This is a genomic window from Aureimonas pseudogalii, assembly GCF_014196835.1.
Lineage (GTDB): Bacteria > Pseudomonadota > Alphaproteobacteria > Rhizobiales > Rhizobiaceae > Aureimonas > Aureimonas pseudogalii.
In genome coordinates, this window is sequence record NZ_JACIEK010000001.1 from 1 (window position 1) to 108,156 (window position 108,156).

114 protein-coding genes and 1 pseudogene (1 of these 115 only partly in view) are annotated in these 108,156 nt (G+C 68.6%); 52 read left to right on the forward strand and 63 right to left on the reverse strand.

From position 1 onward, the window contains the following. On the forward strand, nt 1–388 hold a 388-nt coding region (locus GGR04_RS00005; RefSeq protein WP_210291592.1), incomplete at its 5' end, for a hypothetical protein. A gap of 357 nt (nt 389–745) precedes the next feature. Here GGR04_RS00005 and GGR04_RS00010 read toward each other — a convergent pair. The 3 genes from GGR04_RS00010 to GGR04_RS00020 form a co-directional block, all read right to left on the reverse strand. Further along, entirely contained in the window at nt 746–1,027 is a 282-nt protein-coding gene (locus tag GGR04_RS00010) for a YMGG-like glycine zipper-containing protein (RefSeq protein ID WP_210291593.1), read from the reverse strand. A gap of 432 nt (nt 1,028–1,459) precedes the next feature. Then, complete coding sequence (locus GGR04_RS00015) at nt 1,460–2,425, reverse strand: sensor histidine kinase (RefSeq protein ID WP_183196600.1); 966 nt, start codon at nt 2,423–2,425, stop codon at nt 1,460–1,462. 328 nt (nt 2,426–2,753) lie between these two features. Beyond that, entirely contained in the window at nt 2,754–3,545 is a 792-nt protein-coding gene (locus GGR04_RS00020) for a response regulator (RefSeq protein ID WP_183196602.1), read from the reverse strand. A 272-nt stretch (nt 3,546–3,817) separates the two neighbouring features. Between GGR04_RS00020 and GGR04_RS00025 the strand changes: the two genes are divergently transcribed. The 6 genes from GGR04_RS00025 (at nt 3,818) to GGR04_RS00050 (ending at nt 6,395) form a co-directional block, all read left to right on the forward strand. Further along, nucleotides 3,818–4,036, forward strand: a complete 219-nt coding sequence (locus GGR04_RS00025) for a NepR family anti-sigma factor (RefSeq protein ID WP_183196604.1) — start codon at nt 3,818–3,820, stop codon at nt 4,034–4,036. A gap of 5 nt (nt 4,037–4,041) precedes the next feature. Next, nucleotides 4,042–4,593: a sigma-70 family RNA polymerase sigma factor gene (locus GGR04_RS00030; protein ID WP_183196607.1), complete on the forward strand. Its 552-nt coding sequence runs from the start codon at nt 4,042–4,044 to the stop codon at nt 4,591–4,593. 138 nt (nt 4,594–4,731) lie between these two features. Beyond that, nucleotides 4,732–5,082, forward strand: coding sequence for an ElaB/YgaM/YqjD family protein (locus GGR04_RS00035; protein ID WP_183196609.1), 351 nt, complete (start codon nt 4,732–4,734; stop codon nt 5,080–5,082). A 3-nt stretch (nt 5,083–5,085) separates the two neighbouring features. Further along, nucleotides 5,086–5,529, forward strand: coding sequence for a hypothetical protein (locus tag GGR04_RS00040; RefSeq protein WP_183196611.1), 444 nt, complete (start codon nt 5,086–5,088; stop codon nt 5,527–5,529). A 122-nt stretch (nt 5,530–5,651) separates the two neighbouring features. Next, nucleotides 5,652–5,918, forward strand: a complete 267-nt coding sequence (locus GGR04_RS00045) for a hypothetical protein (RefSeq protein ID WP_210291594.1) — start codon at nt 5,652–5,654, stop codon at nt 5,916–5,918. A 108-nt stretch (nt 5,919–6,026) separates the two neighbouring features. Beyond that, the gene (locus tag GGR04_RS00050) at nt 6,027–6,395 is read left to right on the forward strand and encodes a hypothetical protein (protein ID WP_183196614.1); all 369 of its coding nucleotides are present in this window, start codon (nt 6,027–6,029) and stop codon (nt 6,393–6,395) included. Nucleotides 6,396–6,448: 53 nt separating this feature from the next. Here the strand turns inward: GGR04_RS00050 and GGR04_RS00055 are convergent, their stop codons facing one another. After that, entirely contained in the window at nt 6,449–7,360 is a 912-nt protein-coding gene (locus GGR04_RS00055) for a diacylglycerol/lipid kinase family protein (protein WP_183196616.1), read from the reverse strand. Nucleotides 7,361–7,530: 170 nt separating this feature from the next. Here GGR04_RS00055 and GGR04_RS00060 point away from each other — a divergent pair, with 170 nt between their 5' ends. The 6 genes from GGR04_RS00060 (at nt 7,531) to GGR04_RS00085 (ending at nt 17,011) form a co-directional block, all read left to right on the forward strand. Further along, nucleotides 7,531–7,695: a DUF1328 domain-containing protein gene (locus GGR04_RS00060; RefSeq protein WP_183196618.1), complete on the forward strand. Its 165-nt coding sequence runs from the start codon at nt 7,531–7,533 to the stop codon at nt 7,693–7,695. A 79-nt stretch (nt 7,696–7,774) separates the two neighbouring features. Next, nucleotides 7,775–9,238: a PRC-barrel domain-containing protein gene (locus GGR04_RS00065; RefSeq protein WP_183196620.1), complete on the forward strand. Its 1,464-nt coding sequence runs from the start codon at nt 7,775–7,777 to the stop codon at nt 9,236–9,238. 194 nt (nt 9,239–9,432) lie between these two features. Beyond that, nucleotides 9,433–10,704 carry an efflux RND transporter periplasmic adaptor subunit gene (locus GGR04_RS00070; RefSeq protein ID WP_183196623.1) on the forward strand — a complete coding sequence of 424 codons (1,272 nt, stop codon included), beginning with the start codon at nt 9,433–9,435 and terminating at the stop codon, nt 10,702–10,704. After that, nucleotides 10,701–13,841, forward strand: a complete 3,141-nt coding sequence (locus tag GGR04_RS00075) for an efflux RND transporter permease subunit (protein WP_183196625.1) — start codon at nt 10,701–10,703, stop codon at nt 13,839–13,841. Before GGR04_RS00070 ends, GGR04_RS00075 begins: the two co-directional genes overlap by 4 nt. A gap of 414 nt (nt 13,842–14,255) precedes the next feature. Further along, entirely contained in the window at nt 14,256–15,179 is a 924-nt protein-coding gene (locus tag GGR04_RS00080; protein WP_183196627.1) for a LysR substrate-binding domain-containing protein, read from the forward strand. Nucleotides 15,180–15,193: 14 nt separating this feature from the next. Beyond that, complete coding sequence (locus GGR04_RS00085) at nt 15,194–17,011, forward strand: ABC-F family ATP-binding cassette domain-containing protein (protein ID WP_183196629.1); 1,818 nt, start codon at nt 15,194–15,196, stop codon at nt 17,009–17,011. A gap of 46 nt (nt 17,012–17,057) precedes the next feature. Here GGR04_RS00085 and GGR04_RS00090 read toward each other — a convergent pair whose 3' ends face one another. After that, nucleotides 17,058–17,540: a DUF3597 domain-containing protein gene (locus GGR04_RS00090; RefSeq protein WP_183196631.1), complete on the reverse strand. Its 483-nt coding sequence runs from the start codon at nt 17,538–17,540 to the stop codon at nt 17,058–17,060. 277 nt (nt 17,541–17,817) lie between these two features. On the opposite strand from GGR04_RS00090, the gene GGR04_RS00095 reads away from it, so the two are divergent. From GGR04_RS00095 to GGR04_RS00105, 3 genes are all read left to right on the forward strand, one after another. Beyond that, nucleotides 17,818–18,915 carry a D-alanyl-D-alanine carboxypeptidase family protein gene (locus GGR04_RS00095; RefSeq protein WP_281383038.1) on the forward strand — a complete coding sequence of 366 codons (1,098 nt, stop codon included), beginning with the start codon at nt 17,818–17,820 and terminating at the stop codon, nt 18,913–18,915. Between the two features lie 278 nt (nt 18,916–19,193). Further along, nucleotides 19,194–20,603: a DEAD/DEAH box helicase gene (locus GGR04_RS00100; protein WP_183196634.1), complete on the forward strand. Its 1,410-nt coding sequence runs from the start codon at nt 19,194–19,196 to the stop codon at nt 20,601–20,603. A 163-nt stretch (nt 20,604–20,766) separates the two neighbouring features. Beyond that, nucleotides 20,767–21,090, forward strand: coding sequence for a polyhydroxyalkanoic acid system family protein (locus tag GGR04_RS00105; protein ID WP_183196636.1), 324 nt, complete (start codon nt 20,767–20,769; stop codon nt 21,088–21,090). Between the two features lie 8 nt (nt 21,091–21,098). Here GGR04_RS00105 and GGR04_RS00110 read toward each other — a convergent pair whose 3' ends face one another. Further along, complete coding sequence (locus GGR04_RS00110) at nt 21,099–21,605, reverse strand: hypothetical protein (RefSeq protein WP_183196638.1); 507 nt, start codon at nt 21,603–21,605, stop codon at nt 21,099–21,101. Between the two features lie 165 nt (nt 21,606–21,770). Between GGR04_RS00110 and GGR04_RS00115 the strand changes: the two genes are divergently transcribed. Further along, the gene (locus tag GGR04_RS00115) at nt 21,771–22,097 is read left to right on the forward strand and encodes a hypothetical protein (RefSeq protein WP_183196640.1); all 327 of its coding nucleotides are present in this window, start codon (nt 21,771–21,773) and stop codon (nt 22,095–22,097) included. A 90-nt stretch (nt 22,098–22,187) separates the two neighbouring features. Here the strand turns inward: GGR04_RS00115 and GGR04_RS00120 are convergent, their stop codons facing one another. Next, entirely contained in the window at nt 22,188–23,537 is a 1,350-nt protein-coding gene (locus GGR04_RS00120; protein WP_183196642.1) for a dicarboxylate/amino acid:cation symporter, read from the reverse strand. A gap of 228 nt (nt 23,538–23,765) precedes the next feature. On the opposite strand from GGR04_RS00120, the gene GGR04_RS00125 reads away from it, so the two are divergent. Further along, on the forward strand, nt 23,766–25,583 hold the full coding sequence (locus GGR04_RS00125) for a sensor histidine kinase (RefSeq protein WP_183196644.1): 1,818 nt from the start codon (nt 23,766–23,768) through the stop codon (nt 25,581–25,583). Beyond that, nucleotides 25,580–26,953 carry a sigma-54-dependent transcriptional regulator gene (locus GGR04_RS00130; protein WP_183196645.1) on the forward strand — a complete coding sequence of 458 codons (1,374 nt, stop codon included), beginning with the start codon at nt 25,580–25,582 and terminating at the stop codon, nt 26,951–26,953. The genes GGR04_RS00125 and GGR04_RS00130 overlap by 4 nt, the downstream gene beginning before the upstream one ends. A 15-nt stretch (nt 26,954–26,968) precedes the next feature. Here the strand turns inward: GGR04_RS00130 and GGR04_RS00135 are convergent, their stop codons facing one another. Further along, complete coding sequence (locus GGR04_RS00135; protein WP_183196647.1) at nt 26,969–27,223, reverse strand: hypothetical protein; 255 nt, start codon at nt 27,221–27,223, stop codon at nt 26,969–26,971. A gap of 195 nt (nt 27,224–27,418) precedes the next feature. Between GGR04_RS00135 and GGR04_RS00140 the strand changes: the two genes are divergently transcribed. Then, nucleotides 27,419–27,676: a hypothetical protein gene (locus GGR04_RS00140; protein WP_183196649.1), complete on the forward strand. Its 258-nt coding sequence runs from the start codon at nt 27,419–27,421 to the stop codon at nt 27,674–27,676. A 184-nt stretch (nt 27,677–27,860) separates the two neighbouring features. Next, nucleotides 27,861–28,133, forward strand: coding sequence for a hypothetical protein (locus GGR04_RS00145; RefSeq protein ID WP_183196651.1), 273 nt, complete (start codon nt 27,861–27,863; stop codon nt 28,131–28,133). Between the two features lie 17 nt (nt 28,134–28,150). Here the strand turns inward: GGR04_RS00145 and GGR04_RS00150 are convergent, their stop codons facing one another. From GGR04_RS00150 to GGR04_RS00165, 4 genes are all read right to left on the reverse strand, one after another. Beyond that, nucleotides 28,151–29,263: a DUF1513 domain-containing protein gene (locus GGR04_RS00150; protein WP_183196653.1), complete on the reverse strand. Its 1,113-nt coding sequence runs from the start codon at nt 29,261–29,263 to the stop codon at nt 28,151–28,153. Between the two features lie 11 nt (nt 29,264–29,274). Further along, entirely contained in the window at nt 29,275–30,366 is a 1,092-nt protein-coding gene (locus GGR04_RS00155; protein ID WP_183196655.1) for an imelysin family protein, read from the reverse strand. Then, on the reverse strand, nt 30,366–31,895 hold the full coding sequence (locus GGR04_RS00160; RefSeq protein WP_183196657.1) for a di-heme oxidoreductase family protein: 1,530 nt from the start codon (nt 31,893–31,895) through the stop codon (nt 30,366–30,368). Before GGR04_RS00160 ends, GGR04_RS00155 begins: the two co-directional genes overlap by 1 nt. 71 nt (nt 31,896–31,966) lie before the next feature. After that, nucleotides 31,967–33,250: an imelysin family protein gene (locus tag GGR04_RS00165; RefSeq protein WP_376769808.1), complete on the reverse strand. Its 1,284-nt coding sequence runs from the start codon at nt 33,248–33,250 to the stop codon at nt 31,967–31,969. 361 nt (nt 33,251–33,611) lie between these two features. On the opposite strand from GGR04_RS00165, the gene GGR04_RS00170 reads away from it, so the two are divergent. Continuing rightward, complete coding sequence (locus GGR04_RS00170) at nt 33,612–34,355, forward strand: DUF2076 domain-containing protein (RefSeq protein ID WP_183196659.1); 744 nt, start codon at nt 33,612–33,614, stop codon at nt 34,353–34,355. A 16-nt stretch (nt 34,356–34,371) separates the two neighbouring features. Here GGR04_RS00170 and GGR04_RS00175 read toward each other — a convergent pair whose 3' ends face one another. Continuing rightward, complete coding sequence (locus tag GGR04_RS00175) at nt 34,372–35,745, reverse strand: APC family permease (RefSeq protein ID WP_183196661.1); 1,374 nt, start codon at nt 35,743–35,745, stop codon at nt 34,372–34,374. A gap of 97 nt (nt 35,746–35,842) precedes the next feature. Further along, the gene (gph, locus tag GGR04_RS00180; RefSeq protein WP_183196663.1) at nt 35,843–36,535 is read right to left on the reverse strand and encodes a phosphoglycolate phosphatase; all 693 of its coding nucleotides are present in this window, start codon (nt 36,533–36,535) and stop codon (nt 35,843–35,845) included. Between the two features lie 203 nt (nt 36,536–36,738). Here gph and GGR04_RS00185 point away from each other — a divergent pair, with 203 nt between their 5' ends. Further along, nucleotides 36,739–36,882: a hypothetical protein gene (locus GGR04_RS00185; protein ID WP_183196665.1), complete on the forward strand. Its 144-nt coding sequence runs from the start codon at nt 36,739–36,741 to the stop codon at nt 36,880–36,882. A gap of 21 nt (nt 36,883–36,903) precedes the next feature. On the opposite strand, the gene GGR04_RS00190 is transcribed toward GGR04_RS00185, so the two are convergent. Further along, the gene (locus GGR04_RS00190; protein ID WP_183196668.1) at nt 36,904–37,398 is read right to left on the reverse strand and encodes a MaoC family dehydratase; all 495 of its coding nucleotides are present in this window, start codon (nt 37,396–37,398) and stop codon (nt 36,904–36,906) included. Nucleotides 37,399–37,595: 197 nt separating this feature from the next. Between GGR04_RS00190 and GGR04_RS00195 the strand changes: the two are divergent. Next, nucleotides 37,596–38,108, forward strand: a pseudogene (locus tag GGR04_RS00195) (zinc-binding metallopeptidase family protein); the annotation flags it as partial. Nucleotides 38,109–38,373: 265 nt separating this feature from the next. After that, a complete protein-coding gene (locus tag GGR04_RS00200; protein WP_183196670.1) occupies nt 38,374–40,038 on the forward strand; it encodes a methyl-accepting chemotaxis protein in 1,665 nt (554 codons plus the stop codon). Nucleotides 40,039–40,151: 113 nt separating this feature from the next. Here the strand turns inward: GGR04_RS00200 and GGR04_RS00205 are convergent, their stop codons facing one another. From GGR04_RS00205 to GGR04_RS00225, 5 genes are all read right to left on the reverse strand, one after another. Continuing rightward, nucleotides 40,152–41,672 (reverse strand): DUF4167 domain-containing protein, encoded by a 1,521-nt coding sequence (locus GGR04_RS00205; RefSeq protein WP_183196672.1) that lies wholly within the window; start codon nt 41,670–41,672, stop codon nt 40,152–40,154. Between the two features lie 335 nt (nt 41,673–42,007). Continuing rightward, nucleotides 42,008–42,898, reverse strand: a complete 891-nt coding sequence (gene prmC / locus GGR04_RS00210) for a peptide chain release factor N(5)-glutamine methyltransferase (protein WP_183198943.1) — start codon at nt 42,896–42,898, stop codon at nt 42,008–42,010. Further along, entirely contained in the window at nt 42,895–43,968 is a 1,074-nt protein-coding gene (prfA, locus tag GGR04_RS00215; RefSeq protein ID WP_183196673.1) for a peptide chain release factor 1, read from the reverse strand. Before prfA ends, prmC begins: the two co-directional genes overlap by 4 nt. An 89-nt stretch (nt 43,969–44,057) precedes the next feature. Then, a complete protein-coding gene (gene ptsP, locus GGR04_RS00220; RefSeq protein WP_183196675.1) occupies nt 44,058–46,325 on the reverse strand; it encodes a phosphoenolpyruvate--protein phosphotransferase in 2,268 nt (755 codons plus the stop codon). A gap of 92 nt (nt 46,326–46,417) precedes the next feature. After that, nucleotides 46,418–47,671: an aspartate kinase gene (locus tag GGR04_RS00225; RefSeq protein ID WP_183196677.1), complete on the reverse strand. Its 1,254-nt coding sequence runs from the start codon at nt 47,669–47,671 to the stop codon at nt 46,418–46,420. Nucleotides 47,672–47,897: 226 nt separating this feature from the next. Here GGR04_RS00225 and ubiG point away from each other — a divergent pair, with 226 nt between their 5' ends. From ubiG to GGR04_RS00250, 5 genes are all read left to right on the forward strand, one after another. Further along, entirely contained in the window at nt 47,898–48,647 is a 750-nt protein-coding gene (gene ubiG / locus GGR04_RS00230; protein WP_183196679.1) for a bifunctional 2-polyprenyl-6-hydroxyphenol methylase/3-demethylubiquinol 3-O-methyltransferase UbiG, read from the forward strand. Nucleotides 48,648–48,792: 145 nt separating this feature from the next. Further along, nucleotides 48,793–49,275, forward strand: coding sequence for a hypothetical protein (locus GGR04_RS00235; RefSeq protein ID WP_183196681.1), 483 nt, complete (start codon nt 48,793–48,795; stop codon nt 49,273–49,275). Between the two features lie 95 nt (nt 49,276–49,370). Beyond that, nucleotides 49,371–49,841 carry a Dps family protein gene (locus GGR04_RS00240; protein WP_183196683.1) on the forward strand — a complete coding sequence of 157 codons (471 nt, stop codon included), beginning with the start codon at nt 49,371–49,373 and terminating at the stop codon, nt 49,839–49,841. 22 nt (nt 49,842–49,863) lie between these two features. Further along, nucleotides 49,864–50,244 (forward strand): type II toxin-antitoxin system Phd/YefM family antitoxin, encoded by a 381-nt coding sequence (locus GGR04_RS00245; RefSeq protein ID WP_312857375.1) that lies wholly within the window; start codon nt 49,864–49,866, stop codon nt 50,242–50,244. Then, nucleotides 50,241–50,507 (forward strand): Txe/YoeB family addiction module toxin, encoded by a 267-nt coding sequence (locus tag GGR04_RS00250; protein WP_183196685.1) that lies wholly within the window; start codon nt 50,241–50,243, stop codon nt 50,505–50,507. The genes GGR04_RS00245 and GGR04_RS00250 overlap by 4 nt, the downstream gene beginning before the upstream one ends. Nucleotides 50,508–50,532: 25 nt before the next feature. Here GGR04_RS00250 and GGR04_RS00255 read toward each other — a convergent pair whose 3' ends face one another. From GGR04_RS00255 to GGR04_RS00280, 6 genes are read right to left on the reverse strand one after another with little or no spacing between them, the layout of a single operon-like run. Further along, on the reverse strand, nt 50,533–50,820 hold the full coding sequence (locus GGR04_RS00255) for a DUF1289 domain-containing protein (RefSeq protein ID WP_183196687.1): 288 nt from the start codon (nt 50,818–50,820) through the stop codon (nt 50,533–50,535). A gap of 15 nt (nt 50,821–50,835) precedes the next feature. Beyond that, complete coding sequence (locus GGR04_RS00260; RefSeq protein WP_183196689.1) at nt 50,836–51,126, reverse strand: DUF1289 domain-containing protein; 291 nt, start codon at nt 51,124–51,126, stop codon at nt 50,836–50,838. A 29-nt stretch (nt 51,127–51,155) separates the two neighbouring features. Continuing rightward, the gene (locus GGR04_RS00265; RefSeq protein ID WP_183196691.1) at nt 51,156–51,593 is read right to left on the reverse strand and encodes a DUF1178 family protein; all 438 of its coding nucleotides are present in this window, start codon (nt 51,591–51,593) and stop codon (nt 51,156–51,158) included. Further along, entirely contained in the window at nt 51,590–52,450 is an 861-nt protein-coding gene (locus tag GGR04_RS00270) for a carbon-nitrogen hydrolase family protein (RefSeq protein WP_183196693.1), read from the reverse strand. Before GGR04_RS00270 ends, GGR04_RS00265 begins: the two co-directional genes overlap by 4 nt. A 40-nt stretch (nt 52,451–52,490) precedes the next feature. Then, nucleotides 52,491–52,748, reverse strand: a complete 258-nt coding sequence (gene grxC / locus GGR04_RS00275) for a glutaredoxin 3 (protein ID WP_183196695.1) — start codon at nt 52,746–52,748, stop codon at nt 52,491–52,493. Nucleotides 52,749–52,787: 39 nt separating this feature from the next. Then, on the reverse strand, nt 52,788–53,537 hold the full coding sequence (locus GGR04_RS00280; RefSeq protein WP_183196696.1) for a ComF family protein: 750 nt from the start codon (nt 53,535–53,537) through the stop codon (nt 52,788–52,790). Between the two features lie 169 nt (nt 53,538–53,706). Between GGR04_RS00280 and GGR04_RS00285 the strand changes: the two genes are divergently transcribed. After that, nucleotides 53,707–54,606 carry a methyltransferase domain-containing protein gene (locus GGR04_RS00285; RefSeq protein ID WP_183196698.1) on the forward strand — a complete coding sequence of 300 codons (900 nt, stop codon included), beginning with the start codon at nt 53,707–53,709 and terminating at the stop codon, nt 54,604–54,606. 20 nt (nt 54,607–54,626) lie between these two features. On the opposite strand, the gene GGR04_RS00290 is transcribed toward GGR04_RS00285, so the two are convergent. The 5 genes from GGR04_RS00290 to GGR04_RS00310 all read right to left on the reverse strand — a co-directional run bounded on the left by GGR04_RS00290 (nt 54,627) and on the right by GGR04_RS00310 (nt 58,641). Continuing rightward, nucleotides 54,627–54,905: a hypothetical protein gene (locus GGR04_RS00290; protein ID WP_183196700.1), complete on the reverse strand. Its 279-nt coding sequence runs from the start codon at nt 54,903–54,905 to the stop codon at nt 54,627–54,629. Nucleotides 54,906–55,025: 120 nt separating this feature from the next. Further along, a complete protein-coding gene (locus GGR04_RS00295; protein ID WP_183196702.1) occupies nt 55,026–55,436 on the reverse strand; it encodes a (deoxy)nucleoside triphosphate pyrophosphohydrolase in 411 nt (136 codons plus the stop codon). A 31-nt stretch (nt 55,437–55,467) separates the two neighbouring features. Continuing rightward, on the reverse strand, nt 55,468–56,229 hold the full coding sequence (locus GGR04_RS00300; protein ID WP_312857376.1) for a GNAT family N-acetyltransferase: 762 nt from the start codon (nt 56,227–56,229) through the stop codon (nt 55,468–55,470). 7 nt (nt 56,230–56,236) lie between these two features. Next, complete coding sequence (argJ, locus tag GGR04_RS00305) at nt 56,237–57,469, reverse strand: bifunctional glutamate N-acetyltransferase/amino-acid acetyltransferase ArgJ (RefSeq protein ID WP_183196706.1); 1,233 nt, start codon at nt 57,467–57,469, stop codon at nt 56,237–56,239. A gap of 149 nt (nt 57,470–57,618) precedes the next feature. Beyond that, on the reverse strand, nt 57,619–58,641 hold the full coding sequence (locus tag GGR04_RS00310; protein WP_183196708.1) for a peptidylprolyl isomerase: 1,023 nt from the start codon (nt 58,639–58,641) through the stop codon (nt 57,619–57,621). 320 nt (nt 58,642–58,961) lie between these two features. Here GGR04_RS00310 and secA point away from each other — a divergent pair, with 320 nt between their 5' ends. Continuing rightward, nucleotides 58,962–61,703 (forward strand): preprotein translocase subunit SecA, encoded by a 2,742-nt coding sequence (secA, locus tag GGR04_RS00315; protein ID WP_183196710.1) that lies wholly within the window; start codon nt 58,962–58,964, stop codon nt 61,701–61,703. A 384-nt stretch (nt 61,704–62,087) separates the two neighbouring features. On the opposite strand, the gene GGR04_RS00320 is transcribed toward secA, so the two are convergent. The 4 genes from GGR04_RS00320 to GGR04_RS00335 form a co-directional block, all read right to left on the reverse strand. Continuing rightward, nucleotides 62,088–63,116: a L,D-transpeptidase family protein gene (locus tag GGR04_RS00320; protein WP_183196712.1), complete on the reverse strand. Its 1,029-nt coding sequence runs from the start codon at nt 63,114–63,116 to the stop codon at nt 62,088–62,090. A gap of 324 nt (nt 63,117–63,440) precedes the next feature. Then, complete coding sequence (locus GGR04_RS00325) at nt 63,441–64,400, reverse strand: acetyl-CoA carboxylase carboxyltransferase subunit alpha (protein WP_183198945.1); 960 nt, start codon at nt 64,398–64,400, stop codon at nt 63,441–63,443. Between the two features lie 155 nt (nt 64,401–64,555). Continuing rightward, nucleotides 64,556–65,503, reverse strand: coding sequence for a site-specific tyrosine recombinase XerD (locus tag GGR04_RS00330; RefSeq protein WP_183196714.1), 948 nt, complete (start codon nt 65,501–65,503; stop codon nt 64,556–64,558). Continuing rightward, a complete protein-coding gene (locus GGR04_RS00335) occupies nt 65,500–65,736 on the reverse strand; it encodes a hypothetical protein (RefSeq protein ID WP_183199049.1) in 237 nt (78 codons plus the stop codon). The genes GGR04_RS00330 and GGR04_RS00335 overlap by 4 nt, the downstream gene beginning before the upstream one ends. Nucleotides 65,737–65,955: 219 nt before the next feature. Between GGR04_RS00335 and GGR04_RS00340 the strand changes: the two genes are divergently transcribed. Both GGR04_RS00340 and aroB read left to right on the forward strand, forming a co-directional pair. Next, nucleotides 65,956–66,540: a shikimate kinase gene (locus GGR04_RS00340; protein ID WP_183196717.1), complete on the forward strand. Its 585-nt coding sequence runs from the start codon at nt 65,956–65,958 to the stop codon at nt 66,538–66,540. Further along, complete coding sequence (gene aroB, locus GGR04_RS00345; RefSeq protein ID WP_246392555.1) at nt 66,537–67,688, forward strand: 3-dehydroquinate synthase; 1,152 nt, start codon at nt 66,537–66,539, stop codon at nt 67,686–67,688. Before GGR04_RS00340 ends, aroB begins: the two co-directional genes overlap by 4 nt. 6 nt (nt 67,689–67,694) lie before the next feature. Here the strand turns inward: aroB and GGR04_RS00350 are convergent, their stop codons facing one another. Continuing rightward, nucleotides 67,695–68,426, reverse strand: coding sequence for a YoaK family protein (locus GGR04_RS00350; RefSeq protein ID WP_183196718.1), 732 nt, complete (start codon nt 68,424–68,426; stop codon nt 67,695–67,697). Then, a complete protein-coding gene (locus tag GGR04_RS00355; RefSeq protein ID WP_183196720.1) occupies nt 68,426–68,728 on the reverse strand; it encodes a BolA family protein in 303 nt (100 codons plus the stop codon). The genes GGR04_RS00350 and GGR04_RS00355 overlap by 1 nt, the downstream gene beginning before the upstream one ends. Nucleotides 68,729–68,869: 141 nt before the next feature. Between GGR04_RS00355 and GGR04_RS00360 the strand changes: the two genes are divergently transcribed. From GGR04_RS00360 to GGR04_RS00375, 4 genes are all read left to right on the forward strand, one after another. Then, nucleotides 68,870–69,472 (forward strand): J domain-containing protein, encoded by a 603-nt coding sequence (locus tag GGR04_RS00360; RefSeq protein ID WP_183196722.1) that lies wholly within the window; start codon nt 68,870–68,872, stop codon nt 69,470–69,472. 106 nt (nt 69,473–69,578) lie between these two features. Beyond that, nucleotides 69,579–70,568, forward strand: a complete 990-nt coding sequence (cobS, locus tag GGR04_RS00365) for a cobaltochelatase subunit CobS (RefSeq protein WP_183196725.1) — start codon at nt 69,579–69,581, stop codon at nt 70,566–70,568. 13 nt (nt 70,569–70,581) lie between these two features. Continuing rightward, nucleotides 70,582–72,486, forward strand: coding sequence for a cobaltochelatase subunit CobT (gene cobT / locus GGR04_RS00370; RefSeq protein WP_183196727.1), 1,905 nt, complete (start codon nt 70,582–70,584; stop codon nt 72,484–72,486). Continuing rightward, a complete protein-coding gene (locus GGR04_RS00375; RefSeq protein WP_246392558.1) occupies nt 72,486–73,514 on the forward strand; it encodes an esterase-like activity of phytase family protein in 1,029 nt (342 codons plus the stop codon). Before cobT ends, GGR04_RS00375 begins: the two co-directional genes overlap by 1 nt. 19 nt (nt 73,515–73,533) lie before the next feature. Here the strand turns inward: GGR04_RS00375 and GGR04_RS00380 are convergent, their stop codons facing one another. Both GGR04_RS00380 and rpmB read right to left on the reverse strand, forming a co-directional pair. Further along, on the reverse strand, nt 73,534–74,226 hold the full coding sequence (locus GGR04_RS00380; RefSeq protein WP_246392560.1) for a queuosine precursor transporter: 693 nt from the start codon (nt 74,224–74,226) through the stop codon (nt 73,534–73,536). 118 nt (nt 74,227–74,344) lie between these two features. Continuing rightward, nucleotides 74,345–74,650 carry a 50S ribosomal protein L28 gene (rpmB, locus tag GGR04_RS00385; protein ID WP_183196731.1) on the reverse strand — a complete coding sequence of 102 codons (306 nt, stop codon included), beginning with the start codon at nt 74,648–74,650 and terminating at the stop codon, nt 74,345–74,347. 300 nt (nt 74,651–74,950) lie between these two features. Between rpmB and GGR04_RS00390 the strand changes: the two genes are divergently transcribed. Further along, a complete protein-coding gene (locus GGR04_RS00390; RefSeq protein WP_183196733.1) occupies nt 74,951–75,736 on the forward strand; it encodes a DUF3108 domain-containing protein in 786 nt (261 codons plus the stop codon). 4 nt (nt 75,737–75,740) lie between these two features. On the opposite strand, the gene GGR04_RS00395 is transcribed toward GGR04_RS00390, so the two are convergent. Continuing rightward, nucleotides 75,741–76,580, reverse strand: coding sequence for a PhzF family protein (locus GGR04_RS00395; protein WP_183196735.1), 840 nt, complete (start codon nt 76,578–76,580; stop codon nt 75,741–75,743). 127 nt (nt 76,581–76,707) lie between these two features. Here GGR04_RS00395 and yddG point away from each other — a divergent pair, with 127 nt between their 5' ends. Then, entirely contained in the window at nt 76,708–77,583 is an 876-nt protein-coding gene (yddG, locus tag GGR04_RS00400) for an aromatic amino acid exporter YddG (RefSeq protein ID WP_183196736.1), read from the forward strand. Between the two features lie 3 nt (nt 77,584–77,586). Here yddG and GGR04_RS00405 read toward each other — a convergent pair whose 3' ends face one another. Together GGR04_RS00405 and gloB are read right to left on the reverse strand one after the other, a co-directional pair. Then, nucleotides 77,587–78,030 carry a cupin domain-containing protein gene (locus GGR04_RS00405; RefSeq protein WP_183196738.1) on the reverse strand — a complete coding sequence of 148 codons (444 nt, stop codon included), beginning with the start codon at nt 78,028–78,030 and terminating at the stop codon, nt 77,587–77,589. Further along, the gene (gloB, locus tag GGR04_RS00410) at nt 78,027–78,797 is read right to left on the reverse strand and encodes a hydroxyacylglutathione hydrolase (protein WP_183196740.1); all 771 of its coding nucleotides are present in this window, start codon (nt 78,795–78,797) and stop codon (nt 78,027–78,029) included. The genes GGR04_RS00405 and gloB overlap by 4 nt, the downstream gene beginning before the upstream one ends. 148 nt (nt 78,798–78,945) lie before the next feature. Here gloB and GGR04_RS00415 point away from each other — a divergent pair, with 148 nt between their 5' ends. Beyond that, nucleotides 78,946–79,704, forward strand: coding sequence for a class I SAM-dependent methyltransferase (locus GGR04_RS00415; RefSeq protein WP_183196742.1), 759 nt, complete (start codon nt 78,946–78,948; stop codon nt 79,702–79,704). Nucleotides 79,705–79,785: 81 nt separating this feature from the next. Beyond that, complete coding sequence (locus GGR04_RS00420; protein WP_183196745.1) at nt 79,786–80,769, forward strand: aldo/keto reductase; 984 nt, start codon at nt 79,786–79,788, stop codon at nt 80,767–80,769. Nucleotides 80,770–80,848: 79 nt separating this feature from the next. Here the strand turns inward: GGR04_RS00420 and GGR04_RS00425 are convergent, their stop codons facing one another. From GGR04_RS00425 to metX, 3 genes are read right to left on the reverse strand one after another with little or no spacing between them, the layout of a single operon-like run. Next, entirely contained in the window at nt 80,849–81,472 is a 624-nt protein-coding gene (locus tag GGR04_RS00425) for a nucleoside deaminase (RefSeq protein WP_183196748.1), read from the reverse strand. A gap of 18 nt (nt 81,473–81,490) precedes the next feature. Beyond that, complete coding sequence (metW, locus tag GGR04_RS00430; RefSeq protein ID WP_183196750.1) at nt 81,491–82,147, reverse strand: methionine biosynthesis protein MetW; 657 nt, start codon at nt 82,145–82,147, stop codon at nt 81,491–81,493. After that, nucleotides 82,144–83,328, reverse strand: coding sequence for a homoserine O-acetyltransferase MetX (gene metX / locus GGR04_RS00435; RefSeq protein ID WP_183196752.1), 1,185 nt, complete (start codon nt 83,326–83,328; stop codon nt 82,144–82,146). Before metX ends, metW begins: the two co-directional genes overlap by 4 nt. Nucleotides 83,329–83,459: 131 nt before the next feature. On the opposite strand from metX, the gene hisC reads away from it, so the two are divergent. Further along, nucleotides 83,460–84,563, forward strand: a complete 1,104-nt coding sequence (hisC, locus tag GGR04_RS00440; protein ID WP_183196754.1) for a histidinol-phosphate transaminase — start codon at nt 83,460–83,462, stop codon at nt 84,561–84,563. Continuing rightward, entirely contained in the window at nt 84,560–85,516 is a 957-nt protein-coding gene (locus tag GGR04_RS00445; RefSeq protein ID WP_183196756.1) for a prephenate/arogenate dehydrogenase family protein, read from the forward strand. The genes hisC and GGR04_RS00445 overlap by 4 nt, the downstream gene beginning before the upstream one ends. A gap of 25 nt (nt 85,517–85,541) precedes the next feature. Here the strand turns inward: GGR04_RS00445 and GGR04_RS00450 are convergent, their stop codons facing one another. Further along, the gene (locus tag GGR04_RS00450) at nt 85,542–86,579 is read right to left on the reverse strand and encodes a DUF2125 domain-containing protein (RefSeq protein ID WP_183196758.1); all 1,038 of its coding nucleotides are present in this window, start codon (nt 86,577–86,579) and stop codon (nt 85,542–85,544) included. A 69-nt stretch (nt 86,580–86,648) separates the two neighbouring features. Between GGR04_RS00450 and GGR04_RS00455 the strand changes: the two genes are divergently transcribed. Next, a complete protein-coding gene (locus tag GGR04_RS00455) occupies nt 86,649–87,161 on the forward strand; it encodes a gamma-glutamylcyclotransferase (protein ID WP_376769816.1) in 513 nt (170 codons plus the stop codon). A 68-nt stretch (nt 87,162–87,229) separates the two neighbouring features. On the opposite strand, the gene GGR04_RS00460 is transcribed toward GGR04_RS00455, so the two are convergent. The 4 genes from GGR04_RS00460 to ftsE all read right to left on the reverse strand — a co-directional run bounded on the left by GGR04_RS00460 (nt 87,230) and on the right by ftsE (nt 90,514). Then, nucleotides 87,230–88,027, reverse strand: coding sequence for a lysophospholipid acyltransferase family protein (locus tag GGR04_RS00460; protein WP_183196762.1), 798 nt, complete (start codon nt 88,025–88,027; stop codon nt 87,230–87,232). Nucleotides 88,028–88,133: 106 nt separating this feature from the next. After that, on the reverse strand, nt 88,134–88,781 hold the full coding sequence (locus tag GGR04_RS00465) for a YdcF family protein (protein WP_312857377.1): 648 nt from the start codon (nt 88,779–88,781) through the stop codon (nt 88,134–88,136). A gap of 112 nt (nt 88,782–88,893) precedes the next feature. After that, nucleotides 88,894–89,862, reverse strand: a complete 969-nt coding sequence (locus tag GGR04_RS00470; RefSeq protein ID WP_183196766.1) for a cell division protein FtsX — start codon at nt 89,860–89,862, stop codon at nt 88,894–88,896. Next, complete coding sequence (gene ftsE, locus GGR04_RS00475) at nt 89,855–90,514, reverse strand: cell division ATP-binding protein FtsE (protein ID WP_183196768.1); 660 nt, start codon at nt 90,512–90,514, stop codon at nt 89,855–89,857. Before ftsE ends, GGR04_RS00470 begins: the two co-directional genes overlap by 8 nt. Before the next feature lie 183 nt (nt 90,515–90,697). Between ftsE and GGR04_RS00480 the strand changes: the two genes are divergently transcribed. The 3 genes from GGR04_RS00480 (at nt 90,698) to GGR04_RS00490 (ending at nt 92,232) form a co-directional block, all read left to right on the forward strand. Further along, on the forward strand, nt 90,698–91,078 hold the full coding sequence (locus GGR04_RS00480; protein ID WP_183196770.1) for a hypothetical protein: 381 nt from the start codon (nt 90,698–90,700) through the stop codon (nt 91,076–91,078). Further along, nucleotides 91,075–91,608 (forward strand): hypoxanthine phosphoribosyltransferase, encoded by a 534-nt coding sequence (gene hpt, locus GGR04_RS00485; protein ID WP_183196773.1) that lies wholly within the window; start codon nt 91,075–91,077, stop codon nt 91,606–91,608. Before GGR04_RS00480 ends, hpt begins: the two co-directional genes overlap by 4 nt. Nucleotides 91,609–91,824: 216 nt before the next feature. After that, nucleotides 91,825–92,232 carry a response regulator gene (locus GGR04_RS00490; protein ID WP_183196775.1) on the forward strand — a complete coding sequence of 136 codons (408 nt, stop codon included), beginning with the start codon at nt 91,825–91,827 and terminating at the stop codon, nt 92,230–92,232. A gap of 4 nt (nt 92,233–92,236) precedes the next feature. On the opposite strand, the gene tam is transcribed toward GGR04_RS00490, so the two are convergent. The 5 genes from tam to argH form a co-directional block, all read right to left on the reverse strand. After that, on the reverse strand, nt 92,237–93,025 hold the full coding sequence (tam, locus tag GGR04_RS00495; protein ID WP_183196776.1) for a trans-aconitate 2-methyltransferase: 789 nt from the start codon (nt 93,023–93,025) through the stop codon (nt 92,237–92,239). A gap of 92 nt (nt 93,026–93,117) precedes the next feature. After that, nucleotides 93,118–95,796, reverse strand: a complete 2,679-nt coding sequence (locus tag GGR04_RS00500) for a TIGR02302 family protein (RefSeq protein WP_183196778.1) — start codon at nt 95,794–95,796, stop codon at nt 93,118–93,120. A 185-nt stretch (nt 95,797–95,981) separates the two neighbouring features. Further along, nucleotides 95,982–97,250: a diaminopimelate decarboxylase gene (gene lysA, locus GGR04_RS00505; protein ID WP_183196781.1), complete on the reverse strand. Its 1,269-nt coding sequence runs from the start codon at nt 97,248–97,250 to the stop codon at nt 95,982–95,984. A gap of 48 nt (nt 97,251–97,298) precedes the next feature. After that, complete coding sequence (locus tag GGR04_RS00510; protein ID WP_183196782.1) at nt 97,299–97,556, reverse strand: hypothetical protein; 258 nt, start codon at nt 97,554–97,556, stop codon at nt 97,299–97,301. An 88-nt stretch (nt 97,557–97,644) separates the two neighbouring features. Further along, nucleotides 97,645–99,021 carry an argininosuccinate lyase gene (argH, locus tag GGR04_RS00515; RefSeq protein ID WP_183198948.1) on the reverse strand — a complete coding sequence of 459 codons (1,377 nt, stop codon included), beginning with the start codon at nt 99,019–99,021 and terminating at the stop codon, nt 97,645–97,647. Between the two features lie 44 nt (nt 99,022–99,065). Here argH and tlpA point away from each other — a divergent pair, with 44 nt between their 5' ends. Beyond that, the gene (tlpA, locus tag GGR04_RS00520) at nt 99,066–99,743 is read left to right on the forward strand and encodes a thiol:disulfide interchange protein TlpA (protein WP_183196784.1); all 678 of its coding nucleotides are present in this window, start codon (nt 99,066–99,068) and stop codon (nt 99,741–99,743) included. Here tlpA and GGR04_RS00525 read toward each other — a convergent pair. The 7 genes from GGR04_RS00525 to GGR04_RS00555 form a co-directional block, all read right to left on the reverse strand. Next, on the reverse strand, nt 99,740–99,955 hold the full coding sequence (locus GGR04_RS00525; protein ID WP_183196787.1) for an alkylphosphonate utilization protein: 216 nt from the start codon (nt 99,953–99,955) through the stop codon (nt 99,740–99,742). The two genes, tlpA and GGR04_RS00525, sit on opposite strands and share 4 nt — an antisense overlap. Before the next feature lie 65 nt (nt 99,956–100,020). Beyond that, entirely contained in the window at nt 100,021–100,899 is an 879-nt protein-coding gene (locus GGR04_RS00530; RefSeq protein WP_183196788.1) for a 3-hydroxybutyryl-CoA dehydrogenase, read from the reverse strand. Nucleotides 100,900–100,940: 41 nt separating this feature from the next. Beyond that, nucleotides 100,941–101,873 (reverse strand): electron transfer flavoprotein subunit alpha/FixB family protein, encoded by a 933-nt coding sequence (locus GGR04_RS00535; protein WP_183196790.1) that lies wholly within the window; start codon nt 101,871–101,873, stop codon nt 100,941–100,943. Between the two features lie 72 nt (nt 101,874–101,945). Further along, complete coding sequence (locus tag GGR04_RS00540) at nt 101,946–102,692, reverse strand: electron transfer flavoprotein subunit beta/FixA family protein (RefSeq protein WP_183196792.1); 747 nt, start codon at nt 102,690–102,692, stop codon at nt 101,946–101,948. 210 nt (nt 102,693–102,902) lie between these two features. Further along, entirely contained in the window at nt 102,903–103,475 is a 573-nt protein-coding gene (locus GGR04_RS00545) for a cob(I)yrinic acid a,c-diamide adenosyltransferase (RefSeq protein ID WP_183196794.1), read from the reverse strand. 73 nt (nt 103,476–103,548) lie between these two features. Next, complete coding sequence (locus GGR04_RS00550) at nt 103,549–103,737, reverse strand: twin transmembrane helix small protein (protein ID WP_183196796.1); 189 nt, start codon at nt 103,735–103,737, stop codon at nt 103,549–103,551. Between the two features lie 92 nt (nt 103,738–103,829). After that, nucleotides 103,830–104,720: a DMT family transporter gene (locus tag GGR04_RS00555; RefSeq protein ID WP_183196798.1), complete on the reverse strand. Its 891-nt coding sequence runs from the start codon at nt 104,718–104,720 to the stop codon at nt 103,830–103,832. Between the two features lie 173 nt (nt 104,721–104,893). Between GGR04_RS00555 and GGR04_RS00560 the strand changes: the two genes are divergently transcribed. Next, nucleotides 104,894–105,853 (forward strand): AEC family transporter, encoded by a 960-nt coding sequence (locus tag GGR04_RS00560; protein ID WP_183196800.1) that lies wholly within the window; start codon nt 104,894–104,896, stop codon nt 105,851–105,853. A 9-nt stretch (nt 105,854–105,862) separates the two neighbouring features. On the opposite strand, the gene gluQRS is transcribed toward GGR04_RS00560, so the two are convergent. After that, nucleotides 105,863–106,771, reverse strand: a complete 909-nt coding sequence (gene gluQRS / locus GGR04_RS00565) for a tRNA glutamyl-Q(34) synthetase GluQRS (protein WP_183196802.1) — start codon at nt 106,769–106,771, stop codon at nt 105,863–105,865. 41 nt (nt 106,772–106,812) lie between these two features. Here gluQRS and GGR04_RS00570 point away from each other — a divergent pair, with 41 nt between their 5' ends. Continuing rightward, the gene (locus tag GGR04_RS00570; protein ID WP_183196804.1) at nt 106,813–107,481 is read left to right on the forward strand and encodes a DNA-3-methyladenine glycosylase family protein; all 669 of its coding nucleotides are present in this window, start codon (nt 106,813–106,815) and stop codon (nt 107,479–107,481) included. A gap of 194 nt (nt 107,482–107,675) precedes the next feature. Continuing rightward, nucleotides 107,676–108,156 carry the 5' portion of an HNH endonuclease gene (locus GGR04_RS00575; RefSeq protein WP_183196805.1) on the forward strand. The gene runs 80 nt beyond the window's last position, so 481 of the gene's 561 nt are visible here — the first part of the coding sequence; the start codon lies at nt 107,676–107,678; its stop codon lies beyond the right edge, outside the window.

The following is a 108,156-nucleotide window of genomic DNA, read 5'->3' on the forward strand; positions in this document are numbered from 1 at the left end:
GGCCATCAGGAGCTTTCGACATAGTCGTACTCATAGGCGGATGCCTATGCCTTATCGGCTATGCCACCTGTCCGGTCAAAACGGGGTGCGCTCCACAGACCTGATCGACCGGGACGACGAGATCCTCGCACGCTTGAACCAGCGATTCAGCGAACGGATCGGGCGGACGCTATCGCTGCCGGATGAGCGCTCGTCAAACTTGGCATGTCCTGACGCTGGACGCCGACGGGTTGAAAGCCTCGACACTCGATCGCAGGGCCTGCCCTACATCCGACGAATCGAATTTCCACGTCGCATCCAGACCGAAGCCGAGATCGTGGAAGCCCTCGACCATCTGACGAGCCGTGCCGGTGAGGTGCAAAGCCCTGCCTCAACTCAAGGCTTGTAGCCTGACGGGCAGTCGGCCCGGAAACGTCGTCCGACCCCATTCTCGTAGATGCAACGGCCAGTTTCCGTGCCGGACTGGCCGAGCAACCTGTCGCCGTCATGTGCCATGACCACTGGGAGCTTGCCGGGAGCGTAGGCCGATATGCCGCCGGAGCCCAACCCAAACACCGCCGGCAGAACGTCGGCGCGGCAGCCGGTCAGCAGGACGAGCGCCGAAACGCCGATCACCGCAGCGGCAACAGGCTGTCCGACACGACGAGCGAAGCGAACGGACGCCGATCGAAGGTGACGATTCACGGGTAGGGATCCATCAGGAGACGAAGGCGGCGCCATCCCAGAGAGATGGCGCCGTGGATGATCAGTAACCCGCCGGGCACTCGGCCGTGTAGCGCTGACCGCGGCCATCGCGGTAGACGCACTGGCCGGGACGGTTCGTCGCCGCGCCCAGCAAGGCGCCGCCAGCGCCGCCGACGGCCGCACCGATCAGAGCGCCGCGTGCATTGCCGCTGATGCCCGCACCGATCGCAGCGCCGCCCAATGCACCGATACCGGCGGGAATCGCCACGTTTCGGTCCACCGACTGGCAACCGGTCAACGCCATCGTTCCGGCTGCCACCGCCGCCATGATCATCGTTCTCATCACAAAACTCCAGCAAACTGTCCCGTCGTCACAAGCTAGCGTCGTTCCCGTCCTCGTCCAGCGACACGAAGGCGATCTCGAAAAAACAGGCGGGCGGACGACGATGGCTTGCCGACGTCGTCCTGCGTGGCGACGAACGACGTGACGGATCGAACGCGATACGGAGCGGCGGGGTTGACGGGACGGTCGCCCGAAAGGGTCAGAACCCGGTCGCCCTCGCCGGCACCTCCACATGAGACTGGACGCGCACGCATCGATCCACCCAGGTTGGGAGGACAAGTCAGCGGTCGTCCGGCAACGTCGCCATGTGTCGATCGCCAGCCATGATCCCTCTCGCGGGGAATTCACATGGACGATCACTGGGATAGCGTCGATCCGGTACAGGCGACCGCATCGCGTCGCCAAGAATTTTGCGAATATCGAAGCCGTGGCTTATGCGTCGATGAGTTCGAACTGGTTGCGGGGAACGCGCAGCCGATACTGAAGCCCCTCCGGTCGGTAGTCGAGCTCAGCCTCGCCTCCCACCGAGTTGGGAACGATCCTCTCCAGCGTCGACGTCCCAAAGCGCGGATCATGGTCGAGCCGCACGCGTGGACCGCGGGTTTCCAACCATTGCAGTAGCAGAAGCGTCTGCCCTTCCTTTTCCTCGAGAGAGGAGCGGATCGCGACGCGGCCCCCGGGAACCGAGAGCGAGCCGTAGGAGGCGGCGTTGACGGCAAGCTCGTGCAGAGCGAGCCCGACATGCAGGGCTGCGGTCGGCGACAGGTAAACGTCGAGACCCTCGAACTGCACCTGCGCCATGCCATCGGGGGCATAGCGTTCCACCTGCATCGTGACGAGGCTGAAGAGGTCGGCACCCCGCCAGTCGGTTTCGGTCACGATATCCTGCGAGGACGCCAAGGATTGAATACGTCCACGAAACCGAACGAGAAATTCCGGAACGGTGAGGGAATGCCGGGCGGTTTGGCTGGCCAGGCTCTGGATGATGGCAAGCAGGTTCTTGCTTCGATGCGAAACCTCTCGAAGCAACGTCTTCAACGTCTCTTCGCGACGCTTCTGCTCGGTGATTTCCAGTGACGTTCCAATAATTCCGATCACCGCGCCCGCTTCGTCGCGATCGACGTCGATCCGAATATCGAACCACCGCATCGATCCGGCAAAGGGTACCGGCAGCTCGAAACGCGCAGACTGTTCCGTCTTCAGGATATCGGACTTGATCGCATGTGATCGGTCGGCTGCGGCACCGACCAGGACGTCATGGTCCGAATTGCCGTTTCGCGCCGTTGCGAGCCACGAGTTCTGCGCGTTGAAAAGCCAGAGGTAGCGAAGCTCGAGATCCTGTGCGAACAGCGTCATCTCCGTGTTCGCGAGAGCCTTCAAAGCCTTGTAGGCTACCATGTTACGCTGTTCTTTCGAGCGACGGGACCATCCGGCCGAGCGGTCCACCCCAGATCGAGCGTTGCTTGTGCAAGACCTCCATCGCACAAAGCCTCCCGTCGCCCCACCTGCCGACGATTCATAGATCAAACACCTTAACCCCGAATGGATGTTCGCCTGTCGCGCTGCCGTTCTGCTCGGACAAACGAAGCGAACTGGACGCGGTTCCATCAACGGTGCCGAACATTCTTGACGTGCCATACGACAAGGGACGACACGTCGTATGGAAGCAGGGGAACCCAAGGCTCGGAGGTCGGGTTTCGCAAGCGCGATAGAAGCGGCCGAGGCGCTACGCCGCCTCGCGCTCTGTTTCGAAGAACAAGGCTTGGCTGATCAGCGCCTTCACCATGTCGGGGTTGAACGGCTTCGTCACCAGGAAGGTCGGCTCCGGACGCTCGCCCGTCAGCAGGCGCTCCGGGAAAGCCGTTATGAAGATCACGGGAACCGAGACCTTCGACAGGATGTCGTTCACCGCATCGATGCCCGACGATCCGTCTGCGAGCTGAATGTCGGCCAGCACCATGCCCGGCTTCTGCTGCTCGAACAGTTCGATGGCTTCCTTATGGGTGCGCGCGATGCCGGTGACGCCATGACCGAGACTCTCGACCATCTGCTCGATATCCATCGCGATCAGAGGCTCGTCCTCGATGATCATGATGTTGGTCGAGACCTGACGGCCGATATCGGAACTCGCCTGATCGATCAGTTCGGAGAAATCGGCCTCGCCCACGCTGAGGATCACCGCGGCCTCTTCCGTGGTGAAGCCCTCGACGGCGACTAGGAGAAACGCCTGTCGCGGCAGCGGCGAGATGCCCCTGAGATTGCGAGAAGCCTTCTCTTCCCACGCCGACACCGGCGTATCCTCGCGCACATTGACCTCGACGGACTGCCAGAGCGACGAGAACAGCTTGTAGAGCGAGATTCGCGGGCTTTCCTGCTTGTCGAACAGGCTAGGTTCGGCGATCAGCGCCTCCAGCACGGCGGCGACGTACGCATCTCCCGAAGCCTGCGAGCCGCTGAGCGCGCGAGCATAACGCCGGAGATAGGGAATGTGCGGCGCTATGCGCGAGGACATCGACATGAATACTCCCCTCGTACCTTCTGGTTGGCGGGAACGTCCCGTCCGAGCCTGCGTCGTCAGCCGTCGTCGGCTGGCAATTCATCGACCCGCGATCCATATGGAAATCGAGGGCGAAGCACTAAGTAATGCGGGATACGTGAAACGCTAGCCTCCGTCGGCAAGTTTCCGCCGGCGCCTGCAGACGCCTTGCGGAATGTGACGACTCTCACATCTATCGCCTCGCGCGCTGCGAGGGTGAGCCGCTGCGAACGAGACAACGTGCGAGAGGTTGGATGGAAGACCGAAAGAACAAGGATGTGAGTGCATCCGAGGCGTCGCCGGTTCCGTCGACGGATGCGGGAGCGGATCTGGGTCCCTCCTCCGCGATCGGAAAGCGCCTCAAGGCCTATTACGACGACGTCGCGGGAGAGCCCGTGCCCGATCGCTTTCTCTCTCTGCTGGATGCACTGGATACCGCCGAGTCGAATTCTCAGACCTCGAAGCGGAGTTGACGCGAATGGGTCAGGAGCCGGATTTCCGTAAAGAACTGATCTCGATCATCCCAAACCTGCGTGCCTTCGCAGCATCGCTGGCAGGGTCGTTCGATCGTGCCGACGATCTCGTGCAGGAAACTCTCGTCAAGGCGTGGGACAAGCAGCATACGTTTCAGCCTGGGACCAACCTCAAGGCTTGGCTGTTCACGATTCTGCGCAACGAGTTCTACACGCAGATGCGCAAGAAAGGACGCGAGGTCCAGGACGTCGACGGCATTCACGCCATGCAGCTCGCCGGACACCCCGAGCAGCAAGGCCATCTCGATCTGCAGGATTTTCGCAAGGCGCTCGATCAGTTGCCGGACGACCAGCGCGAAGCGCTGATCCTCATCGGCGCCTCCGGTTTTTCCTACGAGGAGGCGGCGGACATCTGCAAATGTGCGGTCGGGACGATCAAGAGTCGCGTGTCGCGCGCGAGAACCCGGATGGCCGACCTACTCGGGATCGAGGGTGACGGCGAGTTCGGGCCCGATTCCATCAATTCGCAGATCATCGGCGTCGCGCCCGCCGCGTGAAGGCGGGACATCGGACGAAAGTTGTGCCGGGAATCGCGTGATGGGCGGAACCTGCATCGCAACGAAGCATTTCAGCACCGCCTCTCGGCGCAGCCAAGCGCAGGGATCCGGTCGCGTTACAGCCCGAAAGGAAGTTTCATGTCGTCTACGAACTCCACCCCGAACGAATTCTCCGCAGCCGCTTCGAGCGCCAAGGCCGACGACGCGCAACAGGATCTCGAGACCCAGGTCGCGAAGCTTCGCGAGGATGTCGCCGGCGTCGTGGAAACGCTGAAGACGATTGCTGGCGGCCGAGCCGACAGCGCGCGTTCGCAGGCCTATGCCCTTCGGGACGACGTGCGCGACCGTGGCGAGCGCTACCTACGTCAGGCACAGGAAACCGCAAGCGATCTCGAGGATCAGGTTAGCGAGCGGGTGCGTTCGGAGCCGATCAAGAGCGTGCTCATCGCCGCCGCCGTCGGTTACGTCTACGCCCGTCTTTTCCGCTAAACGATGATCGGGCAGCTGATCACCAAGCTCTTCACCGGCGAGGCGTCGATCTACATCGCACGCCTTCGTACGGCGGCGGCGATTTACGCCGCTATGGCGTTGCTGGCGCTAGGGATGATCGGGTTTCTTCTCGGTGCGCTCTTCGTCTGGTTGGCGCATCGGTTCGGCACGGTGCAGACTTCGATCGGGTTTGCGATCGTCTGCCTCGTCGGCATTCTCGGTCTCTACGTGTTGTTGACGATCGCGCGCCGCCCGCCCCGCCAACGGGCGGCGGACCGGGTGCAACGTGACGTCGCCTCCATCGCCAGCATCGCGGCGCTGTCGAACATGCCGCTGATCTTTTCGACGCTGCGTCGGCGCAAGTCGCTGGTGCTGCTTCCGGTCGTCGGCGTGGCGGCCTGGGGTCTGATCCGAAGCCTTCGAGGGTTTCGAGACCGTGGCTTGTGAGACTGAGCGGCGTCTCTGCGACTGTGACGACACAAGGCCGCGGCGGATCGTTTTGCCGTCGCGGCCGTTGAAACGACGATATGGTGCACGGTGCGCCATCGACCCTTCGACAGGAGACGAACATGGCAGAACTCAGGACCGACAAGGCAAGACAGGGTCGAACCGGGCGTCCGGTTCTCTTCGTTCTGATCGGAGGTCTCGTGTTGGCCCTCATCGTGTTTGCGGGTCTTGGTGTCTTCAACAGCACGCAGCCCGACCAGAACATCGGTGGGGCGGCAAACTCCGGTGTGAACACCGCGCCCGCGACGGCGACGGGATCGAGTTCGACCACCGTGACGCCGGGTCAGTCCAATGCCGGTGGCGCGGCGAAAGGTACTGCTCCGAACTGAGCGGCCACGAGATGCCAAGCAGATGACGGGCCTTCGGGCCCGTTTTTCGTTTGTTCGGCAACCCATTCCTCGCCCTCGCGTTTTCCCCGAACACGAGGATAATGAACCATGAGTGACCCACGCTCGTTCCGGGATCGCAAGCCCGCCGCGACTGCCCCAGATGCAGGAGGAGACGGTGGCATTCGGGGCATTCCTCAACCCCTCACCCAAGGGGACATCGACGACGTTCTCTCCAATCTCGGCATGACCATCGACGAAAAGCGCGAATGGCTTGCTGCCTATGCCGGACAGATGGCGGATCGGGATCAAACCGATCGCGGCGGCGAGTTCGAGCCGCTGGAGATGCGGATACGGGACGCTCTTTCCATGCTGGCCGAAGGCGGACACACATACGCTTCGGCAGACGCGGCAGATGTCGACCCAGACGACCAAGCTGACACACACCCTCTTCATCAGGATGGGCGCACCGAAGTTTAAAGGCCCGATCGAGAGATCGAGGGCCTCAACTGACACGGAAGGGGCCTACGAGATCAGACGAACGTCACCTCGTCGGGAACGAGGACGTTCAAGCCGCCTTTGTGGATCTTGACCTTGGAGAGCCGGGCGAGATCCTTCAACTCCCCGTCCATCACGGCGCGTCGATGGGTCTTCGAGCCTTTGTATTCGATGGTGATCTCGTCGGCGCCCGAAACGGTGAGATGCTCGTTCGCCTTCCATGCGCCGCGCATCATGTCGGCCGTCAGTTTGAGCACGGCCCCGCGATCGCTCGAGCGCATGAGGTAGATGCCGAGCTTCCCGCCTTGTGGATCGTCGGCGAACGGCACGTGGCCATCGCCGTAGATGTTGTTGCTGATCGCGACGGCGGGCGTCTTGATCGTCTCGCGCTTACCGTCCACGTCGAGTTTCAGTTCCACGGTCGACATGTTCTGGATGGCGGAGCCGATCGCCCGCACGCTCGCCCACATTTTGCCGATACGCGAGGCATAGTCGAGACGCTCGCGCATGCGCACCATCCGGGCATGAAGACCCACGGCGAACTGATGGACGAAGTACTCGCCGTTGACGCTGGCGATATCGACGGCGGCGATGCGGCCCGTTGCGAGCGCCCTGACCGCAACGTCGAGATCGAGCGGGATCTGCAGGCTTCGGGCGAAGAGGTTCATCGTTCCCGCCGGCAGCAGCCCGAGAGCGATGCGTGAACCCGCCACGGCGGCAGCGGCCGACGACACCGTCCCGTCTCCGCCGGCCACCATCAGGACATCCAGATCGGTCCGCCGGGACTGCGTGGCGATGACCTCGCCGATCTCCGAGCTGGAGAGCACATCGACCTCGATCTCGTGCCCGTGAATCCGGAACTCGTCGCGGATCGTCGTGCTCAAAAGATCGAGATCCGTCGTTCGAAGCGTTCCCCCGTCGCGATTGAGGATGGCGTGTACTTTCATCGCGGGGGGTGCCTCTCGCGGGGGAACTGTTCGACCGATATGGCGCAAGATGTGGCTTCTTCGAGGGTGAAGCCCATCGCCGTCGCCAGTGCGGAGCCTATATATTTCGGCAGACCGGATGGGCGTCGATTCGGCCATCTTCCAGACCATATCTGCCGGGAACCCAACCCATGATCGAATGGATCGTCATTCTTCTCGTCGTCGCCGCGATCGCGAGCCTGCTCGGGTTCAGAGGGGTGGCCGGCGCCTCGGCGGGCATCGCCAAGATCCTGATCTTCATCGTCCTCGTCGGCATTCTTCTGCTGCTGTTCTTCGGTATCATCGTCTTCGCCTGACGATCGCTCCGAAGACGGAGAACCGGTGCCGCAGACGGCGCCGGCAACTGCCTGCACGATACGGAACGGGAGCGCTTCGATGATGCGTCGACTTCTTGCAACCACGATGCTGGTGGGATGCCTGGCATCGCCTGCCCTCGCCCAGACGACCCCTGCCCCGGCTACGATCCAGGTTCCCGCGGCAGCACCAGCCGATGCGCCGGCGGGGCCGTCCTATCTTCAGGGGCTCGGGCCGGACCAATATCTGGCGTCGCGGCTCACCGGCGCCGAGCTTTTCGCGTCGGACAAGCCGGATGCGGAGAATGCGGGACGGGTCGACGGATTCGTGGTCGGCGCGGACGGCACGCTGGTGGCGGCGGTGATCGACACGCGCGCGTTCCTCGGCGACCGCTCCAAGATGGTCGCGGTCCCGCCCGAGAAGCTTCGCTGGACACAGGTCGATGGTCAACCGGCGCGGGGCATCCTTCTCGCAACCCGTAACGAACTGAACACCGCGCCGAGCTTCGCGGTCACGCCGACGGCCGCCGTGCAGGATGCCGTTCCCGCGGTGACCGATCCCGACGCGGACGACGCCGCGATGGACGGCGACTCGCCTCCGGCTTCGGGGGTTGCGACGCCGGACATGGCGGCCAGCACGATCGATCCGGCGACCGCATCGGCCGACCTCGCACCCGGCGGCGGCGCCTATATCGCCTCTCCCGGCCCCGAGCAGTATCTCACGCGGACCTTGATCGGCCAGAGCGTGCACGCGGGCGCGACCACCGACTCCGATACGATCGGCAAGATCAGCGACCTCGTCCTTTCGGGAACCTCGACGCTCGACGCCGTGGTGATCGGGGTCGGCGGCTTCCTGGGGCTGGCCACAAAAGACGTGGCCGTCTCGTTCGACGACGTCGCGTTCATTCCTTCCGACGATGCCAGTCCGATCGTCAGCCTCGCCGCGACGAAGGACGAGCTTCGGGCGGCTCCGACCTTCCAACCCGGTCAGGTTCAGCCGGCAGCGGATGCTGTCGCCCTGAGCACCGGAGCGGTGACGACGGATGGAACGGCCTCGGCATCGGCCGCGACGGGCATCGCGGCGGGTGCCGCCGCCGGCTCGCAGCTCGCCACCGACACGACGGAGGGCCCGGCCGTCTCCGCAGCGGACCCCGCCGCCGGATCGGCCTCGCAGCTCGCCCCCATGGCGGCGAGCGAATTGTCGGTGGAAGATTTGCTGGGAACGAAGGTGCTCGGGCCGGACGAGGCCGCCATCGGCTCGGTCGGTGACATCGCGATGAGCGACCAAGGGCAGGTCGATGCGATCATCGTCGATGTCGGCGGCTTCCTCGGTATCGGCGCCAAACCCGTCGCGGTCGCGATGGACAATCTCCAGTTCATGCGCGATGCAGCCGGCCGTCCGACGCTGACGACGCTTTTCACGCGAGAGCAACTTCGCGGTGCCCCCGAGTACAAGAAGGACCAGTACGCGACGGACCGTGATCGCATGCGGCTCGCCAACCCGAATGGCAGTTCGGGCGCGGGTGGCGCGGTGGGTGTGCGGTAACGCGAATGGGATCGGTTTGCGATCCCAGCTGGTGACACCAATAAGTGAGTGAGATCAACAGGTTCGACGCGAGATCGCATCTCGGACGTTCATTTAGAAGCCAACCCTACGAACATTTAAAACCGAATGCGCGATGGCTTCCCGTAGCGTGTAGGCTTCTGCGATCTCCGCATCGTTCGTGCTCGAAGGTGTTCATGGCGTTTCTCCGGCAGATCCTCGTCACCATCGTCGTGCTGGTTCTGGCTGGCGGCGTCTGGCTGCATTTCTCCGCGGTGCCCGGTCGCTACCTTCTCGCCGAGGTCGAAGGTCTGCCCGCTTCTGTGAAGGGCCTGGTTTCCGCGATCTCGCCGGCAGACGATGCCGTCAAGGTCGGCGCCACGCCGAGCGGCGAGGTACGCCGGCAGACCGCCCTCCCCCTCGTCGTCACCGACCCCGTGGTGCCCGCCGTGACGCGCGACCGCCTGCGGGCGATCGGAACCGGCGAGGCGATCCGCTCGGTCGCAGTGCGCCCGGACGCCAACGGCATCATCACCCAGATCGGCTTCCGGTCCGGCGATGCGATCGAGGCGGGGGCGATCCTCGCGGTGCTGCAGAACGATGCGGAGAAGGTGGCGGTCGAGCGGGCGCGGATCGTGCTGTCCGCCGCCGACGACCAGCTCGCACGCTACCGCTCGCTCTCCGCCAACACCTCGATCACCTCCGTCCAGCTCGACGAGGTTCGACGCACCCGTGATTCCGCGGCGCTCGACCTTCAGTCGGCCGAGATCGCGCTGGCCAAGCGCAATATCGTCGCCCCCATCGCGGGCCGCGTCGGCATTCTCGATCTCGATGTCGGCGCGCTCGTCGACGGCACGACGCTCATCGCCACCGTGGACGATCGCTCGCGCATCAAGATCGTGTTCAACACGCCGGAAGGCTTCGCGTCCGAATTGCGCACCGACCAGCCGATCTCGGCGCAGCCGACGACGCGCTCGGGCGAGACCTACCAGGGCCGGATCAGCGCGCTCGACAGTCGCCTCGACGAGGCGAGCCGGACGCTTCGCACGGAGGCGATCATCGAGAATGTCGGCGATCGCCTGCGCCCCGGCATGTCCTTCGCCGTCGATGTCGCCTTCGAGGGCAACAGCTTCCTCTCGGTCGATCCCCTCGCCGTGCAGTGGGAGCGGACCGGCCCCTTCGTCTGGACCGTCGCGGACGAGACCTCGCGCAAGGCGCCGATCCGCATCGTCGAGCGAAACGTCGATCGCGTGCTGGTGGCGTCCGACGTTCTGAAGGAGGCTGACGCGGTCATCGTCGAAGGCATCCAGCAGTTGCGCGACGGCGGCAAGGTCAGGGTGCGGGCACCCGTGACGGCGCCTCCTGCCCCGGTCACGCCCGATGCGCCGGCGCAGCCGGTGACGAGCGAAACCTCGCCGGCGCGCCGCGCCGCTGCGGCGATCGGCTCCACCGGGAGCTCGACGCCATGAGCGCCGAGCACAAGAGCGACGGACTGACCGCCCTCGCCTCGCTCTTCGTACGACGGCCGGTCTTCACGATCGTCGTCAACCTCCTCCTCATCGTCGCCGGCCTCGCAGCCTTCAACTCGGTCGAGATCCGCGAGTTGCCGAATGTCGACCGGCCGGTGATCTCGATTACCACGACCTTCGAGGGCGCCTCGGCCGAAGCGGTCGACCGGCAGCTGACGAGCGAGATCGAAGGGGCCGTGGCGCGCGTCAGCGGCATCGCGTCGATCTCGTCGTCCTCGCGCTTCGGAAACAGCCGCGTCACCGTCGAGTTCACCGACGCCACCGACCTGAACGTGGCGGCCAGCGACGTGCGCGACGCCGTCGCGGGCATCGCCAACCGCCTGCCGGAGGATGCCGACGAGTCGCGCATCGTGAAGGCCGACGCCAACGCCGATTCGATCATGCGGCTGGCGATCCTCTCCGACAGCATGAAGATCGAGGATCTCACCACGCTGGTCGAGGACCGGATCGCCGATCGCGTCGCAGCCGTCGAAGGCGTCGCCGACGTGACGCTTTCGGGCGAGCGCGAGAAGCTGATCTATGTCGACGTGCGACCCGACGAGCTGGCGACGCGCGGTCTGACGCTCGCCGACGTCACCGCCGCGCTCGGCAATGCCGCCTTCGACCAGCCGGCGGGATCGTTGGAGGGGCCGACGCAGAACCTCGTGGTGCGTGCCGACGCCAACCTTTCGACGCCCGACGATTTCGGCGCCGTGCTGCTCAACGCCGACACGCGTCTGCGCGACGTGGCGAGCGTGCGGTTCGGCCCGGACGAGGCGGCGTCGCAGCTGCGCGTCAACGGCGAGACGGGCATCGGGCTCGACATCATCCGGCAGGCGGGCTCCTCCACGATCGCGATCTCGGAAGGCGTGCGGCAGGCCGTGGCCGAATTGAACGCCTCGCTGCCCGCGGGCACGCGCATGGTCATCACCTCCGACGAGGCGACCTTCATCAACGGCTCCATCCACGAGGTCGAGCTCACGCTGGCGCTGGCGATCGTGATCGTCGTCGCCGTGATCTACGCCTTCCTGATGAACTTCCGCGCGACGCTGATCCCCACGGTGACCATCCCGATCGCGCTGATCGGCGTCGTCGCCGGCGTCTACCTCGTCGGCTTCTCGCTCAACATCATCACGCTGCTCGCCCTCGTTCTCGCCACGGGCATGGTGGTGGACGACGCCATCATCGTGCTCGAAAACATCATCCGGCGCCGCGACATGGGCATGTCCGTCAAGGCGGCGGCGGTGCTCGGCACGCGCGAGGTGTTCTTCGCGGTCATCTCGACCACGGCGACGCTGGCGGCGGTGTTCATCCCCATCTCGTTCCTGCCGGGCGTCGCGGGCGGGCTCTTCCGCGAGTTCGGCTTCGTGTTGGCGATCTCGGTCACGCTCTCGGCCTTCATCGCGCTGACGCTCTGCCCGATGCTGGCGGCGCATCTCCTGCCGGAGCGCGACGCGGAGGCCAGGCCGGGCTTCGTGAAGCGCGGCGCGATGCGCCTCGGCGAATGGCTCGCGGGCCTCTACGCCTTCCTGCTGCGCGGGGCACTGAACAACGCGCTTCTGATGGTGGTGGCGTCTCTGATCTTCGCCGGCGCCTCGGTCTTCACCTTTCAAGGCTTGCAGCAGCAGCTGACGCCGACCGAGGACCGCGGCAGCGTGCTGATGAGCATCACCGCGCCGCAGAGCGCTAGCCTACAATACACCGACGACCAGATGCGCCGGATCGAGGAGATCGTGCTGCCCTATGTCGAGAGCGGCGAGGCGACGAGCATCTTCGCGCGCATCGGCACCAACGCGGGCAACTCGGCCTTCATGGTGATGACGCTGACGCCTTGGGGCGAGCGGATGCGCACGCAGCAGGAGATTGCGGCCGAACTGAACGTCGCCTTCCGCGACATTCCCGGCGTGCAGGCGCGCGCCATCCAGCCCAACTCTCTGGGCATTCGGGGCGGCGGGCGCGGCCTGCAGTTCGCCGTTGCGGGGCCGACCTATGGCGGGCTCTCCGACGTCGCGGAAGAGCTGGAAGCGGCGATGAACGCCGACGGGCGCTGGGGCCGAGTGCAGCTCGCCTTCGACACGACGCAGCCGCAGCTTTCGGTGAAGATCGACCGCGCCCGCGCCTCCGATCTCGGCATCGAGATCGACGGGCTGGCCGCGGCGATGCAATCGCTGCTCGACGGGCGCGAGATCGCCACGACCTATGTCGACGACCGCTCGGTGCCGATCCACATCGTCTCGACCTCGGAGCCGATCAACGATCCCGGCGACCTCGCCAACATCTACCTGAAGACCAAGGACGGCCGCTTCGTGCCGATGTCGACCATCGCCGAGATCACGGAAGAGGCGATCGCGCCGACGCTGGCGCGCGAGAACCAGTCGCGTTCGGTCGCCATGTCGGCGGACCTGCACGAGGGCTACTCGATCGGTCAGGGCTGGGCCGACGTGCAGGCCTTCGCCGTCGGCAAGCTGCCGGCCGACATGCGCCTCGTGCCACTGGCCGAGGCCGCGACGCTGGAGGAAACGTCGAACGGGCTCGCGCTCGTCTTCGGCTTCGCCATCGTGATCGTGTTCCTGGTCCTCTCGGCGCAGTTCGAGAGCTTCGTGTCGGCTCTCATCATCATCGCCACCGTGCCCTTCGGCGTCGCCTGCGCGATCTACGCCATGGCCTTCTTCGGCGAGACGCTGAACCTCTATTCGCAGATCGGGCTCGTGCTCCTCGTCGGCATCATGGCCAAGAACGGCATCCTCATCGTCGAGTTCGCCAACCAGCTGCGCGAAGGCGGCGCGGGCGTGCGCGAGGCCATCGAGCAGGCTTCGATCATCCGGCTTCGACCGGTGATGATGACGATGATCGCGACGATCGTCGGCGGTGTGCCGCTGATGTTCTCGGCCGGTGCGGGCGCCGAGGCCCGCGTCAGCCTCGGCTACGTCATCGTCGGCGGGCTCGGCCTCGCGACGGTCGCGACCCTGTTCCTCACGCCCGTGGCCTATCTGGCGCTGGCGCGGTTCTCCAAGCCCAACGTGCACGCCACCAGCCAACTGCAGCGCGACATCTCCGAGGCCGAACGAATGGGGCTCGGAGGCGAAGCGCACGGCTGAGGTCGGCTTCCCGCACGTTCGTCACGTCGGCGATAACAGCCCGACGTGGAACGCGGCAGCGAGCCCGCATCGCGGTTCTGCACGTCAAAGGTCCAGTTGGTCCCGCTCGCAAGGGCGAGGCCGCGAGCGACCATCGAGCAGGCCGACATCGCGAAGGAGATGCTCCGACGTGTCTTCGCCGAGTGTCGGAGGGCGATCTGCGAGACCGAAGGTCTGCGCCATACGTTGCAGGGCAGCCCACCCTCGGCGGGTGAGATGCCGGACGGAGACGGCCGGTCGCAGGGTGCGGAGGTCGTTGGAACGGTTCGGCACGGCAGGGACTCCCGGTCGATTTCGGTCCTGCCATCTGCCGCCCGGACGGCTTGCCGATCCAATCGAACGTCGCGCATGATGCATAAGGAGACCTGATGCATCATGAATCGCGCCCTACCCCCGCTCGCTGCCGTCCGCGTCTTCGAGGCCGCCGCGCGCCTCGGCAGCTTCACGCAGGCCGGCGCAGAACTTGGCATGACGCAGGCCGCGGTCAGCTATCAGATCAAGGTGCTGGAAGAGCGGGTCGGCGCACCGCTTTTCGTTCGCGAGGCGCGCCGCGTCCGGCTGACGCCGATCGGGCAGCGGCTGGCGCTGGACTGCACGAGCGCCCTCGACCTGATCGCGACAGGCTTCGCGTCTGCCCGGGGCACGGCGGCGGACGTGCTGACGCTGACGGTGATCCCGACCTTCGCGACCCGCTGGCTGGCGCGTCATCTCGGCGAGTTCCAAATGGCGCATCCGGATCTCGCGGTGCGCAGCTCGATCTCGCGAGATATGGTCGATCTCGAACGCTCCGAGTTCGACGTCGCCATTCGCGCCGGCACCGGCGACTGGCCTGGCCTGACGAGCCATCCCCTGATCGAAGCCGTCTTCACGCCGATGGTCTCGCCGGATTATCTCGCGAGGTTCGGACCTCTGTCGTCGCCGCGCGACATCGTCTCGCTGCCGCGGATCGACATCGACGATCCCTGGTGGCAGCTCTGGTTCGAGAGGGCGGGGGTCGACTACGCGTTGCCCGAGATCCCGCGCGGCAGCCGGATGGGCGGTCAGGACCTCGAAGCGATCGCCGCGATGGCGGGTCACGGCGCGGCCCTTCTCACGCCCTTCTTCTACCGGGACGAGATGGAGCGCGGGCAATTGATCCAGCCCTTCGACATCCTCTGCCCGGCGGGGCGCGCCTACCGCGTCGTCTACCCGACCGCCCGGCGCAACGTGCCGAAGATCCGTGCCTTCCGCGACTGGATCCTCGGCCATTTCCCGCAGGCGGCATCGCCCCAGCCGCCTTCCCATGGCGGAGCCCGATAGGCTAGAAGCCGAGCATGGCTCCTCCTCCGCTTCTGCGCCTCGATGGCGTCCGCCTCACCTTCGGCGGCACGCCGCTCTTCACCGATGTCGAACTTGGCGTGCTGCCGGGCGATCGCATCGCGCTCGTCGGCCGCAACGGCTCCGGCAAGTCGACCCTCCTCAAGATCGCCGCCGGCCTCGTCGAGGCCGATGGCGGCGAGGTGTTCCGGCAGCCCGGCGCCACCATCCGCTATCTCGCGCAGGAGCCCGACTTCGGTGATGCTTTGAGCGTCGAGAGCTATGTCGCCGCCGGCCTCGGCCCGGCCGACGATCCCTACCGCGTCACGCGCCTGATCGAGGGCCTCGGGCTTCGTGCCGACGCGCGGCCGAACGATCTCTCGGGCGGCGAAGCCCGTCGCGCGGCGCTGGCGCGCGTGCTGGCGCCCGAGCCCGACATCGTGCTGCTCGACGAGCCCACCAACCATCTCGACCTGCCGACGATCGAATGGCTGGAGGAGGAGATCCGCTCCATCCGCTCGGCCGTGGTGACGATCAGCCACGACCGACGCTTCCTCGAAAAGACGACGAGCGCCACCGTCTGGCTGGATCGCGGCACGGTGCGCCGGATCAACGAGGGCTTCGGCGCTTTCGAGGCGTGGCGCGACAAGACGCTGGAGGAGGAGGAGCGCGACCTCCAGAAGCTCGACCGCAAGATCGTGCGCGAGGAGCACTGGCTGCGCTACGGCGTCACCGCGCGGCGCACGCGCAACGAGCGCCGTCTCGCCGCGCTCCACACGATGCGCGCCGACCGTCGCAACACGCGGCGGGCCATGGGCACGGTGGAGATGGCCGCCGGAGAGACGCGCGAGAGCGGCAAACTGGTGATCGAGGCGAAGTCGATCTCGAAGGCCTATGACGAGCGTATTCTCGTCAAGGACTTCTCCACCCGCATCCAGCGCGGCGACCGCGTCGGCTTCGTCGGGCCGAACGGCGCCGGCAAGACGACGCTTCTCAAGATGCTAATCGGCGAGGCGCAGCCCGACAGCGGAAACGTGCGTCTCGGCACCAATCTCGACCTCGCCTTCCTCGACCAGAAGCGCGCTTCGCTCGACGACACGCTGTCGGTGTCAGAGGCGCTGACGGACGGGCGCGGCGATCAGGTGATGGTCAATGGCGAGCCGCGCCACGTCGCGGGCTACCTGAAGGACTTCCTGTTCCAGCCCGAGCAGATCCGCACGCCAGTCGGGAATCTCTCGGGCGGCGAGCGCGCGCGCCTGCTTCTCGCCAAGACGCTGGCGACGCCCGCCAACTTTCTGGTTCTGGACGAGCCGACCAACGATCTCGACATGGAGACGCTGGACCTCCTGCAGGAACTGATCGCCAACTATCCCGGCACGGTGCTGCTCGTCAGCCACGACCGCGACTTTCTCGACCGCACGGTCACCTCGGTGATCTCGCCCGACGTCGGCGGCAAATGGCTGGAATATGCCGGCGGCTATTCGGACATGGCCTCGCAGAAGCGGGGCGCGGAGAAGGAGGCGCGGAAGGCCGAGAAGCCGAAGACCTCCTCCTCCGCGTCCACCTCTTCAGCCAAGCTGGCAGCGGCAAACGGCAGCGCCAAGCTGTCGTTCAAACAGAAATTCGCGCTGGAGAATCTGCCGAAGGAGATCGCCAAGTTCGAGGCGGCGATCGCCAAGGCCGAGGCCGAGATGGCCGACCCCGCGTTGTTCGCCAAGAACCCCGATCGCTTCGCCAAGCTCGCGGCGGAAAGCGAGCGTCATCGTGCGGGGCTGGCGAAGGCCGAAGACGAGTGGCTGGAGCTCGAGATGCTGAAGGCCGAGATGGAGAGCTGACGGCCGGAGCGGTCGCCGGCGCAAGACCGGCGACCGCCCATTCCGTTCAATCGAGCAGGTCCGCGGGAACCTTGCCGCCGTTCTCCGACAGCTTCTTCAGCAGTGCCTTGTGCAGCCAGACGTTCATCGTGGCCGAATCCTCGGTGTCGCCGGTGTAGTGCAGTTCCTTTGCCAGCGCCTTGCGCTCCGTGAGACTGCTGTCGAGATCGAGCGCCTTCATCAGATCGACGATCGACTTGCGCCAGTCGAGCGGCTGCCCCTTGGCCTTCACGGCCTGATCGAGCATCGCGGCGACGTCGACCGGCTCGGCCACGGGGGTCGACGCCGGGGTGACGGTCGGCGTCGGAGCGGCCGGGGCGGTCGGCGAGGGTGAGGGTGCCGCCGGCGTCGCGACGGGGGTGGGCGTCGGCGCCGGGCTCGATGGGGACGGTGCCGTCGCGGTCGGCTGCGGCGCGGCGGGGCTCGGGGCCGGTGCCGCCGATGCGCGCGTTCCGAAGATCGCTCCCTTGATCTTGTCGAAGATGCTCATGGTGCTGTTTCCCGTTGTCGAGCCCGTCGAAAGCGACGGCATGGGACAAAGGGGCGCAGTCGCCAGTTCGTTCCCCACGCGGCTCCCCGTGTGGCGACAACCGATTTTCACCCCATTCTTACCATCTCGGCTGCAAGCTCCCCGCGCGGGCCGAACGGCGTTCGGATAGGATGGCGCGAACGCTTCTCGCGAGGATCACATGGGTCGGAACATGCAAGGGTCGCAGACACGAGGCCTGGGCGCTCGATCGGTGATGGCGTTGGCGGTCGCGTGGACGATGATCGGCGTGTCCACGATCCCGGCCGGGGCGGTGGAGACCACGGCCCGCAACGCGCTGCTTCTCGACTTCGAGACGAACACGGTGCTCTTCGAGAAGAATGCCGATGTCGAGATCCCGCCGGCCAGCCTGTCGAAGCTGATGACGCTGGCCATCATCTTCGACGAATTGAAGCGAGGCTCGATCCGGCGCGACGAGATGTTCCCGGTCTCGGAATACGCCTGGAAGACAGGCGGCGCGGCGTCGGGCGGCTCCACCATGTTCCTGCCGCTGAACTCGCAGGTGAGCGTCGCCGATCTCATCAAGGGCATCGCCATCCAGTCGGGCAACGACGCCACGATCGTCGCGGCCGAGGGCATCGCCGGCAGCGTGCCGGCCTTTGCCGAGCGGATGAACGCCAAGGCGCAAGAGCTCGGCCTCGCGCATTCCCATTTCGCCAACCCGCACGGGCTGCCCGATCCCGGCCAGCGCGTGTCGGTGCGCGACCTCGCGACACTCGCCGCCTACCTCATCCGCACCTACCCGGAAGAGTACCCGCTCTTCTCCGAAGAGGAATTCACCTTCAACGGCATCCGCCAGCAGTCGCGCAACCCGCTTCTGGCCTACGGCGCGGACGGGCTGAAGACCGGCCACACCGCCGAGGCCGGCTATGGTCTCGTCGCCTCCGCCAAGGACGAGAAGGGCCGGCGCATCATCTTCGCGATGACCGGCATGAAGAGCACGGCGGAGCGCGCCACCGAGGCCCGCGCCATGCTGACGCTCGGCCTCAAGGGGTTCGAGAACGTCGTGGTGCTGGAAGGCGGCAAGACGGCCGGCGAGATCCCCGTGCAGGGCGGCGCCGAACCGAGCGTGCAGGTGAAGGCGGCGGGCGAGGTACGCTTCCTCGAACCGCGCGGCTCCGGCGCGCCCTATGTGAGCGAGGTGGTGGCGATCGGCCCGGTCGAGGCCCCGTTGCCCAAGGGCCGGCGCGTCGCGGTGCTGCGGGTCAGCCGCGACGGCAAGGTGGTGCGCGAGGAGCCGCTCTATGCCGCGAAGGCCGTGGAACGGGCGGGCATCCTGCAGCGGATCCAGGACACGGTGATGGGACACTTCCGCTAGGCAGCCGGCAGCGGGATCGCGGGGGCAGCCATGCGTCCAGCGCAGACTGCCTGAGCATTGCGTCCTTGACGCGCCGCACAAGAGCGTCGATATGGAGGGCGTGATGCCGCGTATGCGCTGCGCCCGCTTTTTGATCCGCTTCTCTCAGCTGGATATCTGACGAGCGCCCGCCGGACCCCCTTTCGTCCGGCCGCGGCCCGTGCCGTTCCGATCCTGCGCAGGATCGTCCGGCCGCTTCGCGAACTCATCGGAGTTCGCACCCAAGTCAAAGGCTTTCCTTGACCCAGACCACATTCCAGGCGCTCGGCCTTGCCGACGTGCTTCTGTCCGCCCTCGGCCAGATGGACATCACCGTGCCGACGCCGATCCAGGCGCAGGCCATTCCCGCGGTCCTCAAGGGTCGCGACGTCCTCGGCATCGCGCAGACGGGCACCGGCAAGACCGCCGCCTTCTCGCTGCCGATCATCGACGCGCTCCTCAAGGCCGGCGGGCGTCCGAAGGCCAATTCCACCAAGGTCCTGATCCTCGCGCCGACGCGCGAACTCGCGGTGCAGATCGCCGAGAACGTCAAGGGCTTCACTGTGGGCACCCCGATCCGTCACATGACGGTGTTCGGCGGCGTCTCGATCCGCCCGCAGATGCAGTCGGCGCTGAAGGGCGTCGACATCGTCATCGCCACGCCCGGCCGCCTGCTCGACCTCATCGACCAGCGCGCGCTGACGCTCGCCGACGTGCAGCACCTTGTGCTGGACGAGGCCGACCGCATGCTCGACATGGGCTTCGTTCGCGACATCACCCGCATCGTGAAGATGCTGCCGGTGAAGCGCCAGTCGCTGCTGTTCTCGGCCACCATGCCGCAGAACATCGCCTCGCTCGCCGCCAAGATCCTCAAGGATCCGATCCGCGTCGAGGTGACGCCGGAGATCGTCACCGTCGAGAAGATCGACCAGAGCGTCTACCTGGTGCCGCAGAAGGCCAAGAAGCACTGGCTGATCAAGCACCTACCGACCTTCGAGAAGGCGGTGATATTTACCCGCACCAAGCATGGCGCCAACCGTCTGGCCGAGGATCTCGGCAAGGCCGGCATCGGCGCGGCGGCGATCCACGGCAACAAGAGCCAGGGCGCCCGCCAGAAGGCGCTCGGCGAGTTCCAGACCGGCAAGATGAAGGTTCTCGTCGCCACCGACATCGTGGCGCGCGGCATCCATGTCGACGACATCAGCCACGTCGTGAACTTCGACCTGCCGGAAGAGGCGGAGAGCTACGTCCACCGCATCGGCCGCACGGCCCGCGCCGGCAAGTCCGGCATCGCGGTCACGCTGTGCGATCCCTCCGAGCGCGCCAAGCTGCGCCAGGTCGAGAAGCTCACGGGCCTGCGCTTCGACGTGCAGACGTCGGAATTCTCCGACGCCTCGGCCTTCGCCGACGAGCCGCGCGAGTCGCGCGGTCCTCGCCAGCCCCGCGGTGGCTCCGGTCGTCCGGGAAGCGCGCGGCCGGAAGGCCAGCGTCAGGCTCCGCGCGGCGGCAAGCCGGGCGAGCGTCGCGGCAAGCCGCAGGGCGAGCGCTCCTTCGCGCCGCGCGGCGAGGGTCCACGCTCCGACGCGCCGCGCGGCGAAGACCGTGCGGCCCGCCCGAACGGCGGTCGCGGTCGTAGCCGCGGCGGCAACGGATCGCGCGCCGCCGGCTGATCGGCCGATATCGCGACGTCGAGACAGGGGGCGTCCTTCGCGGGGCGCCCTTTTCTTATGATCGCGAGGGCCCGCGGGACGGGGAAGGGCGCTGGACGGTTGCGGGCACCGCCCCGCCCCTCCATATGGCCGAAAAGCCTCTTTCGAGAATGGAGCACGTCGTATGGCCGAGACCGTGAAGGTCGACATCCCGCACAAGCTGACGCGCGAGACCGCGAGGGCCCGGATCACCGAGGGCTTCGGGCGCATTCGCAGCGAAGCCACGGGCGGCATGCTCAAGTTCGAGGATCAATGGACCGGCGACCATCTCGACTTCAAGGCGCGGATGATGGGCCAGTCGATCGTCGGCCGGCTCGACATCCTCGACGACCACGTTCATGTCGAGCTCGACCTGCCCGGCTTCCTCGCCTCGATCGCGAACAAGCTGACGGGCAAGATCCGGAAAGAAGGCCAGGTCCTGCTCGAAAACAAGACCACGGTCGCCTGACGCCGGCGTCAGGGCCTGGACGGCGTGACGCCGCGCAACGTCGCGAGATCCGCGACGACGGTGCTGCCGGAGGCGGCGGCATCGATAGTGCGGATAACGCCGAGTCCGGGCACCAGCGATCCGACCTTCACGCGCACCAGTTCGTCGTGTGTCGCCAGCAGCGCCTCGTCTCGAAACACCATGACGATCTGATAGTCGCTCGGCTGCAACGCGCGGCTGCGCACGATCTGCGGCGCGGGCATGGCGTTTCCGGTGTCGATCGACCCGGTCTGCAGCCGGTCGAGCTTGGGCGGAATGTTGGCGAGCGCCGCGTTCTGGAAGAAGTCGGGCGAGCTGACGGAGATCGCGTAGGACACGCCGAAGAAGCTCGCCGAGCCGAGGGCGAGCGTCACGGAGGCGAGGCCGATCATCCAGTCGGCCACCGACCACTCGCTGTCGACGCGGTGGCCGAGCAGGCGTTTCAGCTGTGAAAAGCGCCGCGGCTCTGCGGCGGCCTCGAACGCGAGGTTGGTCATGGACGGAGGTCTCCTTGCCTGAAGCTGGAGCATGTCCGGTTTTCCGTTAACGAAGATCGACGATCGCGCGGCGCGCCGCGCCTGCCTCGGGTTAGGGTTGACGAACCGTGAATCGGGTCGCCCGAACGGCCGTCGGCAGGCTGCGCAAGGATGGAGGAAACGGGCATGATCTTCGAGCGACGACGCGAAAACCGCAGCACGACGCGTCTTCGCCCCGGCAAGCTGATCACCGAGACCGGCCGCTTCCTGTGCGACTGCGCCGTCATCGAACGCTCGCCGACCGGCGCGCGGGTGCGAGCCTTCGCACCGGTGGACGACACGCTGCCGGAAGAGTTGTTTCTCTTCGACGAGGTGGAGGCCTTCAAGTGGCGCGCTCGCATCATCTGGGCGAAGGGCGCCGAACTCGGGCTCGAACTCGCTTCGTCCTCCCTGCCCGTCGACGACGCCGAGCGCCACCGGATCGCCGGCCGCTTCTACGCCGTCGGCAACTGACGCCGCGGTCAACACCCCTCTTGAAACAGAAAAGGCTCGTCCGGGGGTACCGGACGGGCCTTTCGATGATTGCGGGTCTGTCGCCGTATGTTATTCGGCGGGAACGACCCGGATGTCGCCGGTCTCGGCCGTCGCCGGTCCCACCGGCTCGATCCGGCCGCTCAGCGCAGCCTGCAGGCGGTCCGTATCCAGTTCGCCCTCCCAACGCGCGACCACCAGCGTCGCCACGGCATTACCGACGAGGTTGGTGAGCGCCCGGCATTCCGACATGAAGCGATCGACGCCGAGAATCAGCGCCATACCGGCCACCGGCACCGAGGGCACCACCGAGAGCGTGGCGGCCAGGGTGATGAAGCCGGCGCCGGTGATGCCGGCGGCGCCCTTCGAGGAGAGCATGGCGACGAGGAGCAGCAGCACCTGATCGGTCAGCGACAGGTCGATGTTGGTGGCCTGCGCGATGAAGAGCGCCGCCAGCGTCATGTAGATGTTGGTGCCGTCGAGGTTGAAGGAATAGCCCGTCGGCACGACCAAACCCACCACCGACTTCTTCGCGCCGGCCGCTTCCAGCTTCTCCATCAGGCTCGGCAGCGCCGCTTCCGACGACGAGGTGCCGAGGACGAGGAGGAGTTCTTCCTTGATGTAGCGAACGAGCGCGAAGATCGAGAAGCCGTTGTAGCGGCAGACCGCACCCAGCACGACGATCACGAAGAGCAGCGACGTCAGGTAGAACGTGCCGACCAGCATGGCGAGATTGGCGACCGAGCCGATGCCGTACTTGCCGATGGTGAAGGCCATGGCGCCGAAGGCGCCGATCGGGGCGGCCTTCATCAGGATGCCGACCAGCTTGAACATCGGCGTCGACAGCGCCTGGAGGAAGTTCAGCACCGGCGCCCCCTTCTCGCCGACCATGCCGAGCGCGATGCCGAACAGCACCGAGAAGAACAGGACCTGCAGGATGTCGCCGGAGGAGAACGCGCCGACGATCGTCGTCGGGATGATGTTCTGGAGGAAGCCGACCAGCGACTGCTCGTGCGCCTTCGTGGCGTAGTCGGCGACGGCGGCGCCGTCCAGCGTCGCGGGATCGATGTTGAGCCCGGCGCCCGGCTGGATCACGTTGCCGACGATGAGGCCGACGACCAGCGCCAGCGTCGAGAAGGTCAGGAAGTAGAGCATCGCCTTGCCGGCGACCCGGCCGACCTTCTTCAGGTCGGCCATGCCGGCGATGCCCGTGACGATGGTCAGGAAGATCACCGGCGCGATGATCATCTTCACCAGCTTGATGAAGGCGTCGCCGAGCGGCTTCATGTTGGCGCCGAGCTGCGGATAGAAATGCCCGAGCGTAATGCCGAGGGCGATCGCCACCAGCACCTGAACGTAGAGCTGCGCGTAGATCGGCTTCTTCCGCGCGGGTTCGCTGCGGACCGTGGGTATGGTTGCCATGAGTGCCTCCCGGTTTCCAAGCGCACGGCTCTTGCGGCCGCACGGGTCGAGGCCGATCGTCGATACGACACGGGCTCGTGGGAGCTATCAGCAAGGCCCGTGCCACCTTCTTGCACGGCTGGCATTCCCTGGGCGCACGGCTTGCCGCCGAGGTCATCGAGGCGATGACCAGCAATCGTTGAGCGCTTTTCCACTCGCGCGCCATGCGTTTTGTGCGATAATCCGCACATGAAAGCTTCGGATGTTCGACGTCTTCGATCGAACGGAATCGTCTGGCCGCCGGCGCTCGCGCTGGTTGCCGTCGCCGTCTGGCTGCTGGCCGGCTGGTGGGCCGAACGGCGAGCGGTCATCGATCTGCGCGAGCGCGCCGGCGCGTCGCTGACGTTGGCCGCGTCGCTTCTGCGCAGCGAAGTGGGCAGGCAGAGCGTCGTCCCCCTCACCCTTGCGGGAGACCGCGACGTGCGCGATCTCCTCCAAAGCCCGACGCGGGGGGCCACGGCTTCGATGAACGTCCGGCTCGCCGACCTCGCGGGCGCGACGGGGGCCAGCGCCCTCTATCTGATCGACCGCCGGGGCATCGCGGTCGCGGCGAGCAATGCCAGCGAACCCGCGAGCTTCGTCGGCAGCGACTACCGGTTCCGCGACTATTTCCGCTCGGCGATGGCGGAGGGTTCGGCCCGACAATATGCGCTGGGAACCGTCAGCCGTCGACCGGGCCTCTATCTGTCGCAGCGGGTCGACGGCTCCGACGGCCCTCTCGGCGTGGTCGTGCTAAAGGCCGAACTCGGCGAGGTCGAGGCGGACTGGCGAGGGAGCGGCCAGATCGTCTTCGCCAGCGATCCGCGCGGCATCGTTCTGGCAACCGGCGTGGACGACTGGCGATACCGGACGCTTCGGGCGACCGACCCCGGCACTGCCGCCACGATTCGCGACAGTCTCCAGTTCGGCGGCGCGCCGCTGACCCCACTCCACATGCAGACGACCGGCGACGGTCGGGTCGATCTCGAAGAGGGGCCGGAGCGCGGCGGGTTCGTCGCGGTGGAGCAGCCGCTCGGCCTGCCCGACCTGCCTTGGCGCATTCACCTTCTCAGCCCCGCCGACGCGCCCGTCGCCGCGGCGCGCCGGGCCGCGCAGGGGCCGGCGATCGCTGCGCTTCTCGGCAGCGCGGGCCTCGCCACCGCGCTTCTTCGCCGCCGACGCCGAAGCCATGCGCGGCGCGCCGGTTTGATCCGAGCGGCGGAGGATCTGGAACGGCGGGTCGGCGAGCGCACCGCCGATCTTCGCGACGCCAACGATCGCCTTCAACACGAGATCGCCGCGCGGGAGATCAGCGAGCGCCGGCTGGGAGATCTGCGCCGCGATCTCGAACAGGCCAACCGGCTGGCGACGCTCGGCCAGATCACCGCCGGCGTGGCGCACGAGATCAACCAGCCGCTGGCGGCGCTGCGCACCTACGCCGAGAACGCCGGGCGCTATCTCGAACGTGGCGACGCCGCGACCGCCACCGGCAACATGGCGACGGTCGTCGCCCTCACCGATCGCATCGCGGCGATCACGCAGACGCTGCGCGGCTTCGCGCGACGCAGCGTGGCGTCGCCCGACGCGATGGCGCTCGGTGATGCCGTGGACGGCGCCGAAATGGTGCTGCGGGGAACGATCGACGATGCCGGCATCACGTTCCTGCGCGACCCCACCATAGCCGGTCTCGATGTGCGCGCCGAACGGCTGCGCCTGGAACAAGTGCTGGTGATTCTCATGCAGAACGCCGCCGACGCATTGGCCGGGCGGCCCGAACCTGCGATCCGGCTGTCCGCCGAACGCCGGGGCGACCACATACTGGTGGAGGTCGCCGACAACGGCGAGGGCATGAGCGAAGACACGATGGCGCGCCTCTTCACGCCCTTCTCGACCACCAAGGCGCGCGGCCTCGGGCTCGGCCTCGTGATCGCGAAGGACATCGTCGGCGAATGGGGCGGCGATCTCGAAGCCCGTAGCGAACCGGGCGTCGGCTCGCGCTTCCTGCTGCGCCTGAAAGCCACGACATGACGACGAACTCTTCGGCAGGGCGCGAGAACGAGGGCGCCTTGGTCGCCTTCGTCGACGACGACGAGGCGCTGGGCCATGCCAACCGCCAGACGCTGGATCTCGCGGGCTTTCGGCCGATCGTCTTCTCCTCGGCCGAGGAGGCGCTCGCCGCGATCGACGCGGATTTTGCCGGTGTCGTCGTGACCGACATCCGCATGCCCGGCCTCGGCGGGCTCGAACTGCTTCGTCGGCTGACGGCCCTCGACCGGGATCTGCCGGTGCTTCTCGTCACCGGGCACGGCGACGTCGAGATGGCCGTCGGCGCGTTGCGCGAGGGGGCCTACGATTTCATCGCCAAGCCCTATGCGAGCGACCGCCTGATCGAGAGCGTCGGCCGCGCGCTGGAGAAGCGTCGGCTGGTTCTGGAGAACCGGCGCCTGCGCCAACTTGCGGCGCGGGCGGAGGACGACACGCCGCTGATCGGCGAGAGCGCCGGCATCGAGCGGCTGCGCCAGACGCTGCGCCAGATCGCCGATGCCGACGTGGACGTCCTCGTCGAGGGCGAGACCGGCACGGGCAAGGAGGTGGTCGCCAGCCTGCTGCACCGCTGGAGCCGACGCGGCGTTCATCCCTTCGTCGCGCTCAATTGCGGCGCGCTGCCCGAGACGGTGATCGAGAGCGAACTGTTCGGCCACGAGGCCGGCGCCTTCACGGGCGCTGCGCGCAAGCGCATCGGGCGCATCGAGCATTCCAGCGGCGGCACGCTGTTTCTCGACGAGATCGAATCGATGTCGCCGGCGCTGCAGGTCAAGCTCCTGCGGGTTCTCGAAACGCGCGAGGTCGAGCCGCTCGGCACCAACCAGCGCCGGCCGGTGAACCTTCGCGTCGTCGCCGCCGCCAAGGTCGATCTCGCCGACCCCGCCGCGCGCGCCTATTTCCGTGAGGATCTGTTCTACCGGCTGAACGTCGTTACCGTCCGCATCCCACCGCTGCGCGAAAGGCGCGAGGACATCCCCCTCCTCTTCGCGCATTTCCTTGCCCGCGCCGCCGAGCGCTTCCGGCGCGAGCTTCCCGATCTGACGCCTTCGATCTCCCGCCATCTTGGCCAGCACACATGGCCGGGAAACGTGCGCGAACTCTCGCACTATGCCGAGCGGGTCGCGCTCGGCCTCGGCGAGGAGCCCGCCGAGCCGGGAACGGAACCGGAGCCGCCGAGCCTATCGGAGCGGGTGGACCGCTTCGAGGCCGACACCATCCGCGAGACGCTGGCGCGTCATGGCGGCGACGTCCGCCGCACGATCGAGGCCCTGAAGCTGCCGCGCAAGACCTTCTACGACAAGCTTCAGCGCCACGGCATCACCCGCAAGGCGTTCGAGAGCGACGAAGGCTGACCGCGGCGGGTCCGGTCAGGCGGCGGCGGAGCGAATGGCCTCGATGACGCTGGCGAGCTTGGCGCTGCCGACGTCCGTCAGAGTGCCGCGATCGCCGGTAGCCTCCAGCAGTCCGGCCGCCGTCATCTCCTCCACACCCTTGGCGTCCGCATGGTGTCCCTTGCCGTCGTCGAGCACGACCCGCGTCACCGTCTCGCCGCTGACGAGCGAATGGTAGGCGGCGAAGGCGAGAATCGAGAGCGCGGCATCGCTGAGCGTGGTGTCGGCCATGGGATCATCCTTAGGGTTCGATCGGAATGCGAAGACGGGCATCGTGCCCGTTCGCACGTTCAGGCCAATCCACGAAAGGCCCGTCCGCTCCACCCCGTGACGATGTTTCGCATGCCCTGCCGTTTTGGCGTCTGCGCCTCGACAGCATCGGTTTCTCCTCCTAGGTCATGCGACGTTAGTGACAGGGCCACCGCCATGACGACGCAGACCGACCCCGAATTGTACGCACTGGTCCAGGACCTCGTGGCGGCCGGTCTTCTGAAACATGGGTCGAACGAACACCGGGTCGCGGCGCATGTGGCGCGTTCGGGTCTCGCCAGCTTGACGGGGGACGAGCGACGGATGTTCGAGCAGAGCGTGCTCCCGATCCTCGCCAAACCGATGCGCGAACAGCTCGCCGTCGCCTCGATCGTTCGCCGCGGCGGCTACGTGCCGAGAAAAATCGACTTCTAGCCGCGTGCCCGGCTTCGGCTCGCCGCCCTGATTCGGCGGGACGTCGACGGAAATTCCCGTGTGCTTTCCAGGCGTGCTCAAACCGTCGTGAGGCTGGATTTGTCGAGGCGCGAAAGGGGTGTCAAGGCGTGGAAGACGCTGAGACAGACGCTAAGTCTGGCTTCGAAAGATCCGGAGGCCACCCATGACGCGTCATCCCGACCCCGAACTTGCCACGCTGATCGCCGAGGCCATCGATGCCGGTCTCTTGTCCTACGGCACGCGCGAGCACGAGGTCGCTTGCCTCGTCGCGACGAAGGGGCAGAACCGGCTGTCGCGATCCGAGCGGGAGACCTTCGAGACGAAGGTGCTGCCGATCCTCGCCAAGCCGCTCTCCGCGCAGATCCTCGTCCGGTCGCTGACGCGCCGGAGCAATCGCCTGCCGCCGCGCATACCCGACCAGCGCCGGTCGGCCTAAAGCGTGAGCCCGCGCGCTCAGGCAAAGGCGAGAATGTGATTGTCCCAGACGACCTCGGCTCGCTCCGACGCCGCATCGGCGCTTGGGAGATGGCGAACGAGGCCGTTGCCGCCGGTGGCGATCCAGCCCGTCCGGCTGCGGTCCGGCGCGAGGCCGCAGCCTTCGCGCATCGAGATGCGCTCGAGCGGCGTGCCGGCCGCCGTTTCCAGAACCAGCACTGTGTTGCCGCGCGGCGATGCCATTGCGACGCGCGATCCGTCGCGTGAGCAGGCGACCGACCCGACATAGTTCGAGAGAGACGCCAACGTGACCTCGTCGAGATCGACGAGCTTCAGCTCTTCGCCCAGCCGCGCCCGCCCCCCCAGCATCGGTCGGTCGCTCTCCGCGCCCTCGTACTGACAGCCGAACCAGACGGCACCGCCGGCGTCGATGGCGAGGTGCCGGATCGAGAGCTGGTGTAGGGCCTTCGGCAGCACGTGGCGTTCGAGCAGGGTCCCGTCGCGTCGGCGAATGAAGACGAGGGACGGCTCCATCGTCGCAAGGTTGAGCTTCTGGCGCCCGAAATCGGGATGGGTCTCGATGCCGCCATTGGCGATGACGATCGTCTCGCCGTCCGGCATCAGCAGGGCCTCGTGCGGATCGGTGCCGCCGGTCTCGAACTCGCCGATCCGGCGGAAGCCCGAGCGGGCGTCGTAGAGACCGATCAGCCCACGCGCCGCGTCGTAGTCGTTCTCGGTGGCATAGAGGATCGCCCCGTCCGGCGAGAAGAAGCCGTGGCCGAAGAAGTGCCGACCCGGCTCGGACGCGATGAGCTTCTCGGTAGCGCCGCTCGCAGGATCGAACACGGCGGCGAAGGTGGATGGCCGCCGGGCGAAGACCACCGCCCGGCCGGACATTGGATCGAACGTCACGTCATGGCCGCGATCGGGCAGATCCACGCGGGCGACGATGCGCCCCCACTCGTCGAAGACGGCGCAGGCCGAGCCTCCGCCCGGCAGGTCGCAGGCGCTGGCGAAGAGGAGATCGGCGCGCTCCACGCTCTCGGCCGCACCGGGCGCAAGCGCAGCGGCGAACGAGGCGCCCGCGGCCTTGAGAAAGGTGCGGCGGTCGAGCGGCAGCAGCAGGCTCATGAATGTTCCTCTCAGTCGCCGTCGAGCGAGGAGAAGCCGGCCGACAGGTTCAACGCCGGGGCGGCGTCCGCGCCGAGAGTCTCGCCGATGCTGCGAAGCGCGGGAAGCACGCCGGCCAGCGCCGCATGCCCGGCCTCAGTCGCGGCTGCCTCGGCGGGGTTCGACCCGAGATCGCGCAGCGCGCCCTCGGCGAGTTGGAACTTGGCCGTCACCGAATCGTCCACGAAGCGCAGGCTTTCGGGCAGCAGCGTGAGGAATCCAGAGCCGGTGAGAAGCCGATCGAGGCCCGCGACATCGGCCTTCAGCGCCCGACCGTCGTTGCCGGAGCGCTGAAACACGAAGAACGCCGGGCGCGCGTCCTTGGCGCTCGCACCGAGGCCGGCGGAGATGCGCAGGTCGCGGATCGCCTCCAGCCCGTGGATGACGGTGCCGAGGATTTCGTCCAGCGCGTCGTCGGTGGTGCGGTAGGCGGGATCGCTCAGCTGCGGCGCGGTCAGGCGGCGCGCGATCCCCTCCGGCGCCCGCCACTCTGCCGCGATGTTGTCGGCCATGGCGTGAAGGTTGGCCGTCACCGCGCGGGCGTAGCCGCAGCGATAGGTGTGCCCGTCGGCCTTGGCGAGATCGTCGGCGCCCGATCCGTAGAGCAGCACTTCCAGCGCCGTCAGCCCCTGCACCGCGACGCTCTTGGCATGCAGCCCGTCCGGGTCGATCGCCGCAGGATCCTCGCGGGCCAGAAGTTCCTGCACCTGCCGCAAGGCGACGCCGCGTCGGTCGGGCCAGAACAGGAAGCGCTCGATGCGATTGTCGGTGGCGATCGGCCCGAAGCGGATGAACTCGACCGCCGCGAAGGCGCCGACGAGATCGCCGAACTGCGCGCGAACCGCATCGAGGCCGGCGGGCGACGGCGCGGCGCAAAGCGCGGCCGTGGTCTCGCCGAGATCGGCCGCTGCCTTGGCGAGCGCGTCGTAGCCCGGCTGGATCACCGCCTCCACCGCCCGGCGCACCACCGCCTCGCGCGCGGCGGCCTCGTTGGCCGTGGCGGCATGGCCGGGCGCTGCCAGCAGAAGGCCGAGCGCCAGCGCCGGCAGGAAGGCGGTTCGCATCAGAGCGACTCCAGGAATTCGAGAAGCGCCTCGCGCCGGGCGGCGGGGAGGTCGGCGAAGGCGTCGCGCGCGCGCTGCGCCTCGCCGCCGTGCCAGAGAATGGCTTCCGTCAGGTTGCGCGCCCGCCCGTCGTGCAGGAACAGCGTGTGCCCGCTCACGGTCTTCGTCAAGCCGATGCCCCAGAGCGGCGGCGTGCGCCATTCCGTCGGGCCGGCGTCGCCCACGGTGGAGCCATCGGCGAGCCCCTCGCCCATGTCGTGGAGCAGGAAATCCGAATAGGGCCAGATCAGTTGGAAGGCGCGCGCCTTGTCCGGCGCGTCGCGGCTGGTGACGAATTTCGGGACGTGGCAGGCCGGGCAGCCCGCCTCGTAGAAGGCCTGCTTGCCCGCCAGGACATTCGGCGAGGCGACGTCGCGCCGGGCGGGAACGGCGAGGTTCTGCGAATAGAAGGTGACGAGGCCGAGCACCGGGTCCGGCGCCTCCACGAGCCCGAGCCGAACCTGCACGCCGGTGGGCGCGCCCTGACAGGCGATCTCGGCCTGCGAGCACTCACCCGCCGAATCGGGAAAGAGCGGCGTCGAGATGCCGATGTCGCCGGAAAAGGCCTCGGCCGACTGGGCGGCGATCGAGGGCGTGCTCGCCTTCCAGCCGAAGCGACCGAGCGAGACGCCGTCCGTGACGGCATCCGGCACCATGCTGGCCCGCCCGGACACCCCGTCGCCGTCGCGGTCGTCGGGGTCGGCGTGGGCAAGGATGTCCTCGGCGGGAATGGCCTCGACGAGCCCGAGACCGATCATCGGCGGCGCGTTGCGCGGCGAAAGGATCGTGGTGGGATCGAGAGGACCGTAGGCGAGATCCTCCGCCGAATAGGTGGGGTGGCGCAGCGGCACGAGCGTGCCGTCGGCGAGGCGCACCGGCTCCTCGCGATAGGCGATGCGCATCCGCCCCTCGGCGGGCACGCCGGGAATGCCGAAGCTCTGCAGCTGGCCGCCATAGACGGGATCGGGCACCCGCAGCAGCTGGTGGCTCGCCAGCGCCTGGCGCTGCTCGTCGGTGGCGGGCGGCCGCGACAGGCGCAGGAACATCGAGGTGGCGTCCTCGCCTGCTTCGGGCGGATGGCCGCGGCCGTCCTTCAGATGGCAGGACTGGCAGGATCGCGCGTTGAAGATCGGTCCCAGTCCGTCGGAAGCAGCCGTGGAGGCGGGCGCGGCGACCCAGACCTTGCGAAACAAGGCGTTGCCGAGCTTGAACCGGTCTTCGCCCTCGAAGCCGATATTGGCGGCCGACTGGGAAAAGCTGTCGCGGTTGACGAGCTTGCGGCTGGTGCCGGCCCCGCCCTGCATGTCCTCGAAGGATTCGGGCCGGGTGAAATCGGCGGTCGGGCGCGTCACGGCGCGCACCCGCTTCAGGTCCTTGGCGTCGAGATCGGTGCGCTCGGGCAGCGTTAGCCCGAGGCCGGCACCGAGCGGCAACGCTGCCGCTCCGGCTGCCACGAGACCCAGCACGATGAGGCCGCGAAGGGGTCCCATGCTCGTTCGTTCCCCCTCGCTCCAAGCGTGCTGCCGAATGCCTGCCGCACGCGAGCGGGCGGCTGCCGCATCTACTGGAAGACGGCACCTTGATTGTCGAGGCTGTCCGACCCCTCGATCGCGACGTTCTGCGCGCCGAGCGTCGTTACGCCGCGTTCGACCGCGCGCGTCTGCGCGATCAAGGCGTCGATCGCGGCCTGGACGCGAGCGTTGCCGGCGGCGTTGCCCTCCGCGATCTGCTGGTCATAGGCCTCGCCGCCCTCGGCCGCTGCGACGATCTTACCCATCTTGGACAGGCTGTCCTCGATGCGCGCGTGGATCTCCTTGTCGATCGCCGGATCCTTCGCGGCGATCAGCGCGGCGATCGACGGCCCCTCGATCGTCTCGCCGTCCACGCGCTTGTAGCGACCCTCGTAGACGTTTCGGATGCCGACGACGTCGTTGAAATGGGAGACATGCGTGTTGTCGGAGAAGCAGTCGTGCTCCTCCTCGGGGTCATGCAGCAGCAGACCCAGCTTCATGCGCTCGCCAGCCAGCTCGCCGTAGGACAGCGAGCCGAGACCAGTGAGGATGGCGGGAATGCCAACCGCTGGATCGTCGGTCATGTGCTTTCGAGCGGCACCGCCCTCGCGCCAGTCGCCCACCATCTCCTCGAGATCGGCGACGAGTAGTTCCGTCGCCGCCGTCAGGTACTCGCCGCGCCGGTCGCAGTTGCCGTTGGTGCACTCGGTGCGCGAATAGTCGGTCCACGGTCGGTTGCCGGCGCCGGGCCTGGTGCCGTTGAGGTCCTGCCCCCAGAGCATGAACTCGATCGCATGGTAGCCAGTGGCGACGTTGGCCTCCACGTCTCCGGCTTCCTGCAGCTTGTCGCGCAGCAGTTCGGGCGTGATGGCGGACGTGTCCACCGCCTCGCCGTTGATCGTGATCTGTCGGTTGGCAACGACATTGGCGGTGTAGAGCGAGTTGGTGTCGGAGTCGGCGCCGTAGGCGGGGTCGACATAGTCGATCAGCCCCTCGTCGAGCGGCCAAGCGTTGACGCGGCCCTCCCAGTCGTCGACCACCGGATTGCCGAAGCGGAACGCCTCGCTCTGCTGGTAGGCCGGACGCGAAGCCTTCCAGGCGGTGCGGGCCTTCTCTAGCGTTTCCTGCGAGGGATTCACGATGAGGGCGTCTGTCGCCTCCTTGAGCGCCTTCGCGCCGAGAAGCGCATCCTCGTAGGTGGCGAGCGCGATGTCGGAATAGGTCCGCAAGACGGCGGCGGGTTCGGGCGCGGGCGTCTGCGCATGGGCCAAGCCGGTGGCAAGGGTCGCGCCCGAAAGGAGGAGCGCTGCCAGCAGTCGGTCGAGTGCGATCAAGGATCCATCCCCCGGCGCCGGTGGGCCGGACGGTCCAGCACGGTCACGACGCGCCGCCGCTCCTACGCTCTCCAAAATGTGAAGTCAACGACTGCGCTCAAGTTAAGCGGACGGGCCGACGACACGGCGCATCTCATTGGAAATATTCTAAAAAGCGATCGGCCGGGCAGCCCTGACCGATGCGTGCGCCGACGCTGCTCGTTCGCTTGCAGCATGGACACGAAACGCCTCGAAGCCGTCTCGACGCTCTCCACCTTACCGGCAGATGAAATTACGAGGGAGATCTGGCGGGGCCGAGGGCGGCGGCGCATCTTCGCCGCATCGGGCCGAGGCGCCCTGTGGTCATCGAGGCGGACAGGCGATGAATAGCGAAGAACGGCGAATGATCGAAGGGCTCTTCGACCGACTGGGCGAAGCCGAACGCCAGTCGCCTCCGCGCGACGCCGAGGCGGAACGCCTGATCCGAGAGCAGATCGCCACGCGACCGGCTGGGCCCTACTACATGGCCCAGACGATGATCGTGCAGCAAGAGGCGCTGAAGGCGGCGCAGGCTCGGATCGAGGAGTTGGAGCGAGCCACACGGGAGCGCCCGGAGCCCACCACCAGCGGCGGCTTCCTCGGTGGCCTGTTCGGTAGCGGCGGCGCGGCCCCTGCGCGGGATGACCGGCGCCCGCACCTGCCATCGGGCACGGGCGCATCGCCTTCCTATGCGCCCTCTCCCTATGCGCCGGCGCAAACGCCGGGACCCTGGGGTTCGGCTCCGGCGGCGGCTCCCATGGGGACGGCTCCTGCCGCGGCCAGCCGAGGCGGAGGGTTCCTCGCCGGCGCCGCGCAGACGGCCGTCGGCGTTGCCGGCGGCGTGATGCTCGGCTCGATGCTCGGCAACCTGTTCAGCGGAACCGGACACTCGTTTCTGGGCGGCGCCGGAGGACTCGGCGGCGGCGAGACGATCGTCGAGAACAACGTGACCGAGAACTTCTACGGCGATCCCGCCGACACCAGCGGGATCGACACGAATGGCGGCGATTCCGGTTTTGCCAATGCCGACTACGACACGATGACGGACGACGGGTTCGACGGCGGCGGCTTCGACGACCAGATCTGATGCATAGGACGGTCGATCAGCTGCCGCGTTCGCTGGCGAGGAAGGCGTCGATCCGCCCTTCCCGGCCGGCACCGGTGACGAGGTAGAGCACGAAGATCGCGGCGACGAGGCTCGCGGCGATGATCGGGGCGGTCCAGTCTCCCTCGGCGACGCGCACCACGATGAGGCCGGCACAGCAGAGCGCGCCGAGCAGCGGCACGAAGCGCGGGATCTCGAACGCGCCGCGCGGCTCGTCCGCCCGCCGCTGCAAGACCAACAGCGCGACGTTCACCACCGTAAACACGGCGAGGAGCAGCAGAACGGTGGACGAGGCGAGCGCGGCGATGTCGCCGACGAGCGACAGCGCGACCACCACGACGAGCAACGCGCCGATCGCGACATACGGGGTATGCCGCGTCGCGTGCACGCGGCCGAGCGCGGCGGGCATCAGCCCCTGCTTCGACATGCCGTAGAGCAGGCGCGACGCCATCACGTAGTTGACGAGCGCGGTGTTGGCGACCGCGAAGATGGTGATGCCGGCATAGATGCTCGTCGGGAACCACGGCGCCGCGCGCTCGACCACGAGTGTGAGCGGCCCCGGCGCCTGAGCGAGTTCCTGCCAGGGCACGACCGAAACGGCGGTGATGGCGATGGCGATGTAGATGACGGTCGCTGCCAGCATCGCCGCGATCATCGCCATCGGCATCGTGCGCTCAGGGTTCTTCACCTCCTCTGACACGTTCAGCATGTCCTCGAAGCCGATGAAGGAGAAGAAGGTGAGGACCGCGCCCTGCGCCACGAGAAGCGCCACGGAGCCCTCAAGGGCGCTGCCGTTCTCCTTGGTCGGGAATTCCAGAAGGTTGGCGTTGCCCCAGTAGGAGATGCCGACGGCGATCACCAGCAACAGGCCAAACGCCTCCACCACCGTGCAGACGGCGTTGAGCCAGAGCGACTCGGAGATGCCGCGGAAGAGGACGCCGGCGAGAAGCACGAGAAAGCCAATGGCGAGCACGCCGAGCGGCGCGTCGATGCCGGTCACCGAGGCGAAGTTGCGGGCGACCACGTTGGACTGCGTGGCGATCGAGGTGAGGCCGGAACACACCACGGCGAGGCCGACGACGTAGGAGACGATCGGCCGGCCGTAGGCGCGCTGGGTCACGTAGGCCGCGCCTCCGGCGCGCGGATAGCGCGAGGCGATCGAGGCGTAGGAGAGGCCGGTGAGGAGCGCGGCCACCATCGAGACGAGGAACGCCATCCAGATGGCGCTGCCGAGTTCGCCCGCGGCCTCGCCGATCAGCCCGTAGACGCCGGCGCCGAGCATCGAGCCAAGCCCGAACAGCATCACCTGTGGGAAGCCAACCGCCCGCTTCAGCCGAGCTTCGCCGTCGTGTCGATCTCCGAGCGCCGTCATCCGCTTCCCCCATGCGACAGTCCGTCGCGAGAGGGGTAATATGCCCGTTCGGCCCAGCGAAGCAAATCACGGCCAAAACATGGCAGGCGTTGGTGCCTTAGTGGCCGGCCGGTCGTAGATCGTCGAGGTGATCGAGGACCGCGTCGAGGCGGTCGAGCACGAGATCGGCGCCGAGTGCGTCCGCGCCCTTCGCGGTGTAGCCGCCGCGCATCGCCACCACCGGCATGCCTGCGGCCTTTGCGGCATCGACGTCGTTTTCGCTGTCGCCGACGAACAGCGCCTCGTGCGGCTCGATGCCAAGCTGCCGGCAGGCGAAGACGAGAAGGTCCGGCTCGGGCTTCTTGCGCGGGCCGGCGTCGCCGCCCACCACGATGGCCATGCGATCCGCGAGGCCGAAATGCGCGAGGATCGCGTCCGTCTCGGCGCCCGGCTTGTTCGTGACGACGCCGACCGCGATACCGCGATCGGCCAAGAGGCGCACCGCGTCGCTCGCCCCGGCGTTCAGCGTGGTGAGTTCGGTGGAGCGCGCGGCGTAGATCGCGAGGTAGCGCTCGGCGATCTTATCGCGCGTGGCGGGATCGAGCGGCTTGTCCAACGCCTCGTAGGCGCGGGCGATGAGCACCTGGACACCGGCGCCCACCATGTGCCCCACCGCCTCCAGCGGAAAGGGCGGCTCGCCGAGGCTCGTCAGCGTCTCGTTCAGCGCGGCGTGAATGTCCGGCAGCGAATCAACGAGCGTTCCGTCGAGATCGAAGAGGACTGCCTTCGGCCAAGCCGCCTTCGCGCTCATGCGCGGGCGACGAAACGGGTGGAGACCGGGGACGGGCGCATCAGACGTTCTCCAGAAGGTGCGAACGCGCCCTTATCCGGCCTCGGGCGCGGGCTCGCAAGCCTCGGACCATTCCGGAGCCCGGCTTGCGTCGAATTCATGCGGCTCGGCCGGGCGATCCGTGCAAGGCTGGCCGATCCGATGGACGCGAAGGGAGAGCGACGATGGGCAAGGGAAGCCGGGAAGAAAAGAAGCCGAAGAAGGTGGTGGAGAAGGGCAACGCCTCCGCGCCGAGCGTGAAGGGCCTGCCGGCCGGGCCGGTGAAATCCGTCGCCGCGCCGAAGGCCGGCGGCCAGAAGAAGAAGTAGCCTGTTGCGATCCGTCGGCGGTCAGTCCGCCGGCGGATCGATGACGGCCAGCGTGATCCAGCGCGCGACGAGGGCGGGCTTCACAGAGCCCTCGATCTCCACCGCGGCATCCCAGCCCGACTGCACGCTGACCGCGCGCTCCGTCAACGCGCGCAGGCGAAACGTGCCGCGCACCCGCGCGCCCGAGCGCACGGGCGTCAGAAACCGCACGCTGTCGAACCCGTAGTTCACGCCCATCTTGGTGCGCTCGACGCCCGGCATGGCGCCGTAGGCGAGGATCGACAGGAGCGACAGCGATAGAAATCCGTGCGCGATCGTGCCGCCGAACGGCGTCTCGGCCTTCGCCCGCTCGGGGTCGACATGGATGAACTGGTGGTCGTGCGTCGCCTCGGCGAACGTGTCGATCATCGCCTGATCGACCGTCAGCCAGTCCGACGTGAAGGTCTCGCCGTCGAGGAAACTCCGGTAGGTCTCGATCCCCACCAGCCGCGGCCCCTTCGGGTTGGTTTCGCTCATGTCTGCCGCTCCCGCCCGTCGCATCTGCGGCCTTCATAGCCCTGCCGCGCAGACCGGCAAAGGCCGCGGCCGGGCAGTTTCTGCTGTGTTGCACCGCAATGCGCCCTCTCTCGCGGACATCGCCGGCCGAAACACGCGACTCGACGGAGATCACCCATGTGCGGCATCGCAGGAGCAGTCCGCTTCGACGGCTCGCCATCGACATCCACTGGCTCTTCACCATCGCCGAGGAGGTCGGCGTCGGCGCCGCCTCGATTCTGACGCCCGACGTCTCCTCAATGGTGGCGGTGGACAACGGCACCTCGGCGCCCGGCCAGAACTCGGCGGAATTCGGCGTCACCATCACCGTGGCCGACCAGACCGGCCCCTTCGACGACCATCTGACGAAGAAGCTCGCCCGGATCTGCCGCGACGAGGACATCCGCTACCAGAAGGACGTCTTCCGCGACTGCCGCTCCGACTCCGCCGTCGAGGCCGGGCACGACATGCGCACGGCGCTCGTCACCTTCGGCGTCGATGCCTCGCACGGCTGGGAGCGCACCCACATGGATGCGCTGCGCTCGCTCGCCGAACTCCTCACGGCCTACGCCGTGTCGCCGCTCGAAATCGAGCGCGACGCCAATCTGCATGGCGATCTCGCGGGCTTCACGCGCCAGCCTCTCGCCGAGGCCGCCCAGACGATCGACACGCAGACCGAGCGGATCGACTGACACCGGCGGGATCGAGCTTCGATCGGGTTGCGGTTCGCGCATGCGACGACCCATCCGGGACGGCGGCAACCTCGGCGCAGCGACGACCGACGAGTGCAACCTTTCGTTTACGGCGTTGGAATGTCGCACATCCTGTGCAGGTGCCCGCAATCGTTCGGCAAGCTTAGGGTGAAATCCTGCGGTCAGGATCGCTTGACGTGAGCCCGTGCCGACACAGCGCGGCCCCTCACCCCGGCGGTCGTGTCGAACGTTCGAGGTTTTCATCATGTCCCTTCGCCCCAGACTGTCCATCCGCATCAAGGTGACGCTGCTCGCCCTCGCCGGCCTCTCCGCCCTCTTCGCCGTCAATTTCTGGCAGGTGCGCCAGAGCATGATCGCCGATGCCGAGCGCAAGGGCATGAGCCAGCAGGACGCCAACATGCGCGTCGCCTGGGAGGTGATGGGCAAGTACGGCACGCAGTTCCGCCGCGACGGCGAGACGCTGAAGCTGGGCGTTCGCGACCTTTCCGGCTTCAACGAGCCGGTGGATCGCATCAAGGATCTCGTGGGCGGCGTCGCCACCGTCTTCGCCGGCGACATGCGGGTGGCCACGAACATCGTGAAGCCCGACGGCACGCGCGCAGTCGGCACCAAGCTGACCTCCCCCGCCGTCCTCGAAGCCGTCCTGAAGGGAGGCAAGCCCTATCGCGGCGAGGCGCAGATCCTCGACCAGGCCTTTTTCACCGCCTACGACCCGATCCTCGATTCCGCGGGCGCCGTCGTCGGCGTGCTCTTCGTGGGCACGGAGCGCCCGCAGTTCCTCAGTGAGGTCGACGCCCTCGTGCGCTCGATGGCCCTGACGAACACCGCGATCCTCGTCGGCGTCGGCTTTCTCGTGTTCCTTGCCACCGGCCCGATGTTCCGGCCGCTCCGCACGCTGCGGGCCGACGTGCTGCGCCTGAGCGCCGGCGACCTCACGGGCCGAATCGCCACATCCGGGAGCAGCGACGAGATCGGCGAGTTGCAGCGCGCCATGGCGGTGATGGCGACCACCATCGCCGAGATCGTCGGCGACGTTCGCGGCTCCGCGGCGCAGGTCGCCTCGGGTTCGGCGCAGTCCGCCGACACGGCCGCGCAGCTCTCTTCCGGCTCCACCGAACAGGCGGCCGCTTCGGAGCAGGCCTCCGCGGCGGTGGAAGAGATGACCGCGAACGTCCGGCAGAATGCCGACAACGCCGCGCAGACCGAGAAGATCGCCAGCCAGGCCAGCGAGAATGCCGAACGCTCGCGCGCGGCCGTCACCGGCTCGCTCGACGCCATGCGCGAGATCGCCGACAAGATCCGCGTCGTGCAGGAAATCGCCCGCCAGACCGATCTCCTGGCTCTGAACGCGGCGATCGAGGCGGCGCGAGCCGGCCCGCACGGCAAGGGCTTCGCGGTGGTGGCGTCGGAAGTGCGCAAGCTCGCGGAACGCTCGCAGGCCGCCGCCAGCGAGATCGGTGACCTGTCGGGCCGCACGCTCGTGGTCTCGGAAGAGGCGGGCCAGCTCTTCGACCGCCTCATCCCCGACATCCGCAGGACCGCCGATCTCGTCTCCGAAATCTCGGCGGCCTGCCGCGAGCAGTCGGTCGGCATCGAGCAGATCAATCTGGCGATCGGCCAACTCGACCAGGTGACGCAGGCCAATGCCGGCGCCGCCAACCAGATGTCGGCCACCGCCGAGCAGCTTTCCAGTGAAGCCGGGCATCTCGCCGAACGGGCCGGGTTCTTCCGTCTGGCGACAGCGAGCGAGCCGGCGATCATCTCGCCGGCAGCCACCGTCGACGCCGGCACGAACGATGTGCGATCCCTTCGGGCGAGAGCGGGTGCCTTCGCCGCGTCGCGTCCGATGCGGGCAGCGCCGGCCTCGCCGAAGGGGGAGGATGGCGGCTTCGAGAAGATGAGCGCCTGATCTTGGCCCCTGCGTCCGGTCTTCCGGGCCCGACGCAACGCCGCGACCGCAAACGAAGAAGGCCCGGCATCGCTGCCGGGCCTTTTCTCATCGAGCCGTGAAACCGCTGACGATCAGCCGTTCGATGCCAGCAGGAAGGCCGGCAGATGCCCCTCGTCTCCCTCGGCGGCGTCGTCGCCCTCGCCCTTCTTCTTGCGCGGGCGACCGGGACGGCGCTTGGGCGAAGCCGCAGCATCGGTGGCTTCAACCTCGGCTTCCGGCGCCTTGGCGGCCCGGCGCTTCGGCTCGGGCGCGGGAACTTCGGGCGCGACGGCGGCCGAAACCGTTGCCGGGCTCTCGGACGGACCGGACGGCAGATCGGCGGTCACGTCGCTCTCGGAGCGATCACGCCGCGGACGGCCGCGACGGCGCGGCTCGGCGGACGCTTCGCCGGCGGGCTCGGCGGCAGCGGGCGCGACGGACGGCTGGATCGACGCCGCTTCCGGCATCGGCGCGCGGTTCGCTTCCGCGGGCGCGGCGGGCGCCGGCGACGCAGCGACGGGCTCGGCCGCACCGGTCGGCGCCGAGCCATCGTCGCGGCTCTCCTCGCCCGATCGCGGACGGCTGAAGCGCTCCTCGAAGCGGCGCTCGCCGCTGCGGTCGTTCAGACGCGGACGATCGCGACGGTTCTCGCGACGGCTTTCCCGCGTGCCTTCGGTGCGCGTCGGCTGCTCGCCACCGCCCGCCTCGACGAAAGGCTGCGGGCCGGTGCCGTTGACGGGCTCGGCACGATCCCGGTTCTGGTTGTCCCGGTTCTGGCCCTCCCGGTTCTGGCCCTCCCGGTTCTGGCCGTCCCGGTTCGGCTGCTCGCGGTTCTGCCACTCGCGGTTCTGACCGTCACCGCGGTTCTGGTTGTCCCGGTTCTGCCCGTCGCGACCTTGCCCGTCGCGACCCTGATTGTCCCGGTTGGGGTTGTCACGGTTCTGGCCATCGCCACGGTTCTGACCGTCGCGGTTCTGCCATTCGCGGTTCTGGCCGTCACGCGGCTGGTTCTCGCGACCCTGCCCTTCCCGGTTCTGGCCATCACGATTCTGGCCGTCCCGATTCTGGAAGTTGCGGTCGCGATTCTCGCGACGCTCGTTCGGGCGGTTGAAATCGCGCTCGCCGCGCTGCGGGCTGGCGTCGCGCGGGCCGCCGTCGCGTCCGTTGTCGCGGTCGCGGGCGTTCTGGTTGTTGAACCCGGCTTGCTGATTGTAGCCGCCCTGCGGACGATCGCCCTGGTATCCGCCGCCTTGGTATCCGCCGCCCTGGGAGCCGGACGGCGCGGCCTCGCCGCCCTCCTCCATCTCGTCGTCCATGTCGTCGAAGTCGCGCTCGGGCTGCGAGGGCTGGAACTGCCCCTGCGCCGCGGCGACGATGCGGCCGTAGTGCTCGGCATGCTGCAGGTAGTTCTCGGCCATCACCCGGTCGCCCGAGGCCGCGGCGTCGCGCGCGAGCGTCGTATACTTGTCGGCGATGTGCTGGGCGGTGCCGCGGATCTTGACGTCGGGACCGTTCGACTCGAAGGAGCGGGACATCGGGTTGGGGCCCTTGCGCCCACGACCGCGCATGCGCTGCTGTTGCTGCTGCTTGTTCTGCTGCTGTCCTGGCCTCATGCTCTTCCTGTCTTCTGGATCATCCGGCAGCTGGCCGGCTGGGGCCCCACATCGCGAGAACCTGGCTGTCGCCGCCTCGCACGGTCTTCGTCTGGAGCCTGGCCGACGGGTTCGAAACCCGGCCTGCGACGCTCGTTCTGGAAATGTTCGGTCCAGTCCGGCGATCCCCATCGCCGACGTGACGGACGGGACGGAGCTTCCATCGAGCATCCCGCCTTCGGAGGGCCATCGGCGCTCCGGCGCAAGGGATGTCCCCTCGATCGCCCCGTCTATTGCTTCAGTCCTAATCTTTCGTCCGGTGACAGACAAGAGCCATTCGCCGCAACCCCCTGTCTTCAGGGCGATTTGGCGGGTTCTGCCCCGTCGATGTCGCGTCGGAACCACAAAGCGCGCGCGATCCCGGCGAGATCGCGGCGTGTCTCGCGCCAGACGAATCCCCTCGCCGCACAGATCGCCCGCACGTCCGCTTCCTGGCCGAGGCCGATCTCGAACAGCAGATCGCCGCCCGCCCTCAGGCCATCGGCTGATTCGGCGGCGATGCGGCGGTAGGCGTCGAGGCCGTCCGCCCCGCCGTCGAGTGCCAGCATCGGATCGAAGCGGCGGACCTCCGGCGCCAGTCCGTCGATCTCCGCGCAGGGAATGTAGGGCGGGTTGGACACCACGGCGTCCAGCGAGGCCGGTGCGAAGGCGGCGAGGTAGTCGCCGGCCACCGGCAGGAAATGCGCGGCGGTTCCCGCCAAGCCTGCGTTGCGAATGGCGGTTGCGAGCGCGCCGGCCGAAAGGTCCACCGCGACGCAGATGCGCGCGGGATCCAGCGCCAGAAGCGACACGCCGATGGCGCCCGTGCCCGTCCCGACATCGGCGAAGACGGGCGCCGGACGGCTTGCCCGCAGCGCTTCATCGGCAAGCAGCACGAGCACCTCCGTGTCGGGGCGCGGCTCCAGCGTCTCCGGCGACAAGGCGAACTCGTGGTCGAAGAAGGCGCGCCGCCCGAGAATGCGGTGAACGGGCTCGCCGCCGAGCCGGCGCGTGGCTCTCGCCTCCAGCCGCTCGTGATCGCTCGCACTCACCGCGCCATCGCCGCGCAGGATTAGCGCCGCGGCGTCGAGGCCGAGCGTGTCCATGACGAGAAGCCGCGCGTCGAGTTCAGGTGTCGCCAGCCCCGCGACCCGAAAGCGGGTGCGCAGATCGGCAAGAACCGCCGAGACCGTCTCGGGCGTCGTCAGTTGCCCACCGCCGCGAGACGCGCCGCCTGATCGTCGGCGACGAGCGCGTCGATCAGCTCGTCCATCTCGCCTTCGATCACCCGGTCCAGCTTGTAGAGGGTCAGGTTGATGCGGTGGTCGGTGACCCGCCCTTGCGGGAAATTGTAGGTTCGGATGCGTTCGGACCGGTCGCCCGAGCCGATCTGGGCGCGCCGGTCGGCCGAGCGCTCGCTATCCACCCGGTTGCGCTCGATGTCGAAGAGGCGCGCGCGCAGCACCTGCATGGCGCGCGCGCGGTTCTGATGCTGCGACTTCTCGGACGACGTCACCATGATGCCGGTCGGAAGATGCGTGATGCGCACCGCCGAGTCGGTGGTGTTGACGTGCTGGCCGCCCGATCCCGAAGCGCGCATCGTGTCGATGCGGATATCCTCGGGACGGATGTCGATGTCGACCTCCTCGGCCTCCGGCAGCACCGCGACGGTGGCGGCCGAGGTGTGAATGCGGCCCTGGCTCTCGGTGGCGGGCACGCGCTGCACCCGGTGAACGCCGCTCTCGAACTTCATGCGCGAGAAGACGCCGACGCCCTTCACCGAGGCCACGACCTCGCGATAGCCGCCCGCCTCGCCCTCGGAGGCTTCCAGCACCTCGATGCGCCAGCCCCGCGCGTCGGCGTAGCGCTGATACATGCGAAAAAGGTCGCCCGCGAAGAGCCCGGCCTCCGAGCCGCCGGTGCCGGCGCGGATTTCAAGGATGGCGCCCTTCGCGTCGGCGGCGTCCTTGGGTAGCAGCAGGATCATCACCTCGCTGCGCAGCCCTTCCAGCCGCTCCTCCAGCTCGTCGATCTCCGATGCCGCGAGGTCGCGCATCTCGCGGTCGGCGGTGGGATCGACGAGAAGCTGGCGAAGGTCGGCCAGTTCCCGCTCGTTCGCACGATAGGCGCGGATACCCGCGACGACATCCTCCAGCGAAGAATACTCGGCGGCGATGCGCGCATAGGTCTCGTGATCGGGCCCCGACGCCATCTGCGCGTGAAGATCCTCGGCACGGCGCAGGATCTCGGTCATCGTCTGTTCGGGCAGAATGGCCATGCGTGTCTTTCAGGATGCGGCGGCGGTCTCGCCCGCTCCCGCACCGGGATGCCCCGAGGCGTCGGCAGGCGCGCCGCGCGGCCGCGTCGTCAGCAGATGATGGCGTTGGCGGCGGCGAACTCTTCCAGCATCTGCCGGAAGGTCTGCCGGGGGTGCTTGTCGCCGAGATGCATCATGACCGCCTTGTGGAGCTTCTCGGCGTCGAGATCCAGCAGCATCGCCTTCACCGGACCGATCGCCGACGAGGTCATCGATATGGAGCGGAACCCCAGCCCGATCAACGCCATGGCCGAGAGCGGGCGACCCGCCATCTCGCCGCAGAGGGTCACCGACACGGAGTTGCGCTGACCGGCGTCGAGAATGTCCTTCAACGCGCGCATGAAGGGCGTCGACAAATCGTCGAAGCGGCCGGAGATCTGCGCGTTGCCGCGATCGACGGCGCAGAAGAACTGGAACAGGTCGTTCGAGCCGATCGACACGAAATCAACGAGTTGCATCAACTCGTCCAGCTGGAAGAGGAGCGAGGGGACCTCGATCATCGCGCCGAGCTTCAGGCGCTTCGGCATCACGTGAGCGAAGCGCGTCAGGTGCTTGAACTCGCGCGAGATCAGGTCGCGCGCCTTCCGCAGCTCGTCGAGATCGGTCACCATCGGGAACATCACGCGCAACTCGCGTCCGCCCGCCGCCTTCAGGAGCGCGCGCAGCTGCGTTCGCATGAGGCCGGGGCGATCCAGCGCCAGCCGCAACGCGCGATAGCCAAGCGCCGGGTTCTCCTCCGGCGAATGGTGCAGATAGGGCAGCACCTTGTCGCCGCCGATGTCGAGCGTGCGGAACGTCACCGGCCGCCCGTCGGCGGCATCGAGCACCGAGGCGTAGAGCCGCTCCTGATCGCTGGTCTTGGGCAGCGTCGAGGCGATCATGAACTGGAGTTCGGTGCGGAACAGGCCGATGCCCGCCGCGCCCGCGGCTTCCAGCTGCGGCAGGTCGACGAGCAGGCCGGCATTCATCAGGAGGTCGATCGGCTGACCGTCCTTGGTGCAGGCCGCCACGTCGCGCAGCGCCTTGTAGCGCTCCTGCCGCTTGGCGCGGAACTGCACGCGCTCGGCGAAGGTCTTCTCGATGTCGGCGGGCGGGCGCAGATGGACGCTCCCCTCCTCGCCGTCGACGATGATGGCGTCGCCCTTCTCCGCCATGGAGACGGCGCCCTTCACCTGCCCCACCACGGGGATGCCGAGCGCGCGCGCCACGATCACGACGTGGCTCGTCGGCGCGCCCTCTTCCAGCACGAGCCCGCGGATCTGCTCGCGGCGATAGTCGAGGAGTTCGGCCGCACCCATCGAGCGCGACACGATCACCGCGTCGCCGCTCGCCCCCTCGCCGAAGAGATCGCCGGCCCGGCCCATCAGCTCGCGCAGCAGCCGGTTGGCGAGATCGTCGAAATCGTGCAGGCGCTCGCGCAGATAGGGGTCGGTCATGTGCATCATGCGCGCGCGCATGTCGTTCTGCACCTTCTCGACCGAGGCCTCGGCGGTGAGGCCGTTGCGCACGGATTCCTCCAGCCGCCGGACCCAGCCGCGATCATGCGCGAACATGCGGTAGGCCTCGAGCACGGCGCGGTGCTCGCCTTCGGCCGCCATGTCGCGACGCGAGAGCATGTCCTCGATGGAGATGCGCAGGGACGACAGCGCCTTCTCCAGCCGCGTCATCTCGGCGTCGGCATCCTCGTTGAAGAGGTTGGTGACGACGACACGCGGCTCGTGCAGGATGACGTGGCCAAGCCCGATGCCGTCGGCGAGCGCGATGCCGTTGAAATGCACGGGGCGCGAGAGATCGAGCACGACGCCGGGCCGCGACAGGCCTTCGAGGCTGCCGGCCGCGATCATCTCGGCGGCGACCATGGCCACCGTTTCCAGCGCCTCGGTCTCCTCGTCCTTGTAGACGCGCTTTTCCTTGTTCTGCACCACGAGCACGCCGAGCGTGCGACCGGCCCGCAGGATCGGCACGCCCATGAAGGAGGCGAAGATCTCCTCGCCCGTCTCCGGCAGGTAGGTGAAGGCCGGGTGCTTCTGCGCGTCCTGCAGGTTGAGCGCGCGGGCCGTCGCCGCGATCGTGCCGACCAGCCCCTCGCCGAGGCGCAGTTGCGCCAGATGCACGGAGCCGGGATTGAGGCCCTCGGTGGCGTAGAGTTCGAGCACGCCGTCGGCGCGCAGGACGTAGAGCGAGCAGACTTCCGCCACCATGTTGGCGGCGATCTGGCGGACGATTTCGTCGAGCCGGGCCTGGGGCTCCAACGGCTCGGCCATCAGTTCCCTGATCCGGCGCATGAGGAGGCGCGGTCCCGAGGAGTCGCTTCGCATCTGAGGCGTCTTCCGTCAGTCGGAGGAGTCATGTCGCGCGGACGAAACCCGCCCGCGCCACGGCCGGCACGACCCTCGCGTGTCGCGTCCGTTCAAGCTTTGTCGAGACCGTACACGGAATGCAAGGTACGCACCGCGAGTTCCGAGAACTCGCCGTCGATGAGGATTGAGATCTTAATCTCGGACGTGGTGATGGCGCGGATGTTGATGCCCCGGCCGGCCAGCGCCTTGAACGCGGTGGCCGCGACGCCGGTGTGCGAGCGCATGCCGATGCCGATCACCGAGACCTTGGTCAGCCCCTTCTCCGACTGGATCACGTCGAAGCGCATGGTCGACTTCGCGTCCTCCAGCACGGCCGTCGCCTTGGCGAGGTCGCCGGCCGGCACGGTGAAGGTCATGTCGGTGCGGGTGCCGTCCTCGGAGATGTTCTGGACGATCATGTCGACGTTGACGCCGGCATCGGCCAGCGGGCCGAAGATGGCGGCGGCGACGCCAGGCTGGTCCTCGACCCGGCGCAGCGAGATCTGCGCCTCGTCCTTGGCGTAGGCGATGCCGGTGACGACCTGCTGTTCCACGATTTCATCCTCGTCGCAAATGAGAGTGCCCGGCGGGTTGAGAAGGTCTCCCATGCCGGGCGCGTCCGGGTCCTCGAAGGAGGAACGCACGAAGGTGCGCACCTTGTGGACCATCGCCAGTTCCACGGAGCGGACCTGCAGCACCTTGGCACCGAGCGAGGCCATCTCCAGCATTTCCTCGAACGAGATCCGGGCGAGGCGCCGGGCCTTGGGCTCGATGCGCGGATCGGTCGTGTAGACGCCGTCGACATCCGTGTAGATGTCGCAGCGGTCGGCCTTCAGGCCCGCCGCGATCGCGACGGCCGAGGTGTCGGAGCCGCCGCGTCCGAGCGTGGCGATCCGGTTGTCGGGCGCCAGACCCTGGAAGCCGGCGATCACCGCCACCTGCCCCTCGCCAAAGCGGCGCACGATCTCAGCGCCGTCGATCTCCTGGATGCGGGCGGCGCCATGCGCGCCGTCGGTGCGAATCGGGATCTGCCAGCCCATCCAGGAGCGGGCGTTGACGCCCATGTTCTGCAGGGTGATGGCCAGCAGTCCGGCCGTCACCTGCTCGCCCGAGGCGACCACCGCGTCGTATTCGCGGGCGTCGTGCATGGGCGAGGCCTCGGTGCACCAGCCGACGAGCTCGTTGGTCTTGCCGGACATGGCGGAGACCACCACGGCCACCTGATGGCCGGCGTCGACTTCGCGCTTCACGTGGCGGGCGACGTTGCGGATCCGGGCGATATCGGCGACGGATGTGCCGCCGAACTTGAGAACGAGACGCGCCATGACCCCATCGAGACTGCGGGGGATCGCCGATCGGCCGGGATCCTCAAGGAAAGACAAGCCACGACCCCGGTCTCGCCCGCAAAAAGAAGCGGACGCCGGAGCAGCAGGCGGGCCGGAGGTAGCCGAAGCGCGACCTTTTCGCAAGGCGACCCCCGAAGCCGCCCGCTTGACTTTGGCGCCCACGGCGGAACATCCGGTGGACCGACGACAGGCGAGGCGAGGCGAGATGACGATGGACGCGCGGCAGACGAGTGTGGACGCCGACGAGGTGGAGCGCTTCTCGCGGCAGGCGGCGGAATGGTGGAACCCCACCGGCAAGTTCAAGCCGCTGCACAAGTTCAACCCCGTCCGCCTCGCCTACATCCGCGAGCAGGTGGCGATGAACTTCGGCTCCGACCTGCGCTCGATACGCCCCTTCGAGGGTCTACGCATGCTCGACATCGGCTGTGGCGGCGGGCTGATCGCCGAACCCCTCGCCCGCCTCGGCGCCGAGGTCGTGGGAGCCGACGCCTCCGTCACCAACATCGAGGTGGCAAAGCTCCACGCCGAGCAGAGCGGCGTCACGGTGGACTACCGTGCCGAGACGGCCGAAGCGCTGGAGGCGGCCGGCGAGCGCTTCGACGTGGTGCTGGCGCTCGAAGTGGTGGAGCACGTCTCCGACGTCGATTTCTTCCTGCGCTCGGCCGCGCGCATGGTGAAGCCGGGCGGGCTGATTCTCGTCGCCACGATCAACCGCACCTTCAAGGCGATGACCTTCGCCATCGTCGGCGCCGAGTACGTGCTCGGCTGGCTGCCGAAGGGCACGCATCAATATTCCAAGCTCGTGCGACCGGCCGAGATCGAGACGCCGTTGCGCGGCGAAGGCATCGAGATGATCGACGAGACCGGCATCGTCTACCATCCGCTGGCCGACGAATGGCGGCGCTCGCGCGACACGGACGTCAATTACATGGTGCTCGGCCGGCGCATCGCCTGAGCCGCGACACACCACGATCCGGCATCCCCTTTTCCGCCCGCTCGGCCTTCCGGCCCGGCGGGCGGTCTGCTATGGAATGCTTCAGATTGCAGTCAAGTTTGACGCTCGGCGCGCGCGACGCGCGAGGGCGGGAGCAGGATACGGCATGGCAGCGACTTCGATGCGGACCGACGGCCCCTCCGGCAGCGCCGCGGTTCTGGCTTTCCCGCGTTGTCCGACCGCCGATCGCATCGCCGCTCCGCGCCAGCTGAGCGAGACGCAGCGGCTGGATCTCGAGCGCCTTCGCTGGCTCGCGCTTCGCTCGCAGCTGGCCCCCAAGCCCGATCTCGACCAGGCCTGCTACGTGCTGGCCGGCCAGCCCGCGGTGTCGCTGGATCGCTATGCCACCGCCTTCTTCCGCGGCCTCTGCGACAACGCCACCGGCGAGATGACGATCTATCGGCCGGGCGCGCGTGCCGTGGGCGACGACGAACTCTGGCTGATCCGGCTGCTCGACGCGTGGCGCGGCGGCGAGGACAAGCTCGCCGGGGCCCTCGTCGGCTGGCGGGTGAAGGGCTCGGCGCGCCGGTGGATGCGGTTCCTGTCGGCTCGCATGGTCGAGGCGCTCGACGAAACCCGCGCAGTTTAGAATGATTCAAAATTAGACTTGAAGCCGCGATCGTTCGCGCATAGATTGGAATCATTCCAAACAGCCCGTTCGGCTGCTCACCACAGGAGAATCCCATGGGCCTCGTCGCCGCGAAGATCGAACCCGCCGCCAAGGAAGACATCGTCAACGGTCTGACGCAGGCGCTGGCCGAGACGAATGTCGAGACCTTGAAGGCCCAGAACTTCCACTGGAACGTCACGGGCATGAGCTTCGGACCGCTGCACGAGTTGTTCCAGAAGATCTACGAGGATCATTTCGAGGGCCAGGATCTCCTCGCCGAGCGCATCAAGGCGTTCGACGCGCATGCCGAGGGCCGCTACTCGGTCTTCCTCGAGCGCTCCGCCATCGAGGAGCATGACGGCCACGCCGACGCGCGCACGATGATCGAGGTCCTCCTGAAGGACCAGGAGACCCTGTCGTCCACCCTCTCCTCGCTCGCGCAGGTTGCCGAGGAGCATGGCGACTGGGCGACGAACGATCTGGCGACCGGCCGCATCGAGATCCACGACAAGTTCGCCTGGATGCTGCGCGCCCACCTGAAGTAGTCGTAGCCGACACTTCGCCGGAATGATGGAAGGCCCGCCCGAGCGATCGGCGGGCTTTTTCCATTGCGAGCTTGAAGGCTATCGCATCGACTTGACGACATCACCATCTGTACCGATGATCGTACAGAATGGAGCGAGCGTCGTCATGACCCATGTTGGCTTTACCGAATTTCGTCAGAACCTCGCGAAGCACTTCGACGAAGTGACGGACTCCCGCGCTCCGCTGATCGTCACCCGCCGAAAAGGCAGGTCGATGGTGGTGATGTCCGAAGAGGAGTACGAGGGCCTTCAGGAGACCATCCATCTTCTCCGAAGCCCTGCGAATGCCACTCGTCTCCTGCAGTCGATAGATGAACTCGATGCCTGTGGTGGTGTGGAACGAGCGCTGGTCGATGAGACGTGAAGATCGTTTGGTCGCAGAACGCCTGGACCGACTATCTCGATTGGCAGATCCATGACCCTGTCATCATCGGCAGGATCAACGAACTGATCCGCTCGGCGATGCGCACCCCCTTCGTCGGTCTTGGAAAGCCCGAGCCGCTGAAGGGCGATCTATCCGGATGGTGGTCTCGCCGGATCACCAGCGATCACCGCCTGGTGTACCGCATTCGCGGTTCGAAGGACGATCAGGCGATCGAGATCGCTCAATGCCGGTTTCACTATTGAGCGAATCGGCCGAGTGCTCGGCCAACTAAGCGTCGGCGTCCAGCGGACAGGCCACGCCCTCCGCCTCGCACTTGCGGCGATAGGCGATGACCCAGAAGGCCGGGTTCTTGTGCTCGGCCTCCAGCCGCGCCAGAAGCGCTTCGAAGAAGCGCTTCTTGGCTTCCGCCTGCCCGGCTCGGGGGAAGCTGTCCTTCTCGGCCTTGGTCATCATGCAGCCGACGCAGCGACCGGCGCGCTTGTACTTGCAGACGTCGACGCACGGGCTCGGAGCGTCCGCCCACAGCGCGTCGGTCTGGCTTGTCGTCTCGGACATGGCGGCCTCCCCTTCTCAGCCAGCCTGCGAGGCTTCGGCCGGCCGTTCGAGCTTGTCGAGCGGACAGGGCCGATCCTTGCGCTCGCAGCGGCGGCGATACATGCGCGACCAGTAGGCGTAGCGGCCCTTGGCCTCCAGCCGCTCCGCCAGAACAAGGAAGAACGCCTTCTTCGCGGTCTTGCCCGCCAGCCGCTTGAAGGCCTTCTTCTCGGGCTTGGTCATTCGACAACCGATGCATTCGCCGCCGTCGCGGAACTTGCAGACGTCGATGCAGGGCGACGGGGCTTTTGCCCAGGTCTTGGCCATGGTGTCTCCAGCGGTGTCGGCCGCCGCCTTCAGTTCTTGTCTTCGGGCAAGGCGGGAAGCGGAAGCGCGGCGATGCCCTCCTCCAGAAGGCCCTTCACCTGCGGCGCCGTCGCCTCGCCGTAGATGCGGCGTTCCTCGCTCTCGCCGTAGTGGATACGGCGCGCCTCTTCCGCGAAGTTCGGCCCGACATAGTCGGCCTTGGCGCGCACCTCCCGCGCCATCTCCTGCATCTGCCGGTAGAGGGCCACCATCTCGGCCGGCGGGCGGGCGACGGCTTCGGTCGAGGCAGGTGCCACGGCGGAAGCGCCGACCGCCGGTCGCATCAGGGCCTTGGCGACAGTCGAAGATCCGCAGGCCGGACATTCCAGCAAGCCGCGAGCCGCCTGAGCGTCGAAATCGGCGCCGCTGCGAAACCAGCCGTCGAACGCATGGCCCTCCGGCTCACAGCGCAGCGCGTAGCGGATCATGTGGGTGCACGCGTGCGAACGGCCGGCTCGTCGAAGGGGCGACGGTTCTTCAGGTTGGGGATCTTGGTTCGAATCGAGCTCACCAGCGCCGTGTCGATCGAGGCCGTCGCCAGGCCGGGCTCGTCGCCCTTCACCTCGGCGATGACGCGGCCCCACGGATCGATCACGATCGAATGGCCATAGGTCTCGCGCCCGTCCTCGTGCCGACCGCCCTGCGCAGCGGCGATCGTGAAGGCGTTGTTCTCGATGGCGCGGGCCCGCAGCAGCACATGCCAGTGCGCCTCGCCGGTCTGGCGCGTGAAGGCGGCGGGCGCCGTCAGCACCTCGGCGCCGGCGAGCGCCTGCGCCCGGAAGAGTTCGGGAAAGCGCATGTCGTAGCAGACCGCAAAACCGAGGCGCACCGGCCCGTCGCGCAGCTCCAGATCGGCCAGCCCGGAGCGGGTGCCCGGCAGGTAGGTCGCGGATTCGCGCCAGCTCTCGCCATTGTCGAGATCGACGTCGAACATGTGGATCTTGTCGTAGGTCTCGACGATCTCGCCGTCCGGGCCGATGAGGAAGGCACGGTTGGCCGCCATTCCGTCCGGCGCCGCAATGGCGGTGGATCCGATATGGAGCGTGATGGCGTGGCGCCGGGCCAGCGCCCGGGCGGCCTGGACGATCGGGTCGCTCGCTTCGTCCCGCAGCGTCGCGCGCATCGCCTCGCGATCGCGGCAGAGGAGGCCGGTCATTTCCGGTGTCTGCACGTATTCGGCGCCGCGGCCCGCGGCCTCGCCGACCAGCCGCTCGAGCGCCTCGGCGTTTCGGGCGGGCTCGGTGCCCGAGCGCATCTGTACGACGGCAGCCTGAAAGACGGTCATGGCGGGGTCCGGACTTTGGTTGCGGCGAAGGAGGGTGCGCTCAGGCGGCCAGCATCGGGTCGAGCTTGCCGGCCCGGTCGAGCGCCACGAGATCGTCGCAGCCGCCGACATGCGTCTCGCCGATGAAGATCTGCGGGAAGGTGGAGCGGCCGGGCGCGCGCTGCATCATCTCCTGACGGAAGGCGGGATCGACGCCCGCGTCCTTCTCGTCGAAGGCGACGCCCTTGGCGCTGAGAAGCTGCTTGGCGCGGCTGCAATATCCGCAGAACGGCCGGGTGTAGATGGTGACGGGCGGCATCGTGGTGATCCCAAGGGCTGACGTCGCGTGGATATGCGGTCAACGCGCGTCCGCCGCAACCCTTGCGAAGACGAGAACATCGACCTCGGCGGCGCCGGCGCGCTTCAGGGCGCGCGCCGCGGCCGAGACGGTGGCCCCGGTGGTGAAGACGTCGTCGACGAGGAGGACGCGCCGACCGCGGATGTCGTCGGCGCGCTCGGGCGGCACGAGGAAGGCGCCGCGCACGTTGGCGAGCCGCTCCTGCGGCCCGAGGCCGACCTGCGAGCGGGTCGAGCGGATGCGCCGCAGGCTCACCGGCGCGAAGGGCAGCCGCTCGTGCCCCGCCAGCGCCCGCGCCAACTCCGCCGACTGGTTGAAGCGGCGGCGGAACAGGCGTCCGGGATGCAGCGGCACGGGAACGACCACCCCGGCCTCGGCGATCAGCTCGCGCCCGCCCCGGCTCATCCAGCCCGCCATCAGCGGCACGAGATCGGTGCGATCGGAATATTTCAGCGACGCGACGAGCCGCCCGGCGAGGTCGCCGTAGATCACCGCGGCGCGCAACCGCGCGAAGACGGGCGGCTCGGCGATCGCCTCCGCCGACAGGAAGCCGCGTCCGAGATCGAAGGAGAAGGGCGAGCCGAGAACCTCGCAGTAGGGCCGCTCGATGAAGTGCAGCCCGGACCAGCAGGGCGCGCAGAGCGCAGCCGCGCGCGTCACCGCCCCGCCGCAGCCCGCGCAGACCGGCGGATAGAGAAAACGACCGAGCGGACCCGAGATCACGCCGAACCCGCGCATCACCCTGCCCATTCGTTCCTCCCCGAGACGGCATCGGCCCGCTTCGTTCTGGCGTCGCCGACGCCTTGACGATACTCGGCGACGGCGCAGCTACAAGGGATAATCTTTCCCCGTTCGGCTCCGGGACGGCGGCGCGTCGTCGCCCCGCCCGGGCTGCTCCTGAACCCATCGTGATGGCCGCATGATCCCCTCTCCGCCCTTCGATCGCTTGCTTCTCGACCGCCGGCGCCTGCGCGCGCTGCGGGCAGACGTCGCTGGCGCCGACTTCCTGCTGCGCCGGGTCGCCGAGGAACTGACCGAGCGCCTGTCGCTGGTGCAGCGCCGCTTCGAGGTCGGCGTCGATCTCGCCGGCTATCGCGGGCAACTCGCGCAATTGCTGGCCGCGGGCGGCCAGATCGACCGGCTCGTCCGTCTGGAGCGCGATCCCGCCGCCTTCGGGGCGGAGCGCTCGGGAGCCGTGGTGGGAGACGAGGAACTGCTGCCCTTTGCCGACGGCAGCGTCGATCTCGTCGCCTCCGCGCTCTCGCTTCACTTGACCAACGACACGCCAGGCGTCTTCGTGCAGATCCGCCGCGCTCTGAAGCCGGACGGGCTGTTCCTCGCGGCGCTGCTCGGCGGCGACACGTTGAGCGAGCTGCGCGCTTCGCTGCTCGCGGCGGAAGCCGAGCTGCACGGCGGCGCCTCGCCGCGCGTCGCGCCCTTCGTCGATCTGCGCGAGGCCGGCGCCCTTCTCCAGCGCACCGGCTTCGCGCTGCCGGTGATCGACCAGGACCGGCTGACGGTGCGCTACGACACGCTCTTCGACCTGATGCGCGACCTGCGCGCCATGGGCGTGACGAACATGCTGAGCGCGCGCTCGCGCCGGCCGGTGGGGCGCGCGCTCTTCCTGCGCGCCGCCGCGATCTATGCCGAGCGCTTCGCCGATTCGGACGGGCGCCTGCGCGCGACCTTCGACGTCATCTATCTCTCGGGATGGCGCCCGCACGACAGCCAGCAAAAGCCGCTGAAGCCCGGCAGCGCCGCGATGCGGCTCGCCGATGCGCTGAAGTCGCCGCCGCACGGAAACGACGAACCGGGCTGAGCGCGGCCGCGCAGTCCGTATCAGCAAGAACCGCGATGCGATCCGTCGGGGAAGCGCAGGCACCCCTCGTTCGAGCCGGAACGCTGGAACGAGAACGCGAAGCGCGACGGCGAGACCGAACCGGTGCTCATCGTGTCGATGCCATCCGTGCCGTAGGCCATCACGTCGCGCTCGGAGCGCGGAGACAGGCCGAGCACGAGCGCCGCACCGAGCGGCACGGCCAGAAGGGCGGCCCGCCCGATTGCCCCGAGGGCACTCGGCTTGCGGCAGCGGCGAACGCTTCGTTTCGTCGGCTTCATCCCCGGTCTCCGATGGTATCGGCGGGCTCGCGGGAGCTCGCCTCGAAGACGCCAGAATGACGGCGCTGCGGTAAACGCGGCTTTAAGCGACGTGCTTAACGCATTGGATTCGATGAAATGTCAGCGCAACAGGTCTTCCAGGAAAGCGACGAGCGGCAGGTCGGCCGGCGGCATCGGATAGTCGCGCATGTCGCGTGGGCGCACCCATTTTAGCCGCTGCCCTTCCAGCCCCTGTGCGATGCCCTCGAAGCGGCGGCAGACGTAGAGCGGCATCAGGAGGTGGAACGTCTCGTAGGTGTGGCTGGCAAAGGTCAGCGGCGCCAGGCACTCGGCGCGGGTCTCGATGCCGATCTCCTCGCGCAGCTCGCGAATGAGGGTCTCCTCCGGCGTCTCGCCAGCCTCGACCTTGCCGCCCGGAAACTCCCAGAGCCCAGCCAGCGACTTGCCCTCGGGACGCTCGGCCAGAAGCACGCGCCGGTCGGCGTCGACCAGCGCGCAGGCGGCGACGAGGAGGAGACGTTGGGTCGCCATGGCGGGCCCTTTCACAAGGAGGACAGTGCGCTCAGACGATGACGCCCGGCGGCGCGCGGTAGCAGTAGCGATAGGCTTCGGCGAAGCCGAGATTGCGGTAGAGCGCGAGGCCGGCGGCGTTGTCGGCCTCGACCTGCAGCCAGCCGGTGCGCGCGCCGCGATGCAGCGTGTGGCGAAGCGCGGTGACGACGAGATCCCGCGCGATGCCCTGACGCCGCACCTTCGGCAGCACGGCGACGTCGAGAATACCCGCCAGATCGTTGTCGGTGATGGCCAGCGCCACCGCCACGGGATCTCCCCCCTCGCTCTCGCGCACGAAGAAGGACGCCGGCGGGCGAATGGCGTTCAGCACCTCCGCCAGCCCCTCGCGCAGGGCTGCCGGCCGCTCGTGGACGACGAGCGAGGCGTCGAGATAGCGCCAGCCGTCGTGGATCGGGATGCGGTCGATGGCGCCGGAGAGGTCGAGATCGGCCAGCACCGCCGTGTAGACCACCGCCTCGCCGAAGCGCGACCAGCCTTCGGCGTCGAGGTGATCGACGAGCGCCGGCGGGCAGAGCGGCGACTGGCGCACGATCAGCGGGCGCCCGACCGCGGCGAAGCGCTCGCCGGCCCGCGCCAGCCGCCCGGCCATGTCGGCATGGTCGGAACGATCGAGCGGGTTCACCGAATTCAGCCGCTTGGCCGGAAAGCTCGTGGTGATGCGCACCGCCCAGGTGCCGTCGAAGAAGGTCGACGTCGCCGGCCAGGCGCGGAAGCCCGCCGCTTCCAGTCGCCGGACGACCGTCAGGCGCAAGCCGGGGTCAGCTCCGGTAGTCGCCATTGATCGCCACGTATTCCTTCGTCAAATCGCAGGTGTAGACCGTCCAGCGGCCCTCGCCGAGGCCGAGCTCGACGCCGATGGCGATCTCGTCGCGGCGCATCTCGGCGCTTGCCGCCGCCTCCTCGTAGGCCGGGTCGCGGGCGCCATCGACCGCCACCCGCACGCCGCCGAACGAGATCGCCAGACGGTCGCGATCGGCGGGTTCGCCGGCCTTGCCGACGGCCATCACGACGCGGCCCCAGTTGGCGTCCTCGCCCGCGACGGCGGTCTTCACCAGCGGCGAATTGGCGATCGACATCGCGATGCGCTTCGCGGAGCGATCGTCCACCGCGCCCGACACGGTCACCTGGATCTCCTTGCGGGCGCCCTCGCCGTCGCGCGCCACCTGCCGGGCGAGGTTGAGCAGCATGTCGCTGAGCGCCGCGCGGAACTCGCCGAGACGCGGATCGTCGCCTGCGAGCACGCGCTCGTGGCTGGCCTGCCCCGTCGCGAAGAGGAGAAGCGTGTCGGAGGTCGAGGTGTCGCTGTCCACCGTCACCGAGTTGAAGGACGGGCCCACCGCTTCGGCGAGCAGCGCCTGTAAGGCCGCGGGTTCGATCGCGGCATCAGTGGCGACGAAGGAGAGCATCGTCGCCATGTCGGGCGCGATCATGCCGGCGCCCTTGGCGATGCCGTTCAGCGTCACCACGGCATCGCCTATGCGGGCGGTTCGGGTCGCAACCTTCGGATAGGTGTCGGTGGTCATGATGGCGTTGGCGGCCTCGCGCCACAGGCCGCCCTCTGCGCGGCCTGCCAAATCGGCGAGATGCGGTGTGATGCGGCCGGCGTCGAGCGGCTCGCCGATGACGCCGGTGGAGGCGAGGAAGACGTCGCTCGCCGCGCAGCCGAGCGCCTCGGCGGCAGCCTCCGCCGTCCGGTCGGTGGTCTCGACGCCGCGCCGGCCGGTGAAGGCGTTGGCGTTGCCGGAATTGACCACGAGCGCCCGCGCATGGCCGGCGGCGAGCGCGCGCCGGCAGTGATCCACCGGGGCCGAGGGGCATTTGGAGGTCGTGAAGACGCCGGCGACCGTCGTGCCCTCCGCAAAGCGCATGAGGAGGAGATCGGTGCGGTCGCGATACTTGATGCCCGCCGCGCCGGTGGCGATGGAGACGCCGGCGATCGTCGGCATGTCGGGATAGGTCTTGGGAGCGAGCGGCGAGACGGCGGCGGACATCGGTTCGATCCTGCGGCAGGTGACGGCGCGCCCGGTGTGCCCGATGGGCGCCTTCGCCGCAAGGCCGCACGACGCCGCTGAAACGACGACGGCGCCGGACGAGCTCAGGGGCTCGGGTCCGGCGCCGTCGGCTTTGGTGGGGAATGCGCTCAGTTGGCGGGCGCGGGCGCCGCTCCTTCGACGGGGGTCGGGTCGGCCGAGGCGGCGGCCGCGTCTTCCGCGGCTTCCGGATCCTGCGGCCCGGAGGCCGACATCGCCTTCTCCATCGCGTCGACCTGCGCCTTCAGCGCCGGGTCGGTGTAGTCCACCTTCAGCTCGTCGCGCGCGGCCTGCACCATGGCGATGTACTTCTCGCGCATCACCAGCTGGCGCACCTGATCCTTCACCTCCTCGAAGGCCGGCGCCTGCTGAGTGCGCTTCTCCAGAACCTTGATGACGTGCCAGCCGAACTGGGTCTGCACCGGGGTCTTGGTGTAGGCGCCGGGCTCCAGCGCGTAGGCCGCCGTCTCGAAGGCGGGCACCATCTGGCCGGGGCCGAAGAAGCCGAGATCGCCGCCCTGCGGGCCCGACGGGCCGGTGGACTTCTCGGCGGCCACGGCGTCGAAGTCCTTGCCGGCGTCGAGCTCCTTGATCGCGGCGTCCGCCTCTTCCTTCGTCGGCACGAGGATGTGCTTGGCGTGCAGCTCCTCCACCGGCTTCATCGCGGCGACCTCGGCGTCGTAGCGCGCCTTCAGCTCGGCATCCGTGATCGCCGCGACGCCGTTCTTGGCGAAATAGGCGTTGTGCAGCGCGCGCTCGCGCAGGAAGGCGATGCGGCTGGCGACGTCGGGCTGGTCGGCGAGCTTGGCCGTCTCGGCCTTCTGGGCCAGCGCCTTGATGTCGATGAGCGCGGCGAGCACCGCGAGTCGGCGCTGCTCGGGCGGCAGCTGGCCGAACTGCTGGCCGAGATCGTCGGTGGCGGCCAGAAGGTCGCCCTCGGTGATCTGCTGCGTGCCGACCTTGGCGAGCACCGTTTCCGGCGGGACGGGCGCGGGGGGTGCCGGCGGGGCCACGGCGGCCGGCGCCTGTCCCGGTGCGGGCGGTGTCGCGGCGTCCTGGGCGAGGACCGGCGCGGTCAGCGACAGGAGCACGAGGCCGGACGCGGCAAGCCGCAGACGAAGCTGAGAGATCATGAGAGCTTGAGCCTTCGGTACAGGACGGAAAAACGGGAGAACCCGAGCAGGGGATGGAATGCGGAAGGGCGATGGAACGGTGGAGCCGGCGACGGGCCGCTCCCTCTCGATCTTCGCCAAAAGCCTGCTTTGCGGTGTTTTGAGGGCCGCCGGGCCGGCGCCGCGGCCACGTTGACATCGATCGGAGCCCCTCTTATCTCTCGCTCGTTCTCAAAGTCCAGCCGCATCCACGGGAGATGCGCGGGTCGCACCCGCTCCCGGCGGTGGACGAGCGGACCCTTGCAGGGCCGCATATCGAGTTTCCTGGAAGGACGTTTCGGATGGTGAGTTTCGGCGGTCTTGCCCGCAAGTTGCTGGGGTCCTCCAACTCCCGTCGGGTCCGGAAGTTCGAGCCGACGGTGCGCGAGATCAACGCGCTCGAGGAGGAGCTGTCGCGGCTGAGCGACGACGAGCTTCGCGCGAAGACGCAGGCCTTCCGCGACGAGATCGCCGGCGGCAAGACGATCGACGATCTGTTGGTGCCCGCCTTCGCCACGGTGCGCGAGGGCGCCAAGCGGGCGCTCGGCATGCGCCATTTCGACGTGCAGATGATCGGCGGCATGGTGCTCGCGGGCGGCTCGATCGCCGAGATGCGCACCGGCGAGGGCAAGACGCTGGTCGGCACCCTGCCCGTCTATCTCGCCGCGCTGGAAGGCAACGGCGTCCACGTCGTCACGGTCAACGACTATCTGGCGATCCGCGACTCGTCGTGGATGGGCCGCGTCTACAAGTTCCTCGGCCTCACCGTCGGCGTGATCACGCACGGACTGAGCGACGAGCAGCGCCGCGACGCCTATGCCTGCGACATCACCTACGCCACGAACAACGAACTCGGCTTCGACTATCTGCGCGACAACATGAAGTTCGAGCGCGACCAGATGGTGCAGCGCGGACACCACTTCGCGATCATCGACGAGGTGGACTCCATCCTCATCGACGAGGCGCGCACGCCGCTCATCATCTCCGGCCCGCTCGACGACCGCTCCGACCTCTACCGCACGATCGACGGCTTCATGCCGCAGCTCTCAGTCGAGGACTACGAGGTCGACGAGAAGCAGCGGCAGGTGTCGTTCACCGAAGACGGCACCGAGAAGCTGGAGCGCCTGCTCGAGGCCGCCGGCCACCTGCATGGCGACTCGCTCTACGACATCGAGAACGTCACGATCGTCCATCACGTCAACAACGCGCTGAAGGCCCACCGGCTGTTCAACCGCGACAAGGACTACATCGTCCGCAACGACGAGATCGTCATCATCGACGAGTTCACCGGCCGCATGATGCCGGGCCGGCGCTTCTCGGAAGGCCTGCATCAGGCGCTGGAGGCCAAGGAAGGCGTCACCGTCCAGCCCGAGAACCAGACGCTGGCCTCGATCACCTTCCAGAACTACTTCCGCATGTACAAGCGCCTCGCCGGCATGACCGGCACGGCCTCGACGGAAGCCTCAGAGTTCGGCGACATCTACAATCTCGACGTCGTCGAGATCCCGACCAACCTCCCCGTGCAGCGCATCGACGACCACGACGAGGTCTACCGGACGGCGGAAGAGAAGTTCAAGGCGATCGCGCTCGAGATCAAGGCGGCGGCCGAACGGCGCCAGCCGATCCTCGTCGGCACGACCTCGATCGAGAAGTCCGAGATGCTGGCCGAGCGCCTGCGCAAGGAAGGCCTCAAGGACTTCCAGGTGCTGAACGCCCGCTACCACGAGCAGGAAGCCTACATCGTGGCGCAGGCCGGCGTCCCCGGCGCCGTGACCATCGCCACCAACATGGCGGGTCGCGGCACCGACATCCAGCTCGGTGGCAATCTCGACATGCGCATCGAGCGCGAACTCGCCGAGGTGCCGGAGGGCCCCGAGCGCGAGGCCGCGATCACGGCGTTGAAGGTCGATATCGCCCGACTGAAAGACGAGGCGCTGGCCTCGGGCGGGCTCTACGTGCTCGCCACCGAGCGCCACGAGTCGCGCCGCATCGACAACCAGCTGCGTGGCCGCTCCGGCCGCCAGGGAGATCCCGGCCGCTCCAAGTTCTACCTGTCGCTGCAGGACGACCTGATGCGGATCTTCGGGTCCGAGCGCATGGACACGATGCTGACCCGCCTCGGGCTCAAGGAAGACGAGGCGATCGTCCACCCCTGGATCAACAAGGCGCTGGAGAAGGCGCAGATGAAGGTCGAGGCGCGCAACTTCGACATCCGCAAGAACCTGCTCAAGTACGACGACGTGATGAATGACCAGCGCAAGGTCATCTTCGAGCAGCGCATCGAGCTGATGGACGCGGAGTCGCTGGTCGAGACCGTCACCGACATGCGCCACGAGACGATCGACCAGCTCGTCGCCAAGCGCATGCCGGAGAAGGCCTATCCCGAGCAGTGGGAGACGGCGGAGCTCACCGAGGAAATCCGCGACATCCTCAATCTCGACCTGCCCGTGGCCGACTGGGCGATGGAAGAGGGAATCGACGACGCCGACGTGAAGAAGCGCATCGTCGATGCCTCCGACGCCGCCGCCGCCGACAAGGAGCAGCGCTTCGGCGCCGACGTCATGCGCTACATCGAGCGCTCGGTGGTGCTGCAGACGGTGGACGCGCTCTGGCGCGAGCACCTCGTCAATCTCGACCATCTGCGCTCGGCCGTCGGCTTCCGTGGCTATGCGCAGCGCGACCCGCTGAACGAGTACAAGTCGGAGGCCTTCGAGCTCTTCCAGGCGCTGCTCGACAATCTGCGCGAGCGCACGACGCAGCAGCTCTCGCGGGTCGAGATCGTGCGGCCGGAAACACAGGAGCCCGTGCTGCCCTTCATGCAGGCGCACCACATCGACGCCACCACCGGCGAGGACGAGTTCGGCCATGGCGGAGAGCGCCTGACCGCCGACTTCAACCCGGCCGGCGAGGACCGTCTGCAGCGCGACCCCGCGAACCCCGAGACTTGGGGGCCGATCGGCCGCAACGAGGCCTGCCCCTGCGGCTCCGGCAAGAAGTTCAAGCATTGCCACGGCGCCTACGTGCAGGACGACGTCACGGCCTGAACGGGTCGGTCTGACAGGCTGCGAACGAAAAGGCCGCTCCTTGCGAGGGAGCGGCCTTTTTCATGAGGTGGGTGCGAAGGAGATCGAGGCTCCTGTCGATGTCGGCGATGGCCCGCGATGCTCATCGCCCCGCTCTCGGCCTGTCCATCGCGGCATGACGAAGCGTTCCACGAGCATGCCTCTCGGCACGGCCCCTCAGCACCACGACGGCGATCTTCACGGGAGCCGAGCGAGGGGCCCCCTCCTACGTCGAGCCGTGGGGCTTTCTGCTGCACGAATGCGACGCTGCGGAAGCTATACCGCGCATCTCCTACGGATGGGAACGTGGCGTTGGCCCCCTCCCCTCCGCCTGAACGCGGCGCTGGGCGTAGCCGATGGGAACCGTCAGTCCGACTTTTCGGCCGGCGGCTTCTTCTGGAGCAGGTTCTTGAACATCGAGGTCTTGGCGGTGATCGGATTGCCGTCGCGGTCGTAGCCCTCGCGGCGATGCTGCTCGGCGGCGTAGGCCTCGGCGGTGATCGGCGATCCCGTCTTGTAGGTGGTGCTGACGGGCACGGCGAAGTCGGTCGGCGCCATCGTCGCGGCGATCTGCTTTTCCAGTTCCTCGTCGGCCAGACGCTTGGCGACGATCTCGGCGGGATCCTGGATCGCGGGGCATTCGCCCTCGGGCGTCAGTTTGCGCCCGTCGGCCAGCGTTTCGTCGAAGACGTAGCGCTTTTCGCAGACGCCGACGGCCACCGGCTTCTTGGTCAGATCGAAGCGGTCGGAGCCGTCCTTCAGCATCTTCCAGAAGGCGTAGTGCTCGGAATTGCGATGCCGCGCCATGTTCTTCGGCGTCATGCGGAAGGGCATCGCCTGGAACTGGAACGAGCGCTGCCCGCCCTCGAAGGCCTTGCGGGCGAGCGCGTAGAGTTCCTCGACCTGCCAGTCGTCCATGGCGTAGCAACCCGACGAGTTGCAGGACCCGTGCACCATCAGGTGCTCGCCGGTGAAGCCGTTCGCCTTGTCGTAGACGTTGGGATAGCCGATATCGAGCGCGAGATGGTAGTTCGAGGCCGGGTTCAGCTGGCCGGCACCGATGTTGTAAAAGCCCTCGGGCGCTTGACGGTCGCCCTCCACCTTCTTCGGCCCGAGTTTCCCGGACCACGCGCAGATCGGGTAGGTCTTCAGCAGAGCGAAGCTGCCGTCGGTCTTCTGCTTCCAGACCTCGAGCTCGGACTCTTCCTTGTAGAGGCGCACGAGGATCGGCGAGTTCTCGCCCATGTCGCCGGCCCGGATCAGCTTGACCATGCCCGGCGAGAGCGGCGCCTGCGCACCCATGAGATCGCCGAGGTCGACGCCCTGCTGGCAGCCGGACAGCGCTGCGAGGCTGACGGCGAGAACGGCGGCCGCGGCAAGACGTCTGACGGACATTCTCGTTCGATCTCCTCGGATGCGGCGGCTCGGCCGGTCCGATCCGCTTTCCATCCACCGTTCGCCCGGTCGGAACGGCGCCGTGCGAACGGCGCCGGGCGCGAACGAACAGCCCTCTTCTCGGCCCGCCACGGTTTCCAAACCGTTAAGGCCGAAGGGTCGATTCGCAGCTTTTCGCAAGCCTGGTCTCGACCATCTCATGGGCATTCGCCATCCGGCGGCCGATCGGCGCGAGACGGCACGGCGCGCCGATCGGCGCCCCGTGGTGTCAGACATACAGTATGAGCGGCCGCGCGAGAAGCGAGACCGCGCGGCCGGGCTGGATCAGACCTTGAGGTCGCGGCCGATGGCGAGAAACTTCTCGCGGCGCTGGGCCTTGAGCGTGCGCCCGTCGAGCCCGCCGAGTTCGGCGAGCGCCGCCTCGACCCGGTCGCCGGCCATGTCGATCGCGGCAGTCTTGTCGCGGTGTGCGCCGCCGAGCGGCTCGCCGACGATCTCGTCGATGATGCCGAAGCCCTTGAGATCCTGCGCGGTGATCTTCATCGCCTGCGCCACGTCCTTGGCGCGCCCCGCGTCCCGCCACAGGATGGAGGCGCCCGCCTCCGGCGAGATCACGCTGTAGATCGCATGCTCCAGCATCAAGACGCGGTTGGCGGCGGCGATGGCGATGGCGCCGCCCGAACCGCCCTCGCCGATCACGAGCGCCACGAGCGGCACTTCGAGGCCGAGGCAGGTCTCGGTGGAGCGGGCGATGGCCTCGGCCTGTCCGCGCTCCTCGGCGCCGATGCCGGGATAGGCGCCGGCGGTATCGACCAGCGTCACCACCGGCAGGCCGAAGCGCTCGGCCAGTTCCATGATGCGCACGGCTTTGCGGTAGCCCTCCGGCCGCGCCATGCCGAAATTGTGCTTGAGCCGGCTCTGAGTGTCCGCCCCCTTCTCCTGCCCGATCACCGCCACGGGACGCCCGCGGAACCGGCCGAAGCCTGCGATGATGGCGTGGTCCTCGGCAAAGAGGCGGTCACCTGCCAGCGGCGTGAAATCGCTTACAAGCCGGGCGAGATAGTCGGAGCAGTGCGGCCGGTCGGGGTGGCGGGCGACCTGCGTCTTCTGCCAGGGCGTCAGCTTCTTGTAGAGATCGACCAGCGCATCGCCGGAGCGCTTTTCCAGCCGCTGGATGTCCTCGGACACGTCGAGGCTGTTCTCGCCCGAGCCGATCTTCTTGAGTTCGAGGATCTGGCTGTCGAGATCGGCGACGGGTTTTTCGAAGTCGAGATAATTGTGCATCCAGCAGCGGCCGGTGGCCGTCCTTTCGGGGGGGCATTCCATCGCGCAGGCGCCCTGGCGAAGGGCCGGACGCGCCGCCGTGACCGGGGTGTTCGCGTCGGCGCGCAAACTGGCGATCCGTTGCCGGATTGTCAAGGAAACGGCCGGTCGGCCGCTCAGTCGTCGGCGAGCGCCGACAGGGGATGATGATCGGTGACGAGGCGCATCAGCCGCTCCTCCAGCACGTGGGTGTAGATCTGCGTGGTGCCGATGTCGGAATGGCCGAGAAGCTCCTGCACGGCGCGAAGATCGGCGCCGTTCTGCAGGAGATGGCTGGCGAAGGCGTGGCGCAGCACGTGGGGCGAGACGCGCGAGGGCGGCAGCCCGGCGCGAACCGCCAGGGCCTTCAGATCGCGCCCGAACGCCTGGCGGGTCATGTGGCCGGTCTCCGAGAGCGCGGGAAACAGCCAGGCGCGCTCGCCGCTCGGGGCCAGCGCCTGCAGCGTCTCGCCGAAGGCGGCCAGCGCATCCTGCGCCCGCTCGCCGATCGGCACCATCCGCTCCTTGTCGCCCTTGCCGCGCACCACGATCACCCGGCTCTTGGCGCGCAGCACCGAGCGCGGTAGCGACACAAGCTCCGACACGCGAAGGCCCGTGGCGTAGAGAAGCTCCACCAGCGCATGCATGCGCCGCGCCCGCGCCAGCGCCGTTCCCTCCACGCCGGGCTCGGCGGCGGCCGCGGCGGCGGCGTCGATCAGCCGGTCGATCTCGGTCTCCGACAGGATCTTGGGCAGCGGCCGGGCCCGGCGTGCGCCTTCGATCGGCGAGGTCGGATCGTCCGCCCGATGGCCCTCGGCATAGAGGAACTTGAAGAACTGGCGCAGCGATGACAGGCGGCGCTGCCGGCTGGACGCGGCGAACCCCTGCGCGTCGAGATGCGTCATGTAGCGGCGGATCGCGTCGGTGTCGGCGTCACGAAGCGGCCCGCCACCCGGCCCGAGAAACTGGCGGGCATCATCGAGGTCGCGCCCGTAGGCGGCGAGCGTGTTGTCGGCGGCGCCGCGCTCGATCGCCATCATCTCGAGAAAGGCCTCGATGTCGGCTCCGTCCCGCCCGCCCCTCATGGCGTGGTGACCGGCGCGAGAGAGCCGGTGGTGGTGGTGTCGCGCAAGGGTTCCGGCGCGGCCGGCACGCCGGGCGATGTGGCAGCCGGCGCCTGCGCGACGTTCGGCAGCGGCACCGGGACGACGATTTCCGTCTGGCGCGGTTCCACGAAGGTGACGAGGGCTGCCATGACGCCGACAACCGCTCCGACGAGGAGGACGATGAGGGACAGGAGGCGTACGAGGGTCGGCATGCTCTGGCGCGGCTTTCGGTCAGTGGGGCCTCGCGAGGCACCCGGATCGTCCCGGCCGCGATCTTACGGGAGCGCCGGGTCGGAGCAAGGGCGAAGCGCGGCCCGGCGCCGCCGTCCATCGCCGGCAGGCAGCTTCGCGAGGGGCCCTTCCCTTGACGCCAAAAGGCTTTTCTGGTCCTAGGACCGACGGCCAACGCGCCCGATCGAGAGCCCGAACGCATGAGCGAAACCCTCGGCCCCGCCGACCGCGAAGACGCCGCAGACCTCGGTCGCGGCGCTCGCTCGGTCGTTCTCGTGGGCTTGATGGGCGCTGGCAAGACGACGATCGGACGCCGCCTCGCGCAGCTTCTCGAGCTGCCCTTCGTCGACACCGACCAGGAGATCGAGGACGCCGCGCGCATGAGCGTCGCCGAACTCTTCGCCGCCTATGGGGAGCCGGAGTTCCGGGCGCTGGAGGCGCGCGTCGTCGCCCGGCTCGTCGAGGGCGGGCGGCAGGTGATCGCGACCGGCGGCGGCGCCTACATGAACGAGGGGACGCGTCGGTTGCTGCGCGAGCGCTCGGTCACCGTCTGGCTGAAGGCCGATCTCGACACGCTGATGGAGCGGGTCGCCAAGCGCCCCACCCGCCCGCTGCTGAGGACCGCCGATCCGCGCGGGACGCTGCGCGACCTCATGGACAAGCGCTATCCCGTCTATGCGCAGGCCGATCTCCACATCCATTCGCGCAACGTGAAGCGCGACGTCATCGCCCGCGAGATCATCCAGTCGCTGGCCCGCCACGACCGAGCGAAAGCCGCCTCATGACCTCGACCACCCGCCCGGCCGCCAGCGCCCCCGCCGCGATGCGCGAGAGCGTGCGCGTCTCGCTCGGCGCGCGTTCCTACGACATCCTCATCGGGCCCGGCCTCCTCGCCGAGGCCGGCGCGGAGATCGCCCGCCGTCTGCCCGGCATTCGCGCGCTGGTCGTCGCCGACGAGCGGGTGGCGGCGCTGCACGCCGACCGCCTCTCCGCCTCGCTCGACGCCGCCGGCATCGCCCATTCGCGTCTCGTGCTGCCGGCGGGCGAGCCGACCAAGTCCTTCGCCCATCTCGGCGAGGTGGTGGACCGGGTGCTGGCCGAGCGGCTGGAGCGGGGCGATGCGGTGATCGCACTCGGCGGCGGCGTGATCGGCGACCTCGCGGGCTTCGCGGCCGGCATCGTGCGGCGCGGCATGCGGTTCGTCCAGGTGCCGACCTCGCTGCTCGCACAGGTCGACAGCTCCGTCGGCGGCAAGACCGGCATCAATTCGCCGCGCGGCAAGAACCTCGTCGGCGTCTTTCACCAGCCGGCGCTCGTCCTCGCCGACACCGCGATCCTCGACACGCTGAGCGCGCGCGAGTTCGCGGCGGGCTATGCGGAGGTGGTGAAATACGGGCTGATCGACCGGCCCGACTTCTTCCGCTGGCTCGGCGAGAACCGCGAGGCGATCTTCGCGGGCGGGCCGGAGCGTGTCGAGGCGATCGCCACGAGCTGCCGCGCCAAGGCCGAAGTGGTGGCCGGCGACGAGCGCGAGGACGGCAACCGTGCCCTCCTCAATCTCGGCCACACGTTCGGCCACGCGCTGGAATCGTGCGCCCGCTACGATGCGGCCCGGCTGGTGCATGGCGAGGCGGTGGCGATCGGCATGGCGCTGGCGCATCGCTTCTCGGTGGCCGAGGGCCTCTGCCCAGCAGAGGACGCCGCCGCCGTGAGCGCGCATCTCGCCGCGGCCGGCCTACCCACCACGATCTCGGCCATCCCTGGCCCAGCCTTCACGGTGGACGAGCTGATGGACAAGATCGCGCAGGACAAGAAGGTCGTGCGTTCGGCGCTGACCTTCATCCTGACGCGCGGCATCGGCCGGGCCTTCGTGGCGCGCGACGTCGACCCCGCGTCGGTTCGCCGCTTCCTCGCCGCCGAGGTCGGTTGCTGAGCCGGATCAGGCCGGCGCGGCGTCGCGCGGCCGAGCGACGGGAACACGGCGCGGCGCAGGCTTGCGCATGAGATAGCCGAGACGCCAGCGCCGCGGGATGGCGAGCGAGGCCAGCCCTATGAGCGCCGCCGCGAAGGCTGCGGCGAAGATCGCCGTCCGGTCGATCTCGCGCCAGAGGAACGCCCCGGCCAGCGCACCGGAGATCATGCCGAGCCAGGGCACGACCTGGATCCACCAGCCCGTCGCCGCCTCGCCGAGCATCGTGCGCCCGAGCCCGCGGCCGAAGCGCGACAGGGCGCCCGTCACGTAGGTGACACCCACCGAATGCCCCGCCACCTCCTCCAGCGCCACGTTGAGCGCCCCCATGGAGAAGACGAGCGCGAGCACGGTCAGCGTCGCCTCGCCGGTCAGTGTCGCCCCCGTCATGACAGCGGCGAGACCGACGAGGAGCGCGGCGTGGCTGCCCCGCGTCCATCGCATGAGGAGGACGCCCGCCGCGTTGCCGACGACGAAGCCGGCGATGACCTCCGCGAGATGCAGGATGCGCGCCTCGTCTCCTTCGGAGATCGAGATCGCCAGACGCGTCGTATTGCCGCTCATGAAGGAGACGAAGTCGCCCGCCAGCAGGAAGCCGACGACGTCGGTGAGCCCCGCCGTGAAGGACAGCGCGGCGGCGAACAGCAGGCCCACGGTGAGCCGGACCCCGCGCCGCCGATGGACGCGCCGGCGCATCGGCATCAGCGCCGCGTCGGCTCGCCGGGCGCCGAGGCCTCGATCGCCAGGGCATGCACGGCGCCGGCGAGCTCGGCCTCAAGCAGACCGTTCACCAGGCGGTGCCGGTCGAGCCGCGAGCGCCCGGCGAAGGCGGCCGAGACGATCCGCACCCGGAAATGCGTCTCGCCGCTGCCGTCGAACCCGTGATGATGGTCGCTGCCACCATGATGGTGGCCCGCGTGGAGATGACTTTCGTTGACGACCCGCAATGTTTCGGGCTTCAACGCCTGGGTCAGCTTGGCTTCGATCTCGGCCTGTATGGTCATGCTCACGCCTCGAAATGGGACCACGGTTCTCGCCGGCTTCGTGCCGACCCCGACCGTGGATGATCCCGGATCGTTGTGGACGGGTTTTCGGATCTGTCAATTCTTGTCCGCTCCCGGTGGGAGCCCCATAATCCGGCTGTGATGAAACTCGACTCCCAATACTTCGACAAGATCCGCGTCCGGCCCGACCGCGACGCGCCGAAAAAGACCGCGGCACCCGAGTGCTGCTGGGACAAGTGCGAGGCGCCCGGTCTCTACAAGGCGCCGCGCGGCCGCGACCACGAGGGCCAGTACCTGCAGTTCTGCGTCGATCACGTCCGGCTCTACAACAAGTCCTACAACTACTTTTCGGGCCTCGGCGACGAGGACATCCAGAAGTATCTGAAGGATTCGCTAACCGGAAATCGGCCGACCTGGACGATGGGCTCGAACGCTTCGGGCGCCATGCCGTCGGAAAAGCCGACCGGTCGGCCGAAGCGCGCCAATGGTCGCACGCGCGGCGCCTTCAATCTCTTCGCCGACGGCGAGCCGGCGCCGCGGCGCAAGGCGCGGGCGCTTGAGGTGAAGGCGCTGGAGACGATGAATCTGGCCGCCGACGCCGCTGCCGAGACGATCCGCCTGCGCTACAAGGCCCTCGTGAAGCAGTATCACCCCGATTCCAACGGCGGCGATCGCGGATCGGAAGACCGACTTCGCGAGGTCATTCAGGCCTACAAGCTTTTGAAGCAGTCGGGCTTCTGCTAATCGCTGGAGGGCCGGTCTTGCCGAGCGCTCCGGCTGCGCCCGTCCGGTTGGACGCCCGACGACATGGACATGATGGCGCCCGCCGACCGGCGACGCCCCTGGAGGTATGATGAGTGCAGCGGAACTGGAAGTGGCGAACCTGCCCGACGCCATGGTCTCCGTCCGCGAAACCTTCGGTTTCGAGAGCGATCTGAAAGTCCCCGCCTTCAAGGCCACCGATCCGCACGTTCCCGAGATCGATCCGGACTACCTGTTCGACAAGCCGACGACGCTCGCCATTCTCGCAGGCTTCGCCAAGAACCGGCGCGTCATGGTGTCGGGCTATCACGGCACCGGCAAGTCGACCCATATCGAGCAGGTCGCCGCCCGTCTCAACTGGCCTTGCGTGCGCGTCAATCTCGACAGCCACGTCTCGCGCATCGATCTCGTGGGCAAGGACGCAATCACCGTCCGCGAGGGCATGCAGGTCACCGAGTTCCGTGACGGCATCCTGCCCTGGGCCTACCAGAACAACGTCGCGCTGGTGTTCGACGAGTACGACGCCGGTCGCCCGGACGTGATGTTCGTGATCCAGCGCGTGCTGGAATCGTCGGGCCGCCTGACGCTGCTCGACCAGGCCCGCGTCATCCGCCCTCATCCTGCCTTCCGGTTGTTTGCCACCGCCAACACGGTGGGCCTCGGCGACACGACCGGCCTCTATCACGGCACGCAGCAGATCAATCAGGCGCAGATGGATCGCTGGTCCATCGTCACCGTCCTGAACTACTTGCCGCACGACAACGAGGTGGGCATCGTCGTCGCCAAGGCGCGCCACTTCGCCACGAAGGACGGCCGCCTCAAGGTCTCGAAGATGGTGCGCGTCGCAGACCTCACGCGCTCGGCCTTCGTCAACGGCGACCTCTCCACCGTGATGAGCCCACGCACCGTCATCACCTGGGCCGAGAACGCCGAGATCTTCGGCGACATCGGCTTCGCCTTCCGCCTCACCTTCCTCAACAAGTGCGACGATCTCGAACGCCCACTGGTGGCCGAGTTCTACCAGCGCGCCTTCGGCGAGGAACTGCCCGAGTCGGCCGCCAATTTGGTTCTGGACTGAAGGCCCGCGCTCTATGGCCGCCATCGGCGACAACTCCTCCAAGGCGTCCCGGCCCAAGACCGCCGACCGCGAGCCCTTCCGGCGCGCGGTGGCGGGCTGCATGCGTGCCATCGCCGGCGAGAGCGAACTGGAGGTCGTCTACGGCAACGAGCGGCCGGGCCTCAGCGGCGACCGGGCACGCCTGCCCGAACTGCCGAAGCGCGCGAGCGCCGGCGACGTCGCGATCACCCGCGGGCTCGGCGACGCCATGGCGCTGCGCAAGGCGCGCCACGACGCGCGCATCCATGCCACGCTCTCGCCCGAGGGGCGCGGCGCGCGCGCCGTGTTCGACGCGGTGGAGCAGGCGCGCTGCGAATCGATCGGCGCCAACGCCATGCCCGGCATCGCCGCCAATCTCGGCGCGATGCTGGAGGACAAGTATCTGCGCTCCAACCTCGCCGACGTGACCGACCGCGCCGAGGCGCCGATCGAGGATGCGCTCGCGCTGATGGTGCGCGAGAAGCTGACCGGCCGCCCGGTTCCGCCCAGCGGGCAGGCGGTGGTGGACGTCTGGCGCGACTGGATAGAGGAGAAGGCCGGTCGCAAGTTCGAGCGGCTCGGTGAGACGCTGGAAGACCAGCGCTCCTTTGCCCGCGCCATCCGCGACATGCTCGTCTCCATGGAGATGGCCGAGGAACTCGCCGACGATTCGCAGGACCAGGACGAATCGACCGAGGAAGAGGCCGGCGACAACCAGAGCCGCGACCAGGAAGAGGGCTCCTCCGAGGACAGCGAGGGCCAGGACGAGGCCGAGCCGCAGGAATCGGAAGGCGACTCGGAGAACGAGGACGCCGCCGAGGCCGAGACCTCTGAGGTCACGGCCGAGGATCCCGTCGACGACGAGGAGCCGGATTCCGAGACGCCCGGCGAATCGCGACGGCCCAACCAAGCAATGCCGCGCGATCTCGGCGATACCGACTACCGCGTCTTCTCCGAGGATTTCGACGAGACGATCGCCGCCGAGGAGCTCTGCGACGAGGCCGAACTCGACCGGCTCCGCTCCTTCCTCGACAAGCAGCTCGTCTCGCTGCAGGGGGCCGTGGGCCGTCTCGCCAACCGGCTGCAGCGCCGGCTGATGGCGCAGCAGAACCGCGCCTGGGACTTCGATCTCGAAGAGGGCTATCTCGATACCGCGCGCCTGACGCGCCTCGTCATCGACCCGATGCAGCCGCTCTCCTTCAAGATGGAGCGCGACACGCAGTTCCGCGACACGATCGTGACGCTGCTCATCGACAATTCCGGCTCGATGCGCGGCCGTCCCATCACCGTGGCGGCGACCTGCGCCGACATTCTCGCGCGTACGCTGGAGCGCTGCGGCGTGAAGGTGGAGGTGCTCGGCTTCACGACGCGCGCCTGGAAGGGCGGGCAGTCGCGCGAGGCCTGGTTGAAGGCCGGCAAGCCGCAGAAGCCGGGCCGCCTCAACGACATCCGCCACATCGTCTACAAGAGCGCCGACGCGCCCTGGCGCCGCGCCCGGCGCAATCTCGGCCTGATGATGCGCGAGGGCCTCCTGAAGGAGAACATCGACGGCGAGGCGCTGATCTGGGCGCACAACCGGCTGCTGGCCCGCTCCGAGCAGCGCCGCATCCTGATGATGATCTCGGACGGCGCGCCGGTCGACGATTCGACGCTGTCGGTGAACCCCGGCAACTATCTGGAGCGTCACCTGCGGGCCGTGATCGAGGAGATCGAGACGCGCTCGCCGGTGGAGCTTCTCGCCATCGGCATCGGCCACGACGTGACGCGCTACTACCGCCGCGCTGTCACCATCACCGACGCCGAGGAGCTGGCGGGCGCGATGACCGAACAGCTCGCGGCGCTCTTCGAGGACGAGGGTTCGGTGCCGGTGCGCCGGCGACAGGCCGCCGGTCGGCGTTGATGCTGCATGGGATGCGGCGTCGCTGGGTCGCGACGGCCCTGCTTCTCGCCGTCGCGACGCTCGGCAGCGACACGCCTCTCATGGCGGCCGCCGAGACGATCGAGACCAGCGCCCGCCCGATCTCGCAGTTCCGGATCGGCTCCGCGGAGCGGCGCTTCGGCAATCTCGAATTCGTCGGCGGCTTTTCCTACCGCTCGTCCGACCGTCGGCTTGCCGGCGTCTCGGCCTTCCGCATGCGCGACGGCGGCGAGCGCTTTCTGGCGGTGACCGATGCCGGCCTGTGGTTCGCCGGCGCCATCCGCCGCGATGGGGAGGGTCGACCTGTGGGTCTCGGCGACACGCGCCTTGCGCCCATGCTCGACGCGAACGGACGGACCTACGGGCGCAAGAGCGACGCGGATGCCGAAGGGCTGGCACTCGCGGGTGGACGGGCGATCGTCTCCTTCGAGGGACGCCATCGCATTGAATCCTTCGCCCTTCCCGCCGGTGACGCGCTGCCCGACAGCGAGCGCCCTCGCCCCGTGCCGATGCCGCTGACGCGGCAGGAGCTGCGCTCCAACGGCGGCATCGAGACGATCGCGGTGGCGCCCGCGGCGAGCCCGCTGAAGGGCGCGACGGTGGTAGTGGCCGAGCGCTCGATCGACGAGAACGGCAATCTTTACGGCGCTATTCTGGAACGCGGCGCCAAGGGCCTCTTCGCAGTGCGCCGACAGTTGCCCTGGGCGGTGACGGACGGCGCCTTCCTGCCGGACGGCGACCTGGTGCTGCTCGAACGCCGCTACGAGGGATTTGGGCGTATCGGCATGCGCCTGCGCCGGATCGCCGGCGGCGACATCCGACCCGGCGCCACGGTGGACGGGCCGGTGATGCTGGAGGCCGATCTCGGCGACGAGATCGACAACATGGAAGGGCTCGACATCTGGCGGAACGGCGCCGGCCAGACCGTCCTATCGCTCGTCTCCGACGACAACGGCTCGCTCTTCCAGCGCAATCTCTATCTCGAGTTTCGGCTCGTCTCGCCGGACTGACTCGGCGACGCCGCAGGCCTCAGATGACGATTCGCGGCGCGTCCCGGTAGGGCAGCACGGAATTGACGATCACCCGGTAGGGCACGAGGCCGAAGATCGCGATGGCGAGCTTCACCGTGAAATCACCGAGCGCCCAGGAGATCCAGCGCGGCGCCTCGGTAGAGAAGACGCCGAGAAGCGGCGCGCTCTGCAAGGCGAAATCGTCGCTCGGGCCGAACACGGCCAGGAAGGGCGCGAAGGCCACGGTGAAGAAGATCGCGGTGTCGAGCATCGAGCCGGCCAGCGAGGATGCCGCGGGCGCCTTCCACCACGAGCCCTGGCGCAGGCGGTTGAAGACGGCGATGTCGAGAAGTTGCGCGGCGAGGAAGGCGAAGCCGGAGGCCGCCGCGATTCGCGCGAGACGCTCGCCCGTGGCGGCGAACTCGAGCAGCCCGGCGCGGAAGAGAAGCGGCGGCACCACCAGCGACGACGCGATGGCGAGCGCGAAGCCGAGATAGACGATGCGGCGCGCGACCCGCGGCCCGAACAGGCGGTTGTTCAGATCCGTCACCAGAAACGCGAAGGGATAGGTGAAGGCGCCCCAGGTGAGCACGTCGCCGAGCGCGAGGGCGCCGATCTGCCCCTCGACGGGAAACTGCACGAGGACGTTGGAGGCGAGCACGATGAGCGTCATTGCGGCCACGGGCAGGACGAGAAGTCCGGGTCGGGTCATGGCGGGTCGATCCATTTTTTTAGGCTGGGGTATGGCACCAGCGACAGGTCGAAGGAGGTTCGGATACGAAAACGCCGCCCGAAGGCGGCGTCGAACTCTTGAAATCGGCGGACCGAAATCAGGCGGCGACAGCCTCGGCGGTCGTCGCGGTCTTCTTGGCGATCTGGCGCTTCAGCAGCTTGGCGCGCTGCGACAGGTCGGTTTCGGGCGCCTTGGTCAGGAAGGCGTCGAGGCCGCCGCGGTGCTCGACCGAGCGCAGCGCGTGGGCGCTGACGCGCAGGCGGAAACGCTGGCCGAGCGCGTCGGAGATCAGCGTGACCTGGCAGAGGTTCGGCAGGAAGCGGCGACGCGTCTTGTTGTTCGCGTGGCTGACATTGTTACCGGACTGGACGGCCTTGCCGGTCAGTTCGCAAGCGCGTGACATGGGATCACCTTTCAAACGTTCGATACGGCCGTTCGGGGCGCGCCGCCACCGAAACGGCAGCGCGATCATCGACCCCATGGCATGATCGGAAAATCGATCGTCCCTATAGTCGCCACCGTCCATTTCGTCAACCATCGTGGCCCGCCGTCGCACGCCATGCCCTTCGAAAGGCCGCCGCGGCCGGCGTTCCCGAGGGTTCGGCCCTTGCGGGTCGTCGCGAGCCTGCCATGATGAGGTCGTCTTCTCCCGACCCTTCCCTCCACGTTTTTCGGCGCCGCGCGTCCGACACGGGAATCGCCCATGCTCTGCCGACGTCTCGCCGCCGCGCTTCTCGTGCTCCTCGCCGCCGCGCCAGGCGCGCGGGCCGCGCCCGAATCGCTCGAGACCAACTACACGATCTCGCTGATCGGTCTGCCGGTCGGGCGTGCCAGCTTCCGCACGACGCTGGACGGGCCGCGCTACCGCGTGGAGGGCACGCTCGCCTCCGCGGGGCTCGCCGATCTCGTGTCGAAGACCCAAGGCACGAGTTCGGTCTCGGGGCGTGTGCGGGCCGGACGGCTCCTCGCCGACCGCTATCGCCTCGCCTATACGAGCGACGCCAAGTCCTGGCGCTCGGACGTGCGCTATCGCGGCGGGCGCGCCGTCTCGGCCGATGTCGCCCCGCCGCCGCGCAACCCGCCGCAGCCCGACTTCGTGCCGGTGCGCAGGGCCCAGCTCGCCTCGGTGGTCGATCCCCTGAGCGGGCTGATGATCAAGCCGGCCAAGCCCGATCCGGCGTCGCTTTGCAGTCGCACGCTGCCCTTCTACGACGGCTGGTCGCGGCTCGACCTCGCGCTGTCGCCGAGCGGCACGCGCGCCTTCTCGACCGAGGGCTTCGAGGGACAGGCGATCGTCTGCGACGTGCGGGTGCGTGCCGTCAGCGGCTACCGCACGTCCTCGAACGGCATCAAGTATCTCTCCAGCCGCACGCTGCAGATCTGGTTCGCGCCGGTGCGCGACAGCGGCATCTTCGCGCCCGTCTACGTGCGCATTCCCACCGAGGTCGGCCCGCTCTCGCTCACCGCCACGACCTTCGCCAAGCCCTGAGCGGTCAGAGTTCCAGCGTGCCCTCGACGAGGATGATCGTCTCGCCGCCGATCATCACCCGCCCGCCGGCGGCCGGGCGCACGTGGACGCGCCCGATGCGCCCGATCACGCTGCCCTGCGTGACTGTGTAGGGCTTGTCGAGCCGGCCCGTCGCCTGCCGCCAACGCGCGATCGCGGCGTTGAGCGAGCCGGTTATCGGATCCTCCTTCACGCCGTGCCAGACGTCGATCATCCGCACCTCGAAATCGGTTTCGGCGCCGGCCTCGTGCGGTCCGATCAGGCCTATGGCGCGCTCATGCGGGAAATGTGCGCCGGACGGGTCGGCCGCCAGCACGGCAGCGGCACTGCGCAGTTCCAACACCTCCCATTCCGGACCGTTCACGAGATAAGCCGACCCCACAACGTCCCGCGGATCAAGATGCAGGACGCGGACGATCTCCGCGACCCGGTCCTTGCCGAGTTCGGTGATTCGCGTCTCGGGCGCTACGAAGGCTGGCACGTCGCCGCCGAGATCAACCTCGACGATGCCGATCGCGCATTCCTGCCGAACGAGACCGGGACGGGCCGGTGCGCCGCCGGCATAAGCCCAAGCCGCGCAGCTGCCGAGCGTCGGGTGGCCGGCGAAGGGCAGCTCGCGCGTCGTGGTGAAGATGCGAACCCGGTAGTCGGCCGCAGCCGGGTCGGTCGGCGGCTGGAGGAAGGTCGTCTCGGCCAGCTGCGTCCAGGCCGCGAAGCGCTGCATCGCCTCGTCGGACAGCCCCTCCCCGTCGAGCACCACCGCCAGACCGTTGCCGCAGGTCGGAACCGACGTGAACACGTCGCACTGGATGAACCGTCGTTTCATGCGAATCGCTCCTCGCCCGTCGTCGGCCGATGATAGCCGCGGCCGGCCTCTTTGTCCGCGGGGCGCGTCCGGGTTTGACGGCGGGACGCCGCTCCGCTAGGCGCCCCTGACGAGACGGGGAACGGGCATGGCGACGGCACTGGGCTTTTCGGCGATTCTCATGTGGTCGATGCTGGCGCTGCTGACGGCGCGCTCCGGCGACGTGCCCCCGTTCCAGATGAACGCAATGACCTTCGCGCTCGGCACGCTGGTCGGCGTCGCCGCGCTCGGCGTGCGGCGGGTGCCGTTCGCGGTCTTCCGGCAGCCGCCAAGCGTCTGGGCGCTCGGCATCGTCGGCCTCTTCGGCTACCACGCGCTCTACTTCGCGGCGCTGCGCAACGCGCCGGCCGCCGATGCCAGCCTCATCGCCTATCTCTGGCCGCTGCTCATCGTGCTGGGCTCGGCGATGCTGCCGGGCGAGCGGCTGCGCTGGTTCCACCTGGCGGGCGCCCTGCTCGGCCTGTCCGGCGCCGGGCTCATCATCGCCTCGCGCGGCGCCCTCGCCTTCTCGCCCCAATACGCGCTCGGTTACGGGCTCGCCGCCCTCTGCGCGCTGTTCTGGTCGAGCTACTCGCTGCTCTCGCGGCGCGTCGCCGAGGTGCCGAGCGACGTCGTGACCGGCTTCTGCGCGACGACGGCGATCCTCTCGTTCCTCGCCCATCTCGCCTTCGAGACCACCGTCTGGCCGGCCGGCGCCTCGCAATGGCTGGCGGTTCTCGCGCTCGGCCTGCTGCCGGTCGGCGCGGCCTTCTACACCTGGGACATCGGCGTGAAGCGCGGCGACATCCAGCTGCTGGGCGCCGCCAGCTATGCCGCGCCGCTCCTCTCGACGCTCGTGCTCGTCGCCTTCGGCGAGGCCGCGCTCACCCCGTCCATCGTCGCAGCGGCGCTGCTCATCACCGCCGGCGCGGTGCTGGCGGCGCTGCCGCTGTTCCGCCGGTTGCTCGCGGCGCGCGCCCCTTGAGGGTCAACTGCCGGATGCGCGCGGTGTCGGGCTCCAGTCCGGCGGTGCCAGTTCGAAGCTCTCGAAGCGAAACCCAGGCGCCACCGTGCAGCCGACCAGCGTCCATTCGCCCAGACTCGTCGCCGTCTGCCACCAGTCGGCGGGCACCGTGAACTGCGGCTCTTCGCCGGTGGCGAGGCTCGGCCCCAGGCGATGGGCGGAGGCGTCGTGCCCGTTCGGCGAGACTGTGAGCACGAGCGGCGCGCCGCCATACCAGTGCCAGGTCTCGGCGGCGTCGCGCACGCGGTGCCATTCCGAGGTCTCGCCGAGATCGAGCAGATAGTAGATCGCGGTGGAGCGCGCGCGGCCCGTCTCGTCGCACGCCTCGTCCTCGAAGGTTTGGCGATACCAGCCGCCTTCCGGATGCGGCTCCAGCTTGAGGCGCCGGATGATCTCGCGCGCGCTCAATAGCCGTTCCTCTTCTCGCGCAGCGCCGCGAAGACCGCGACGGGATCGGCGCCCGCCATGTCCATCGCCGCCGCGAGATCGGGATCGTCGGCCCGCAGGAACGGGTTGGTGCGCTTCTCGCGCCCGAGCGCCACCGGCAGCGTGGCGCGCCGCTCCACCCGCAAGTGCTCCACCTCCTTCACCCGCTCCTGCAGGAGAAGGTTGCCGGGATCGACGTCCACCGCGAAGCGCGCGTTGGTGGCGGTGTATTCATGGCCGCAATAGAGCATCGTGTCGTCGGGCAGCGCCCGCAGCCGCTGCAGGCTCGCCCACATCGTCGCCGCGTCGCCCTCGAACAGGCGTCCGCAGCCGAGCGAGAAGAGCGCATCGGCGGCGAACAGCGCCTTGGCGCCCGGCAGGTAGTAGGACACCTCGCCGGCCGTGTGGCCGGGCGTGTCGATCACCTCGACGTCGATCCCGCCGATCGCGAACGCCTCGCCGCCCGACACCGCCCGGTCGAGGCCGGGAATGCGCTGACGCTCGCCGGCGGGTCCGATGATCTCAACCGAGAAGCGGCTCTTCAGCGCGAGATTGGCGGCGACGTGGTCGTCGTGATGATGCGTGGTGAGGATATGCGTCAGCCTCCACCCCTCGGCGTCGAGCGCGGCGAGGATCGGCGCCTCCTCCGGCGCATCGATCGAGACGGTGACGTTCGATTCAGGATCGTGGACGAGCACCCCGAAATTGTCGCTGCGGCAGGTGAACTGGCGGATCTCGATGGTCGGCATGGCGTTGGCGTCCCCTGCGGTTTTGCAGGGAGATAGCGCGGCGGGAGCGGTTCGGCAGCGCCTCGCCCGCGCAAGGGTTCCGCCGCTTGGCGGAAGCGACTAGGCTGCGGGCCGAAGCCGCCCCAACCCCGACGGGAATCTCCTCTCCGTGAATGCCGACATCGTCGATCTTCGCGATTTCTACGCGTCGCGACTGGGCGAGGTCGCCGTGCGCTCGCTCGCCTATTCGCTGGCGCCCGTGTGGAAGCCCATCCACCAGGAGCGGCTGGTGGGTCTCGGCTACGTCACGCCCTATCTCGACCGGCTGACCGGCGACGCCGACCACACGCTCGCCTTCATGCCGGCGACGCAAGGCGCGATGACCTGGCCGTTCGGCCGGCCCTCGCTCGCCGCACTCGTCCACCCCTCGGACCTGCCGCTCGGCGACGCCTCGGTCGATCGCATCCTGATGGTTCATGCGCTGGAATTCGCCGAGAACCCGACCGAGATGCTAAACGAGACCTGGCGCGTGCTCGCCCCCGGCGGCCGCCTCGTGCTCGTGCTGCCGAACCGGCGCGGGCTCTGGTCGCGGGCCGAGCACACGCCCTTCGGCTCGGGTCGGCCCTGGTCGCGCGGGCAGGTGACACGGCTCTTGCGCGAGACGATGTTCACGCCCTCCGGCTTCTCGGATGCGCTGCACTTCCCGCCGTTTCGCCGGCCCGGCTTCCTCAAGCTCGCGGGTGTCTGGGAGGGGATGGGGCGTCGCAACTGGCCGATCTTCGCCGGCGTCATTATCGTCGAGGCGACGAAGCTCGTCTATCGCGGCATCCCCGTCACCTCGCGGCACGACATCCGCAAGCACGTGCGTCGCCCGCTCCTCGTGCCTCAGGGAGGCGGCGCGCCCGCGCTCAACCTCGAAACGGAGTAGCCCTCCGCTTGTGGATCGTTCGGCCGCGCCTATCTCTTGCGGCGAGGCAGAAGCGTTCGGCCTCTGACGAAAGGATTTTCCATGCAGACCCGCAAGCTCGGACCCGATCTCGTCGTCTCCTCCATCGGCCTCGGCTGCATGGGCATGTCGGAATTCTACGGCGAGGGCGACGACGCCGAATCGATGAACGTCATCCACCGCGCCATCGATCTCGGCGTCACCTTCTTCGACACCGCCGACATGTACGGCGTCGGCCGCAACGAGACGCTTCTCGGCAAGGCGCTAAAGGCCAAGCGCGACGGCGTGGTCGTCGCCACCAAGTTCGGCAACGTGCGCGGCCCCAACGGCGAGCGCCTCGGCATCAACGGGCGGCCGGACTACGTGAAGAAGGCCTGCGACGACAGCCTGACGCGGCTCGGGATCGAGGTCATCGATCTCTACTACCAGCACCGCGTCGATCCCAACGTGCCGATCGAGGACACGGTGGGGGCGATGAGCCGCCTCGTGGAAGCCGGCAAGGTTCGCTATCTCGGGCTCTCGGAAGCCGCGCCCGCCACCATCCGCAAGGCCCACGCGACGCATCCGATCGCGGCGCTCCAGACGGAGTACTCGCTCTGGAGCCGCGAGCCGGAAGAGGAGATCCTGCCGACGCTGCGCGAGCTCGGCATCGGCTTCGTGCCCTATTCGCCGCTCGGCCGCGGTTTCCTCACCGGACGCTTCAAGACGCCCGACGATCTGCCGGACGGCGATTTCCGCAAGGGCTCGCCGCGCTTCACTGGCGCGAACTTCACGAAGAACCTGAAGCTCGTCGAGATCGTCGAGGCACTGGCCAAGCGCAAGGGCGCGACCGCCTCGCAGTTGGCGCTCGCCTGGGTGCTGGCGCAGGGCTCCGACGTCGCGCCGATCCCCGGCACCAAGCGCGTGCGCTATCTCGAGGAGAACGCCGACGCCGTGCATGTCGAGCTGTCGCCTGACGATCTCGGCGAACTCGACGAGGCTTTCGGTGCCGAGGCGGTGGCCGGTACGCGCTATCCGGAAGCGGCGATGAAGGCGGTCAATCTGTAGCAACAAGACAAGGCGGTCGCGTTCGGCGCGCGATCGCCGCCCTCCCGTCCGTAAAAAAACGGCCGCGGACGAGACGCCTTCAAGCCAGCGGAATGTTTCGGCCGCCCTTGTCCTGCTGATAGGCGTCCGACAGCTCGGCATACCGGCGGCTGATCGCCTCGACGCGGGCGGCCAGCTTCGAGCGATCCGGCTCGGCGAGCCCGGCGATCGTGCCCTTGAGATCGTGGCTGGTCCAGTAGCGGTTCGAACGATTGTACAGCGGCCGGTCCGGCGCGACCTCGCCGACATCGGGGTCGGGCACCGCGTAGACCGCCTTCAGAATCTGAATGTCGTAGGGGATCGCGAAGGCGTCGCGGCTGTCCTCGTGACGGAACAGGTAGTGGAAATTGTCGAAGCCGGCCCAGGTGATGCCGGAGAGACAGAGCGAGCAGGGCTCGTGGGTCGCCAGAAAGATGCAGTCCTTCGGCGCCGGCCGGTCGTGCTCGGACAGTTCGTAGAACCGTTTGATCGCGTGGATCTCGCCATGCCACAGCGGATTCTCGATCTCGTTGTTCGTCTCGGCGACCACCACCGAGAGGTCCGATTTTCGCAGGATCGCAGCACCGAAAATCTTGTTCCCGCGGGCGACGCCTGCGCTCGTTCTCGGGAACACGGCCGTCTCGATCACTTCGAGCAGCCTGTCGGCAAAACGAAAATCGTCCATCGCGAACTCCTCAAGGCGTCAGGGACGGCGCAGCACGAACACCGCCTGCTGGCCGAAGAGGTTCCAGAACCACCAGGGCATGCGCATGTCGAGTTTTCGGCCGGTGGTGTCGAGCGCCACCGCCGTCTCCACCACGGCGCCGATCTCGTGCGTCAGGTCGACGAAGTCGCGGATGGTGCAGAAATGGATGTTGGGCGTGTCGTACCAGGCATAGGCGAGGTTCTTCGTCACGGGCATGCGACCCTTGATCATCAGCGACGAGCGCACCGACCAATGGCCGAAATTGGGGAACGAGACGATGGCGTGGCGCCCGATCCGCAGCAGTTCCATGAGAACAAGCTTCGGGTTGCCGGTGGCCTGGATGGTCTGCGACAGGACCGCATAGTCGAAGGCGCCGTCGGGATAGTGGACGAGATCCTTGTCGGCGTCGCCCTGCACCACCGAAAGCCCGCGGCGCACGCATTCGTTGACGCCGGGCTGCGACAGCTCCATGCCGCGCGCATCCACCTCGCGGCGCTGCTGAAGCCGGTCCATCAACGAGCCGTCGCCGCAGCCGACGTCGAGCACCCGGCTCCCCGGCGTCACGAGATCGGCGATGAGGTCGAGATCGACGCGCCGTCCCGCGTCCTCGGCCGCAATCCGGCTGGTGGGCACCGGCGCTTCGGCAACGCTCATCGAACCAGCCCTCGTGCCTTGGCGGCTGAGGAGACGAAGCCCGCCACCGCCCCGATGAACTCCGGCTCGTCGAGCAGGAAGGCGTCGTGCCCCTTGTCGGTCTCGATCTCGACGAAGGAGACCGAGGCGGCGTTGGCGTTCAGCGCGTGCACCACGGCGCGGCTCTCCTCGGTCGGAAACAGCCAGTCCGACGAGAACGAGACGAGGCAGAAGCGCGTCTTCGTCTGGCGGAAGGCCTCGGCGAGCCGCCCGCCATGCTCGGCGGCGATGTCGAAATAGTCCATGGCGCGCGTCAGGTAGAGATAGGCGTTGGCATCGAACCGGTCGACGAAGGTCATGCCCTGGTGGCGCAGATAGCTCTCGATCTGGAAGTCGGCGTCGAAGCCGAAGCCGAGCTTGTCGCGGTCCTGCAGGTTGCGCCCGAACTTGCGCTGCAACGCGGCTTCCGAAAGGTAGGTGACGTGCGCGGCCATGCGCGCCACCGCCAGCCCCTTGTGGGGCCGGGTGCCGTGCTGGATGTAGTCGCCGCCGTGCCAGTCGGGGTCGGCCATGACCGCCTGACGACCCACCTCGTGGAAGGCGATGTTCTGCGACGAGTGGCGCGCGCCGGTGGCGATCGGCAGCGCCGCGAAGACGCGGGAGGGATAAGCCACCGTCCATTGTAGGCACTGCATGCCGCCCATCGAGCCGCCGATCACCGCGAACAGCGTGTCGATGCCCAGCCGGTCGATGAGCATCGCCTGCGCCCGCACCATGTCGGGGATGGTCAGCACCGGCAGCGCGAGCGCGTAGGGCATGCCCGTCTCGAAATCGGTCGAGGCCGGCCCGGTGGAGCCCATGCAGGAGCCGAGGACGTTGGCGCAGACCACGAAGAAGCGGTCCGTGTCGATCGGCTTGCCCGGCCCGATCAGGGTCGACCACCAGCCGGCCTTGCCGGTCACGGGATTGGGGCTGGCGGCATACTGGTCGCCCGTCAGCGCGTGGCACACGTAGATCGCGTTCGACTTGTCGGCATTCAGCTCGCCATAGGTCTCGTAGGCGAGATGGAAGGGCGAGAGCGTGCGTCCGCCGTCGAGCCGCAGCGGCTCGTCCGGGCCGAAATAGGCGACCTTCGAGGAGGGCTGGCGCGCCTCGCGGGCGCCGAGGGTCTCTTCGGTGACGGGATCGGCAATGATCGACATGGCCCGTGCTATCGACTCGTGCGGGCAAGATCAACGCATGCGGGCCCGGCTCGGGAACGGGCGGCGCTCGACATCGAACCGCCCGGGGGTTATGCGGCTGAGGTTTTCCCGCTGATGCCAGGATGATCGCCATGTCCGAAACGCGCGCGCGCCCCGTTCCCAAGCCCGGCATTCTCGACATCCACGCCTACGTGCCCGGCAAGGATTCCGCCCCCGAGGGCGTCAAGCTGCACAAGCTGTCGGCCAACGAGACGCCCTTCGGCGCCTCGCCGCGCGCCCGCGAGGCGGTCGCGGCGCTGGCCGACCGGCTGGAGATCTACCCCGATGGGCAGGCGACGGCCCTCAAGACCGCGATCGCCGAGGTCCACGGGCTCAATACGCGCAACATCCTTTGCGGCAACGGCTCGGACGAGCTGCTCGGCCTCATCTCGCAGGCGTATCTCGCGCCGGGCGACGAGGCGATCCACTCCGAGCACGGCTTCCTCGTCTACGCCAACTACATCCGCGCCGCCGGCGCGACGCCGGTGGTGGCGCCCGAGCGCGACGAGCGCACCGACGTCGAGGCTGTCCTGGCCGCCGTCACGGAGCGCACGAAGGTCGTCTTCATCGCCAATCCCAACAACCCGACCGGCACCTACCTGCCCTTCGACGAGGTGCGGCGCCTGCAGCGCGGCCTGCCGCCGCACGTGCTGCTCGTGCTCGATGCCGCTTACGCCGAATATGTGCGGCGCAACGACTATTCGGCCGGACTGGAACTCGCCTCCGAGGTCGAGAACGTGGTGATGACCCGCACCTTCTCGAAGGTGCACGGCCTCGCCGCACTGCGCGTCGGGTGGATGTACGCGCCCGAAGCGGTGATCGACGCGCTCGACCGGTTCCGCGGTCCGTTCAACATCAACGCCATGGCCATCGCCGCCGGCGCTGCGGCGATCCGCGATCGGGCGCATGTCGCGCGCTCCGTCGAGCACAACACGACCTGGGTCGAGCGCCTGACGAACGAGCTCGGCGCGCTCGGCCTGCGCGTCACGCCTTCGGTCGGCAACTTCCTGCTCGTCCACTTCCCCGACGCGGCCGGCCACACGGCGGCGGCGGCGGACGCCCATCTGACCGAGCGCGGCTTCATCCTGCGCCGGGTCACGGCCTACGGCTTCCCGAACGCGCTGCGCCTGACGGTCGGCTCGGCCGAGGCGAACGAAGGCGTCGTCGCCGCGCTCACCGAGTTCATGGCGCGATGAACGCTCCGCATTTCGAGAAGGTCGCGCTGATCGGCATCGGCCTCATCGGCTCGTCGATCGCGATCAACATGCGCGAGCGCGGGCTGGCGCGCGAGATCGCCATCGCGACGCGCCGGCCCGAGACGCTGAAACGCGCCGAGGAGCTCGGCCTCGGCACGTCCTACCATCTCGACACCGCCGATGCCGTGCGCGATGCAGACCTCGTCATCCTCTGCCTGCCCGTCGGCTCCTGCGGCGCGGCCGCCGCCGCCATGGCGCCGAGCCTCAAGCCCGGCGCCATCGTCTCCGACGTCGGCTCGGTGAAGGCCTCCGTGGTGCAGCAGGTGCAGCCGCACCTGCCCGCCAACGTCCATTTCGTGCCGGGCCATCCGATCGCGGGCACCGAGCAGTCCGGCCCCGACGCCGGATTTCTCGAGCTATTCGAGAACCGCTGGACGATCCTCACCCCCCTGCCTGAGACCGATGAGGCCGCCACGCAGCGGCTGCGCGCCTTCTGGGAGGCGACGGGCGCGATGGTGGAGATCATGACGCCCGAGCACCACGATCTCGTGCTCGCCATCGTCTCTCACGTGCCGCATCTCATCGCCTACAACATCGTCGGCACCGCCGCCGATCTGGAAACCGTGACGCAATCCGAGGTCATCAAGTTCTCGGCCTCGGGCTTCCGGGACTTCACCCGCATCGCCGCCTCCGACCCGACGATGTGGCGCGACATCTTCCTCACCAACCGCGACGCGGTGCTGGAGATGCTCGCGCGCTTCTCGGAGGATCTCGCCTCCCTGCAGCGGGCGATCCGCTGGGGCGACGGCGACGCGCTGTTCGACCTGTTCTCTCGCACCCGCGCCATCCGCCGCTCGATCGTGCAGGCCGGCCAGGACACGGAAGAGGCCAATTTCGGCCGCCTCCCCCACCGCAAGGACAGCTGGAACGAGACGCCGCCGGCCGCCGAGTGAGCGGCGGCAGGCTCGCAGCGGCGCCTCAGAGCCGCGGCAGGTCGCCGAGCGGAATGAAGCCGAGGCGCGCCTCGCCGTCGCGCACCTGAACGTCGACCACCGTCTGGCCGTTCTCCTGCCGCCCGACGAAGCCGACCGCACCGGCGATGCTCGTGGCGATGCCGCCGGTGCCGGGCACGAGCACGCCGACCAGCCCGGCGATGGCCTGCGGGTTCTCCAGCGCCAGACGGAAGTCGCCGGAAATGCGCCCGTCCTGCGAGACGCGGAAGGGCCCGGACACCTCGGCGCCACCGCCCGACGGCAGCGACAGGCGCAGCTGGCGGACGACGCCGGCCTGCCCGCGCAGCGCCGGGCCGAACCGGCCGCCAGGCACGCCGCTGCGAAGCCAGCCGGCGGCGCCATCCACGGTCATGTCGGCCGACACGTCGAAGGGCGGCATCACGGGAATGCCCGGCACCGCGGCGACGATCCCGGCATCGGTGAGCGCCACGTCGAGGCTGGAGCCGTTGCGGCGCGCGTGTGCTTCGAGGCGCGTCGAGCGAGCGATCTCGGCGCCCGCGGCACCGCCCGCCGCTTGCAGCGCGACGACGGGATTGTCCATCACCAGCGACACGCGCTCCAACCCGTCCGACCAGAGGCCGGTGGAGGTCTGCGCGAGGTCCCAGCGCAGCGCCAGCGGCGGCAGGCCCGGCGCCTCGACGCTGGCCGGCGAGGCGAGTTCGGCGACGATGCGCGAGGGGTCGTAGACCTGCGCCGCCGTGTGGAGCGCGCCGGCCGTTACCCGCACGCCGTTGGCCGGCGCCTCGACACCGAGGGCGCTACAGGAGAGGCCGAGCCGGAACGGATAGCCGAAGACCTCGCGATCCGTGCAGGTGATGGTGGTGCCGCCGCCGGCCGCCTCGTCCAACGCCGCCGCGACGCGCCGGTCGAGCTCGCGGGCGAGATAGAACCAGACCCCCGTCAGCACGATCGCGAGGACGACGACGACCCCGAAGATCCCGGCGAAGACGCGCGATGCGCTTCGCTTGCGTCGCGGCGCCTCGTAGCTCCTTGACCTCGCCATGTCCTTGCGTCCTTTCTGCCCACCGTTCCGGCGCTTCATGACGCGCCGCCGATGGGAATGGCAAGCATGGTGGGCGATTTGTGGGTCTTCGGGTACGGTTCGCTGATCTGGCGGCCGGGCTTCCCGTTCCAAGAGCGGGCGAAGGCGCGGCTGGCCGGGTTCCACCGCTCGCTCTGCATCCACTCGCACGTGCATCGCGGCACGCCCGAGCGCCCCGGCCTCGTGTTCGGGCTCGATCGCGGCGGCTCCTGCGTCGGCATGGCGTTTCGCGTGGCTGAAGAGGATCGCGAGGCGGCGGTCGCCTATCTGCGCGCGCGCGAGCTGGTGACCAACGTCTATCGCGAGGTCACCTTGCCCGTCCGGCTGCTCGACGGGCGGCCAGTGCGCGCGCTCGCCTACGTCGTGGATCGCGGCCACGCGCAATATGCCGGCCGGCTCGGCATCGACGAGGCGGCGGCGCTCGTGGCCCGCTCGCACGGCCAGTCCGGCCCCAACGTCGACTACGTGCGCTCGGCGCTCACCGAGATCGAGGCGCTGGGTCTGCGCGATCCCTGGCTGTCGGCGGTGGTCGCCCGGCTCTGAGGCGACGAACTCTTTGTTTGCCGCATTGTCCGGACGTGAAAGCCGACTCGGCTTTCACTGGACATGCTCTAGACCGCGCGAGAGAAGCCGGCCTCGGCTTCGGCGAGGCGCTCGGCCACGAGGGGGCTCATCGGCAGATCGGGACGCTCCGTGAAGGCGTCGCGCAGGAAGTCGAGCGACCGGGTCTCGATCCGCTCGCGCAACGTCGCGATGAAGGGCATGCGCTTCAGTCCGGGCGGGATCAGCTCCAGAAACTCGGCGCGGATCGTGCCGGGCTCGCGCCGCACCGCCTGGCGCGGCCAGTACAGCCCGGAGTTCAACGCCACCGGCACCACCGGCAGACCGAGCTCGGCATAGAGGAAGTGGATGCCGGGACGATAGTTGGGAACGGCGCCGGGCGGGGCGCGCGTGCCCTCGGGGAAGATGATGATCTGGCGCCCCCGCGTCACGGCCACACGCGCGGCGGCCAGCAGCGAGGGCAGCACCGCGCCGCGTCGCTTGCGGTCGACCGGAATCATGCCGAGGCCGTAGGCGTACCAGCCGAAGACGGGAATGCGCATCAGCTCCTTCTTGAGGATGAAGGTCGGCTTCTCCAGATGCGGCAGGATCGAGATCACCTCCCAGAAGGATTGGTGCTTGGCGGCGACGATCGCCGGTCCTGCGGGAATGCGCTCCTGACCGGTGAGCACCGAGCGCGTGCCGGCGACATGGTGCAGCAGCCAGAGGCTGGAGCGCGACCAGCTCTTCACCACCCACCAACGCGCGGGTTCGGGCAGGAAGAAGAAGACCGGCAGATAGAGGATCATCTGCCCGGACAGGTTCGCGTAGAACAGGAACTGGAAGGCGATCGATCGAAGCAGGGTCATTCGGCCTGGGTCTTGAAGGCTCCGCTCGCGCGGCGTGCCTCCTCATAGAGGCATTCCCCGCGAATTTGAAGGATGGGGCGGGCATGCGCCGACGGTGGTGCGAGCGTCAGGATTGCCGCCCGGCGACGCGGTGGACGAGGTGGCCGGCCTCGGCGAGGTTGAGCGCCAGCCGCGCCTTCACCGCCAGCACCTTGGCGTATTCGGTGGCGAGGAGGCGCAGCCCGAGCCGGCTCGGCCAGCCGTCGCGGCGCCAGAGCTTGTCGGGCGACACCGGATAGGCGACGATCTCGGGCGCGCCGGGAACGCCGGCGATCTCGAGCAGCGAACGCGGGACATGATAGTCGGAGGTGACGAGAAGGAGGCGCGAGAAGCCGTGCTCCCGCGCCCAGCGCGTCGTCATCTCGGCGTTGCCGATCGTGTTGAGCGCCTCGTAGTCGAGATCGACGCAGCAGTCGAAGAGCGCGCGGTCCGTGCCGGTGGTGCGCGCGAGCGCCGCCGCGCTCGTCTCGCGGTTGACGCCCGACACGAGAAGACGCCGCCCCCGCCCCTCGCGCAAGAGCTCGATGCCCCGTGTCAGCCGCTGCTCGCCGCCCGTCAGCACCACGATGCCGTCGGCCTGCCCCCCGGCCGGCGGCACGGCGAGCGCCGCGACGTCTCGCGCGAAGCGAATGAAGCCACCGGCGAGATAGGCCGTGCCGGCGAAGCCGACGAAGAGCGCGAGAACGAGAAGAGCGCGCCGGCGCCGGCCACGCACGCGCTTCGCTGGCCGGGCCGATGCCGGGCGGCGCGGTTCGTTTCTCGCCGTTCGGGGTTCGAAACCTTGCTCGTGTCGCATCAGGGACCAACGATCGGTGGGAAGAGTTTGTTCATCGCTCCACCGGCGAAAGCATGTCGATCGCCGCGAGCTGTTTCGTCACGGTGATGCGCGAGGTCACGGCGGTGAGAATGCCGATCGCGACCACGAGAACCACCACGCCGCCATAGCCGGTCCAGCCGATGGCGAAGGAGCCGAACAGCGCGTTGATCTGGTCGGCTTCCGGCGTCGCCTGGTTGGCGCGCGTCCAGTAGCCGACGAGAAGGAAGACGAGAAGTGCGCAGGCCCCGCCCGCGACCGCGCCGACGAGGCCGAGCTTGAGGAAGTGGCGCTGGAACTCGGCGGCGATGAAGGAAGACCGCGCCCCGACGAAATGCAGCACCTCGATGATGTGGCGGTTGCCCGTCATCGCGCCGCGCGTGGCGAAGACGACGGTCAGGACGGTGGCGATCATCACGAGGGAGAGGATGGCGATACCGATGAGCACGGTGGCGCGGGCCATGGAAACGAGGCGCGACACCCAGGCGCGGTGATCGTCGAGGCTCGCTTGCGGCACGGCGGCGCGCACGCTGTTGCCGAGCGTCGCGAAGTCCGGCGGCGCGTCCTCGTCGATCGCGATGATCACGAGGCGGGGCACCGGCAGCTCGTCGAGGTCGAGGCCCTCGCCGAGCCACGGCTCGAGAAGCCGGCCCGTCGCCGCGTCGTCCAGGATGTCGGCCGAAAGGACGCCGGGCGTCGCCAGCGCCAGCATCTGCACCGAGCGCAGCGCGCCGGCCATGTCGAGCCCGTCGTCGGGCCGCACCTGCACGGTGATCTCGCGCGAGATCTGCGACTGCCACGTGGCGGCGGTGTCCGACACCAGCGTCACCGCGCCCACCGTCAGGCTGGCGAGGAAGGTCATGATGGCGATCACCGTCAGCAGCGCGCGGCCCGCGACGTTGCCGGGCGGCACGATCGAGGTCGGGCGCACGCGCCGCTTGCGTGTCATGAGCGAGGGAAGGGTGAGGCCGCGGTCAGTCATAGATTTCCAGCCGCCCCTCCGCGAGGATGAGGCGGCGGGCCTCGACCTGATCCATCAGCGAGAGATCGTGCGTGGCGATCACCACCGCCGTGCCGGTGCGGTTGAGCTCCATGAACAGGCGCAGCAGGCGACGCGCCAAGGGCGGATCGACGTTGCCGGTCGGCTCGTCGGCGAGGAGGATGTCGGGCTGGTCGATCAGCGCGCGGGCGATCGCGGCGCGCTGCTTCTCGCCGCCCGAGAGCACCACGGGCGAGGCGTCCATGCGCTCGCCGAGGCCCACCCACTTGATGAGATCGACCACGTCCTGGCGGTAGCTCGCCTCCTCCTTGCCGCGCACGCGCAGCGGCAGCGCGACGTTCTCGTAGGTCGTGAGATGGTCGAGCAGCCGGAAATCCTGGAACACGACGCCGATGCGCCGCCGGATCGCCGGCAGGTCGGTTCGCTTCAGCGTCGCGGCGTCCTGGCCGAGCACGGTGATGACGCCGCGCGTCGGGCGCAGCGCGAGAAAGAGCATGCGCAGCAGGCTGGTCTTGCCGGCGCCCGAGGGGCCGGTGAGAAACTGGAACGAGCGCGAGCGGATCTCGAACGTGAGATCGCGCAGGACCTCCGGTCCCATGTCGTAGCGAAGACCCACATTCTCGAACCGGATCAATCCGCCGTCCCCTTCCCCGGCACGAGGCCGAACGCTCCCGGCGCCATGCGCCCCATGCAAAGCCGGCCGCGAGCGGCAAGCCGGCGCTCCGTCTTCCGACCCGTTCCAAGGTCAGCTTTGGTTAACCATGCGACCTTAACCCTTCCTGACTTCGGACCCCAACAGCAGCCCGGAGGCGGATGCATGTCCAACCCCAATTTTTCGCCCGCAGCGCGCCGCCGCCGCGACGATTGGCGCGCCGACCTTGCGCCGATCATCGAGGGCCACGCGACACTCATTTCGCGCCGGCCGGGCGCCGCATCGAGCCGTGCACCCTTCGCCGATCCGGCGCCGGCCACCGAGCCGCGCTGGGCGGCACGGCTGGAAGCCGCCAACTCCAACCGCCGCCCGCCGCCGCGTCCGCGCACGCCGCGCCATCCGTGGCTGTGGACGGCGCTGTCGCTGCAGACGGGGGCCGCGCTCGCTGGCCTTGCGGTTCTCGCGCTCGTGGTGTTTCCCTCGGGCATGACCGACACCTTGCCTGCCACCGCCCCGCCTGCATCCACGATCGGCTCCGCGCGATGATTCGCGTGCGCGGCAAGACCATCGAGCCCCTGTTCACCGAGGCCGACATCGCCCGCGAGATCGAGCGGCTCGCCGGCGAGATCGCCGCGCGCAAGCCCGAGAACATTCTCGTGGTCGGCGTCCTCAAGGGCTCCTTCGTCTTCACCGCCGACCTCATCCGCGCGATGCACCGGGTGGGCCTCGCGCCGGAGGTCGAGTTCATCTCGCTCTCCTCCTACGGCTCGGGCACGGTGGGCGGCGACGTGCGCATCGTGCGCGACGTCGAGGGCGAGATCGCCGGACGCAAGGTGCTGATCGTCGACGATATATTGGAATCGGGCCGCACGCTGCGCTTCGCGCGCGATCTCATGCTCTCGCGGGGCGCCACCGGAGCGGAGATCGCGGTCCTCCTCGACAAGCGCATGCGCCGCGTCGCCGAGATCGAGGCGGACTATGTCGGCTTCGATTGCCCCGACCATTTCGTGGTCGGCTACGGCATGGACGTCGCCCACGCCTTCCGCGAACTGCCCTTCGTCGGGCGGGTCGTCTGAGGCCGCTGGAGCATTTCCCGTGAAAGCCGGGTCGGCTTTCACGTCCGGGCGATGGGGCTCCAGATCAGCTTCGCGCAAGCGAGAAGCGTTTACCTCAAATTATCCGCGTTTCGTAAGGGTTCGCACAAGGATGGGCCCCCATAATCCGTGCCGACGGACCGGCTGTTGCGCGGGTCCAGGCCGGCCTTTGCCGGCATGTGCCGGGAGTCAGCCATCATGGCCCGAATTTTGATCGCGGAAGACGATGCCGGCATTCGCCTTCTCGTGACCCGCGCCCTGCGCCTCGAAGGCCACGAGGTGACCATGGCAGACGACGGCGAGATGGCGCTCGACATCCTCGCCGAGCGCAATGGCGCGTTCGACCTTCTTCTCTCGGACATCCGCATGCCCGCCTTCACCGGCATCGAACTGGCGCACGCCACGAGCCGCGCCTTTCCCGACCTGCCGATCCTCCTGATGACCGGCTATGCCGAGCAGCGCGAGGCGGCCGACGATCTCTCCGCCATCATCATCGGCGTGGTCGACAAGCCCTTCACGGTCGCCGAGATCCGCTCGCGTGTCGCCGAGGCGCTGCGCGCACCGCAATGCGACGACGACGTGCTCCTCATGCGACGCTACGCCTGATCCCTCACGCCTTGCGGGCCACGAGGAAGAGACGGGGGAACGGCAGAAGCCGCCGCCCGTCCGCGCGCTCGGGGTAGCGCCGGTCGATCTCCGCCGTGTAGCGATCGAGGAAGCGCGGCTTCAGCTCGGCCGGCAGCGGATCGACGAAGGGCTTCAGCCCGGTGGATGAGAACCATTGGGTGATCGCCGCGGCATCCGCCATCGGATGGTTGTAGACGGTGGTCCAGACATCGACCTCCACTGCCCCCGCCTTCACCAGCCAGTCGTAATAGTCCTCGCGCGATCCGAGCGTCTCGCGGCGCTCGCCATCGGGGTGAGCATGGTCGCGAAACTCCGGCTCGGCCGCGATCTCGCGCATCGCGAGTTGCGCCTCCTCGGCCAGATTGTCGGGAACCTGCGCGGCGAAAAGCCCGCCCGGCGCGACGTGCCGCATCAGCGCAGGGATCAGCCGCTCGTGGCCGAGAACCCATTGCAGCGAAGCGTTCGAATAGATGAGATCGAAGGGCCGATCCGGCTTGAAGGCGCCGATGTCGGCTGGGGCGAAGCGACATTGCGGCAGCCGCTCGCGCGCAGCCGCGAGCATAGCCTCCGACATGTCGAAGCCGGTGATGTCGGCACCTGGAAAGCGCTCGGCGAGAAGCTCCGTCGAGTTGCCGGGACCGCAGCCGAGATCGGCGATGCGCAGCGACGCCGGGTCGCGATCGGGAAAGGCGCAGCGCTCGGCGAGATCGCGCGCCGGGCGGGTGCGCTCCTCCTCGAAGCGCCGGTAGAGCGACGGATTCCAGTCTGCCATGGAGAGCCTTCCCTGCGGGCGGGTGCGGCCTGCACCCGACCCGTTCGCTCTTAGGCGCGCCCGTCTCTCCTCGCAACAGCCGGGGGCGGGCGTCAGGGCGTCCGCAGCAGACGCTCCAGATAGTCGCGCTCCTGCTGCGGCGAAAGCTGGTGACCCAGCCGGTCGCGGATCTGGTCGAGGATGCGCCGGGCGCGCTGGATGTCGATCTCGTCGGGCACGCCGACGTCCTGCCCGAAATCCGGCCCCTGCGTCTGGCGCTCGCGCCCGAGCGGATCGCGGCCCGAGCGCTGCTGCCCGGGGCCGTAGCCCTCGCCGAGCTGCCCCTGTCCGGGTTGCTGGCCGGGCTGCTGACCCTGGCCCTGCCCCGGTTGCTGGCCCTGCCCCTGCATCGCCTGCATCTGCTGCATGGCGTCGCGCGCGCCGCGCCGAAGCGCCTCCATCGCCTGGCCCTGCTCGCCCACGGCCCCTTCGCTCTGCCCCTGTCCCAAGGCACCCTCGGCCCGGCCCATGGACTGGCCGGCCTGCCCGAGATCCTCGCTCGGCTTCATGCCCTGCCCCTGCATCGCCTCCTGCAGTGCCTGCAGATCCTTCTGGAGCTGGCCCTGCTCGGCCTGCAGCCGCTCCTTCATCGCCTGCAGCTGCTCGGCCGTCATCGGCGCCTGCTGCCCCGGCTCGCCGTCCTGCCCCTGTTGACCCTGCTGCGGCTCGCCCTCCTGCCCGTCGGTGCCGTCCATGCCGCGCTCGGCCTCCATCTGCCGGCGCATCTCCTGGCGGCCCATCTCGAAGGTCTCGTCCATCAGCTTCTGCTGGCGCTGCAGCATCTCGCCGAGCTGGTTCATCTGCTGCTGCTGCGGGCTCTGCTGCCCCTGTCCCTGCTGCTGCTGGCCGGGACGCATCGCTTGCAGGCTCTCCATCATGTCGCGCAGCTCGGAGAGAAGCTGCTTGGCGGCGTCCTTGGAGCCGGACCGCGCGAGATCCTCGATCTTGTCGAGCATGCGGTCGAGATCCTGCGGGCGGATCTCCTGCATTTCGCTCATCTGTGACTGCGACTGCGGCGGCATGTTGCGCATCGCCTCCGCCATGGCCTGCATGTATTCCTGCATGGCCGCGCGCAGTTCCTGCATCAGCTTGGCGATCTCCTCGTCGGTGGCGCCGTTCTCCAGCGCCTGCGAGAGGTTCTCCTGCGCGTCGCGAAGCCGCTTCTCCGACACCGACAGGTCGCCGTCCTCGATGCCGAGGGCGATCTGCCAGAGGAAATCCACGGCGCTGACGAGCGTCTCGTCGTCGCGAGCACCCGAGATGCGCTCGCGCGCGGCGCGCAGCGCCAGATAGTCCGACGGGTTGCGGATGAACTCGTCGCCGCGCAGCGTCACGGCGTCGAGCATGTCGACGACGCGGGGCGCGGCGTTGGCATCGAGCGCCAGGATGCGGCGCTGCTCCACCACCGCGCGGGCGAGCGGATCGACGAAGCGGCGCTCGGGCAGCGTCAGTTCCAGCGGCGGCGTCTCGGCCACCTGGCCCGCGTCGTCGCGCGCGCTCAGGCTTAGCGCGACCTTGGCGCCGGCATAGGGGCTCTCGGCGAGCGCGAGGCTCGTGCGCCCCTTCGCCTCGCCCTTCGTGCGGCGGGGCATCGACAGGTTGATTTCGGGCGGTGCCACCAGCGGGCGCGCACCCGGCGCCTGCGGCTCGCGGATCGCCAGCCGGCCCTCGCCGGCGGCCACGCCGTAGTCGTCGCTCACCCGGTAGGCGAGATCGAGCGCACCGTTGCGGCCCGGCGCCGGCGTGCCGTCGAAGGCGATCGTCGGCGCCTCGTCGGGGATCACCGCGAAGGTCCAGCCCTCGAGCGTGCGGAAGCGCGTGTCGACGGCGAGCGTCCCGCCGGCCGCGAGCTTCAATTCATAGGCGCCGGGTATGGGGCCCTCGGGTTCGACGGCGGCGGGATCGGCGGCGATCGGCGTCGTAGTCGCGGCATTGGCCGCGCCCGGATCGACCGGCGCGACCTCGGCGACGACGCCGCCCTCCGGCGTGAAGCGAACCGAGGCGCCGCGCCGGTCCGAGACGCGCAGCGAGAGCACCGTGCCCTCCGGCACTTCGAGCCGCCCGCCCGGCACCGGGCCGCCGGCCGCGTCGGTGAGGAAGATCGGCGGGCGGCCGGTGTAGCCGGGCGGCGTCGCCCAGGCATCGACGCGCACGCCCACCGGCAGCGCGTCGGCGACCGGCGTCAGCGCATCCGCGACGCGTCCGCCGCCGGGGCCGAAGGAATAGGCGAAGGCGGTGACGAAGAGCATGGCGACGAGCGCGCGCAGGCCCCAAGGGTCGATCGCATAGGTGCGGGTGCGCGGCGCGCCGCCGGTGAGCCGGCCGAGCTGCCGGGCCATGCGCTGCTGGTGCTCGTGCCAGAGGGCGAGTGCGAAGGGGTCGGCGCCCGCGGCGCGGTCGTCCTGCGCGCGCAGCGGCTGGTGTTCGAGCTGGCTCGCGCGCTCGATGCGATCGACGATCTCGCCGGAGCGCGGCAGCCGGACGCCGCGGCCGAGCCAGAGCACCGCGAGCACGCCGACGACGAGCACGGCGAGCAACACCAGACGGCCGATCGAAGGCAGCGCCGCGAAGACGCCGAACCAGGACAGCACGAAGAACAGCGCCGCGACGAGCGCGAGGCCGAGCATGGTCGGCCAGATCCGCTCCACCACGATCGCGCCGGCGGCGGCAAGGCGCACGCGGCGCGACCCGGCACGTCCGGCGGTCGGTGGGTTCGGGCGGTTGGGTGCCATTCTGCCGATATCCGTGCCGGCGCGGCCGCCGCCCTCGTGGAGCGGGCCGGGCGCGAGAGGGATAGGAGCGCTGGCTGCGGCCGCGGCGACGCGGCGCGAAGCCGCCCCTACCCTTGAAGCTTACCAGCTTTCATGGCGAAGGCGAGGCGTTGACGCAGGCGTGAAAGCCGCAGGGGCCTCGCCGCTCAGTCCAGCCAGGGCGGCAGGCGGTCGAGAGCGATGAGATCGGCCACCTCGACGCGCGGGCGCACCACCGCGAACCGATCGCCCTTCACCATCACCTCGGGCACGAGGGCCCGCGTGTTGTAGGTGCCGGCTTGCACCGCGCCGTAGGCTCCGGCCGAGGCGACGGCGAGGAGATCGCCCGCCGCGGCCGCCGGCATCGAGCGCTCCTTGGCGAGATAGTCGCCGCTCTCGCAGACCGGCCCCACCAGATCGGCAACGACGTAGTCGGCATGCGGATCGGGCTCCACCACCGGCCGGATCTCGTGCCAGGCCTCGTAGAGCGTCGGGCGGATGAGGTCGTTCATCGCGGCGTCGGCAATCACGAAGCGCCGGCCCGCCTCCTCCTTCACGTAGATCACCGAGGTCACGAGGACGCCGGCATTGGCCGCGATCAGCCGGCCGGGCTCGAAGATCACCTTGGCGCCGAGCGAGCGCACGTGACGCTTCACCGTCTCCGCATACGCGGGGGGACCGGGGGGCAGCTCGTTGGAGGCGCGATAGGGCACGCCGAGCCCGCCGCCGAGATCGATATGAGTGATCGCATGACCGCGGGCGCGCAGACGCTCCACCAGTTGGGCGAGCTTGGCGAAGGCGAGGTCGAAGGGTTCGAGCTCGGTGATCTGCGAGCCGATATGCATGTCGATGCCGGAGACCGCGATGCCCGGCAGAGTGGCCGCGAGATCGTAGATCGCCTCGGCCCGCTCGAAGGCGATGCCGAACTTATCGGACTTCTTGCCGGTGGAGATCTTGGCGTGAGTCTTGGCGTCGACGTCCGGATTGATGCGGAACGAGACATGCGCCGTCTTGCCCATCGCAGCCGCACGCGCCGAGACCAGATGCAGTTCGGGCTGAGATTCGACGTTAAAGCAGAAGATGCCGGCGGCGAGCCCGGCGTCGATCTCGGCGGCCGTCTTGCCGACGCCCGAGAACATGATCTTCTCGGGTGCGATGCCGGCGGCGAGCGCGCGCGCAAGCTCGCCGCCCGAAACGACGTCTGCCCCGGCGCCGAGCGCGGCGAGGGTCTTCAACACCGCTTGGTTGGAATTGGCCTTCATCGCATAGCAGACCACCGCGTCGATGTCGGCGAAGGCCTCGGCGAACACCCGGTAGTGCCGCTCCAAGGTGGCCGTGGAATAGCAGTAGAAGGGCGTGCCGACGGCGGCGGCGATCTCGCGCAGGTCCACGCCCTCGGCGTGGAGAATGCCGTCATGATACTCGAAATGGTTCATGGGAGAGTGCTTCTTCGAAGAGCGGGAGAACTGGCCGCAGCCAGCAGGTCAGTTCAGGAGGCCGTCGAGGAAGAAGCGTTTCTTCGGCCCGTTCGGGTTGGCGGTGATTTCCGTCGGCGCCACCGAGAGGCTGGAGGCGAGCGGCGTCGCCTTCGGCAGCCGGGCGGTGCCGTTCGGCTCGGGCACCACGGCGGCGGGCGGCTGGCCCGCGGCGCGCGGATAGACGGGAACGGACTTGCGCCCGCAGCCGCTCGCCGCCAGAAGGCAGGCGAGGCCGAGCGCCAGGGTGAGTCCACGTCCGTTCATGCCATCCGTCCCGCACTCGCGAGGCCCACCACCTGCGCGGTGTCGCCTCGAATCCTTCGTCCCGTCATAGCGGCTTCCCGCAGCGAAATCATCCCTCCGCCGCCAGTCGTTCCCGCCAGAAGCGCACCTGCGCCCGAACGTTCTCCGGCGCCGTGCCGCCGAACGAGGTGCGGCTCGCCACCGAGGCGTCGACCGAGAGCACCGAATAGATCTCCTCGCCGATCCGGTTATCCAGCGTCTGGAGGTCGGCGAGCGGCAGATCCTCCAGCGGCACCTTGCGCGCCTCGGCCATCGCCACGGCGCGGCCGGTCACGTGATGGGCCTCGCGGAAGGGCAGGCCGAGCTCGCGCACCAGCCAGTCGGCGAGATCCGTGGCGGTGGAGAAGCCGGCGCCGGCGGCGGCGCGCATCTTCGCCGCGTTCACCTGAAGGTCGCTGATCATGCCCGTCATCGCCGCGAGCGCCAGCGCCAGGCTGTCCACGGCGTCGAACACCTGTTCCTTGTCCTCCTGCATGTCCTTGGAATAGGACAGCGGCAGGCCCTTCATGATCGTCAGCAGCGCCACCAGCGAGCCGTTGATGCGGCCGGTCTTGGCGCGCACCAGCTCGGCGGCGTCCGGGTTCTTCTTCTGCGGCATGATCGAGGAGCCGGTGGAGAAGGCGTCGGAGAGGCGCACGAAGTCGAATTGCGGCGTCGACCAGATCACGATCTCCTCGGCAAGGCGCGAGAGATGCGTCACCGTGATCGAGGCGGCCGCCAGGAACTCCAGCGCGTAGTCGCGGTCCGACACCGAATCCAGCGAATTGCGCGTCGGCTCGCGAAAGCCGAGCGCCTCGGCCGTCGCGTGCCGGTCGATCGGAAAGCCGGTGCCCGCCAGCGCGGCGGCGCCGAGCGGCGATTCGTCCATGCGGCGCATCGCGTCCTGCGCCCGGCCGCGGTCGCGCGCCGCCATCTCCACATAGGCGAGACAGTGATGGCCGAAGGTCACGGGCTGCGCCGCCTGCAGATGCGTGAAGCCCGGCATCACGGTGGCGGCATGCTCCTCGGCACGCGCCAGCAGCGCCTCGATCAGCGCTTTCAGCGCGGCGTCGAGATCGCGGCAGGCGGCCTTCACGTAGAGCCGGAAGTCCACGGCCACCTGGTCGTTGCGCGAACGCGCCGTGTGCAGGCGCCCGGCGGCGGGCCCGATCAGCTCGGCGAGCCGCGCCTCGACATTCATGTGGATGTCCTCGCGCTCGCGCGAGAAGGCGAAGGTGCCGGCCTCGATCTCGGCGCGGATCGCCTCCAGCCCGCGCCCGATTTCCGCCGCGTCCGCTTGCGAGATGATGCCGCGGTCGGCCAGCATACGCGAATGGGCGATCGACCCGGCGATGTCTTCGCGGTAGAGGCGCTGGTCGAAGCCGATCGAGGCGTTGATCGCCTCCATGATCGCGCTGGGACCGGAGGCGAACCGGCCGCCCCACATCTCGTTGCTCGTCTTGCCGCTCACGAAGAAGGCCCTTTCCCGTCATGTCCGACCCGAACCCGAAGCCCGCCGTGCCCGCCCCTCGCGGAGCAAGCAAGCGGATCGTCGGACTGGCGCTGGCCGGCGGCGTCGTCGCCGGTGCCGTCGGCGTATACGTGATGGAAACGCGCTCTGGCAACGAGACGGCAAGCGCCGCCTGCCCGGCCAAGGCCGCGCTCGCGCAAGCGCTCGACCAAGCCGCTACCGGCGAGGTCGCGGCGATGCGCCCGCTCGACACACCCTTCGACGTCTCGGCCATCGCCTTCAAGGACGGCGACGGCCGGCCGACGAGCCTCGGGGCATTGAGGGGCCAGACCCTGCTCGTCAATCTCTGGGCGACGTGGTGCGCCCCCTGCCGCGCCGAGATGCCGGCGCTCGACCAGCTGGAGCGCGAGGCCGGCGACGAGAGCTTCGCCGTGGTGCCGATCAACGTGGACATGGGCGACGAAGCCAAGCCGCGCGGCTTCTATGCCGAGACGGGTCTCGCGACCCTGCCCTTCTACCGCGACGAGACGATGGGCGTCTTCAACGACCTGAAGGGCCAGGGCGTCGCCTTTGGCCTGCCGGTGACGCTGATGATCGACAAGGACGGCTGCGCTCGCGCCGCGATGAACGGCTCTGCGCACTGGGCGAGCCCCGATGCGATGGCGCTGGTCGACGCCTTGAAACGCGATGGCGCCTAGGCCTTCTTCAGGAACTCGGTGCGCAGGACGAGATCCTTCACCTTTTCCGCCCGGCACTCGACGAGATCGGGATCGCCGGTGAGGCGGATGCCCTTGATCAGCGTGCCGCGCTTCAGCGTGACCGACGTGCCCTTTACCTTGAGATCCTTGATCACGGTGACGTTGTCGCCGTCGTTGAGGATCGCGCCGTTCGAGTCGCGGGTGTCGTCCATGGGAAGCCGGTTCCGTCCGTTGGGGAATGACGGCGCCTAGCAGATCGTCCCGCCCCTGTCGCGCCTCAGCGGGTGGGGACGGGCGTCTCGCCGCGATAATCGTAGAAGCCGCGGCCGGCCTTGCGGCCGAGCCAACCGGCCTCGACATATTTCACCAGCAGCGGACACGGGCGGTACTTGGAATCGGCGAGCCCGTCATGCAGCACCTGCATGATCGAAAGGCAGGTGTCGAGGCCGATGAAGTCGGCAAGCTGGAACGGCCCCATCGGATGGTTGGCGCCGAGCTTCATCGAGGTGTCGATGCTCTCGATCGTGCCGACGCCTTCGTGCAGCGTGTAGATCGCCTCGTTGATCATCGGCATCAGCACCCGGTTGACGATGAAGCCGGGAAAGTCCTCCGACACCGTCAGCGTCTTGCCGAGTCTCAGCGCGAAGGCCTTGGACGCCTCGAACACGGCGTCGTCGGTGGCGATGCCGCGCACCAGCTCGACGAGCTTCATCACCGGCACGGGGTTCATGAAGTGAATGCCGAGGAAGCGCTCGGGCCGGTCGGTGCCGCTGGCAAGGCGCGTGATGGAGATCGAGGACGTGTTGGAGGCGAGGATCGCGTCGGGCTTCAGGATCGGGCAGATCTGCTGGAAGATGCGGCGCTTGACCTCCTCCTTCTCGGTGGCGGCCTCGATCACGAGATCCACCGAGGCGAGCGCGCCGACGCCATCGGCCGGTTTCAGTCGTGCGAGCGCGGCGTCGCGGTCTGATGCGGAGATCTTGTCGCCTGCGACCTGCCGCTCGAGATTGGCGGCGATCTTCGCGATGCCCTTCGTCGCCAGCTCGAGGCTGACGTCGTAGAGCGCCACCTCGTAGCCCGCGAGCGCGGCGACATGGGCGATGCCGCCGCCCATCTGCCCGGCGCCCACCACACCGACGGTTCGGATCTCGACCATTGAGGCTCTCCGTCGGTTGGCGCCCGCTTTGGGCAAACGTTTCAGAGCTTACCCGTCAACTCGGGCAGGATGGTGAAAAGGTCGCCCACCAGAGAATAGTCGGCGACCTGCAGGATCGGCGCGTCGGCATCCTTGTTGATGGCGACGATGACCTTGGAATTCTTCATGCCGGCGAGATGCTGGATCGCGCCGGAAATGCCGACGGCGACGTAGAGGTCGGGCGCCACGACCTTGCCGGTCTGGCCCACCTGCCAGTCGTTCGGCGCGTAGCCCGCGTCCACCGCCGCGCGGCTCGCGCCGACCGCGGCGCCGAGCTTGTCGGCGAGCGGCAGCATCACCTCCTCGAACTTCTCCTTCGAGCCGAGCGCACGCCCGCCGGAGACGACGATCTTGGCGCCCGACAGGTCGGGCCGCTCGGAATGGGCCACCTCCTCGCCGGCAAAGCGCGACAGGCCGGGATCGCCCGCCCCCGCCGCCACCGGTTCCACCGGCGCCGAACCGCCTTCTGCCGCAGCGGCGAAGGCGGCGGTGCGGATCGTCAGCACCTTCACCTTATCGGCCGAGCGCACGGTCTGCACGGCGTTTCCGGCATAGATCGGGCGCTCGAACGTGTCGGGCGCGATCACCGCGGTGACGTCGGAGACCTGCATCACGTCGAGCAGCGCGGCGACGCGCGGCAGAAGGTTCTTCACCATCGCCGTCGAAGGCCCGACGATCGCGTCGTAGTCACCGGCGAGCGACAGGACGAGCGCGGCGGTCGGCTCGGCCAGGCGATGGGCGAGCTCGGGCGATTGCGCGAGGCGGACCTTGGCGACGCCGGCGAGCTTGGCGGCGGCTTCGGCCACGGCGCCGGCCCCCTCGCCCGCCACCAGGACATGGACGTCGCCGCCGAGCGCGAGCGCGGCGGTGAGGGCCTTGGCGGTCTCGCCCGAGAGCGTGGCGTTGTCGTGGTCTGCGATCAGAAGCGTCGTCATGCCGGTCGTCCTCACGAAGAAGAATGTCCAATGCGGCGCGCTTCCGGCGCGCCGTCTACGACAGTGAAAGCCTCAGACGAGGCCGGCGCCCTTGAGCGCGGAGACGAGCTCGTCCACGGAATTGACGCGAATGCCGGCCTCGCGGCCCTTCGGCTCCGCGGTCTTCAGCACTTCGAGGCGCGGGCTCGTGTCGACACCGAAATCGGCGGCGCTCTTCTCGTCGAGCGGCTTCTTCTTGGCCTTCATGATGTTGGGCAGCGAGGCGTAGCGCGGCTCGTTGAGGCGAAGATCCGTGGTGACGATCGCCGGAAGCTTCAGATCCACGGTCTGCAGCCCACCATCGACCTCGCGGGTCACGCTCGCCCGGCCATCGCCGAGTTCCAGCTTCGAGGCGAAGGTGCCCTGCGACCAGCCGAGCAACCCGGCGAGCATCTGGCCGGTCTGGTTGGCGTCGTCGTCGATCGCCTGCTTGCCGAGGATCACGAGATCGGGCGACTCGGCCTCGACCACGCCCTTGAGGATCTTGGCCACCGCCAGCGGCTCCACCACGCCCTCGACCTTCACGAGGATGCCGCGGTCCGCGCCCATCGCCAGCGCCGTGCGGATCGTGTCGGCGGCCTGCGCCGGGCCGATCGACACGGCCACGATCTCGCTCGCGCCGCCCTTCTCCTTCAGGCGGATCGCCTCTTCCACCGCGATCTCGTCGAACGGGTTCATGCTCATCTTGACGTTGGCGAGATCGACGCCGCTGCCGTCGGCCTTCACCCGGATCTTCACATTGTAGTCCACAACCCGCTTCACGCAGACCAGGATCTTCATGGGATTCTCCTTCCGAAGGCGAGGCGTCGATTCGCCGGACGAAGCATCCGGCCGATCCCGTTCATATGGACGTGCCAGCGCCGGTTCAAGCACCGGTCGAAACACGCGTGTCTTACGTCCAATCCATTAGTTCGACATTGACGTTAACGTCAACTGCGGCCGAGGGTCACGAAGTCGCTCGACACAGGCCTCGCTCCTCGCCGAACGCCGTCAGCGGTTCTTGCCGGGCACCCAGAGCACGTCGGCGCGCCCGCCGTCGTTGGCGTGGCGCGCGGCCACGAACAGAAGGTCCGACAGGCGGTTGACGTAGCGCAGCGCCGGCTCCGACACGTGCTCGCCGTCGCGGCGCGCCAGATCCACCATCAGCCGCTCGGCGCGGCGCGCCACGGTGCGCGCGGCGTGGAGATGCGCCGAAAGCGGGGTGCCGGCCGGCAGCACGAAGGAGTTGAGCGGTTGCAGATCGGCGTTCAGCCGGTCGATCTCGGCCTCCAGCCAGTCCACCTGCGACTGCACGATGGCGAGGCGCTCATAGGGCAGCGGCTTGTCGGTCTCGGGCGTCGCTAGGTCCGCGCCGAGGTCGAAGAGGTCGTTCTGGATGCGCGAGAGCAGGGCGTCGGTCGCGGGGTCGGCGTGGAGCCGCGCGACGCCGAGGACGGAGTTCAACTCGTCCACCGTGCCGTAGCTCTCGACGCGCAGGTCCGACTTCAGCCGGCGCTCGCCGCTGCCGAGCCCCGTGGTGCCGGCGTCGCCGGTGCGCGTGTAGATCTTCGTCAGCCGAACCATGAACTTTCCCCGTCGTCTCGATCCGTGGGGGAGCTAGGGCAGCGCGCGCCGAAAGGGATGCGGAGGGCGGTGCTCAGCGCGAGAAGTAGATCGCGCCGACGATCACCGCCACGGCGATGGCCTGCAGCATCACGCGCGCCCGCATCAGTTTCTGCGAGGTGTTGCCGGGGCCGCCCACCATCATGTTGCGCAGGCCCATCACCAGGACGACGGCCACCGCGATCATGAAGGCAATGGCAAGGATCGTGAAAAGCGTGGACATCGGGCGGCCTTCGGTTGCGGACGGCAGGACTCGTCGCCCCGTGCCTCATATAGTCGTGAAGCGCGGACTGCGCGACCCGGCGGGCTGCGACCTCACGTCCCGCGCGGGGCGCGCCGCCCGAGCGCGCCGGTGGCCACCGCGACGCCGCCGGCGGCGAGCGCCATGCCGAGGATCTGCACGGGCTGCAGCGTCTCGCCGAAAAGCACGAAGCCCATCACCGCCGTGACGCCCGGCACGAGATACATGAGCGAGGCGACGCGCGACACCGCGCCCCGGCGAATGAGGACGAGCAGCAGGAACACCGCGCCGATCGACAGCGCCAGGGTGAGCCAGACGAGGGCGAGCACGAATTGCGGTGTCCAGTCGATCGCGCGGGTCTCGAAGAAGAAGGCCGCCATCAGCGTCGGCAGCAGGGCGCCGGCATATTGCGCGGCGGTGCCGATGCGCAGGTCCACCGTGCCGACGAAGCGCTTCTGCCAGACGGTGCCGAGCGAGATGGCGATCACCGCGACGACCGCCGGCACGAGGGTCGCCGGCCCGAAGGCGGCGCCGGTGCCGAGCTTGGGCGCCACCACGAGCGCGACGCCGCCGAGGCCCACGGCGAGCCCGATCCAGTGCCGACGTTCGAGACGCTCACTGAGAAGGCCGTGCGCGATCACGGCGGTGATCAGCGGCTGGAGGCCGGCCACGAGCGCCGCGATGCCGGCGGGCAGGCCGTGGCGCACTGCGAAGAAGACGCCGCCGAGATAGGCGGCGTGGATGAGGCTGCCCGCAAACGCGGCGTGGGCGAGCGCCGGCAGGCCGGCGCGGTGCGTTCGGGCCGCCCAGAGCGCCACCGGCAGTAGGATGGCGAGCGCCAGCGCATAGCGCAGCGACAGGAAGGTGAAGGGCTCGGCATGCGGCATCGCATAGCGGGCGCCAACGAACCCGGTGGACCAGAGCAGCACGAAGAACGCGGGAAACAGCGGCAGCAGCCGGGACATGGCGGGTTTCCGAACGAAGGACACGTTCGACCTGCCGGCGGAAACCATGCCCGAAGCGGCCGAGACACCCGATGCATCGTGCAGGCGGGCCCTCGTCATGGCATCCGACAGCGGGTCGCCAGCGCGGCCAGAAGACGTTAAGCGGGGCCTATCATCCAACGGAGGCCGGCGCCATGTCCCTCGTCCTGCCGATCATCGCGCCGATCTTCATCCTCATCGCGCTCGGCACCCTCACCGCCAAGCTGAAGCTGCTGCCGGCTACCACGGGCGACGCGCTGTCCGGCTTCGTGTTCCTCGTCGCCGTGCCGACGCTGATGTTTCGCACCGTCGCCACCGCCGATTTCGGCGAGGTCGCCCCGGTCTCGCTGTGGCTATCCTATTTCGCGGGCGTCGTGCCCGTCTATGCGGCCGGCATGGTGCTGGCGCGCCGCCTGCTCGGTGCAGACCGGCGCGGCGCCGTCATCGCCGGCGTTTCCGCCAGCTTCTCCAACCTCATCTTCGTCGGCATTCCCGTGGTGGAGCGCGCCTACGGTCGCGAGGGGCTGGACGTGCTCGCGCTCATCGTCGCCATCCACCTGCCGACGATGATGACGGCCTCGACGCTGCTGCTCGAACGCGCCGCCGCGCGCGACGCCGCCCAGAGCGGAAGCGAGAGCGCAGCCGAGCCCTCGATCAAGCGAACGCTTCGCCAGGTGGTTCGCAACCTCTCGCGCAACGCGCTCGTCATCGGCCTCGTGCTCGGTTTCGCTTGGCGCTTCACCGGCCTGCCGCTCGAAGGGCCGCATGGCGAGGTGATCCGGCTGCTGGCGGGAACGGCGGGGCCGCTGGCGCTCTTCGCGCTCGGCATGTCGCTGCCGCGCTATCGCATCCGCGGCGCGCTTCTCGTGCCATCGCTCGTCACCGCGCTGGCGCTGGTGGTGCAGCCGCTCATCGTGCTCGGCGTCGGCGCGGCACTGCTGCCGCCGCTCTGGCTGGCGGTCGCCGTCACCGCCGCCGCCTGCCCGGTGGGCGTCAACGCCTATCTCTTCGCGACCTACTTCAAGACGGGCGAGAGCCTCGCGGCCGCCGTGATCGTGGTCTCGACCGTCGTCTCGGCGGCGACGCTGACGGCATGGATCGCGCTCGTTCACTGAAGGGGCGGTTCACCGAGGGGCGAGGCCGAGCCCCACCATGCGGCGAATGTCCTCCGGTGTCAGCCCGGCCTCGCCGAGCGTGCGCACCGCGGCGTCGCCCCGGCTCTTGGAGAGCTTGCGCCCGTCGCCGCCGAGGATCAGATCATGGTGATGATAGCGGGGAACGGGAAGGCCAAGCAGCGCCTGCAGCAGGCGGTGCACCGAGGTGGACGGCAGCAGGTCGCGCCCGCGCACGACGTCGGTGACGCCTTGCAGAGCGTCGTCCACGCTCACCGCGAGATGATAGCTCGTCGGCGTGTCGAAGCGTGCCAGCACCACGTCGCCCCAGAGCGCGGGATCGGCCCTCACCGCCTCGCGCCCGCCGCCGCCGCTTTCCTCGAAGGCGAGCTCAGCGGACAACCGTTCGAGCGCGGCGCCCATGTCGAGCCGCCAGGCGAAGGGCTCGCCCGCCGCGATGCGCCCGCGGCGCTCGGCCTCGCCGAGATCGCGGTCGAGCGCGGGATAGAGCGGCGCCCCGTCGGGGTCGCGCGGCCAGGGCAGGCCCTCGCGCTCCTCGAAGGCGCTCGCGAAGGCGCGGGTCTCGCCTCGCGTCATGAAGCCGGGATAGACGAGGCCCTCGCCCTGCAGCGCGTCGAGCGCCGTGGCGTAATCGTCGAAATGCTCGTGCTGGCGGCGCGGCGCGGCGTCCCAGCCGAGGCCGAGCCATTGGAGATCGTCGAGGATGCGCCGTTCGAAGGCGGGCGTGCAGCGGGCGCGGTCGATATCCTCGAGCCGCAGCAGGAACGCGCCGCCCGCCGCGCGAGCGAGGTCGTGGTTGAGGAGGGCGGAATAGGCATGGCCGAGATGCAGCAGCCCGTTCGGGCTTGGCGCGAACCGAAAGACGCGTCGCTCCTCGGCGACCGGCGACGCCGCGCTCACGATGCGCCTTCGGTGGACCGCATGCTGCCGGTGCGCTCGCCATGATCCGCAGCGAGGCCGACATCGCCGAGGCTCTGGACGAGCTGCTGCGGCTCGATCCGCGGCTCGCCGCGATCGCGGCGACCGCCGGCCCCTTGCCGCTGCGCCGTCTGCCGGCGGGCTTGCGGGGTCTCCTGCGCACGCTGATGGGCCAGCAGGTCTCCATCGCGAGCGCCGACGCGATCTTCGCGCGCTTCGCCTCCCTCGTCGATCTCGACGATCCCCATGCGATCCTCGCGGCGCCCGAGGAGACCTTTCGCGCCGCCGGCCTGTCGCGCGCCAAGCAGCAGACGGCGCTCGCGGTCGCCGAGGCGATTCGCGACGGGCGGCTCGATCTCGCCCGCGTCGAGGCCGGGCCCTCGCCGGCGGGGATCGCCGAGCTCGTGGCGGTGCGCGGCATCGGACGCTGGACGGCCGAATGCCACCTCCTCTTCGCCGCCGGCCATCGCGACGTCTTCCCTGCCGGCGATCTCGCCCTCCAAGTGGCGGTGTCGCATGCTCTCTCGCTGGAGGGGCGAATCAGCGAGAGGGCGCTGGCGACCATGGCCGCCCTCTGGAGCCCGGTGCGCTCGGCGGCCGCGCGCCTGTTCTGGGCACACTACCGCACGGTCACCCGGCGCTCCGCGGTGCCCGGCGCGGTCCCAGCCGGCTCCGGTGGCGCCGAGGGTTGAACCCATGGGGCGAGGCTGCGGCAGGTCGGCGCGGCGCGGCTGTGCATCGCAGCCCCTAAGCCGTTCTGACGGCTTCACAAAGGCGACACGATAGGACACGATAGTGCAGACGCATTTGAAACGAGCATGAGCATACGGTTCGCAAGACCGGCTCCCGTTTTGCGAACCGCTGCCTTGCGTGAAGGAGAGTATCCTTGACGATCGCAGTGCAGTCCACCTTGTCGCCGGCGCTCGTCCTGAACGCGGACTTTCGGCCGCTCTCCTACTACCCGCTCTCGCTGTGGTCGTGGCAGGATGCGATCAAGGCCGTCTTCCTCGACCGCGTGACCATCCTCGCGGAATACGACCGGGCCGTCCACAGCCCCAGCTTCTCCATGCGACTGCCTTCGGTCGTCTGTCTCAAGACCTACATCCGCCCCTCGCGCCACCCCGCCTTCACGCGCTTCAACGTGTTCCTGCGCGATCGCTTCCAGTGCCAGTATTGCGGCTCGCCGCACGATCTCACCTTCGACCACGTCATCCCCCGCTCGCGCGGCGGCCTGACGACTTGGGAGAACGTCATCACGGCCTGCTCGCCCTGCAACCTCAAGAAGGGTGGGCTGATGCCGAGGGACGCGGGTATGCATCCCCACCAGCCGGCCTACCAACCCACCGTGCATGATCTCCACAACAACG

What these genes read in the sequence shown, in the direction of transcription:
- GGR04_RS00525 (WP_183196787.1), bottom strand. Translation starts at nt 99,955, where the DNA reads ATGGACGACACCCGCGACTCGAACGGCGCGATCCTCAACGACGGCGAC.
- GGR04_RS00095 (WP_281383038.1), top strand. Translation starts at nt 17,818, where the DNA reads ATGATCGGCGTGTCCACGATCCCGGCCGGGGCGGTGGAGACCACGGCC.
- GGR04_RS00035 (WP_183196609.1), top strand. Translation starts at nt 4,732, where the DNA reads ATGTCGTCTACGAACTCCACCCCGAACGAATTCTCCGCAGCCGCTTCG.
- GGR04_RS00285 (WP_183196698.1), top strand. Translation starts at nt 53,707, where the DNA reads ATGATCCCCTCTCCGCCCTTCGATCGCTTGCTTCTCGACCGCCGGCGC.
- GGR04_RS00270 (WP_183196693.1), bottom strand. Translation starts at nt 52,450, where the DNA reads ATGACCGTCTTTCAGGCTGCCGTCGTACAGATGCGCTCGGGCACCGAG.
- GGR04_RS00310 (WP_183196708.1), bottom strand. Translation starts at nt 58,641, where the DNA reads ATGATCTCTCAGCTTCGTCTGCGGCTTGCCGCGTCCGGCCTCGTGCTC.
- metW (WP_183196750.1), bottom strand. Translation starts at nt 82,147, where the DNA reads ATGAGCGTTGCCGAAGCGCCGGTGCCCACCAGCCGGATTGCGGCCGAG.
- GGR04_RS00120 (WP_183196642.1), bottom strand. Translation starts at nt 23,537, where the DNA reads ATGGCAACCATACCCACGGTCCGCAGCGAACCCGCGCGGAAGAAGCCG.
- GGR04_RS00065 (WP_183196620.1), top strand. Translation starts at nt 7,775, where the DNA reads ATGATGCGTCGACTTCTTGCAACCACGATGCTGGTGGGATGCCTGGCA.
- GGR04_RS00470 (WP_183196766.1), bottom strand. Translation starts at nt 89,862, where the DNA reads ATGACTGACCGCGGCCTCACCCTTCCCTCGCTCATGACACGCAAGCGG.
- tlpA (WP_183196784.1), top strand. Translation starts at nt 99,066, where the DNA reads ATGTCCGACCCGAACCCGAAGCCCGCCGTGCCCGCCCCTCGCGGAGCA.
- GGR04_RS00030 (WP_183196607.1), top strand. Translation starts at nt 4,042, where the DNA reads ATGGGTCAGGAGCCGGATTTCCGTAAAGAACTGATCTCGATCATCCCA.
- GGR04_RS00325 (WP_183198945.1), bottom strand. Translation starts at nt 64,400, where the DNA reads ATGCACAATTATCTCGACTTCGAAAAACCCGTCGCCGATCTCGACAGC.
- GGR04_RS00240 (WP_183196683.1), top strand. Translation starts at nt 49,371, where the DNA reads ATGGGCCTCGTCGCCGCGAAGATCGAACCCGCCGCCAAGGAAGACATC.
- GGR04_RS00050 (WP_183196614.1), top strand. Translation starts at nt 6,027, where the DNA reads ATGAGTGACCCACGCTCGTTCCGGGATCGCAAGCCCGCCGCGACTGCC.
- GGR04_RS00060 (WP_183196618.1), top strand. Translation starts at nt 7,531, where the DNA reads ATGATCGAATGGATCGTCATTCTTCTCGTCGTCGCCGCGATCGCGAGC.
- GGR04_RS00075 (WP_183196625.1), top strand. Translation starts at nt 10,701, where the DNA reads ATGAGCGCCGAGCACAAGAGCGACGGACTGACCGCCCTCGCCTCGCTC.
- cobS (WP_183196725.1), top strand. Translation starts at nt 69,579, where the DNA reads ATGATGAGTGCAGCGGAACTGGAAGTGGCGAACCTGCCCGACGCCATG.
- GGR04_RS00170 (WP_183196659.1), top strand. Translation starts at nt 33,612, where the DNA reads ATGAATAGCGAAGAACGGCGAATGATCGAAGGGCTCTTCGACCGACTG.
- GGR04_RS00150 (WP_183196653.1), bottom strand. Translation starts at nt 29,263, where the DNA reads ATGAGCCTGCTGCTGCCGCTCGACCGCCGCACCTTTCTCAAGGCCGCG.
- GGR04_RS00545 (WP_183196794.1), bottom strand. Translation starts at nt 103,475, where the DNA reads ATGGTTCGGCTGACGAAGATCTACACGCGCACCGGCGACGCCGGCACC.
- GGR04_RS00160 (WP_183196657.1), bottom strand. Translation starts at nt 31,895, where the DNA reads ATGGGACCCCTTCGCGGCCTCATCGTGCTGGGTCTCGTGGCAGCCGGA.
- argH (WP_183198948.1), bottom strand. Translation starts at nt 99,021, where the DNA reads ATGTGGGGCGGCCGGTTCGCCTCCGGTCCCAGCGCGATCATGGAGGCG.
- GGR04_RS00010 (WP_210291593.1), bottom strand. Translation starts at nt 1,027, where the DNA reads ATGAGAACGATGATCATGGCGGCGGTGGCAGCCGGAACGATGGCGTTG.
- GGR04_RS00265 (WP_183196691.1), bottom strand. Translation starts at nt 51,593, where the DNA reads ATGATCCGCTACGCGCTGCGCTGTGAGCCGGAGGGCCATGCGTTCGAC.
- GGR04_RS00540 (WP_183196792.1), bottom strand. Translation starts at nt 102,692, where the DNA reads ATGAAGATCCTGGTCTGCGTGAAGCGGGTTGTGGACTACAATGTGAAG.
- GGR04_RS00015 (WP_183196600.1), bottom strand. Translation starts at nt 2,425, where the DNA reads ATGGTAGCCTACAAGGCTTTGAAGGCTCTCGCGAACACGGAGATGACG.
- hisC (WP_183196754.1), top strand. Translation starts at nt 83,460, where the DNA reads ATGTCCGAAACGCGCGCGCGCCCCGTTCCCAAGCCCGGCATTCTCGAC.
- GGR04_RS00020 (WP_183196602.1), bottom strand. Translation starts at nt 3,545, where the DNA reads ATGTCGATGTCCTCGCGCATAGCGCCGCACATTCCCTATCTCCGGCGT.
- secA (WP_183196710.1), top strand. Translation starts at nt 58,962, where the DNA reads ATGGTGAGTTTCGGCGGTCTTGCCCGCAAGTTGCTGGGGTCCTCCAAC.
- GGR04_RS00350 (WP_183196718.1), bottom strand. Translation starts at nt 68,426, where the DNA reads ATGCCGATGCGCCGGCGCGTCCATCGGCGGCGCGGGGTCCGGCTCACC.
- GGR04_RS00085 (WP_183196629.1), top strand. Translation starts at nt 15,194, where the DNA reads ATGGCTCCTCCTCCGCTTCTGCGCCTCGATGGCGTCCGCCTCACCTTC.
- GGR04_RS00535 (WP_183196790.1), bottom strand. Translation starts at nt 101,873, where the DNA reads ATGACGACGCTTCTGATCGCAGACCACGACAACGCCACGCTCTCGGGC.
- GGR04_RS00145 (WP_183196651.1), top strand. Translation starts at nt 27,861, where the DNA reads ATGACGCGTCATCCCGACCCCGAACTTGCCACGCTGATCGCCGAGGCC.
- GGR04_RS00335 (WP_183199049.1), bottom strand. Translation starts at nt 65,736, where the DNA reads ATGCCGACCCTCGTACGCCTCCTGTCCCTCATCGTCCTCCTCGTCGGA.
- GGR04_RS00245 (WP_312857375.1), top strand. Translation starts at nt 49,864, where the DNA reads ATGATGGAAGGCCCGCCCGAGCGATCGGCGGGCTTTTTCCATTGCGAG.
- GGR04_RS00110 (WP_183196638.1), bottom strand. Translation starts at nt 21,605, where the DNA reads ATGACCAACCTCGCGTTCGAGGCCGCCGCAGAGCCGCGGCGCTTTTCA.
- GGR04_RS00175 (WP_183196661.1), bottom strand. Translation starts at nt 35,745, where the DNA reads ATGACGGCGCTCGGAGATCGACACGACGGCGAAGCTCGGCTGAAGCGG.
- ubiG (WP_183196679.1), top strand. Translation starts at nt 47,898, where the DNA reads ATGACGATGGACGCGCGGCAGACGAGTGTGGACGCCGACGAGGTGGAG.
- GGR04_RS00040 (WP_183196611.1), top strand. Translation starts at nt 5,086, where the DNA reads ATGATCGGGCAGCTGATCACCAAGCTCTTCACCGGCGAGGCGTCGATC.
- hpt (WP_183196773.1), top strand. Translation starts at nt 91,075, where the DNA reads ATGATTCGCGTGCGCGGCAAGACCATCGAGCCCCTGTTCACCGAGGCC.
- GGR04_RS00135 (WP_183196647.1), bottom strand. Translation starts at nt 27,223, where the DNA reads ATGGCCGACACCACGCTCAGCGATGCCGCGCTCTCGATTCTCGCCTTC.
- GGR04_RS00185 (WP_183196665.1), top strand. Translation starts at nt 36,739, where the DNA reads ATGGGCAAGGGAAGCCGGGAAGAAAAGAAGCCGAAGAAGGTGGTGGAG.
- GGR04_RS00205 (WP_183196672.1), bottom strand. Translation starts at nt 41,672, where the DNA reads ATGAGGCCAGGACAGCAGCAGAACAAGCAGCAGCAACAGCAGCGCATG.
- GGR04_RS00530 (WP_183196788.1), bottom strand. Translation starts at nt 100,899, where the DNA reads ATGGTCGAGATCCGAACCGTCGGTGTGGTGGGCGCCGGGCAGATGGGC.
- GGR04_RS00155 (WP_183196655.1), bottom strand. Translation starts at nt 30,366, where the DNA reads ATGCGAACCGCCTTCCTGCCGGCGCTGGCGCTCGGCCTTCTGCTGGCA.
- GGR04_RS00390 (WP_183196733.1), top strand. Translation starts at nt 74,951, where the DNA reads ATGCTCTGCCGACGTCTCGCCGCCGCGCTTCTCGTGCTCCTCGCCGCC.
- GGR04_RS00500 (WP_183196778.1), bottom strand. Translation starts at nt 95,796, where the DNA reads ATGGCACCCAACCGCCCGAACCCACCGACCGCCGGACGTGCCGGGTCG.
- GGR04_RS00360 (WP_183196722.1), top strand. Translation starts at nt 68,870, where the DNA reads ATGAAACTCGACTCCCAATACTTCGACAAGATCCGCGTCCGGCCCGAC.
- rpmB (WP_183196731.1), bottom strand. Translation starts at nt 74,650, where the DNA reads ATGTCACGCGCTTGCGAACTGACCGGCAAGGCCGTCCAGTCCGGTAAC.
- GGR04_RS00510 (WP_183196782.1), bottom strand. Translation starts at nt 97,556, where the DNA reads ATGAACGGACGTGGACTCACCCTGGCGCTCGGCCTCGCCTGCCTTCTG.
- GGR04_RS00550 (WP_183196796.1), bottom strand. Translation starts at nt 103,737, where the DNA reads ATGTCCACGCTTTTCACGATCCTTGCCATTGCCTTCATGATCGCGGTG.
- GGR04_RS00070 (WP_183196623.1), top strand. Translation starts at nt 9,433, where the DNA reads ATGGCGTTTCTCCGGCAGATCCTCGTCACCATCGTCGTGCTGGTTCTG.
- GGR04_RS00105 (WP_183196636.1), top strand. Translation starts at nt 20,767, where the DNA reads ATGGCCGAGACCGTGAAGGTCGACATCCCGCACAAGCTGACGCGCGAG.
- GGR04_RS00115 (WP_183196640.1), top strand. Translation starts at nt 21,771, where the DNA reads ATGATCTTCGAGCGACGACGCGAAAACCGCAGCACGACGCGTCTTCGC.
- GGR04_RS00320 (WP_183196712.1), bottom strand. Translation starts at nt 63,116, where the DNA reads ATGTCCGTCAGACGTCTTGCCGCGGCCGCCGTTCTCGCCGTCAGCCTC.
- GGR04_RS00130 (WP_183196645.1), top strand. Translation starts at nt 25,580, where the DNA reads ATGACGACGAACTCTTCGGCAGGGCGCGAGAACGAGGGCGCCTTGGTC.
- GGR04_RS00375 (WP_246392558.1), top strand. Translation starts at nt 72,486, where the DNA reads ATGCTGCATGGGATGCGGCGTCGCTGGGTCGCGACGGCCCTGCTTCTC.
- GGR04_RS00190 (WP_183196668.1), bottom strand. Translation starts at nt 37,398, where the DNA reads ATGAGCGAAACCAACCCGAAGGGGCCGCGGCTGGTGGGGATCGAGACC.
- argJ (WP_183196706.1), bottom strand. Translation starts at nt 57,469, where the DNA reads ATGTCCGCCGCCGTCTCGCCGCTCGCTCCCAAGACCTATCCCGACATG.
- GGR04_RS00425 (WP_183196748.1), bottom strand. Translation starts at nt 81,472, where the DNA reads ATGGACGATTTTCGTTTTGCCGACAGGCTGCTCGAAGTGATCGAGACG.
- GGR04_RS00380 (WP_246392560.1), bottom strand. Translation starts at nt 74,226, where the DNA reads ATGACCCGACCCGGACTTCTCGTCCTGCCCGTGGCCGCAATGACGCTC.
- GGR04_RS00045 (WP_210291594.1), top strand. Translation starts at nt 5,652, where the DNA reads ATGGCAGAACTCAGGACCGACAAGGCAAGACAGGGTCGAACCGGGCGT.
- ptsP (WP_183196675.1), bottom strand. Translation starts at nt 46,325, where the DNA reads ATGCGAAGCGACTCCTCGGGACCGCGCCTCCTCATGCGCCGGATCAGG.
- tam (WP_183196776.1), bottom strand. Translation starts at nt 93,025, where the DNA reads ATGGCAGACTGGAATCCGTCGCTCTACCGGCGCTTCGAGGAGGAGCGC.
- metX (WP_183196752.1), bottom strand. Translation starts at nt 83,328, where the DNA reads ATGTCGATCATTGCCGATCCCGTCACCGAAGAGACCCTCGGCGCCCGC.
- GGR04_RS00395 (WP_183196735.1), bottom strand. Translation starts at nt 76,580, where the DNA reads ATGAAACGACGGTTCATCCAGTGCGACGTGTTCACGTCGGTTCCGACC.
- GGR04_RS00560 (WP_183196800.1), top strand. Translation starts at nt 104,894, where the DNA reads ATGTCCCTCGTCCTGCCGATCATCGCGCCGATCTTCATCCTCATCGCG.
- GGR04_RS00290 (WP_183196700.1), bottom strand. Translation starts at nt 54,905, where the DNA reads ATGAAGCCGACGAAACGAAGCGTTCGCCGCTGCCGCAAGCCGAGTGCC.
- aroB (WP_246392555.1), top strand. Translation starts at nt 66,537, where the DNA reads ATGACCTCGACCACCCGCCCGGCCGCCAGCGCCCCCGCCGCGATGCGC.
- GGR04_RS00295 (WP_183196702.1), bottom strand. Translation starts at nt 55,436, where the DNA reads ATGGCGACCCAACGTCTCCTCCTCGTCGCCGCCTGCGCGCTGGTCGAC.
- GGR04_RS00355 (WP_183196720.1), bottom strand. Translation starts at nt 68,728, where the DNA reads ATGACCATACAGGCCGAGATCGAAGCCAAGCTGACCCAGGCGTTGAAG.
- lysA (WP_183196781.1), bottom strand. Translation starts at nt 97,250, where the DNA reads ATGAACCATTTCGAGTATCATGACGGCATTCTCCACGCCGAGGGCGTG.
- GGR04_RS00340 (WP_183196717.1), top strand. Translation starts at nt 65,956, where the DNA reads ATGAGCGAAACCCTCGGCCCCGCCGACCGCGAAGACGCCGCAGACCTC.
- GGR04_RS00235 (WP_183196681.1), top strand. Translation starts at nt 48,793, where the DNA reads ATGGCAGCGACTTCGATGCGGACCGACGGCCCCTCCGGCAGCGCCGCG.
- GGR04_RS00055 (WP_183196616.1), bottom strand. Translation starts at nt 7,360, where the DNA reads ATGAAAGTACACGCCATCCTCAATCGCGACGGGGGAACGCTTCGAACG.
- GGR04_RS00420 (WP_183196745.1), top strand. Translation starts at nt 79,786, where the DNA reads ATGCAGACCCGCAAGCTCGGACCCGATCTCGTCGTCTCCTCCATCGGC.
- GGR04_RS00260 (WP_183196689.1), bottom strand. Translation starts at nt 51,126, where the DNA reads ATGGCCAAGACCTGGGCAAAAGCCCCGTCGCCCTGCATCGACGTCTGC.
- yddG (WP_183196736.1), top strand. Translation starts at nt 76,708, where the DNA reads ATGGCGACGGCACTGGGCTTTTCGGCGATTCTCATGTGGTCGATGCTG.
- GGR04_RS00025 (WP_183196604.1), top strand. Translation starts at nt 3,818, where the DNA reads ATGGAAGACCGAAAGAACAAGGATGTGAGTGCATCCGAGGCGTCGCCG.
- GGR04_RS00450 (WP_183196758.1), bottom strand. Translation starts at nt 86,579, where the DNA reads ATGGCGAGGTCAAGGAGCTACGAGGCGCCGCGACGCAAGCGAAGCGCA.
- GGR04_RS00330 (WP_183196714.1), bottom strand. Translation starts at nt 65,503, where the DNA reads ATGAGGGGCGGGCGGGACGGAGCCGACATCGAGGCCTTTCTCGAGATG.
- GGR04_RS00200 (WP_183196670.1), top strand. Translation starts at nt 38,374, where the DNA reads ATGTCCCTTCGCCCCAGACTGTCCATCCGCATCAAGGTGACGCTGCTC.
- GGR04_RS00255 (WP_183196687.1), bottom strand. Translation starts at nt 50,820, where the DNA reads ATGTCCGAGACGACAAGCCAGACCGACGCGCTGTGGGCGGACGCTCCG.
- GGR04_RS00080 (WP_183196627.1), top strand. Translation starts at nt 14,256, where the DNA reads ATGAATCGCGCCCTACCCCCGCTCGCTGCCGTCCGCGTCTTCGAGGCC.
- GGR04_RS00140 (WP_183196649.1), top strand. Translation starts at nt 27,419, where the DNA reads ATGACGACGCAGACCGACCCCGAATTGTACGCACTGGTCCAGGACCTC.
- prfA (WP_183196673.1), bottom strand. Translation starts at nt 43,968, where the DNA reads ATGGCCATTCTGCCCGAACAGACGATGACCGAGATCCTGCGCCGTGCC.
- GGR04_RS00490 (WP_183196775.1), top strand. Translation starts at nt 91,825, where the DNA reads ATGGCCCGAATTTTGATCGCGGAAGACGATGCCGGCATTCGCCTTCTC.
- GGR04_RS00570 (WP_183196804.1), top strand. Translation starts at nt 106,813, where the DNA reads ATGATCCGCAGCGAGGCCGACATCGCCGAGGCTCTGGACGAGCTGCTG.
- GGR04_RS00460 (WP_183196762.1), bottom strand. Translation starts at nt 88,027, where the DNA reads ATGACCCTGCTTCGATCGATCGCCTTCCAGTTCCTGTTCTACGCGAAC.
- cobT (WP_183196727.1), top strand. Translation starts at nt 70,582, where the DNA reads ATGGCCGCCATCGGCGACAACTCCTCCAAGGCGTCCCGGCCCAAGACC.
- gloB (WP_183196740.1), bottom strand. Translation starts at nt 78,797, where the DNA reads ATGCCGACCATCGAGATCCGCCAGTTCACCTGCCGCAGCGACAATTTC.
- grxC (WP_183196695.1), bottom strand. Translation starts at nt 52,748, where the DNA reads ATGCCGCCCGTCACCATCTACACCCGGCCGTTCTGCGGATATTGCAGC.
- GGR04_RS00480 (WP_183196770.1), top strand. Translation starts at nt 90,698, where the DNA reads ATGTCCAACCCCAATTTTTCGCCCGCAGCGCGCCGCCGCCGCGACGAT.
- GGR04_RS00280 (WP_183196696.1), bottom strand. Translation starts at nt 53,537, where the DNA reads ATGGGCAGGGTGATGCGCGGGTTCGGCGTGATCTCGGGTCCGCTCGGT.
- GGR04_RS00555 (WP_183196798.1), bottom strand. Translation starts at nt 104,720, where the DNA reads ATGTCCCGGCTGCTGCCGCTGTTTCCCGCGTTCTTCGTGCTGCTCTGG.
- GGR04_RS00225 (WP_183196677.1), bottom strand. Translation starts at nt 47,671, where the DNA reads ATGGCGCGTCTCGTTCTCAAGTTCGGCGGCACATCCGTCGCCGATATC.
- gph (WP_183196663.1), bottom strand. Translation starts at nt 36,535, where the DNA reads ATGAGCGCGAAGGCGGCTTGGCCGAAGGCAGTCCTCTTCGATCTCGAC.
- GGR04_RS00125 (WP_183196644.1), top strand. Translation starts at nt 23,766, where the DNA reads ATGAAAGCTTCGGATGTTCGACGTCTTCGATCGAACGGAATCGTCTGG.
- GGR04_RS00445 (WP_183196756.1), top strand. Translation starts at nt 84,560, where the DNA reads ATGAACGCTCCGCATTTCGAGAAGGTCGCGCTGATCGGCATCGGCCTC.
- GGR04_RS00090 (WP_183196631.1), bottom strand. Translation starts at nt 17,540, where the DNA reads ATGAGCATCTTCGACAAGATCAAGGGAGCGATCTTCGGAACGCGCGCA.